Raw genomic sequence first — 115,343 nt, forward strand, 5'->3', positions numbered from 1 at the left:
GCTGCCGTCGGCCGCGGTGTAATGGGTGCAGTGCGCAGGCTGCATGCTCGCAGCGATTCCCGCCGCACCCATCTGGTCGATGACGTCCTTGGCGACGGATTCGATGTGCTCGATCCGGTGCTGCACGCCGGTCTTGGGCAACGCCGCCAGGGTCTCGACGACTTCACGGATGCCGCGTTCGCCAATCGCATGGGTTGCGGTCGGAACTCCGGCGGCGTTGAGTTCGCGGACGCGTACCGCATAGTCGTCGATGCCGCCCCACGCCGAGGTGGTCGATTCGCCCTTCGAATCCGGGGTCTCGAGCCAGGCAGTTCCACCTTCGACGGTGCCGTCGATGAAGAGCTTCGCTCCCCCGATGCACCACCGCTCACCATGCCGACCTTGAGAATCGATGAGTTCACTCAGCTGTGCATCTGTCGTTGCGGGAGCGCACCAGGGCGAAAATCTCAGTTTCACTGGCAGCGGTCCTCGCGCCTCGGCGGCGGTGAGGAGGTCGATTGTCTCGGGATCGTTCATGTCCATCACGTGCACGGCGGTGATTCCTTGCACGGCCATCGCAGTCAACAGCGTGATGAGCGCGTCCACCTGTTCCTCAAAACTCAGGGCGGGAATGAGCTCACGGATCTCCTCCATTGCCGCGAACTCGAGCAGGTGCCCTGTCGGTCTCCCCATGTCATCGACGACGATGGAGGAATTTCCGGGGTAGGTGCGCTCCTCGGCTACGTCGGCAGCTGCCAGTGCCGCGTCCGAGGCGATCGCCGAGTGGGCGTCGAAGAGGGACACAAATGCCTTCCGATCGGTCCCGATGGCGCGGTGGATGACGGAATTCGCGATCGCCTCGTCAGCGAAGACATTCGGGTCGAGACCCCAGCCGAGCACCCACTCCTCTGAGTCCGAGGACGCGGCCTCTGCACGCAGTGCCGCGATGACCTGGTCCTGGTTCTTGCAGGCGGTGAGGTTGACTCCTCGGGTCATCGACAGGCTCATCATGGGGTGGGCGTGCGCGTCGGTGAATCCCGGGACGATTGTTCCGGGGACATCAATGATCTTCGTCGCCGAGGTGGCTGTTCCGTCGATTTCGGATCGATCGCCGATCGCGGTGATGACTCCGTTTGCCACTGCAATCGCCGAGGCTGCCCCAGCCTCTCCTGCCACGTTGCTCGGGCCCTCCGCATCACCTGCTTTGGGGGCCATCGTGTGCACGTTCCTCGCACAGATAATGAGGTCTGGGATCGTACCTGTCGTCACTGCTGCTCCTTGCTTGTCATTGCTGGTTCGCTGTCGATCGTGGGTTCTTCGGCGAAATTCAAGATCGGCACCGGACGACGGAAGAAGCTGGTCCTGAACAGCAGGATCGCCACACCGATCACGGCCCAGATGCCACCGATCACCCAGGTGAAGGGCTCCAGCGATGTCCACAGCCAGATGCTGAGTCCGAAGCCGATGAGCGGCATGACCCCAAAACGGATGATGCCCCATGGACTCCGATATGCCTCGCCGGACGCGGGGAAGATGTAGGCGCGGATGACGGAGAGGTTGACCATGCTGAAGGCGGCGAGCGCACCGAAGCTGATCATGAACGCGGCCTGGTCGAGGGATAGGAACAGGCAGGACAAAGCCACAATCGAGACTGCGGTGGTCGCCACTGCCGGGGTCTTGAAACGTGGTGACAGCTTGCCCAGAACTCTGGGCAGAGTGCCGTCGCGGCCCATGGAGTACAGGATCCGTGACACCGATACTTGCCCGGCCAGTCCGGAACCCAGGCAGCCGGCGATCGAGGAGATGACCATGACGATCGCAAGTGCCTGTCCACCGACGTGATCGGCGAGGACCACACCAGCCGCGTCGAGGAGCTGCTGCGGGACGCTGCTCCAGTCGTCGGGATGGTAGGCAAGCGCACCCACCCAGGACACGAGGATGAAGATGCCCCCGCCCAGCAGTGTGGTGAGGATGATGGCGCGCGGGATATCACGCTTAGGGTGCTTGGCTTCTTCGGACAGCGTAGACACGGCGTCGAAGCCGAGGAACGACAATGCGAGGATGCCGGCGCCAGTGAGGATCGGACTGAAGCCCTCGGCACCGAAGGTGAAGGGTTCGAGGAGTCCGGGTGCCGAGGGGTCGTTGATGGCAGTCTTCAGCGCGAGGATCGCGAACACGATGACCGTGGCCACGGAGATTGCAATGGTGGCGATGTTGAAGCGGTTGGCCATCTTGATGCCGAGCACGTTGAAGACATAGATGATGATCACAGCAGCCAAGGAGAACACCTGAGTGGGGATGCTCGGGAACTGGGTGCCGACGTAGAGGCCGAGGATCATGAAGTTGATCATCGGGATGAAGAGGTAGTCGAGCAGCAAGAGCCAGCCGGTGAGGAATCCGGCTGTGCCACCGAATGACTGCTGGACGAAGGTGTAGGCCGAGCCTGCGACTGGAAATCGGTGCACCATCGCTGCATAGCTCAGGGCTGTGAAGATCATGGTGATGAGCGCGACGACGTAGGCCAGCGGAAGGTGCCCGTCGGTGACCTGGTTGACGATTCCGTAGGTGGTGAACACCGTGGCGACTGCCATGTAGGACAGTCCGAAGAGTGTGAGTCCGACGAGCCCGAGGGCTCGTCTCAACTGTGGGGGCGATTCCTGAGCCACGGTGCTCTCCTTCGAGTCGAACTGCGTCTGGGTCGGCACCGGATCGGATCCGTAGAGGACCATCTCGGCACCGGCGTCGACCTTAATACTAAATCGGTTTAGTGATGTGCGCAACAGTGATTGAAGATTCTGCTACGGTCGGCTCATGACAACTTCGCGGCCAGTGACCCTGCAGCAGGTTGCTGACCAGGCGCAGGTGTCCAGGTCAGCGGCATCATTCGCACTCTCCGGTCGTCCCGGCGTCTCTGAGGCGACCCGTTCGAAGGTGCTCTCCATCGCTGCCGAGCTCGGCTACTCGCCGAACCGAACGGCTCAGAACCTGCGCTCCTCACGGACCGGGATCGTTGCGGTGTATTCGCCGAAGGACGTGAGCGCACTCAGCTATTACATGGAGGCGACCTTCGGCATCGTCGATGAAGCAGAAGCATCTGGTCACACCGTCACGATCGTCCCCCACACCGCGACAGCGGCCGAGCACCTTCGCGCCGATGGGATCATCGTCCTCGACCCGACGCTCGGTGACCCTATCGTCCCGCGGCTGCTCGAACTCGGCCTGCCCGTCATCAGCGGCGAGCAGATGCCTCAGAAGCTCTCCTCGCCGATGCCTCCGGCCACTACCAAGGTGGCTGGCACTCCTGAAATGGTCAGCACCCCTGCGGTGGTCGGCACCTCTGCCGTGGCCGGCACCGTGACCTCGGATCATATCGCCTCGACACGGGAGGTCCTCGACGCCTTCGCTGCGGCGGGAGCACGCGCACCCGCCATCATCGCTCCCGAGGAGCGAATGTCGTGGTCTATGGCCGTCGAGGACACTTACCAACAGTGGTGCGCCGAGAATGAAGTCGAAGCACGCGTCGAGACCGCCTCACTGGAGGGGATGGCCGAAGCAACGCGGCAGGCGACGAAGAGACTGCTCGATTCCGGGGACGTCGATGCGATTCTGGCTCTCACCGATGGATCCGTGCTCACCGTCGTCACCTCTGCCGCGAACCATGGCCGCAGGCTCGGCGCCGACCTGCTCGTTGCCGCAGCGGTCGACTCCCCAGTCCTCGGCTACATGGATCCGCCGGTGACCGCAGTCGACCTGCGCCCCCGAGAGTTCGGCCGTGCCTGCATGAATCTGCTCTCCAAAGCCCTGGAGACCTCGGGTCCACCTGCGGACTCCTCACATTCGCTCGACTCGCCCCGAGAAGTCCAGCTCGCCGAGGTGGTCGACACCAAGGTCATCCACCGTGCCTCAACCGCCGGCCCCTTGCATCTCAAAGGTCACTGACCCAGAGTGAGCGCCACCCAGGGCCATGTAACGCGAACCCGCCGCCAAATTCGCGGGAACAGAAGTCCGATATCCGAGCCTCAGATCGCACTTCTGTTCCCGCTCAATTGCCAGCCCAACCGCCAGATACAGTCACCGCCCCAAACTTCGCCTGGCACCTCGCCGTCTCCGCCCCACCTTTAGGCTGGCCTTCAACACTGTTTCAGGCTGTCTCGACCGGCTAGGCCGCTGCGCCGTTCGAGGTAATACCGGATCTTGTGCTCAAGGCGAATCCGATTCGTCTGGCTGGTCACCTTCAGAACTTCCCACCCCTGCTGGCGCAGCGCCTCATCCCTGGTGATGTCGCTGTTCCATTGTGATCGTGAGGTCCGATGGTGGTCGCCTTCGTACTCAAGGGCCAGCTTTGCGTGGGGATAGCCCAGATCCGGTTCCACAATTCGGTTCAGCAGAGGGCAGCGCACGGGCGGATGAACAACCAGTTCCGGCAATCCGCAATTGATTGCCCACAGACGCAGATCAGTCTCCTGCGGAGAATCGACTGATTCCCGAACCAGCGACATCGCGGCCTCGACTCTCTTCCGATTTCGCAGGTACCTTCGCTCCGCAATCTTCGTTCGCAGGAACTCAAGGCTGCACAGCGGAGGCCCATGCCACCGTCCGACTATTGAGTCGCCGAGTGCCACGAGTTCGTCCCGAGTCAGCACGGCACTCAGGTCAAGGAAGACACCGACGGGCGAGTGCATCGGCATCCCAAGCCAATAGTCGCCTTCTGCAAGATTGTGGCGTCTCAGGCTGATTCCCTTGCGCGAGACCTTGCGGCCAGGATCGAATGTGACCAGGTGCAGATGGCTATCGATCAGTCTGCGAGGCAATGGCAGCCCGAACAGCCGCGCAGCCGATGCCCCTCCGGCAGCGATTCCAGGAACGGCCATCGTCATCGCCCTGAGTTTGAGACTCTCGTTCATCCACGCGTCGTCTGCCCAACTCGGAGTCGGATGCTCAACGAGCCTCAACTCATCACGATGGATGCCGTCGATGACGGCGCGGAATCGGGGATCGTGAAGCAGGCGGTGCTTACTGATCCCCAGCGATTCAGCCTCGCTGGTTCTGAACAGCGAGGGATACATTCGGTTCTCTATGCGCATACCCATGGTGGCTAAGCATGTCGACCGGCGATTTTATCCGCATCAGCCGAAACCTGCCCTGTGGAAAGTCAGCAGATGTCCACAGTGCACCCACTCACTAGTCCGAACTTGCTCACAGCACGTCAGCGCACGAGTGAACTTCTGCCATATCCCCCACAGTTACCCACCATTCGTCCAGATCACCCGACATTTCGCGGGAACATAACCTTGAAATTTCGGTCGGATATCACTGTTCTGTTCCCGCGAAACTACAGGCTCGGTAGGAAGTACTGGGTTCGTGAGGAGTGCGCAGTCCACAGTCTGGGTACGCGAGTGGACCGCTGGGCTCCGCCCTACCGCTCCCGGGCCTTCACCCCCAGCGCCAACCGCGCGATATCCCTGAGCACTGCGAACTCCTCACTGTCCTCGAGCAGCCCTTTGAGCTCGACCGCAGCTTGGCCCAGCACGGCCCGGTAGGCGCCGGCGACATTGTCAGGTTCCCGGGTCAGAGGATAGGACACGCAGAGTGCGAGGATGGCTCCACCGACAGTGAAGGCCACACTCGCCGAGGCGGTTCCCTTCACCCGTGCCTGCTTCGTGGCGTAGAACTCCTGTGGATTGCTCGGCCCGCACAGCGCCAGCGCGGCAGATCCGCCGTCGACGAGTGGGAGGACGGTGCCGACGCTGCGGGAGACGCGGAGTTCGTGGTCGGCTTCGACGTTGCGCACGCACACCCGGTCCTCCCCGACACGGACCCAGAGCTGCACCGATTCACTGGTCAGGGTTCGCAGATGCTCGAGCACCGAGTTCGTTGTTGCGATGCTGCGTCTGCCCGGGAACGGCCCCAGACGCAGCAGGCCATTGTTGTCACGGACGATGAATCGATGGGTGCGCAGATCCGCCAGCAGCCGGTAGGTCGTGGACTTAGAGTACCCCAGACGACGGCACACCTCGGCGGCCGTCAACGGAGTGTCCTGCAGTGCTGTGAGGATCGCGGCACTGCGGTCGATGACGCCGATCTCCTTCGCCGAGGCGGTGCCGCCAGGCGAGGCGGACGCACCGGAAGAGACCTCGGAGCTGCCAGTGGTCGCGGAGTTATCAGTCATGGAGTTCTCTTTCATTCCATACTCACATCGGCCAACAGCTGGCGGCGGCGCACCCACCAGCGGAAGATGATGGGTCCGACGATGCCTAAGATCATGAGCACGATGATCGACAAGGACACGGGCCGGGTCAGCAGCGGCATGAACGACCCGCCCGAAATCTGAAGCATGCGGCGGAAATTGTCTTCCAGCAGCGGGACCAGGACCAGAGCCAAGATGGAAGGGGCCAGCGGGATGCCGCCCTTCTCCATCAGGTAGCCGATGACGCCGAAGATGCCGAGCATCATCAGGCCGAAGAGGCTGAACTCGATCGCGTAGGCGCCGATGACGACGAGCACGAGAATCGAGGAGAAGAGGATCTCCTTCGGCATCTTCAGCAGCTTCACGAAGACCCCGACCAGCGGCAGGTTGAGGATGATCAGGGCGACGTTGCCGATGTACATGCTGGCGATGATCGTCCAGATCAGCCCCGAGTCGTCGCGGAAGATCAGCGGCCCTGGCTGTAGGCCGTACATCGTGAAGACGAAGAGCAGCAGGGCTGTCGTCGCGGATCCGGGGATGCCGAGGCTGAAGAGCGGAATCATGGCCCCGCCCACTCCAGCATTGTTCGCGGCCTCGGGCCCGGCAACGCCCTCGATGGCGCCATGGCCGAACTCGTCCTTCCGCTTCGAGATCCGCTTCTCCATGATGTAGGACATGAACGAAGCCAAAGACGGGCCGACCCCGGGCAGAATGCCGATGATGAAGCCGAGGACTGATCCTCGTGCCCAGGGCATCGTCGAGCGCTGCCAGTCCTGCTTCGTCATCCACTTGTCTTCGCCGAAGCTCTGGATCTCCTCCTTGGCTCCACGGCCCAGGGCGAGGTTTCGGATCGCCTCAGGGATGGCGAAGAGGGCCATCGCGAAGATCGTGAAGTCGATGCCGTCGGAGAGCAGGTTGAGGCCGAAGGTCTGGCGCGGCAGACCCGTCTGGAAATCGAGACCCACGAGGCCGACGGCCAGACCGATGAAGATCGAGATGAGTGCCTTGGCCCGGGAGCCAGACGACATCGTCGAGGCCAGCAGCAGGGCAGTGGCCATGAGCAGAAAGTACTCGGTGGCACCGAAGACGTTCGCGAGCTTCACCAGCACAGGCGAGAGGAAGGTCAGTCCGATGATCGCCAACGTCCCGGCGAGGAAGGAGCCGATCGCGGCGGTCGCGAGCGCGGCCTTGCCCCGACCTTGGCGAGCCATCTCGTAGCCTTCGATGGCGGTCACCGCGCTGGCGACCTCACCCGGGGTCTTGATGAGTGTGGCGGTGATCGAGCCGCCGTACAACGAGCCGTAGTAGATGCCGCACAGCAGGATCAGACCGTGCACGGGCTCCATCCCGAAGGAGACGGGGATGAGGATCGCGATGGCTGAGATCGGTCCGATGCCCGGCAGCACGCCGACGACGGTGCCCAGCAGCACGCCGAGGAGGGCGAACGCGAGGCTGAGGGGTTCGAGGGCCGAGGCGAAGCCTCCGCCCAGGTCGATGAGTGTGTCCATGTCTGCCTCCTAGCCCAAGATTCCGACGGGCAGATACACGGCCAGCCCGTAGACGAAGGCGACGTAGACGACGAGGGCGAACAGCACCGAGAAGATGAGGTTGCGGATCCATCTGTGAGGTGCGTAGATGCTGGTCATCGTCATGAGGAAGGCCGTCGTGGAGAGCAGGAAGCCGATCGGGATGAGAATCGCTAAGTAGACGAAGAAGAGCGCGAACTGCAGCACGACCTTCTTCGAGGGCGGATCCTCCGGTGCCTCGAGGACTACCGCCGAGGCGCCGCCGCTGGCCGACCCGTCCTCCCCGCCGGAGCCGACGGCTCTGCCCGTGGCGCTGTCCGCGGCGCTGGGGGCCGCCTCGGCAAGCTTCCGCCCGCGGTAGAGTGCCTGTCCCACAAGGAAGACACCGAGCACGATGAGGGCGATGCCGACGATCGCGGGAAAGGTTCGCGGGGTGACGATGTTGTTCGTCTCCTGGATCCAGAATGTGGCGACATAGTAGACGACGCCGATGAGCGTGACGGTGAGACCAGTGACGACATCGCCTCTCAGCGCCGGACTCATCGACCTCATTTGCTGTTGCCCAGATCGGTCTCCTTGACGCCCTCCTCAACGGTGGCGGCTGCCTCTTCGACGTACTTCTGCGCGTCATCGCCCGTGCTGAACTCTTCGGACCACTGGTTCTTCTTCAGTGTGTCCTTCCAGGTGGCGGACTTGCTGACGTCTTCGAGCGCCTTCGCCCAGTAGTCGACGGCCTGCTGCGGCATCTCTGCGGGACCGAAGACTCCGCGCCAATTGCCCAGGGTCACGTCATAGCCGGAATCCTTCGCAGTCGGCACCGAGTCGAAAGGCGCGGCAAGCGGCTCCTCCGCGAACGTCACGAGCGGTTCGATGTCGCCGGATTCGAGCACGGAGCGGAATTCGCTCATGCCCGCAATCGCGACCTTCGCATCCCCGTTGAGCATGGCCGTGGTCTGTTCGCCGCCGCCGTCGTAATTGACGAAGTTGATGTCGCCGGGGTCGACCCCTGCCTCCTTGGCGAAGAGCGCGAACGGAAGGGTATCGTCACCGGCCGCCGCGACGGTGACCTTCTGCGGATCATCCTTGAGCGCTTTGACCAGGTCGTCGATGTTCGAGAAATCGCCGCCTTTCGGGGTGACGACCATGAAGTCCTCGACGTAGAGGGTGGCGATGAGCGTCGTGTCCTGGGGGCCGTACTCGCACAGCCCGCGCGCCTTCATCGTCTGGCTGGCCAGCGAGGTGACCGCGATCTGGTCGTCCTTGCCCTTCTCCTGCTGCATCATCGAGGTGATCCATGAGCAGCCGGTGCCGCCGGGGCGGTTCTGCACCGGCAACGGGGTGGAGACGATATCTTCCTTCTGCAGGGCTTCGACGAGGGCGCGTGCAGTGGTGTCCCAGCCGGATCCTGGTTCGGCCGGTGCGGTGACCGTGACCGGCCCCTTCGGATAGTCGCCGCCCTCCCCCGGTGCCTGGGCTTTGTTGCCGCAGCCTGTGGCGACGAGCGCCAGCGACGCGAGCACCGCCCCGACCTTGAGAGCGGGCTTCAACGCCCGACTCTTCCGCATCGCCGAGGTGGTCCGTCCTTGTCGTGTGATCACCGGTGACCGCATTGCTTCTCCTTCGAATGCAACTGATATCTGTTATGTGGAATGTCCGTGCTGGTGAGGCCGGGGGTGTTACTGAGACTGGGTCTTCGACTCGCCGACATCGACTTCTCGGTCATCATCTCGTGCCCCGGCTTCGGCTGGACCGTCCCGGTAGCGGGCGTTGTGCTCACCGGGGGTAGGCACATCGCTGCGCAGTCCCAATCGCCGACCACCGAAGGTCAGCGGCAGCAGGGGAACATCGACGTGGTCCCCGCTGGGCAGACCCGTGCTCGCCAATGCTCCGGAGGCCACGAGGTGGGCGTCGGTGGTGAGATCGGCCGGGGTGTTGACCGGGGCGACCGGCAGCCCGCGACGGGTGCACTTCTCCTCGATCTGGGCGAGGTCAAGCTGAGACAGAGCCGCCTGCAGTTCAGCATGGATGAGATCGCGGTGGTCCACGCGACCCTGATTCGTCTCCAGGTCGGGGTCCCCGGCGAGCTCGGTGAGATCGAACTCGTCACAGAGATCATGCCATTGGCCGTCGCTGACGGCGGCGACGAAGATCTGGTCATCGTGCTGATCGCGGAAGATGTCATAGACGGCCCAGGTGGCCCGGCGTGTGGGCATCGGGCGCAGGGGCTCACCGCTGAGCTGAGCCTGCGCCATGTGCGTGCCGACGAGGAAGGCGTTGTTCTCGAACAGGGCGGAGTTGATGACCTGTCCCTCCCCAGTGCGTTCGCGCACACGCAGTGCCGAGAGCACTCCGATGACACCGAACATGCCGCCCATGATGTCGTTGACACTGGCCCCTGCACGCAGCGGCTGGCCGGGCGGACCGGTCATATAGGCGAGGCCGCCGAGCATCTGCACGACCTCATCAAGCGCGGTGCGCTGTCCGTAGGGTCCGGCAAGGAAGCCCTTGAGGGAGCAGTAGATGAGGCGGGGATTGCGTTCGGCGAGTTCCTCGTAGCCGTAGCCCATGGACTCCATCTTCCCCACCCGGAAGTTCTCGAGGAGAACATCGGCGGAATCGATGAGGGACAGGGCGACGTCACGGTCGGCCGCCTCGGCGAGATCGAGCTGGACAGACTGCTTGTTGCGGTTGAAGGCGGGGAACAGCCCCGCACCCGAACCGGGCAGGTACCGGGTCTTGTCGCCGGGTCCGCGCGGTTCGACCTTGATCACCTCGGCGCCCAAGTCGGCGAGGATCATCCCGCAGCTGGGGCCCATGACCATATGGGAGAACTCGATGACGCGGATGCCCGCCAGCGGCAGCGTCTGGGAGTCCACGGTCGAGGATTCGTCCTGCTCACGCATGGAACGCCGCCGGGACAGCGGGGATGGCCGACAGGCTGGAGGTCAGTTCGTGGCCGACCGCGGCGCTCAGCGGCTCCCTGACAGCTGAGAGCGCCTCGACGTCGACACCGGTGGCCACACCCTCGCGGTGCAGGAGGTGGACGAGATCATCGGTGCCGATGTTTCCGGCCGCTCCCGGGGCGAAGGGGCAGCCGCCCAAACCGCCCATGGCTGCATCGAAATGCGAGATTCCCAGGTCGAGGGCGGCGATGACGTTGGCCATGCCGAAGTTATATGTGTCATGAAGGTGCAGGTTCACCGGTCGCTTGGGGAAGGCTTCCAAGACCGCCGAGGTGTTCCTGGACACCAATGAGGGGTTGGCGTTTCCGATGGTGTCGGCAATCCCGATGCCGTGCGCTCCGGCATCGACGAAGGGACGCAGCACCTCGACGAGGTGGCCGGCATCGGTGATTCCGTCGAAGGGGCAGATGAAACTGACTGCGGTGGTGATGTCGAAGCGAACACCATGATCGCGGGCGAAGGCCGCGGCTTCGAGGAGGCGGTCGGTGGCCTGGACGATCGGAGCATCGGAGTTCGCCTGCGAATGGCCCTCGGAGGCGGAGAGGACGAGCTTGATGTTCTTCGCTCCAGCATCGACGGCGCGCTTTGCGCCCTTGAGGTTGAAGACAAGAGTGAAGAAGTCGACTCCCGCGGCCTCATGAGACTGGAGGCACTGCAGGACCTCGCCGGTGTCGGCCATCTGCGGGACCTTCTTCGGATTGACGAAGGATCCGACCTCGATCTCCTTCAGCCCTGCCGTGATGAGCTGTTGGCCCAAAGCGACTTTGACGTCGGTGGGAACGATGGCGTCTTCGATCTGGAGACCGTCGCGCAGCGTCGTGTCGAGAATCGTGACCGATGTTGGCCGAACCATGGTGAGAGCTCCTTCTTTGACCTGCCTCAGTCCCGAAGAGCGGGACGAGATCGGCATCACGCACCTTTGCGCTCAGCCGTCTGCCATCAACATAGCCGCTCGTGGCAAAGCTGCGGTGGGCGCGGAGGCGAATTGTTCGCCATATGAGAAGTGCTCGTGAAGTGAAGGTCATCACTCCCGATTAATGGGACTCCCGGTTTTGCCAGCTCGGATGCGTGTGGTCAGCCCTGGCTCAGCCGGTGCTCAATCCTGTTCAGGGCGTTTCCCGCCGAGCTGGGCGAGTACCTCGTCGGTGTGCTCGCCCAGATCGGGGCCGAGGTGGTCGATCGGAATCGATGAGCCGCCGATGACCGGGGTAATTCCTGGGAAGGCGACATCGGTCTTGGTCTCTTCACCGGTCGAGACGTCGAGGTGTTGGATCATGCCACGTGCGGCCAATTGTTCGTCGGTAACAAGGTCTTCGGCGGTGTAGATCGGTCCTGCGGGAACGCCCGCGGCCTCCAAAGTGTCGACCACCTCGGCGACATCACGCTGCGCGCACCAGGCACCGATGGCCTCGTCGAGTTCCTCGCGTCGCTCCCACCGTTCGGCATTGGTCTGCAGACCGGGGTCTTCTCCCAGATCCGGGCGGGCGATTGCGTCCATGAGCCGTCTGTAGATGCCGTCCCCGTTGCCGGCGATGACCACGGACTTTCCGCCCGCGCAGAGGTACCCGTTCGACGGCGCGATGCCCTCCATCCGGCCACCGGTGCGTGTGCGGGTCTCACCGAAGGCGGAGTAGTCGGGGACGAGGGATTCCATGACGGAGAACATGGCTTCGTTCAGGGCGACGTCCACAGTGCGATCGGCCAGGGATCCCCTGCCCTCGAAGCTGTGGTCGGAGCCGACGACCGCCTCGGCGGCTCCGGCGATCTTCTGTCGCTGACGATCGAAGAGCATCATCACTGCACCGAAGGCTGCCTGCATTCCGGCAATGGAGTCACCGATCGAGACGCCCACACGCACCGGGGGCCGGTCGGGATCGCCGACGAGTTCGCGGAACCCGGAGTAGCCTTCGGCGACGGCGGCGAAGCCCGGGCGTTCGGACATGGGTCCGGTCTGGCCGAAGGCGGAGATGCGGACCAAGATGATGTCGGGGTTGGCCTCTTCGAGGACCTCGGGCCCGAGCCCCCATTTCTCGATGGTGCCGGGACGAAAGTTCTCGAGCACGATATCGGACCGGCGCACCAGCTCGAGCGCCGAGGCCCGACCCTCGTCTGAGCGGAGGTCGAGCACAACAGACTTCTTGTTCCGGTTGATGGTGCGGTAGAGCATCGAAGTGGTGCCCTGCTTGAGGCGCCAGTTGCGGAGCTCGTCGCCCGTGCCGGGGCGTTCGATCTTGATGACCTCCGCCCCGAAGTCAGCCAGCATGCGTCCTGCCGTCGGCGCGGCGATGTAGTTGCCGAGTTCGAGGACTCGCACACCTGTCAGGGGAAGACGGCGCGTTGTCATGTCGATGCTCCTGTTCGTCTGGATGTCATTGCCGTGATGGCGATCATCCTGGTCACATTGGTACCTCAATGGTGACAGGTGTCGGCGTTTGCGGACGGACACGGACACTCGTGTACGACCGTGGTGCCTGTGAGTCGCAGCTGGCTGGGAAGACGTTCGCCTGGCTGGACGAAGGAACGGAGACCGGCTTCACTGGCTGAAGGCAGTTGTGTGCTCCTGGTCAGCGCAGACCCTACCGTATGGAAACATTACTGCGGGGAAACATCAGCAGAGGATTGTCGGTGAATCTCGGCGGTATATGAACAAGCGCTGAGACTTGAGCCAACATCACGCAATATTCCTTGTTCGTCCTTGCCTCATCCCCGCTGTTATCTAAGACTGGGGGAACGGTCGCAGACAGCGGCGTTACGCTACTGAAAAGGAGTTCACCGTGGGAATCGGAGATTTCGCAGACAAGGCCAAAGACGCCGTCAACTCTGAACAGGGACAGAATGTGGCCAATCAGGGCCTCGACAAAGCCGCGGACGCAGCTAACAGCGCGACCGGTGGAAAATTCTCCGACCAGGTTGACCAGGGCCGCGAAGCAGCAGGCGATTTCGTCGGCGGAGGAGACAACCAAAGCGGCGGACAGTCTCAGGGCAACCAGGGCGGCCAGGGCGGACCCGGCGGTCAGCAGGGCGGTGGACAGCAGTCCAACACCGGTCAGGGCAACCAGCCCCAGGGTGGCCAGGGCGGACCTGGTGGTCAGCAGGGCGGTGGACAGCAGTCCAACACCGGTCAGGGCAACCAGTCCCAGGGCGGCCAGCAGGGCGGTCAACAGGGTGGACCCGGCGGACAGTCGCAGGGTAACCAGGGCAGCCAGCAGGGTGGCCAGGGTGGACCCGGTGGTCAGCAGGGCGGCTTCGACCAGCAGCGCTGATCCTCTCAGCCTCACGCAGTAACTGAAGAGGGGCGGTACTCCCGATCGGGAGTACCGCCCCTCTTGTGTGGCTCTGCAGCGTCACCAAGCGGACGAACCTATGCTGTCGTCACTGGGTAACGGTCACGGCCTGCCTATGCCGGCCGAGGCCCTCGATCTCCATCTCGATGACATCCTCAGCGACCAAGAACGGAAACTTCCCGGACAGGGCCACGCCCTGAGGTGTTCCGGTCAGGATCACGTCCCCCGGTTCCAAGGGCATCGTCTGGCTGAGCTGATGGACGATCTGCCCGACATCGAAGATCAGGTCGCTCGTCGACGAATCCTGTCGTGCCTCACCATTGACCCAGCTGCGCAGTCGCAGGGACCCGGGATCCACCTCGGCGGCGGGCCTGATCCACGGCCCCAGAGGCGTGAAGCCGGGAAGGTTCTTGCCCTTCGACCATTGGCCGCCGGATTCCTCGATCTGGAACCGACGCTCGGACAGGTCGTTGGCCAGCAGGTAGCCAGCCACATGCGAGTACGCGTCCTCCGCCGAGGCGACTCTGAAGGCTCGGGTGCCGATGACCAGTCCCAGCTCGACCTCCCAGTCGGCCTTCGTGGCGTAGGGCGGCAGCTCCAAGTTGTCGTAGGGGCCGGCAATCGTCGAGGGCATCTTGAAGAAGACGACGGGCGCCTTCGGCGGTTCTGCTCCTGCCTCTCGAGCATGCGCCGCATAGTTCATCCCCACGCACACCACCGCCGAGGGGCGTGAGACGGGCGCTCCGATGCGCAGCCTCTCCGCTCCATCGAGGGTTTCGAGTCCTCCTTTGTCCAGTGCAGCACGAACTCGTCCGACGCCGTCGTCGGCAAAGAATTCTGGGTTGATGTCGGTGGTCAGGGGGCGCAGATCGTAGTGGATGTCCTTGTCACGCACTACCGGGATCTCATGGCCGATGGGGCCCAAACGCAGCAATTCCATGCGGTTCCTTTCGTGTTCGTCAGGCTTGCGCATCCGGCCGTCGTTGGACGCATGCACAGTGCAAGCCTGTGGCCCCACGGTAGTGTCGTCTCGCATCCTAAGTTGGAATCGTTCAAGTATTGGACACGTCTTTTGTGGACGTTCGCACAATTATTTCCGCACTGCGGAAATGCAGCCGGTCAGTCCGAATCGGCGCCCTTTTCTACTCTTCCGCCCCAGACCTCGCGCCTTTCTACTCCGCCGAACCGAATGCCGCCGAGGTGTAATCGGATTTCGCACGCCTGGGCACAACGACGATGGGCACCGGTGAATGCTGGAGAATCCTCATCGCGTGACTGCCCAGCGAGACCCGCTTGAGCGCCCCGAGACCGGAGGAGCCGAGCATCATGACCTCAGGATCCTTCCACTCCACTGCGGTCAGCGCACTCGCCCAGTCCGGCCCCGTCCCGATCGCCACGTCGGTTTCGCCGGGCTTGATCTGGAGTCGATCGATCGAGCACAGGATCTCGTCTGTGTCGCGCCGGATCACCTTGGACCATTCGTCGATGACACTGGATTCGACGTCGAGCCCCACCCCCGCCGCCCCGATCACACGCGATCTGGGAGCGAAGGACGCGATGCGGAAAGGCACACCGGACTCGGCAGAGACCGTCGCGGCCCCCAGAATGAGGTCCGCCGAGGTGGACGAACCGCTGTACGCGGCAGTGATCCTGCGTAGGCGAGCCCCCGATGCAGCTCGGTATCCCACGGGTGCCAACGCCACCGGCAGGCCGGCGCTGTGCAGCAGTCCGGTCGATACGGACCCCAATGCGATCCGGCCCGACTTTCCGTCTGCGGAGGGACCGACGACGAGGCGAAAGGCATTCTCCCTTTGGCACATCTCGAGCAGTCCACGTCGTGATGATCGGGCACTGTGGACGAGGCAGGTGAAGTCGATGTCATCGGGAAGGAGCGCCCGAACATCGTCCAGGGCAGCCTCGGCGACACTGCGCAGCTTCTTCTGGTATTCGCTCTCGAAGAGCACGGGAGACATCGGCCAGGCCGCGGAATCGATGGCCACCGCGACGAGCCGATGCCCATAGGACCGCGCGAGCACGATTCCCAACTCAACTGCGGGCCTATTGTCCTGACCTGGCGCAATACCGACGACGATGCTCATTATTTCCCTCCTGCGGGATCGGATCCCTCAATGCTGTCACGTGCTGCCCGTTGCTTGCCGAGGACAGAGGATCTGCGGCCGAAGATGAAGTACAGGCCGAGGACGACCGCGGTCCAGATGAGGAAGACGACGATCGTGATGATCTGCAGATTGCTGATGATCCAGAGGCAGCCGATGATTGCGAGCACCGGCAGGACCGGGTAGAAGGGCACCTTGAAGCCGCGCTCGAGGTCGGGTTCGCGTACCCGCAGGATGATGACGGCCAGGGACACCACGATGAAGGCGACGAGGGTGCCGATGCTCGTCATCTCGGCGAGGAAGTTCAGGGGGATGAAACCGGCCAGGATGGCGATGACCACGGTCACGACGATCGTGCCTTTGACCGGGGTGAGCGTGCGCGGATTGACGTCGCCGAAGAACTTGGGCATCATCCCGTCACGTGACATCGTGAAGAGGATGCGTGTCTGGCCGTAGATCGAGACGAGGGTCACGGAGAAGATCGAGATCACGGCACCGGCGGCGACGACGGTGCCCGGCCACTGGGCTCCCACGATATTCTCGAGGATCGCCGATAGGCCAGCCGTCTGACCGTCGAAGTCCTGCCAGGGCTGGGCCGACAGTGCCGCGACAGCGACGAGCACATACACGCTGGTGACGATGATGAGGGCGGCGATGAGGGCCCGGGGCATGGTCTTCTTCGGGTTCTTCGTCTCGTCGCCGGCTGTGGCCACTGCGTCCATGCCGACGTAGCTGAAGAAGATCAGGCCGGAGCCTGCCACCACCCCGGAGAATCCGAAGGGTGCGAAGTCGGCGAAGTTGTCGACGTTCCAGCCGGTGACTCCCACACACACGAAGAACAGGAGCACGCCGATCTTCGTGCACACCATGACGGTGTTGATGACGACCGATTCGCCCGTGCCGCGCACCAAGAGGAAGCAGCACATGGCCAGCAGCAGGATTGCGGGCAGGTTGACGATCCCACCTTCTTCTGGGGCGTAGGCCAGGGCGTGCGGGATCTCGAACCCGAAGAGGTTGAACAGCAGTTGGTTGACGTACTGTGACCAGCCCACGGCGACCGCGGCTCCCGCGACGCCGTACTCGAGGAGCAGACAGGCCGCGACTCCCATCGCCGGCAGCTCGCCGAGTGTGGCGTAGGCGTAGGAATAGGAGGAACCGGAGACGGGCACGCTGCCGGCCAGCTCCGCATAGCAGATGACCGCGAGGCCAGCGACGAGGCCGGCGATGACGAAGGACCAGATGACTGCGGGTCCGGCCACAGGAACGGATTCCGACAGGATGAAGAAGATGCCGGTGCCGATGGTCGACCCGACGCCGATCATCGTCAGAGAGAACAGCCCGATCGTGCGCTTGAGGTCGCTCTCCGTCTCCTCGCCCTGCTGTGGGACCGGCTTCACCCGGAAGAGCTGCTGTCGCAAAGTCGCCATTGTCATTCCCCAGACATCGTCGTCCTACTGAGCATGAGCACCGGAACTGTCGATCATCGCCGATGACCGCCAGCCCTGATCCGGCACTTTCGATACTGCGACCTTACGACAGTCCTGCCTCGCCGAGGTGGTCCGAAGTTGAAATCATGGGTGCGAAATCGGTCGTTCGGGACAGTCAGAATCGGAGCCTGAGACTATCGGCACTGGTCAGAACGCTTGTCCGTGTCCAACGAAAATCCTATTCAACAAAACGGTTGAATACGTGAGGGCATCGGCCTACAGTTGTCTTTAACCTACTAGTTGAATACAGAATGGAGGGTCAGTGGACGATCAGCTGACGAAGGTGTTTTCGGCCCTGGCCGACCCCACTCGACGAGACATGGTGGCCAGGCTGTCCATCGCCGATGCCACGGTCAATGAACTCGCCGAACCTTATGAGGTCAGCGTCCAGGCCGTGTCGAAACATCTCAAGGTCCTCGAGGACTCCGGACTGGTCACTCGCACCCGGGACGCCCAGCGCAGACCAGTCCACCTCGAAGACAATGTGTTCGATCTGATGACGAAATGGATCGAGAGATATAGGCGCCAAGCCGAAGACCGCTACCAACGCCTCGACGCAGTCCTGGAAACGATGGACGCACACGAGGACGCACACCAGACGGACTCCACAGCCGCCTCGGCGAAGGAATCCACGCAACACTCACGCAAAGGAGCATGACATGACCACCACCAACGACACCGACTACTCAACCCTGAAACTCGAGGTGCCTGAGGGGACTCAGACCGTTTCGATCACTCGCGATTTCGCGGCCACACCGGACAAGGTGTTCCGCGCCCACATCGACCCCGAACTCTTCGTGAAATGGTGCGGACCCGACACGATCACGAACACGATCCGGGAATGGGACCCGCAGACCGGCGGGAACTGGAGCTACCTCTCCACCGATGACAACGGCGAGTACGGCTTCTTCGGGTCTTTCCACGAGGTGCGGGAGAACGAACGCATCGTCCAGACCTTCACCTTCGAGGGCTTCCCAGATGCCGTGAACCTTGAGATCCTCACACTCACCGACCTCGGCGATGGACGGACCCGCCTGGCCTCGACCTCGGTCTTCGACTCTCTCGAATCCCGGGACGGCATGGTCGCCTCAGGCATGGAACACGGCATTCGCGAGGGCTACGACAAACTCGAGAAGATGCTCGCAGAAGATCAGTGAGGCCTGACGCTCCCGCTGAGACGCAGGAGCTGCGCGGCCTGGGCATGGTCCCAGGCCGCGCAGTCCGATGATCAGACCGCTTCGCGGCTCTTGACCTTTTCCTTCTCTGCGAGGACTCGGTCGCGGATTGCAAGGAAACAGGAGACGGCATCGCCTGCGGCCGAGACGAGCTGCCTCGTGCTGCCTCGCCGCACATCACCGGCGGCGTAGACGCGATCCATGGATGTCCTGTGATCGGCGCCGGTGCAGATATAGCCCTGTCCGTCGCATGTCGAGCAGAAGTGGATTCGACTCCCCAGCAGCGCCTCCTCACCCGGCATGCCAAGCGTGCGATAGGTCGTCCCGGTCGCCAGCACCTCTTGAGATTGCCTGAGGCCGTGGCGTCATTGCCAAGCGCTGACATGATTCTCCTAATTATTTGAAGATTTCAACTGTGCGTGGAAATCTATGTGAGCGATTCCACATTCGCACATAATGAAGTGATGTGCAAGACTTCCACTAGAAGTTGAAACCGGCTCATCGCGCAGAGGAGAAGACCCGTGACAGCGCTCAATTCGGATCGCTACGACCAGAAGGTTCGGGAGACCCTCGAGCTTCTGGCAGGGATCAGCGAGCCCCTCGCTCGGGCCCTGGGCGAAGGCTGCGAGGTCGTCATCCACGACCTCACCAATCTCGACAACTCGGTCTACGCCATCGCCGGAGGGGTCACCGGCCGTGAGGTGGGCGCCCCACCGACCAACCTGCTTCTGCAACACGTTCTCAGCGGGGCGCAGGGCGATGTCATCGGCTATCCGACGTCGCTGCCCGGCGGGCGCACCGGCCGTTCAAGCACGATCATCATCCGCGAACCGGAATCGGGCACACCGATGGCCGCGCTGTGCCTCAACATCGACGTCACCAACGTCAGGTTGGCCCACGACATGCTCGGCTCGCTGCTCGCGACGCCTCCGCCGGTCGCCGAAACCAGCGAGGAGCCCGACACCGGTGAGGTCTTCCCCCACACCGTCAGCGAACTGACCGCGCAGATCGTCGCCGAGGTGATCGCCAGCGCCGATGTCCCCGTCGAACTGATGAAGAAACCCCACAAGCTCGAGGTCGTCGCTGAACTCGACCGCCGTGGAGTCTTCCAGGTCAAAGAGGCTGTGGCCGGAGTCGCCTCGGCGCTGGACGTCACCCGATACACGATCTACAACTACATCAACGAGCTCCAAGGCAGAGCCCCGGAAGGACAGTCATGACCGATACCCACGATCACGCGTTCGCCCCAGTCGAAGACGACATCGACCGCTACGATCCGCAAGCCCGCCAGTGGCTGGCCGGAGCCATCAGGGCGGTGAAGTCTGATGCCAACAGGTCGTCGGACACGCATCTGCTGCATGTGCCGCTGCCTTCCGATTGGGGCATCGATCTCTATCTCAAGGACGAGTCGAGCCATCCCACCGGGTCCCTCAAACACCGTTTGGCCCGCTCGCTCTTCCTCCACGCACTCTGCAACGGGTGGATCAAGCCCGGTCGCCCGGTGGTGGAGGCTTCCAGCGGTTCGACCGCGGTCTCCGAAGCGTATTTCGCCCAGCTCATCGGTGTCCCGTTCATTGCAGTCATGGCTCGGTCGACGAGTGCTCAGAAGATCTCCCTCATCGAGTTCTACGGCGGCACCTGCCATTTCGTCGACAACGCCAATGAGGTCTATGAGGTCGCAGCCGATCTTGCCGCGGAGTCCGGTGGTCACTACATGGACCAGTTCACCTATGCCGAACGCGCTACGGATTGGCGCGGCAACAACAACATCGCCGAGTCGATCTTCGACCAGATGGCGAGTGAGACTCATCCCGAGCCGTCCTGGATCATCGCCACCGCCGGCACAGGCGGCACCTCGGCGACCCTGGCCAGATACGTTCGCTACACCGGCCGGGCCACCGGAATCTGTGTGGCCGACCCGGACAATTCGGCCTTCTTCGCCGGATGGCGGGACCAGGACCCGTCGGCGACGACCGATCAGGGATCCCGCATCGAGGGCATCGGGCGGCAACGGGTCGAAGCGAGCTTCATCCCTTCGAGCATCGACCGGATGATGCATGTCCCGGACGCTGCCGCCATCGCCTCCATCCAGCTTCTTGAGACACTGATGGGACGTCGCGCCGGAGCGTCAACCGGCACCGGCCTGTGGGCCGCGTTCCGCATCGTGTCGCAGATGAAGGCGGCAGGAGAGACGGGCAGCCTGGTGTCCCTGATCTGCGACCCCGGCGAGCGCTACCTCGACAAATACTATTCCGAGCAGTGGCTGGCCGAATCCGACCTCGACACCACCGGCTACCGCACCCGCCTCGAAGAATTCATGACGACAGGAGTCCTCTGATGAACAGCGAATCAACCACCACACCCGAAGCCCGTCTCCACAACCTCGGCCTGGAGATCCCCGCAGTCGCCGCGCCTGTGGCTGCCTACGTTCCGGCGGTGCGCACCGGAGGCCACATCTACACCTCAGGCCAGCTTCCCGTACAGAACGGGCAGCCGATCCACAGGGGAAAGGTCGGCGCCGAGGTCACTCTCGAAGAAGCGCAGGCCGCGGCTCGTCAGTGCACCCTCAATGCCCTGGCTGCCATTCGCGCGATCACCGGTGAACTCTCGGCGATCACCCGCATCGTCAAGGTCACGGGCTTCGTCGCCAGCGCCCCGGACTTCACCGCTCAGCCGCAGGTCATCAATGGTGCCAGCGAGCTTCTCGGCGAGGTCTTCGGCGACGCCGGGATCCACGCCCGCAGCGCAGTGGGCGTGGCAGTCCTGCCTCTGAATGTCCCGGTCGAGATCGAGATGATCGTCGAAGCCTGAGAGTCCTTCGCGGCAAAGGACCCTTAGGTCGCTTTCTCGGCCATCATGGCGAAGTACGAGTCGCGGCTGCGACGAACGTGCTGGCCCATCACCGCGGCGGCTTTGGCTTCCTGCCCTGCATCGATGGCCGCGATGATGTCGCGATGCTCGGGCCAGGCCTGAGGGCCGCGGCGGGTCACGTTGAGTGAGTACAGCCATTCGATCTTGCCCGAGATCTGGCGCAGGAGGCTGACGAAGGAGAGGCTGCCGCTGAGTTCGGCGATGGCGAAGTGGAACCGCATGTTGAGCACCGCGAGGTCCTCGTAGCGTTCCTGGCCGATGACGATGTCGCCGGCTGCGAGGATCTCATTGATCTCCTTGCGGATCGTCCGCCACCGTTCGTCGGGTGCCTCACCGTTGCTCTGCTGCCCAGCGCGCTTCGCTGCTCGCTTGGCGGTCGCAGATTCGAGGACGATGCGGATCTCGAACAGGTCCTCGGCATCCTCGGTCGGTGAGGGCGCGACCATGCTGCCGCTGTAGGGCCGGGACTCGACGAGCCCCTCGGCCTCGAGAGAACGCAGCGCCTCACGAATCGGGATCCGGGAGACCGCGTACTGCGTCGCCAAAGCAGCCTCGCGGAGTTTGCCGCCGGGCGGGTGCACACCCCTGATGATGTCGAAGCGGATCTGCGCCCCGACGCTGACGCTGCTCGATGTCGAAGAAGCGGTCGGTGCGGACTCGTGGGCCGAGGCAGAGCCGGACACCGAGGCGGGGCCTGCAGCGGACTCTGAAGTGGAACCAGGCTCAGGCATTGAGCAGACCCGACCCGGGCACGGCAGCCAGGAGCTTCTGCGTGTACTCCGCAGTCGGACGGTCGATGACATCTCTCGTTGCGCCTGCCTCGACGACTTCCCCGTTCTTCATCACAACAACATCGTCGGCCAAGTTCGCAACAACTGCAAGATCGTGCGTGATGAACAGGCAGCTCACGCCAAGCCCCGACTGCAGCTGACGAAGAAGCTCGAGAATCTGCTCCTGGACCAGAACGTCGAGGGCAGACACCGCTTCGTCACAGATGAGGAGCTCAGGTTCGCTGATCAGGGCACGCGCGATCGCAATCCTCTGCCGCTGCCCACCGGAGAGCTCAGCAGGCCGACGCTCGAGCATCGACGCGGGCAGAGCCACCTGATCGAGCACCTCGGCGACCTTGCGTTTCCGCTCGACCTGCGTACCGACCTTGAACACGTCGAGGGGCTCGCGGATGATCCGTTCGATGCCCCACATCGGATTGAGAGAGGAGAACGGGTCCTGGAACACCGGCTGGCTGAAGCGCCGCAGAATGCTGCGTTCGGCGCGTGAACTCGCGTCGACGTTGCGTCCCCCGGCGAGGACCTCGCCGCTGGTGCCCCTCTCCAGGCCGAGCACGATCTTCGCGATCGTCGACTTCCCTGACCCGGATTCTCCGATCACTGCGGTCGTCTGCCCGCGCTTGGCCGTGAAGCTCACCCCGTTGAGGGCATGGACTTCCTTGCCGCGCCCGTGCAGCTTGTAGATCTTGTGCAGATCGTTGACCTCGAGCACATTCGCCGAGATGGCCTCTCCGTCGACTCTGCCTTCGCCGACTCCCACTGCAGGAGTTGACCCCGCGGCCCCGAGAGCACGACTCGGCTCCCGGCCGACCACAATGCTGGGTGCGGCCTTGACCAGGGCTTTTGTGTACTCATCCTGGGGGTCTCCGAGGACCTGCTGCGGTGTTCCACGTTCGACAACGCGTCCGTCGTTCATGACGAGGATGGTGTCGGTTCGCTCCCCCGCAACACCCAGGTCGTGAGTGACGAAGAGCAGCGAAGTCCCGCGCTCGGTGACGAGTTTCTGCAGGTGGTCGAGGATCTGCTTCTGCACTGTCACGTCGAGAGCGGAGGTCGGTTCGTCGGCGATGATGAGATCCGGTTCGCCGGACAGGGCGATTGCGATGAGGATCCTCTGCCGCATACCGCCGGAGAATTCGTGCGGATATGACCGTCGCCTGTTCTCCGCATCCGGGATTCCGGCTTCGGTCATCAGGCGTACGACATTATGGGTCACCTCGGCGGAGTTCGACATTCCGTATGTCCGCAGCGCGTCAGCGATCTGATCACCCACGCGCATGCTCGGATTGAGGCTGGCCATGGGGTCCTGCGGCACCAGGGCGATCGATCGGCCGCGCAAAGTCTGGAGTCGCGCCCGATCTGCTCGAACCAGGTCCTCGCCGCGGTACTTCACGGCCCCGGAGCTGACATGACCCGTTCCCGGCAGGAGCCCGAGGATCGCGCTGATCGTCGTGGACTTGCCTGACCCTGACTGACCGACGAGAGCCAAGCGCTCCCCCGGCGCCAAGGTGAAGCCCACATCGTGGAGCACAGGCGCCTCATAGGAGACTTCGAGGCCGGAGACCTCGAGGACGAAATCGGACAGTTCCACACCGCCGCTGGTCTCTGTGCTCATCATCTTCCTGCCGCGTATCCCTGAGCACCGCGCGGGTTGGCCCCTGCGGTGAGACGTCCGGTGGCCGGGTCCCGTGTCACGCAGGAGAGCCTGCCCAGTTCCCAGTCGCCGGCCTTGGTCACGACATGGCCGCGTGCGATGAGCCCGTTGATGACGTCTTCGCCGAGGCGGTCCTCGACGACCGCACCGCCGGGAACCCAGGTGCGCGGCCAGAATGACCCTGCCAGAGCGGTCGTGTGCAGTGCCGGTGCGTCGATTGCCTGCTGAGGTGCGTAGCCGCCGACGAGCATGCGCAGAATCAGCAGCAGCTGCCACTGTTCCTGCTGGTCACCTCCGGGGGAGCCGAGGGCGATGACCGGCTGCCCGTCCTTCGAGATCAGGGTCGGAGTCAGTGTGGTGCGGGGACGCTTGCCCGGGGTCAGCGCCGAGGGCGCTGTGTCATCAAGCCACATCATCTGCAGCCGAGTACCCAGGCAGAATCCGAGTTCCGGGACGATCGGTGAGGACTGCAGCCACCCACCAGAAGGAGTGGCGGAGATGATGTTGCCCCAGCGGTCAACAACATCGATGTGGCAGGTGTCGCCGTTATTGACGCCGTTTTTCTGCACAGTCGGCTCGCCGATGCCGGCTTTCGCCATGGACTCCTTGTCCGCACCTTCGAGCACGAGTGGCGGGGTGAATGTAGAAGCGGTCCCTGCACGGTCGGCACCCGGTCGGAATTCGAGTGAAGCCTGATCGGTGATGAGTTCGCGACGGCTGGCCGCGTAGTCTTCGCTGAGCAGCCAGTCGAGGTCGACATCTCCGTCCCCGTAGTAGGTATCGCGGTCGGCCATCGCCAGTTTGAGTGCCTCGAGGATCGTGTGTGCACCGATCTCGGTCGAGGGGTCGAGTCGTTCGTCGTCGAGGCCGTCGAGGATCTTCAGCGTCTGCAGCAGCACCGGGCCCTGGCCCCAGGCTCCGATCTTCGCAATCGAATAGCCGCGGAAGTCGATCGTCACCGGCGTTTCGAAGTGTGCGTCGAATCCTGCGAAGTCCTCAGCTGTCAAGACTCCCGCGTGGTCACCGCCGGTCGAATGTCGGTGCGGAGTCGAGATGAAATTCGCGAACGACTCGGCGACGAACCCGGACTTCCATTCCTGACGTGCCGCGGAGACTCTGGCGGCACGCCCTTCTACGCCTTCACCTGCGGCAATGAGCTTCTTCAAGACTTCAGCATAGGGACGGTTGTAGACGAGGTCGCCCGTCTTCGGGATCTGACCTTGTGGCATCCACTGAGCTGCCGACGTGGGCCAGTGTTCGGTGAAGAGCTCCTGCACACGTTCGATGGTGCCGACGACCCGGCTGAGGACGGGGTGACCGTTCTCGGCGTAGTCGATAGCGAATTCGAGGACGTCGGCGAGTTCCCAGGTGCCGTGGTGTTCGAGCAGGTTGAGCCAGGAATCGACGGCCCCGGGCACCGCAGAGGCGAGCGCTCCTGCCCCGGGAATCATGTCGAGGCCCTCACTGCGGTAGTGCTCAATGGTGGCAGCGGCCGGCGCGGGGCCCTGCCCCATCATGATCTTCGGGTTGGCCGGGTCTTCGGCGGTGGCGAAGATCCCCGTCATGTCGCCACCGGGGCCGTTGAGGTGAGGTTCGACGACGTGGAGGAGGAAGGCTCCCGCCACGGCCGCGTCGAAGGCGTTTCCACCTCGTTCGAGAACCGCCTGTGAAGCTGCTGTCGCCAACCAATGGGTGGAGGCGGCCATTCCGAAATGACCTTCCAGGGTGGGCCGGGTTGTGAAGACTGCGGGTGGGGTGAACGACACGTCAGTGTCCCTTCTTCGAGTTGGGGTCGAGGGCGTCGCGCAGGGCGTCCCCGAAGAGATTGAAGGCCAAGCAGATGACCAGGATCGCCAGTCCAGGGAATAGGGCGGTCGACGGCGCACGGAAGATGTACTGCTGCGCGTCGGAGAGCATGATGCCCAAGCTGGGTGAGGGCGGTTGGATGCCCAAACCGAGGAAGGAGAGGATCGATTCTCCAATCACGGCAGTCGGAATGATGACAGTGGCCTGCACGATGATTGCCGAGGCGATGTTGGGCAGAATGTGCATGCCCAGAATACGTGCCTTCGATGCGTCGGTGGCGATTGCGGCCTTGACGAAGTCGGCCGATTTCAAGCGCATCGTCTCGCCTCTGACGACTCGGATCATCGTGGGCACTTGCGAGATGCCCAGGGCGATAGCCGCATTGGCCAGGCTGGGCCCGGAGATGGCCGCGAGTCCGACTGCGATGATGAGGAACGGAAACGCCAGGGTGACGTCGGTCAGCCTGGAGATGACCGAGTCGAGGCCCCGGAAGTATCCGGCCAGCAGCCCCAGGGGCGTGCCGACGATCACGGCCAGAGCCACCGCCAGGAGTCCGACCTGCAAGGAGGCGCGGACGCCGAAGGCGAGTCTGGAGAGGATGTCGCGTCCCAGATCGTCGGTGCCGAAGACATAGCCGATCGTGCCCGGCACTTGGAATGGAGCTTGGAAGTTGGTCTGCGCGAACCCGTACGGGGCGATCAGTGGTGCGAAGAGTCCGATGAGTACGACGACGGCGACCATGACGGAGCCGATGAGCCCCATCGGGTTGGACAGGATTGAGCGCAGCAGCCACCAGACCCGGTTGTTCGAGGCCTGGAATTCGGGGTCGAGTCCCTGTGTGTTCTTGTCGGTGTTCGTGACGATTGGGGTGGTCATGAGGCGTCCTCGCTGACTCGGATCTGTGGGTTGATGACCGAATAGAGGATGTCGACGGCCAGGTTGATGAGAATGTAGGAGGCGGTGATGACGAGGACGACCGCTTGGATCACCGGATAGTCACGGGAGAAGACCGCATCTAGGGTGAGTTTGCCTAGGCCTGGCAGCGCGAAGATCCTCTCTGTGACAACTGCTCCGGAGATCAGACCGCCCAGTTGCAGGCCGATGATCGTGACGAGGACGATGAGTGAGTTGCGCAGTCCGTAGCGGAAGAGCACCCGTGGCCTGGACAGCCCCTTGGCTCGTGCCATGCGCACATAGTCGGTGCCCATGCTCTCGATCATCGACGCTCTGGTCTGGCGGGTGATGACCGCGGCCAGGCTGGTGCCCAGGATCACTGCCGGCAGAGTGAGGTAGTAGATGCCGCGGATCGGGTCGGAGAGGACGTCGACGTACCCCGAGGCGGGGAACCAGCCGAGGATGACGGCCAAGCCCATGATCGCTAAGAGTCCGAGCCAGAAGTTCGGGACCGAGAGCCCGAGGAGAGCAATGAAGTTGCTGCCCAGCTCGGGCCATTTCCCGCGGAAGCGTTCTGCAATCATGCCCAGGGTGATGCCGACGATGACGGCGACGACGATCGCGTAGAGCGACAGCCACAGGGTCACGGGCAGGGTGGTCGCGATCATCTCGGTCACGGCCAGCCCGGTGCGCGTGGATTCTCCGAGGTCGCCGGTGATGATCGAGCCGAGGAATTTCACGAATTGGACGAGCAGCGGCTGGTCGAGTCCGAGGTCGGCCCGGATCGCGTCGAGTCGTTCGGGTGTCGCCTCTTCGCCGGCCATGGCCAGTGCAGGGTCGCCGGGCAGCATGCGCACACCGAAGAAGATGACGATGCCTGAGAGCACGAATGTGATGATGGCGTGGAAGATCTTGGTGAGTACGAATCGAGTCATCGCTGACCTTCCTTCTTCAGAAATCCAGCTTCGGAGAGATGGACGACGCCGTCGGAGTACACATCTATGCCTGCCACGTCATCGGTGTAGGCCGTGAGGTTCTTCTGCCGGTAGAGGTAGATGATCGAGTTGAGCTCAGCAGTGCGCTGCGAGGCTTCGCCGTAGAGTTTCTTGCGCTCATCCATATCGGTGGCCTCGCTGGCGCGGGTGAGCAGTCCGCTGAGCTCATCGTCGTCGACTCCAGTGACGTTGTTGGCGGCTCCTGGGTAATGGAAGGTGTAGAGGTTTCCATGCGGGTCGACGCGGCCGGACCAGCCCAGTTGGAGGAGCTCGTAATCGCCGCGGTCCTGGGCATCGAGCAGTGCCGTGTATTCCATCGGCTGGACCTTGATGTCAAATCCTGCCTCTTTGGTTGCCGCTTGGACGGCTTGGGCGAAGCGAAGGGTGTCCTGAGTGTTCGAGACCTTCATATTCACCTTGAGCGGAAGCTCGACTCCGGCATCTTCGAGAAGCTTCTTCGCGGCTTCGGGATCGTAGTCGACACACTCGTTGCTTGCTTCAGTGGCGAAGGGGCTGTCCGGGGAGATGCCTGAACAAGCTGGTGAGAACCATCCGTTGAAGACAGTGTTGACCAGGGCCTTGCGATCGATAGCCATCGACAGCGCCTTGCGCACCTTCGGGTCCTGGCCCAGTGGTGTCTCAAAGTTCTCCGGATTGTCGCCGAACCCCATGTTCACGGTCAGCCCCTGGTATCCCAGGGAGTTCGACTGCAGGAGACCGATGCCGGACTCCTCCTTGAGGGCGTCGATGTCCTGGGGCGAGATCGTGTCCGCGACTTGCACATCGCCGGAGCGGATGTTCGCGGCGCGAATGTTCGCATCCGACATGATCTGATAAGTGATCGAGTCGAGGTGCACCTTGTCTGCATCGTAGTAGTTGGGATCTTTGACGACCTTGATCGAGGTCTGTGCGATGCGTTTCTCGAACTTGAACGGCCCCACGCATACCGGGTTGTCGCCGAAGTCCTCGCCCGCTTCGTCGAGGGCTGTCGGCGACATGATCATCCCGGCACGATCGGCCAGGGCCGCGGTGAAGGGCGCGAAGGGCTCGTCGAAGGTGACTTCGAGGGTGTGGTCGTCAACGGCGCTCACATCGTTGATCGGGCCGAGTTCGGCAGACCGGGAGGAGTCTTCGAGATTGAGCCCGCGTTCGATGGTCGTCTTGACCGCCTCGGCGTCGAAGTCGGTGCCATCTGCGAATCGCACACCGTCCTTGACCGGGATACGTACGGTCTTTCCGTCTTTGGAGATTTTCGGCAGCGAGGTTGCGAGCATGGGTGTGATCTCACCGTCGGCATCGATGTCGTAGAGCTTCTGACACATCGTCTGCATCACGTAGCGGGTGTAGAGGGAGGACGACGTCGTCGGGTCGAGGCGATCCGGTTCCGACGACAGCGCCATGACGAGATCGCCACCTTCCCTGAAAGCTCCCTCGTCGGCATCGACCGACTTCACGTCGGGCCGCTCAGGCGGTTCACCGAGCGGTTGAACCGGCACGCATCCGGCCAGCAGGACGACGCTGGCAAGCACCGCCGTTATCCGTTTTTTCACGCGCACTCCTGTGTGAGCATCACATTCAGCATTGATATTTGCATACAATCTAGCGGGTGATTATGGTTTTGTATACAAACTTCCAGGAGATTCCGAATCCTGGGATCCCGGGCCGCTGAGTCGGTCTGGCGACCGGAGATGATTCGGGTTCCGAGACCACCAGAGTTCGCAGGCGAGCTCGACGAAAGGGGCGCAATGACACGTCGACTCGATCTGGCCATGCTGCTGGTGCTGACATTCTCGACCGGCATGGTCGATGCGATCGGCTACTTGGGCTTCGATAAGGTCTTCACCGGGAACATGACGGGCAACGTCGTCATCCTCGGCATGGGCTTGGCCGGAGCCGAGGACACTCCGGTCCTGCGTCCCGCCTTGGCCCTCGTATTCTTCATGCTGGGCGCAGCTCTGGGCGGACGCACTCTCGGGCGGATCGGCGAGGAATGGCACCAGCGCACCACGATCATCTTCACCGGAGTGGCCATCGGCTGTGCCGGTCTGGCCGTCTATGTCGCGCTCATGCCCAACCCTGAAGTGGGAGTGGCCGGAACGATCTTCACCTCGGTGCTCTCGGCACTTATGGGCGCCCAGGCGGCCGCTGCCCGGCGGATGAAGATCGCCGACGTCACCACCGTCGTCGTCACTTCGACGATCGTCGGCTTGGCATCTGATTCACGGCTGGCCGGCGGCGACAGCGTCCGCTGGATTCGTCGTGCGCTGGCCGTCCTGCTCATCTTGATCGGAGCCATCGCCGGTGCTGCGACGCTGATGATCAATCAGTGGATCGGCATCGCCCTTGTCGCGGTCGCGATCGCCGTCGTGACCGTCATCGGCCACAGGGGTGCGAAGAAGCGCGCCCTCGCCGAGGCGGCCGCCTCCCCCGCGCATGTCTGATCACTGCCGTGCGCACCTGTTCACTGCCGTGCATCAGCGAGTTTCAGGCACTCTCGTCTGACGCCTCGGCTCGCGCGCCAGCACCATCTCACGTTCGCGAGCACGCTGCCTGCGCGTGGTGAGCAGGATGACGAGGAAGGCGATGCCTGCGCCGATCGTCGTCTCCAGAGCACGATCGGCGATGACGACGACCTCACCGGCAAATTGGAGGGCCGCAATCAGAATTGCCAGGCCATGCGGCGGCGACCATGGCCCAATAGTGATGCCCCAGGCCCGACATGACACCGATGGAACCGGCCATACCGAGAGCCACGACGTACCGTCCGGCAAGCGCGAAGACTCGCGACCACGGCGGGAGTGGTGCCTCCGTCAGCTGCTGATCAGGCTCTCTCCGGCGTGCCCGGAGTCTGCCGACGAAGCCGAGCACGGACTCGAGGATCGGACGCAGCAGATCCATTGCCTCGGCGGCCAGCCGCACGAGTGAACCGCGCCCGTCGGCTGGATCGGGGATCCTGGTGATGAACCCTGCACTGGACGGGCGCTTGAGTCTTTTGGTCACGCCGGCACCGGAGATGATCAGTTCCGTCGACACCCTTGTCGGCGACAGGGTGCCGCCATGTCGAGCGAGCAGGGAGATGACGTCGAACTCGCGGCAGGCAATTCCCTGGGCGGCACGGACCGCATCGCTTCGGGCTTGGACGACCTGCGCGATACGGGAGATTCTCCCCATGAGCGTCACCATCGAGGTGTCGAGTCCGGGGAAGATCGTGTCCCACTGACCCCGGACCTCGTCGATGTAGTCACCCTCCAGGTGACCCCGCGGCAATCAGTTCGATCAGCCGCCTGGTTCCAGCACCGAAACACGGGATGCACGTCAAGACACGCATGTGCGCATCAGTGTCTCGACGTGCAATCCCGTTTTTCGACGAACCGCACCTCCCCGCCGGCGTGGAATCAGCGCACGCCGAGCTTCTTCCACACCACGAGGATCGCGGCCACGCTGAGCGCACCGGCCAGCAGCACCCAGTAGGCGGGAGCCTTGGCATCACCGGTGACGCCGATCAGCCATGCGGCGACCAGTGGTGTCAGCCCACCGAAGATCGCGACCCCGACGTTGTAGCCCAGAGAGAGCCCCGTGCCGCGGACCTCGGTCGGGAAGATGTCGCCCATGACGCTTGCCAGTGGTCCGTAGTAGGCGGCCTTGAACAGCGAGAAGATGGCGACGACCACGATGAGCACGCTCAGCGCATTGGCCGCGACCACCCAGGTGAAGAGCACCCAGGTCAGCACCATCACAGCCAGGGCGGCCGGAATCATGAACGTCAGCCGTCCGACCTTGTCGCAGAAGTGCCCGGCCACCGGAGTGAAGAGGAGCAGGACGATCCCGGAGACCAGGGTCGCCCAGAATCCTGCCGAGGAGGTCATACCCAGGTTGTCCATGGCGTAGGTGGGAACGTAGGTGATGAAGTAGTTGAGGCAGGTCGAGACGGCGATGGCCCCGATGGCCAAGACCACGGCCAGCTTGTGATGGCGCAGAATCCCGCCGATCGCCGCCGACTTCTCCGGCACCTCGGCCGCTGCAGCCGTGAATTCCGGGGATTCGGGGACATGACGGCGGATGTAGAGGCCGACAGGTCCGACCAGCAGGCCCACGATGAAGGGCAGTCGGAAGCCCCAGGTCTCGAGCTGTTCCTGGCTCAGTCCAGTCGTCAGGCTCACGCCGATGATGGAGGCCAGCACGGTCGACATGGCCTGCGAGGTGAACTGCCAGCTGGCGGCAAACCCCTTCCGGTTGGGCAGGTGCTCGACCATGAGCGAAGTCGCTGATCCGAACTCCCCTCCTGCTGCGAACCCCTGGATCAGGCGGGCCAGCAGGATGAGCAGCGGGGCAGCCAGGCCGATGACGTGAGCCGGAGGCATGATGACGATCATCAGCGTGCCCAGGAACATGAGCCAGATCGTCAGCGTCAGCGCCGGTTTGCGGCCCTTGCGGTCGGCAAAGCTGCCGAGCACGATTGCCCCGACGGGACGGATGAAGAAGGACAGGGCGAAGGTGCCCAGTGCCAACATGATCGAGACAGAGTGTCTCTCGGCGGGGAAGAAGGCGACGGAGATGTAGACCGAGAAGTAGGCGTAGATCGAGATGTCATACCATTCCAGTGCATTCCCGATCGAGGCTGCGGCAATCACTTTCCACGGTCGCACAGGCCGGGTGGCCGAGGCGGCTGTCCCGGATACCGCGTGCTCGCTCATTGCGCGGCCCCCGTGCTCTCTGTGGTCACCGTTGCTTCGCCCCGCGTCATCTCTTGCGACGCACCGGACCTCGTCTCTTTCGAGGTGAACCAGTCATCGGGCCTGGCTCGCATATCCCAGAACATGCCGGCCATGATTTCGGCACCCTGCTCAAGGATCGAGGTCAGGGCGTGTTCGTCGGGGGCGTGCTGATTGCAGCCGGGGTAGGAATGGGGCACCCACACGGTGGGCAGGCCGAGCACCTCGGCGAAGACATCGTTGGGGATGGTTCCGCCCAGGTTCGGTTCGATCGCGGCCTCAAGCCCGGTCGTTGCCCTGATCGACTCCGCGGCCGCCGCGACGACACGGGCATTCGGGTCGAGTCGGGTGGCCGGCATGCAGTGCTCGGCGATGACCTCGACACCGTGGATTCCCTGGCTCTCCAGGTGCGTGCGCACCGTCGTCTCGAAGTCGTCGATGTCGGTGCCGACGACGAAGCGCAGCTGCAGATGGGCCTCTGCTGCGCCGGGGATCGCGTTGACCACCTGGTCCGGATTCCCCGCTTTGAGTGCGAGTACTTCGATGACGTTGAACGCGAAGACCTTCTCCGCCGAGGTGAGTCCGGGCTCCCCCCAGTCCGAGTCGACTTCGGGTGATCCGTCTTCGACCACTTCGGGCAGTTTCGCAACCGCCTCGAGCACCGAGACTGGTGGATCTTCGGGGCGCAGTGCGGGGATCCGGATGACTCCGCTGCCATCGACGAGGGAGTTGATCGCGGCGGCGAGGACGGTGGCGGAGTTGCGCAGCTTCCCGCCCCAGTTGCCGGAGTGATGGTCGCCGTCACGGTCATGGACGATGAGCCTGAAGTTCAGGGCCCCACGCGAGCCGAGGAAGAGGGTCGGGTATTCGGCGGCGATCCGGGGACCATCGGAGGCGAGGAAGAGGTCGGCGTCGAGCTCGGCCCGGTGAGCGGCGGCGAAGGCCTTGAGACCCAGAGACCCGGCTTCCTCGGCGGTCTCCATGAGGATCTTCACGTTATAGCCCAACGCACCAGCGCCAGGCCCAATGTCCCCACCGGCGCTGGTGTCAAGTGATTCGAGAACGGTTGTGAGCGCCAGGGAATTCACGGTGTGCTGACCTTTGTTGTCGGCGCTGCCTCGCCCGTAGAGTCGGTCGCCGTCGCGGGTGAGCACCCATGGGTCGAGGCCTTGCGCCCATTGCGAATCGTGGGCGAACTGCACGTCGCCGTGTCCGTAGAGGAGGACGGTGGGCAGGGTGGGATCTTCGAGGCGTGAGGCGATGAGCAGCGGGTGTTCATCGGATTCGGGATTGTCATGGATCGTCGTGTCGAAGCCCAGTTCCGCGAGCTCCGGGACGATCTCCTCGGCGAGGTAGGCCTGTGCGGCTGCGCCGTTGCCGGTCGCCTGGCTTTCGGTGCGGCGGGCGACTCGAGCGGCCAACAGTTCGAAGAAGGCCTCGCTGCGAACGACGTCTCCGGCCAGTCGGGTGACGGTCGCACGATCCACGGTGCATGCGTTGGATGATCCTGGTTGGTTCGGTACCGCCTCGGCGCGGTCGGTGCTGTGTTCTGAGGTCATGATTGCAGACTGGCTGAGTCTGGTTCGGATGAAAAGACGGATCGGTCCGGGAGCTGGTGCGAATTCCGCACGGCAAGCGTGCATGTTATGCACAACCGTGCTTAAAATGACGGAATGACCGATATGCGCAGCCTCAATACTCTCCTGGCGCTGGTCGAATACGGTTCGATCCACCTCGCTGCGCAAGCACTGTTCGTCTCTCATTCGACCGCCAGCCGTCAGATCAAATCACTCGAAGACCATTACGGGACGACGCTCTTCGAACGCTCGGTGACCGGCGTGGTTCCCACCGGTCCGGGTCTGGCGGTCGCCGACTTCGCACGGCGGATGGTGGCCGAATCGGAGCTGCTCACCGATTCGTTCGGCACCTATTCCCAAGCGGTGGAGACCATCACCATCGTCACCAGCACAGGTCTGGGTCAGACCGTTGTCGCCGATGCCATCAATCAGGTCATGACCACCACCGATCAGGTGCAGGTCTCGGTCATCGACCGCGGCTCGCTCGGAGCTCTGCAGGTGCTGAAGAACAGGGAGGCGGATCTGTGTGTGAACTTCTCCGTGTCCGACCAGCACACTGACGCGATACCCGGCGTCAGGCAGATCGATCAGATTCAGGCCCGGAACTTCGCAGTCCTCGACAAGAAGCACCCGCTCGCCCGCCGGTCCAGTCTGCACATCCGCGACCTGGCCGACTACCCGATCGCCACACTGTCCGCCGGCAACACCGCTCGGATGAGGATCGAGCAGGCCGTTAGGGACAGGTGTTCTCACCGACGATCGAAGCCACCTGCCCAGTGCTCACGATGAGAGCCGTCACGGGAACGAAGATGATCGCAATGATGGCCGAGCGGACCATCCCGCCCAACCTCGCCGAGGCGGGGTGCACTGCCGTGGAACTCGACGACCCCGGCCTCGACGCCCGCTTCATCCAGATCCTGGCCGCCGATCCGCAGCGAGAATCAGACGGTCTGGACCTGATGATCCAAGCCCTGCGCAGGCAGCTAGCCCCGAGGTAGTTCGCCGCACGGGAACCGACTGACCCTTCTCCGGTCCACATCATGGATCCGCCTCCTGCCCCTGACCGGCGACAACCGATAATCGGAGCATGGGCAATGAAGCGCAGACACACGATCTCGACCGGATGAAGATGCGCGGGCGGATCATGCGCCGGTCCGCCTCTTTCAACGTCGCACACGTCGTGGACGATCTGGGTCCGGGCACCGGCGCCCAGAGCATTCAGCGTGCCCTGTCCCTACTGGGACTCGTCGGAATCATCAGCAGCGAGAACCCCGATGGCGCACCCCTGAGTGAGATCGTGGCCATCAGCGGCCGACCGAAAGCCAGCGTGCATCGCATGCTCAACGCCCTCATCGCCATGGGATACGTCGAGCGCTGCGAAGACGGCGGCTACCGCCTCGGCGTGCAGTCCCAGATCATGGGACAGCTGGCGCAGAAGACCGCCGACCCCGCTCTGGAGGAATCCGAGTCGAGTCTGCTCAGGCTCGCGGAGCTCACCCAGGACACCGCCTTCCTCACGCTGCGCACCGGCAGCTACTCGATCTGTGCCCGCCGCGAAGATGGCTTCGGCCCGATCTTCAACAACGCCCTAGCTGTGGGTGATCGTCACCCGCTGGGTATCGGCGCTGGAAGTCTTGCCATCATGACCCAATTCACCGACGCCGAGGTGGACGCCACCTTCGACGCCAACACGCGAATATTCGCGGACCGTTACCCCGAAATCTCTGTGTCCGGGCTCAAGGAGATGATCCGTCGTGGTCGCCATGACGGCTTCGTCCACAACCCGGGCCTGTTCGCCCAGGGCTCATGGGCGATCGGCGTGCCGGTGCGGATCAAGGGCAGAAGACCGCGAGCGTCACTCTCGGTCGCCAGCATCCAGGAACGGATGACCGGGACACGCGTGTACGAGCTTGCCGGCCTGCTCCAGCATGAAGCTCAGCAGATCGCCGATGCCGTAGCCAGCACGGAGGACCAGTCGTGACGAAACCTGACTTTCACCTCGGCGAGCCTGGTGACATCGTCATCCATGCCGGACCCCGGCAGAGCCCTCGGATCATCTCGGTGCCGACCCGCCACAGTGAGCATCTCGTTGAGCTCGCGGAGGGCGATGACCTCTTCGAATCCGTGACCGGCTTCCTCGAATCACTCAGTGTCTCGGGGCTGATGGTGGAGTTCGTCGGCGGAGAGTTCGGTCGGATCAATTTCGTCTATCCGGCCTATGGCCCCGATGCCGAGCACCCCATGTCCTTCACTTCTGAATTCGACTATGAGGGACCCGCTGCGCTGCAACATGCCTCGGCGACGGTGGGGACGAAGGACGGCGCTCCGTTCACCCATATCCACGCCTCATGGACCACCGAGGAGGGCCAAGCCAAGGGCGGTCATCTGCTGCCCGGCACGCTCATCGGGCCTAGGGGTTTGCGGATCCGTGTCTTCGCCCTCACCGATGCGCAACAGCTCAGTGAGGCGGATCCGGAGACGGGGTTCTTCGCGTTCGCGCCGAAGGCGGTGCGCTCCCCCACCCCGGAATCGGCTCCAGGCAACGCCGTCATCTCCCGCGTGCGCCCAGGGGAACTCATCGACGACGCGATTGTGTCCATCTGCCGTAACGCCGGCTTCGACGCCGCCGAGGTGCGGGCCAGTCTCGGCAGCACCACCGGAGCCGTGTTCACCGCGAGTACAGCACCGTGGCCGGCGGTGGAGTTCACACATCTGACGGGTACGGTCGACGACGCTCTGGGCGAAGACCCCCAGGTGAGACTCACGGCTGAAGTCGTCGATGTCGCCGGAGACGTGCATTCCGGAGTTCTCGCTGCCGGGGCGAATCCGGTGGCGGTGACCTTCGAGCTCTTCGTCCGACAGATGTAGGGTTTGTTGCTGAACCTTTCGACTGTCGATCGGCGAGACTTATCTACGTTTCACGCGATCGGCCCGTCTCGAAAAAGAGCGAGTGACAGTTCCGCTCGGGGCCTCACGATTTAGGCCAGCTGCAAATGCAGCAGCGGGTAGGGGCGTCCCGCATCGTCGGTTTCGCTACGGCCTGCCACGTGGAATCCGCGATGAGTATAGAACTCCACAGCTTGGACATTCTGTTCGTTGACGTCGACACTCTTGATGCCGTGTTCCTTGATCGCGTGGTTCAGAAGTTTTGCACCAATGCCACTGCCGCGTTGTCGCGCGTCGATAAACAGCATTTCCAACTGTCCGTCGAAGACTCCGGAGAATCCCGCTGGACGACCGTCTAGCTCTGCGATGGAGAGTGAAACGGAGGGGAAGTAGTCGGTCTCCAACTTGGATTCGATCTCTCTTCGGTCCCCCTCGGAAAGGAAATCGTGGGTGGCGTTCACCGCGCTTCGCCAGATTGCTACGAGCGGCGGATAGTCTGCTGGCCCCCGGCAGGAACGAATTCTGAGTTCAACCTCACCAGGGTATGACTGCTCGCTCATTCCCCCATTGTGACAGGTGAAGCGAGAGTGCGTCCGGAAAGAAGCATGACGACAAGAGCAAGCGCTGTCAGCGCCGAGGCGACCCACACCGGAGCCAGCAACCCCAACCCGCTCGCAAGCCCGAACGCGCCGAGGACGGGCCCCGCAGCAGCTCCGATATTCAATGCTGCTGTCGCGTACGAACCACTCATCGTGGGCGCTCTTGATGCTGCATACAGCACACGAGTGATCAGGGTGCTGCCAACACCGAATGACAGGAAACCCTGAGCCAGGACAAGGACGAGAAGCGCAACTGGATGCGATGCGAGCACGGTCAACACGATCCACCCCGTCAGCAGCAGCGGTCCACCGACTGCAAACACAAGACCAGGTCGTTGATCGGACAGGCGCCCAGCAGTCGCGACGCCTAGAAATGATCCGATGCCGAACAGCACCAGCGCTATAGACACCCAAACTTCGGCCAGACCCGCGGTCTCGGTCACGACCGGTGCGAGGAACGTGAAGACCGCAAATGTCCCTCCATTGATCAGTGCTCCAAGCACCATTGCCAGAATGAGTCGCGGCTCGGCCAACTGACCAAGCTCCGCACGCAGGCTTGGCGAAGGCGAGCTGGATTCTGTCTGATCGGCAGAGTTCCCGGTGCCTCGAATGACTCCGAAGACCGCCGGAAGGCAGAGAATGGCGATCGCCCAGAATGTCGTTCGCCAGCCCAGCGCCGTGCCGAGCAGAGAACCGGCGGGAACACCGGCGACGGTCGCGATCGTTGTGCCGGCAAGAAGGATCGACAGTGCCCGCCCCTTCCGGTTCGCAGGCACGAGAGTGGTGGCCGTACTCAGTGCTACGGCCAGGAAGCCGGCATTGGCAAGAGCGCTGAGTGCCCGGGTGATCAGGAGTAGAGAGAAGACGGAAGTCATCGCTCCTATGACGTGGCCTCCCGCGAACACAAGGAGACAGATCACCAAAGTGAACCGCGGCGGCCAACGGCGAGCAAACGCTGCCATGACTGGCGCACCGATGACCATTCCGACTGCGAAGGCCGAGGTCAGCAGGCCCGCAGCGCCGACCGAGACGTCAATTTCGGTCGCAATGGCGGGAAGCAGTCCCACCAGCATGAATTCTGAAGTGCCCATGACGAAAACCGCCAAGGCAAGCATGTAGAGAGCAAAAGGCATCGAATACTCCGAAGTGAGAGATCAAGAATTGGTTCTTCTCGTCACTACGGTCAGCCCTGGGTACGCCGGACGCGCGCCCACAGAGATTGTGGGCGTCGTAACTAGTGGTTCAAGGGGCTGGCAGTGTGACCGACAGCCCCTGACTTGTCTGATTCAGGACTCGACATGTCTCAAACTCTACAGGCACCAACTGCCGAGCAGCGCGCTCAGCTCTGCGACGCACTCACAACCTGCGCGAAGACACCGAAGAACGGCTCGCCCTTGTCATTGTCGGCACGATATTCGGCCAAAGTCTTCAGCACCCGCGGGCCACGCACACCAGTGAGGGGATCGAGGTCGATGACCGCGCATCGTGGAATCGCCTCACCGATCCGCACACGCATCCCGACACCCAATGAAATCTCGTGTCCGGACCAAGTCTCCTCTATATAAGGAGTATCGGTCTCGACAAGGACAGTCGCCCGAAACCTCGCGGCTTCGGCAAGCAGGCCCGGATGACGGAGTCGCTCGCCGAGGTCACGGATGGAGGCCGTACCCACGATCGCAATCGGATCCCCGTAGACGACGTCTCCCCGCGGGACCTGCGCCAGCCGCACGGGCTTGCCCAGCCAGGATGAGAGCAGCTCATCGTGTGGTCCCTTGATCAGCTCCGCTGCGACCGGCCTACCCCAGTAATCGCAGGTCAACCTCTCACCTGATACCTCCGCTACGGCGCAGACCGACCGCCCATCGGGCAGCCTGACCTCGAGTTCAGCACCGTAAAGCGTCGCGAGGACCGCGACCAGCGACGGGTTCTGCACCGTCCGCAGCACCTGTTGATTCCGGGCGTCGACGAGGCAGTAGCGCCGGTCGCCCACAGGCCCGTGCTCATCGAACTCGGCGCCCGACTGCGACTGGTGCCGAGTCCCCTTGATCGGTGTGAATCCGATGGAGCGAACATCAAAAACGTCGTCCGGGAGCGAAGCTGATGGCGAAGGTGAACCGAAAGTGCTCACGACATCACGGCCCCACCGTCGATGCGCAGGATCTGACCGGTGGTGAATGCCGCACCATCGCTGGCGAGATAGGCGACCGCCTCGGCGATCTCACCGGGTGTGCCCATACGATCCAGGGCCTGGTTCGAAGTGTCGTAGTCCTGACCCGCGGTGAGAGCGGATTCCACGGGGCCCGGAGCCACCGAATTGCAGCGGATTCCCTGCCGCCCGTACTCCTTAGCCACCCACTTCGTCAGCGCAATCATGCCGCCCTTGCTCGCCGCATAGGCTGGCCCGGACCGGGCACCTGCCTCACCATCGGACATGGCACCGCCGTTGATTCCCGAGATCGAGGAGATGTTGACGATCGACCCTGCGCCGGCGTTGATCATGTGCGGGTGCACGGCGGCCTTGATGAAGTTGAAGGTCCCGCCGAGGTTGGTGTCCAGGTCACGCTGCCACTGCTCGGCTGTGATCTCGTCGATCCCGATCCGGGCCGCCGTGCCCGCATTGTTGACGAGAATGTCGATCCCGCCGGAAACTCCGACGAAAGATCCGACGGCAGCGGTGACCGCCCCGGCGTCGCGGACGTCGAGTTCGAAACCGGTGAACGTCTGCTCGGGAAACTGCCCAGACAGACTGTCCGCGGCCGCCTCGGCACCCTTGATGTCAACAATTCCGACAGACGCTCCACGCTGGGCCAAGGATGTCGCGATGGCCAAGCCGATACCCTGGGCGGCCCCTGTGACCAGGGCCGATTTGTTGCTCAGCAGATAGGGTTCCATGGTTCTCCTTCAAGTAGTGAACGACAGGCAGTTGCCGGGACCGGAGTCCTAGCCGACGCCGAGGAGGTCGGGCAGCCAGTTCGAGATCGCCGGGACGTAGGTGATGAAGAGCAGGGCGATGATTGCGCAGATGAGGAATGGCATGATGCCGCGCACCACTTCCTCGAGTCTGACCTTGCCGATGCCGGCTCCGACGTAGAGGTTGAGCCCCACGGGCGGAGTGAACAGGCCGATGGCGAGGTTGACGGTCATGAACACACCGATCGTCGTCATGTCCACGCCGACTTCGAGCAGGATGGGCACGAGGATCGGGATGAACAGGTAGAACGCGCTGATCGCGTCGACGAAGGCGCCGACGATGAGCAGGATGATCGTGATCACCGCGAGGATGACGAACTTGTTGTCCGTGACCCCGAGCACCGCGCTCGACACCGTATCGGCAATGCCTTCGACCGTGATGACATAGGAGAAGAGGCTGGCCACACCGACGATGAACATGATGACAGCCGTCGAGACTCCCGACTCCAGGAACACCTTCGGCAGGTCCGGCAGCTTGAGTTCGCGGTAGACGAAGAGACCCACCAACAGGGCAAACACCGAAGCCACAGCACCCGCCTCGGTAGGGGTGAAGATGCCACCGTAGATGCCGCCGAGGATGATGACCGGGATGAGCAGACCGGGGATGGCCTTGACCAGGGCCGCGAGGAATTCAGCGAAGCTGCCTTCTGCGGGAGCGCTCGGGCCGGTCACACCCCCGGTTCCGTTTCCGGACCCGGTCGTCACACCAGTGTCCGCCGAGGTGGCCGGGCCGCTCGTGGAGACGGACGTTCCAGCCTTGTCGGCTTTCAGCAGACGAGTCTTCGTCGCACCATTGCCGTCGGTTCCTGCCGCCAAGGCCGACGCCGGCGTCGACGATGCGGTCGAGTCCGAGGACACGGCCGCCTCGGCGCCGGTGGTGGTTGCGGGCTCACGGCCTGCAGCCAGCAGCCCCTTGCCCGATTTCACGGGCAGGCCCGCGAGCTCACGAACACGGGGGACGAAGAGCGCGGCGATGAAGAAGGCCAGAGCCATGATCACGCCGGGCACGATGCCGGCGATGAACAGACGCGTGATCGAGATCGACCCGAACTCGGAGGCGACGACGGCGAAGATGATGAACGCGATCGAGGGTGGGACGACGATGCCCATCGAGCCGGAGGCCGCGACGAGGGAGACCGCGTGCTTCTTCTGGTATCCGTTGCGGATCAGTGCGGGGATGAGAATCGCACCGATCGCGGCCACCGTGGCCGGTCCGGATCCGGAGATCGCAGAGAAGAAGAACGCGGAGATGATCGTCACCGCGGCCAGCCCGTGGCTGAAGCGGCCGAAGACCAAGAACGCGAGGTCGACGAGGCGCTGGGAGATGCCGGTGTACTGCATGACTATGCCGGCGAGGACGAAGAACGGGATCGCCAGCAGCGTGCCCGAACTCATCGACGGGAACATCACCGAGGGCACCACGTCCAGTACCTGGAGTCCGTCGGTGGTGATGAGCACGGTGACGGCGGACAGGCCGAGGGCGAACGCCACCGGGATACCCAGGGCAAGGAACAGGAAGAAGCTTCCGAACAGCAGCAGCGTGATCATTTGCGGCCTCCCTGAGAGTCAGTGGTGTGATTGGCGTCAGCCTTGTGTACCGACCTGCTCAGCTCTGCATCGTCGATGACAGGTGCGGCTTCCTGAGCCAGACGCTCAGCAACCGCCTCGGCAGAGGTGTCCTCATGCAGCGATGCACGGGCGGCCTGCAAGGTGCGGACGATGCCTAGCAGCCCGGCCATCGGGATGGACAGTGTGAACAGCCACTGTGGAATGCCCAGCGATGGGGTCGCGCGGCCGCGGATGGCCTGGTGGATCATCATCTCGGAGCCCCAGATGAGGAGGACGGCGAGGAAGACGATCATCAGTGCCGCGCCGATGATGATGAGGGATCTGCGGATCTTCGGCTTCGCGTTCTCCACCAGGTAGGTGAAACCCAGGTGCGCGCCGAGGCGGATGCCCACGACCGCTCCCATCATCGTGAGCACGACGAGGAGGTTGATCGTGATCTCCTCACTGAAGGCCAGGGATGCTTGGAAGGTGTAGCGGGAGACTACGTTGACGAAGGTGACGAGCACGATCACCATGAACGAGGCGATGACGACCCAGTCTTCGAACCATTTGACGATTTTCATCTCAGAGTCCTTCCGGAATGAACGCTTCGGACATGTCCTTGCCCCAGATCTTGCGGTATTGCGCGTACAGCGGCTCCAGGGTGGTGCGGAACTCGTCCTTCTCGGAGTCGGTGAGTTCGTTGACTTCCATGCCGCCGTCCTTGAGTTCCTTGATCAGCTTCTGTTCGCCATCACGGTTCTTCTTGATCTGGAACTTGTTGGTGTCATCGGCCAGGCGGCTCACAAGCTCCTGGTCCTCGCCGTCGAGGGAGTCGAAGAGCTTCTCGTTGACGCCTAAGATCAGCGGGTCGTAGGAGTAGTTCCACAGGGTCAGGTAGGGCTGGACCTCCTGCAGATTCGAGGAGTAGATCACGTCGATGGGGTTCTCCTGACCGTCGATGGCACCCTGCTGCAGCGCGGTGAACACCTCGCCGAAGGGCATGGTCGTCGGGTTGGAGCCCAGTGCGCGGTAGAGGTCGGTGTAGAGACCGAAGCCTGGGATGCGGAATTTGAGTCCGTGCAGGTCATCCGGGGTGTGGATCGGGTGGTGTGTGTTGGTGAGCTGACGCATTCCCGATTCGCCGAAACCCAGGAGGTGAACGCCGTGTTCGGACAGGTAGTCGGAGTAGACGTCTCCGCCCTTGCCCTCCAGCGCTTTCTGTCCGTCTTCGACGGTGTCGAAGATGAAAGGTGCGGTGACGGTGCCGAAGCGGGGGTCGACGGCCGAGTAGATGATCGGCGAGTTGTAGGAGAAGTCCTTCGCCCCGTCCATGAGCTGTTCGACGCCAGCTGTGGCCTCACCGGCGGAGAGACGTTCGTTGCCGAAGACCTTCAGGGTGATGCGGCCGTTCGTCTCCTCTTCGAGGTCCTTCGCGAACTTCTCGGCCGCGATGTACCAGGTGCTCGTGGAACCGGTCGTGACCGTCATCTTCCACCGGTACTTCTGCTTCCCGTCGTCGGTCGTGCCGAAGTTCGTTCCGCACCCGCTGACCAGCAGCACGAGCGTCACCAGCACAGCGAACCAGGCGAGCATGGTCCTCTTCGTCGGTGTTGTCGGCACCCTTGCCTCCATCATTGAGTTGTTCCTGTCTGTCTTCATCGTCGCGACTGCTTCGTCACGGCTGGTTGTCTAGGTCTGTTCAGGCCCGGGATCTGATCAGGTATTCGGGGTCAGCTCTTCGGGGTTCCGGCGAAGTGGACGAGTCCGCCGTCGACGGGGATGAGTGTGGAGTTGATATAGCTCGAATCCTCCGAAGCGAGGAACACAGCAAGCTTCGCAATGTCCTCCGGCTGGCCCATCCGCCCCGTTGGGGACAGTGCGTGCCGAGCGGCGAGCATGTCCTCGACCGAATCGTAATGGCCGCTGATCGAGTTGTGGATCAGCGGCGTCTCGATAAGTCCCGGAGCGATCGAATTCGCGCGGATGCCCTCAGCTGCGTATTGGGCGCCGACGACCTTCGTGAGTTCGATGAGTCCCGCCTTCGATGCGGCATAGGCGGGGTAGTCGTAGCCCATGTAGCGCATTCCGCCCACCGAGGAGACCGTGATGATCGATCCGCCTCCGGCCCTGCGCATATAGGGCAGTGCCTGCTTCATCGCGGCGAAGGCTCCGATGAGGTTGATGCCGAGGGCCTTGGCGAAGGCAGCCGTGTCCAAGGTATCGAGTCCGCCGTTGACGACGATGCCGACGTTGTAATGCAACACCGTGGGTTCGCCGAGGCTGCTTGCACAGTGGTCGAAGGCCGCGGACAAGGAGTCCTCGTCGCCGACGTCGGCGACGACCGTGGTCACATGGGAGTCCGTGTCACCAGGGGACTCGGCCTCGCCGAGGTGGTCCGGTGAACTGGCCCCGTCACCCGAGGCGCTGGCCTCCCCGAGTGCCGCCCGTGCGTGGTTGAGGGCCGCCCGGTCGCGGTCGACGATGCACACTTTCGCGCCTGCAGCGAGGAACGCCTTCGCTGCAGCGAACCCATTGTTGACCTGCCCGTCCGGGGTGCCGCAGCCGATGGCCATGACGACCTTGTCCTTGAGATCGTTCATCGTGCGCTCCCCCGCCCTTGTGAGTATTCGGCTTTGAGTTCCTTACGAGCCAGCTTCCCGTAGGCGGTGACGGGCATCGCCGCGACAAAATGGATCTCCTTGGGCACCTTATACGCCGCCAACGTGGACTTGCACAGCGCACGCAGTCGCTCGCTCGGGTCAGTTCCGGCGCTCGCACCTAGGTCAGTGCTTGGGCCGTCGCTGGCATTCGCCGCGCCACTCGACGCTGGTTCGATGATCGCGATTCCGATCTCTCCCCACTGCGCATCGGGCACGCCCACGACAACCGCCTGGGCCACCTCGGCGTCGGTGAGAAGAAGCTCCTCGATCTCACGCGGGTACACGTTCGACCCACCTGAGATGTACATATCGGACTTTCGGCCGGTGAGGAACAGGAAGCCCGACTCGTCGAGGTAGCCGACGTCGCCGGTGTGGAAGACACCGTGGGCGAAGGCCTCGGCATTGGCGTCGGCGCGCCCCAGGTAGCCGGCGCAGACGGTGGGCCCGCCCACGCAGACCTCGCCCTGTTCACCGGATGGCAGCTCGGTGCCCGTCTCGGCGAGGATGACGATGTCGACACCGGTGCGGGCTCTGCCACAGGTGCCGATGCCAGCGGAGTCGACGGGGATCGTTCCGTGCTCTTCCGGTCGCAGGACAGTGATCGCACCCGTCACCTCGGCGAGGCCGAAGTACTGCACGAGGCAGGGCCCGAGCTTGTCGAGGGCACGAGACTGGTCGGCTGCGAGCATCGGGGCACCTGCGTAGATGACTCGATTGAGACTGTGGTCGGCGGGCCCGCGATCAACCGGGTAGCCGGCGACGATGCGGTTGAGGATGGTCGGGACGGTGAAGGCGTTGGTGATTTCATAGCCGTCGATCGACTCCCACAGGGTGCTCGGATCAGCCTTGCCACCAGGGTGGATGACCGAGGGCGTACCGCCGAAGACCTGCGCGAGCATGTGAATCCCCGCCCCGTGCGAGAGCGGTGCAAGCACCAACGAAGCTCCGTCTTCGGTCTCGTTGGGAAAGAGATCGCAACGATGATTCATAAGCACGGCGCCGAGGTGGCGGTGCGTGAACGTGGCCGCCTTCGGCTTGCCCGTGGATCCGGAGGTGAAGAAGTACCAGCAGGGGTCGTCCTCTTCGACCGCGAAGTCCCCAACGCCATCCTCGTCGCCATCTGCCGCTTCCGTCGAGCGGACCACTTCGCGTCGAGAGGACCCTTTATAGCCTGCGCCATCGCCGCTAAGTGGTCCGCTCGAGGAGGGTGATCCATCTGGCAGCTCACCTATCCACAGAACGGCGCCAGTGAAGCCTGTCCGTTTCAGTGCTTCGACGAAGTCGGCATGGGCGCGGTCGACGACGATCGCGGCCGGGATGACATCGGCGCTGATGCTCAGCAGCTCTTCGGTCGACAGTGCGGCGTTCGGTGGGGCGATGACCGCACCGGCACGGATGATGCCCCAGAAGGACTGGACCACCTCGGCGTGATTGGCCGAAACGAGGAGGACACTGTCGCGCCTGCCCACACCACTGGCTTGGAGGGTGCGGGCGAGTGCCTCGGCTCGGGCATCGAGTTCGCTCCAGGTCCAGCGCACCGAGTGATCGTCGTCGATGACGGCGGTGTGGTCCGGGATCCGCCGTGCTGTCTGGGTGAGGAAGCGGGAGACGTTGACGCCGCGGCGAGGTGTCGGTGTGAAGTCCTTGGCCGGTGAGGTCTGGGAGATGGCGCGCATCAGCGTGTGCGCTCGAGGATTGAGGCGAAGTTGGATACGGCGGCTCCGCCCATGTTGAAGATTCCGGCCAGTTGCGGATCTTTGATCTGGATGCCTGGTGAGCGGCCCGTGAGCTGGGCTGCTGCGAGCGCATGCATGGAGACTCCGGTGGCACCGATGGGGTGGCCCTTGGCTTTGAGCCCGCCGGAGGGGTTGACCGGGAGTCTGCCGCCGACGGCAGTGGTCCCGTCTTCGAGGAGCCGGTGGCCCTGACCTGGTTCGGAGAGACCGAAGGCCTCGTATTCGAGGAGTTCGGCGATGGTGAAGCAGTCGTGGGTCTCAAGCAGGTCGAGATCAAAGATCCCGATTCCGGCTACGTCGAGGGCCTGGTACATGGCGTGGCGGGCGCCGGCCATCGCCAGAGGATCGCGCTGGGACAGGGGCATGACGTCGTTGGCGTTGCCCATGCCACGCCAGGTCACGGCCTGTGGAGCCGAGACCGCAACATCCTCGGCGGCCATGACCAGAGCAACGGCCCCGTCGGAGACCAACGAGCAGTCAGTGCGGCGCAGGGGTTCTGCGACGTAGGGGTTCTTCTCCGAGACCATGTTGCAGAACTCGTAGCCGAGGTCCTTCTGCATGTGGGCCAACGGATTGTGGGAGCCGTTGGCGTGATTCTTCGTGGCGATCTTGGCCAGGGTTTCCGAGTGGTCACCGTAGCGGTCGAAGTACCGGCGGGCGATCTCTCCGAAAACGCCGGCGAAGGATTTGAAGTGCTCTTCCTCTTCCCGGTAACTGGCACTGAGCAGGACCTCGTTGACCTCATGGCCCGAGGCCTGTGTCATGCGTTCGGCTCCGATGACCAGGGCGGTCTTGTGCCTGCCTGCGGCGATGGAGTCATGAGCGGCGAAGACCGCGGTGGAGCCTGTGGCACAAGCATTCTCATGCCGATGGGCTGGAGTCAGTGCGAGTTCGGGGAAGACGACGCCGGGAAGTGCGGCTTCGAATCCCTGCTTGGACAGACCGTTGTTGTAGACCCCGACGTGGATGACGTCGATGTCGGATGGCTCGAGTCCCGCATCGGCAATGGCACCCCGTGCGACGTCGCCCATCATCTCGGGAAGCGGTAATTCGGAGCGCCCAAACTTTCCGTGGGACCAGCCGATGATCGCAGGCTTGGACATGGACACTCCTTCGGGTCCGCCACCGAGGTGGGGCAGTCGACAGTAACTCCTGCTGTCATACTTTCGTCAGTCCCAGTTATTGGTCAACACGAATCCACCATATGGAACAAGGAGTGGCACCAGTTGTCGATCCCGTGTGTCTCATCGGTCACCAGCAGTCATCAACCTGTCATCGGCCGTCATCACTCAAGGTTGGAATACACATATTCTCGAAACCGCTCAGGCACGTGGGCTCTCTGCCACTCGAGTTCACGTGCCAGCTCGGTTCCGGCGAGCGCCTTCTTCGTATAGCGCGCCAATTCGCGGCTATGACCGGCCATATGTGCAACTGCCACAGCTTGACCGCAGGCTCGTGCAACGGCAGTACTCGCATCCTCAGACGCCTCCCGCGCGGCCGCATGGCAGCCGAATGCGAGTTTTCGCATTTTCCCGACCGCCAGTTGTCCATCTGCGAACTGCACTGCGCCGTCGAGTGCTTCCCCCGGTCGCGGATCGTCCGGGCGAGCAGCAGAGAACACTGGCAACAGCCTCTCGGCGCATGCCACCGTCCATCTGATCAATTCCTGTCGGTCACGTTCGGGCAGTGTCGGGTCAGAGGTATCCGGCTTCATCACTCGATTGTCTCAACAGCGGATGGAGGTGCAACCGCCCAGTCGCGACACCGCAGGAGCGCCAAGGCACGTATGCGTGCCTAATGGTCTCGACGCGACGGCGGAGTTTCGATGACAGCGGAGTAGCGGCAGCGCGCAACCCACCCCGACCGCTCAGTCGATGAGGTCCGAATCTCTATGCGCTTCACCCTTCAGCAGCTCGGCCGTAAGCCCCTCACCCCTTGAGCCGTGTCATCTCCGGGTCGAAGATCGGCTCCGCGGTGACCGTCGCCGGAAGCCGACGACCCAGGTACTCGATCTCGACGCCGTCTCCGACGCTCATGGTGTTCGGCAGCCAGGCGTAGGCGATGGTCTGCCCGATCGAGTACCCATAGGACGCCGAGGTGACATAGCCGTCAGCCTTGCCCGCTCCGTTCGCCTCGCCCTCAGCACCAACCCCGGCTCCAGCGCCCCCTTTCACATACACGGGTTCGCTGCCGAGCACGACGTCTTCCCGACGGTCGAGCGTCAGGCACGTCAGCTTCTGAGTCGCAGCTGCGGCCCGGTCCGCCAGCGCAGCTTTGCCCCGGAAGTCATCGGTCTTCGAAGCCTTGACCGCGAAGCCGAGCCCCGCCTGCACGGGCTCGTGCTCGCTGGTCATATCCGAGCCGAAGGAGCGGAAGCCCTTCTCCAGACGCATCGAATTGAAGGCCTCGCGACCGCCGGCGATGAGCCCGAACTCGCGACCTGCCTCCCACAGCACATCCCAGAGTCGATGCCCCAGATCCGCCGAGGTGTAGAGCTCCCAACCGAGCTCGCCGACGTAGGACAGGCGCATCGCTGTGACGGGGATGCCGCCGATGGTGATCTGCTTGGTACGGAAGTATTTGAGTCCATCGTTGCTGAGGTCGTCGTTGCTGACCCGGCCGATGACTTCCCGCGCCAGCGGACCCCACAGGCCGATGCAGCACGTTCCCTGCGTCGTTTCACGAACGGTGGCCCACTTCGCCGGATCCGCCGCCGACTGTTCCCTGGCCGCGCGGGTGATGTAGGCGAAGTCGATGTTCGAGTTCGCCCCCACCTGATAGGTCTGCTCGTCGAGGATCGCGACAGTGATGTCGCTGGTGATGCCGCCCTCATCATCGAGCAGAAGGGTGTAGCTGACTGCCCCGGGTTTGCGCAGCATCGACGAGGTGGTCAGTCCGTGCAGCAGTTCGCCGGCACCCGGCCCTTTGACCTCGAAACGCTTCAGCGCAGTCATGTCATACATGGCGACATTCGTCCGCGTCTTCCACGCTTCGACGGCCGCGATCGGCGAATGGAACATGTCCGCCCAGCCCTCACGCTCAGGCGCCTTCCACTCCTCGGGCAGCTCCTCGAGCAAAGACGAATTGGCTTCGTACCAGTGAGGACGTTCCCACCCATTCGTCTCGAGGAAGAATGCGCCGAGTGCCTTCTGCTGCTCGTTGAATGGGCTCAGCCGCAGATCCCGGGGTGAGACGCGTGGCTGCAGGGGGTGGATGACGTCGTAGATCTCGACGAAGTTCTGCTGCGAGGTTTCGCTGACATATTCGGGCGTTGTCAGTGCGTCCTCGAAGCGGTTGAGATCGATGCCGGACAGGTCCGTGTTCGAACGCCCGAGCGAGATGAGTTCGGCGACGGCCTTCGCGATGCCGGCACCGTGGGTGACCCAGACCGCCTCGGCGACGAAGAATCCGTCGACCTCTCGGGACTGTCCCACAAGTGATCCGCCGTCGGGGGTGAAAGAGAAGATGCCGTTGAAGCCGCGCTGGACTTCGGTCTGGCGCAGTTCGGGCAGCAGCTCCTGCGTGGCCTCCCATTCGCGGGCGAAGTCCTCCGGGGTGAAGTCCAGGCTCGAGGGCATGACCTCGTCGGTGATCTCATCGGGTGAGTAGGTCCGCAAGGTGCCGAGGTCGACGGGCATCGGCCGGTGGGCGTAGGAGCCGATGCCGATCCGGTCTCCCCATTCACGGTAGTAGAGGTCCTTGTCCTGGTAGCGCAGGATGGGCGCCGAGGCTCCTGCGGGCTGTTCGTTCTTACCTGCCAGGCTGGGTACTTCGGTGGTCCAGGCGAACTGGTGGCCCAGCGGCAGCAGCGGGATCGTGGTTCCGACCATCTCGCCGATGTTCGGGCCCCAGAATCCGGCACAGGAGACGACGACATCGGCCGGGAACCGGTCCTCTCCTGCGAGCACTGCGGTGACCTTGCCCCCGGATTGTTCGATGCCGGTGACAGTGGTGCGGTCGTGGAATTCGACACCGGCGGCCCGGGCTCGATCCATGACCAGCTGGGTTCCGCGGGCGGCGAGCGCCAACCCGTCGCCGGGGGTCAACAGACCGCCGAGGACCTTGTCCGGGTTGAGCAACGGGAACAGACGAAGGCATTCCTTCGCATCGACCACCTCGGCGTCGACGCCCCAGGATCGGTTCCATCCGGCACGGCGGTGCAGGTCTTGGAGCCGATCTTCCTGGGTGGCGATCTCCAGACCGCCGACGGGTAGGAATGATCCGCGACCATCGGGACCGGTCAGGGAGGTCAGCTTCTCGATCGTGTACTGGGCGAACTCGGTCATCGACTTCGAGCCGTTGGAGGAGAAGACGAGACCCGGTGCATGCGAAGTCGAGCCGCCGGGGATGTTCAGCGGGCCCTGTTCGAGGACGAGGGTGTTGGTCCAGCCCAGCTGGGCGAGTTCGTCCGCGAGGTTGGCTCCGACGATGCCGGCTCCGATGATGACGACTCGGGGTGAGGAAATCGGCACTGTGTACTCCTTTGTGGTGCAGCGAAAATCTGGGTTGGCGCGACAGTTGTGCTGGCGAATGGTGCGGTCGGAGCGGGCGGCGAGCCCTCCCCTCGGATCAGGTCACCCTCAGAGCAGGTGCCCCCTCGGATCAGGCGTCGATGATCAGGTCGCTCAACGCGGTCGAACAGCAGGGCAGGAACTTCCCGGCCTCGATCTCTCGTGCACGGATGCCGCCCTGGTGGTTCATGTCGACGTCACCGTCGAGCTTGACGACCTTGCACGAACCGCACATGCCTTCCTGGCAGTTCGCCCCGATCTTCACACCCGCGGCCCTGGCAGCGTCGAGGACGAATTCGTCCGAGGCAACGCGAACGTTGAGCTCGCTGCGCACGAACGCCATCGTGTGCTCCCCTTCGCCGACAGTAGCGAAGGTCGCCGGGTCGACGACCGTGGTTTCGTCATCTGACTCGACATCTGCGCTCATAACGTCCCCCGCCGAGGCTGTGCCCGGGTCGGTCTCGACCGTCGCAACCGCTTCGGCGTCCGCCACGACCACCTCAACCTCGGGCTCGAAGGGAACCTCGGCCAGGGCGTCGACAGCCTCCACCGGATCCCCGGTGGTTTCGACGGGCCCGTCGGCGGTGTACTCCGGTTCGTACATCTCCAGCGCAGCCGGCTGCTGTTCGTAGTACTCCTCGGTCGATGACGCGATCTCTTCGGCGATCTCCCCAGCCAGGGCGACCTCCTCGGCGTATTCGCGTCTGGTCGCACGGTCTCCGGAAAAGAACTCCATGAACACCGAGGTGTCGTCCACGCCGACCTCGCGCAGACACTGCGTCGCCGTGTTGAGATAGCCCTCGGGACCACAGGCGAACACCTGCCGCCCATTGGCATCAGGGACGACCTCTTCGAGGAGCGCGGTCGAGAGGCGGCCGGTCTTCCCGACCCAGACGCTTCCGGCGCCGGCCGACTCGTCTGCCAGCGCCCGGTCCCCCTGTGCCCGGTCCCCCAGGGTGTAGATGACCTCAATCCGGAAATCGGCGCGGGCCAGGAAGTCCAGCTCTTCGGCAAACGCGAAGCGATCCGGTGCGGAGCCGTGATAGAGCAGGACGACGTCGGCCTGACCTGGAAGGGAATGGATCGTGCGCACCATCGACATGAGCGGGGTGATCCCTGCTCCGGCCGCAAGCAGCAGATACCGGGCTCGCCGATCATAGTCGGCGAGGTGGAAGGCGCCCACCGGACCCAGCATCTCCAGGACGGCGCCGACCCGCAGAGACTCATGCGCCCAGGTCGAGACGAGCCCCTTCGGGTCGCGTTTGATCGTGATGGAGAAGGTCCACGGTTCCGTCGGCGCACTCGAGATCGAGTAGCTGCGAGACACCGGCTCGGCGTCCGAACCATGCACGGGGAAGTCGATGTTGATGTACTGACCGGACCGAAATGCCAGTGGGGCACCGTCCATCCGGCGGAACACGAAGACCATCATGTCGCCCGCCTCGGGGATGGTCTCCACACACTCGGCGGAGAATTCCTGGGGGTGCCACGGGCCCAATGCCGTGGCGGCACCGGCGGGCCCTGTGGTGGACGAGAGGACCCGGTTCCACGGCATCTCGAGGCCCCGGACCCGCTGCGCCAACGGAATCATCGGGTCGTCGATGCGCTTCATCCCACGTGCTCCCGCATCCGCTGCACGTACCAATTGATGAAGGCCTCGACCTGATATTCGCTCTTCATATAGGGACCCTGCTCGTAGAACGGGCTACTCGCACCACGTTGGCAGAGTTCGACGAAGTCCTTGTCCTGCAGGTTCGTCTGCTTCCACGTGTGCGTCAGCGTCTCGAGGTCGTAGTCGACGCCTTCAACCGCATCGTCGGCGACGAGCCACGTGGTCCGCACCTGAGTCTGGTGAGCATTGATCGGAAGCACCGTGAACGTCACGACATGATCGCCGAGGAGGTGGAACCAGCTGTTGGGCTGCAGGTGCATGGAGCAGCGACCCAAACGAAAATCGGGAAGATCGCCGAGGAGCTTCTTCACCAACCGTCGCCCGTCGGCTGAGAATGACTCCCCCTGCCCGTCCAGAGATTCGCGCGAGATCCGGATACCGGCGATGCGGGTGTCGAGTTCTTCGACGACCTCGTAGGGCAGTCCGTAGCGGCGGCACCGGTATTCCAGCGAGGCCTGTGCCTGCTGGTTGCGGTCCCAGACGTCCTCGAGGTGCGGTGGGATCGTGTCATCACTCAGCCCCCATGTCGGGAACAGGGCGCAGGCCAGTTCCGGGTGCCCATCACAGTGGTAGCACTCGCGGTTGTTCTCCATCACGAGTTTCCAGTTGGCTTCCTCGATGATGTTCTGCTGATAGGCCACCTTCGTCTTCGCGAGTTCGTGCGGGGCGACATAGGGGGCGAAGATCGCTGCGGTGTCATCGAAATCAGCTGGGGGTTCATCGGCCAGGCACAGGAAGACGAGGCCAGCAGCGATCTTCCCGTGGGCTCGTTTTAGCGAATAGCAGGCCTTGTCGAATTCCATCTCACCCGGCGCCGAGGCGTGGATGAGGTGCCCGTCGGGTGAATAGGTCCACGAGTGGTATCCGCAGACCAGGTTGCCCGTGGTGCCGGCCGCCTCGGTGAGGACGCGGGCCCCGCGGTGGCGGCACACGTTGTGGAGGACGTTGACGCCCCCGTCGTCGGTGCGCAGGACAAGGAGCGAGTACGGACCATAGTCGAGGGTGACGTAGTCCCCGGGCTCTGGGATCTCGGCGACGCTGCAGGCGAAGACCCAGTTCTGCCCGAAGATGGCCTGCATATCGAGATTGAAGAGATGGTCGTCGGTGTAGAAAGGAGCCTCGAGAGAGAATCCGGTGCGTCGCGTGTCGAGCAGTCGGCGGAGCTCATCGAGTCTCTCTGCGCTGAAGCCGGCAGGGAATCCCTTCTTCGTCGGCGCCAGATTCACTGCGGTCAATTCCATCTCCCTTGATGTCTGCTGCTGTGCTGCACAGCGCGTCGGCTTCGGCTCCCTGCTCGGAGCACAGTGCCTCGATCCGTGCTGTCACAAACGACACTAGCGATCTCAACACTGCAGGAAAAGCGGGAGATTCTGATGAATTATGTGCGGTTTTTCCGCATGGTTCGGGGCACAATGGTGTCATGATCGATCCGCGTCTCATCATGCTTCGCACATTCGCCGCCTGCGGTACCGTCGCCGCCACGGCCGAGCTCACCGGCTACTCGCCTTCGGCCGTCTCCGGACAGCTGCGCGAGCTCCAGCATTCACTGGGAATGACGCTGCTCGTCAAGGACGGGCGAGGGTTGCGCCTGACCGCGACGGGTCGGCATCTTGTCCGCCGCTCCGACCGACTCATCGCCGAGTGGGAGGAGATTCGAGCCTCGTCCCTGACAGCCGGCGACCACACCCCCTCACATTTCGGCATCGGCGGGTTCTCAACCGCCTCGTCGAATCTCCTGGCCCCATTGGCTGCGAAGCTGCGTGGGGCTCACCCTGATGTCGGAGTCCACGTGATCGAGGCCAGCCCGGCACGCTGCTTCGAGCTCCTCGTGGCTGAACGCATCGACCTCGCGGTGGTGGTCGCGATGCAGGGTGAGGTTCAGGTCGAGGAAGACCCGCGTTTCGACAAGATCGATCTTCTCGACGATCCGCTCGACGTCATGGTCCCTTCCGACCACGAGGTGGCTGAGCGTGAGTCGGTCTCACTCGCGGAGCTCGCCGGGGAGGAATGGATCAGTGCCGGACCCGGCTCGCCGTATCACGCGCTGTTCGTTGCGGCGTTCACTGCGGCCGGCGTCACCCCGACCGTCGCCCACGAAACCATCGAGTGGGAGACGTCTGCCGCACTCGTCGGTGCGGGAGTCGGAGTCAGCCTCATTCCGCGTCTGGCCAGTTCACTGGGTGAGGCGAATGTGACACGGGTTCGACTCAGCGGCTCCGGGAGGCTGAGTCGGAAGATCATCGCCGCCGTCCGAGCGGGCAGCCGGGACTCGCCATTCATCAAAGAATCACTGGCGCACCTGCGAACGACCTCGCGGCACATCCTCTCAACCCGCCTCGATGAGACGCCCGCGACGGCCTGACGTGGGTAGTCTCGGGCTGCGGGACGGCCGCGACGGCCTGACGTGGGTGGTCTCGAGGTACGGGAACGGACCTATTGACAGAAGTCTCCCATGACCGCGAGACTGCTCGTACGTCTGATAACAGACTGATATTTCAGGAACCGTCGGCGCTTCCTGACCGCCTTTTCGCCCACCGACCATGGGACGACGACGCTTCTTGGACATCGACAGCGGTGCGACACAGATGGAGACTCAACGATGAGCAACAAGGCAATCAGCTACGCAGGCCCCGGCAAGGTCGAGGTCATCGACACCGAATATCCTGAGTTCGTCCTCAAGGACGGGCCCGGCGTCCATCCCGCCAATGTCGGCCGCAAGGTCGATCACGGCGTCATCCTCAAGACCGTAGCCACGAACATCTGCGGCTCCGACCAGCACATGGTCCGCGGCCGCACCACCGCACCCGAAGGGCTCGTCCTCGGCCACGAGATCACCGGCGAAGTGGTCGAAGTCGGTCGCGATGTCGAGTTCGTCAAGGTCGGCGATCTCGTCTCTGTGCCGTTCAACATCTCCTGCGGTCGGTGCCGGAACTGCATCGAACGCCAGACCGGCATCTGCCTCAACGTCAACCCCGACCGCCCAGGTTCTGCCTACGGCTACGTCGACATGGGCGGCTGGGTCGGCGGCCAGGCCGAGTACGTCCTCGTGCCCTACGCCGATTGGAACGTTCTGAAGTTCCCGGACAAGGACCAGGCGATGGAGAAGATCCTCGACTTGGCCATGCTCTCCGACATCTTCCCCACCGGATTCCACGGTGCAGTCGGGGCCGGCGTCACGATCGGTTCGACGGTCTACGTCGCCGGTGCAGGCCCGGTCGGAATCGCGGCGGCCACCTCGGCGCAGCTCCTCGGTGCCTCGGTCGTCATCGTCGGTGACCTCAACGGGGACCGTCTGGCACAGGCACGGGCCTTCGGATGCGAGACCGTCGATGTGTCCAAGGGTGACCCGAAGGACCAGATCGAGCAGATCCTCGGCACTCCCGAGGTCGACTGCGGCATCGACGCGGTGGGCTTCGAGGCGCGCGGCCATGGCAAGGATGCGGCCACGGAAGCCCCGGCGACCGTGCTCAACTCGCTCATGGACATCACCCGTGCCGGCGGCAGCCTGGGCATTCCGGGCCTCTACGTCACCGGCGATCCGGGGGCGGCCGACGAAGCAGCGCAGCAGGGTTCACTGTCGATGCGCTTCGGCCTCGGCTTCGCGAAGTCCCACGTCTTCGTCACCGGACAGTGCCCGGTCATGAAGTACAACCGCGGCCTGATGCACGCGATCCTCAACGACAAGGTGACGATCGCGAAGAACGTCAATGCCACACCCATTGCCCTCGACGACGCCCCGCAGGGCTACGCCGATTTCGACTCCGGCGTCGCCAAGAAGTTCGTCCTCGATCCCCACGGCATGATCAGGGCCTGAGTCAACGCCAACTCAGGGCCTGCTCAGCGCCTGAAGCAGCGCCTGAAGCAGCGCCTTGCACCAACAGCAGCTCTCGCCGAAACTCGGCCGCTGCGTCGAGACCCTCAGTTGCACACTCGTGCTTCGACGTAGCGGCCGAGTTTCGGTGAGCAGTCAGCAGCCAGCGGCCGCGTCTCGGCTCAACGCCCGTGTCTCGGCGAGCAACCAGCGCGCCGCGACCAGCGCCCCGCGACCAGCACCCCGCGACCAGCCAGCCGCTGCCAACAATCCGCGACCAGCACAGCATTGAACCAGCCCGCCCCTCAGCCCACTTCGTCCATCAAGCGCGCGAACGCCAGGTGGGCGAGCGCTGCGGCCTGGTCGCCGAGGAGTCCATCATCGAAGACCACCCTGGGCGAGTGGTTGGTTTCCGCGTTCGGGTCCACACCCTCTGGTGTGGCTCCGAGGAACACGAAGGTGCCGGGCACTTTCTGGAGCACATAGGAGAAGTCCTCGGATCCCATCCGCGGTACTGCCATCTCCTCGACGCGTTCGGAACCGAAGACCTCGCCGAGGCGGTCGATGACCAGCTGGGACTCGGCAGGGTTATTCATGGTCACGGGGAAACCGAGACGCAGGTCCACCTCGGCGGTGCATCGGTGCGCGCGGGCGATGCTCTCCGCGATCTCGTGCACCCGTTCCTTGACCAGTGCGATGGATTCGGCAGAGAGGTAGCGAATAGAAGCGGTGAGCTTCGCGGAGTCCGGGATGACGTTGCTGGCCTGTGCGCCCTCGAGCTGCGTCACGGAGACCACGACGGGATCGAAGATGTCGAAGGACCGGGAGACCATTGTGTTCAAGGCGAGCGCGATTTCGGCAACTGCCGGTACTGGGTCGCGCGTGGCCTGCGGCTGGGAGCTGTGGCCGCCGGCGCCGTGGATCTTCAGGTTGAGATCGGCGAAGCCTGCCATGAGCGGCCCGCCTTTGGTGGTGAACCTCCCACGCTCGTCGGCTTCGACGTGGATGCCGTACGCGGCGACGACCGGCACACCGGCCGCTTCGAGGAGGCCTTCGTCGATCATCGGCTCGGCCCCGCCCTCAACCTCCTCGGCGGGTTGGAACATGAACACGATGGAGCCGGGCAGCTCGTCCCGGTGAGCGGCGAGCAGTCGGGCGGCACCGACGAGTCCGGCGGTGTGCATGTCATGGCCGCACGCATGCATGTTGCCGTTGGTCGACGCGTATTCGAGACCGGTGTCCTCGGCCACCGGCAGTGCGTCCATGTCCCCGCGCAGCAGCACCGCAGGTCCGGTTCGTCCCCCCTTGAGTACGGCGACGATCGAGGTCAGCGACTCCCCCGTTGTGATCTCAAGGCCCAAGCCAGCGAGCTCGTCCAGAACCGTCTTCTGAGTGAACGGCAGCTGGTAGCCGAGCTCGGGATGGGCGTGCAGGGTGCGACGCAAGGTCACGAGGTCGTCCTGCAGACCCTGAGCCTCGGTGCGGAAATCTGGGGTGGAGCCGGATGGTGATGCGGACATGAGAGCGGTTCTCCTTCGAGCCAAATGAGCGGTGCGTCCGACTCTACTGAGCTTCGAGCCGAGCTGAATGACAGTCCCTACTGTGTATCGGATCCGACTGCAGAGTCATCGGGCCTGACCGCAGAGCCATAGGCGGCGACGAACCGGGTGAAATCTTCAAGGAAGTCATCGACCCGATCACCGAGGGCGTCCAGACCGGAGGCGAACGCGGTGAGGGCTGTCGCGACGTCGTCTTCGAAGATCCGCGCCCCCTTCTCCGTTCGCGAGATCTCATGGGCGGAATCCCCTGAACGCCGCGAACGCTGCAGGAGCCCTTCGGCCATCGCCGCATTGATCTGCCGATTCACGGTTGACTGCTCGAGAGACAGTTCAGCCGCGATCTCCTTGAGCGTGCGAGACTTCCCATCGGCGAACATCCACAGAATCCGCAGGTCCGCCGTGCCCAGCTCCATTGTGCGCGATTGCTCCCGCTGAGCGCGATCGAGTCGGGAGATGAGGGCGGCAACCTTACGATCATCAGGAAGGTCTGAATCGAGGGGAAGGGTTGCTTCCTCGCGTGAACTCCGAGTGGTTGTCCAGTCGGTTTTTGGTCGAGGCCTCATAGCTATATAGTTTATACACAAGATCGATATGTATCATACATAATCCCCCTCGGGTGGAGCTCGCGGCACGGGACAGGAAGAAGACTCGTTTGAACCATCAGCACAACAGCCCTGGCGATCCGACCACAGCCTCCGCAGCTCTAGCGGCCCCAGCCGCCAAACCGCTGCTCATCGTCATGGTCCTCGGCTTCTCCAGCCTGTGCGCCGCGCTCATGCAGTCCCTGGTGATCCCGATCCAGCCGGAGCTGCCGCACCTGCTCAACACCTCGGCGAGCAACGCGGCCTGGGTCGTCACCGCCACCCTGCTCGGTGGAGGCGTAGCCATGCCTGTGGCCGGTCGCCTCGCCGACATCTACGGCCGCAAGCCAGTCCTCGTCGCCTCGGCCATCATTCTGCTCGTGGGCTCCGTCATCTGCGCCATGTTCTCGACCATCGGCCCGGTTCTCATCGGACGCGTCCTGCAGGGCTTCGCCATGGGATACATCCCGGTGGCGATCAGCTTCGTCCGCGAGATCACTCCGCCTGCCATGCGCAACTCGGCGGTCGCGGGCATCAGCGCCACGCTCGGAGTCGGCGGTGCTCTCGGCCTGCCGATTGCGGCCTGGATCGCTCAGGACTTCGACTGGCATATGCTGTTCTGGCTCTCCGCCGTGCTCGCCGCGGCGATGGTCGTGCTCTCACTCGTCGTTCTCCCGCACACCTCGCCGGTGGATCCCGGACGGTTCGACGTCCTCGGCGCTGTGGGGCTCGCGGTCGGCATCGTCGGCGTTCTCGCTGGAATCTCGAAGGGCAATGACTGGGGATGGAGTGCCCCCTCAACTCTGCTGGCGATCATCGGCGGAGTCATCGTCCTCATCGCCTGGGGCTTCTTCGAAGTGCGACACCCCCACCCGCTCGTCGATCTGCGCACCACCGTCCGACGCCCGATCCTCCTGACGAACATCGCGGGAATCCTCATCGGCTTCGGCATGATGGCGCAGTCGATCGTCGTCCCCCAGCTCCTCCAGATGCCCGAGGCCACCGGCTACGGACTCGGCCAGTCGATCCTCCAAGCCGGACTGTGGATGGCTCCGGCCGGTCTGATGATGCTGGCCTTCACCCCGATCTCGAGTCGCCTCCTCTCAACCATCGGCGGGCGTCCGACGCTTGCGCTCGGAGCCACGGTGATTGCCGGCGGCTATGTATTCGCCGTCTTCCTCGACGGGGCACCCTGGCAGCTCATGATCGCCACCTGCATCGCCTCGGCGGGGGTCGGCATCGGGTACGCAGCGATGCCGACGCTCATCCTCGAGAACTCCCCCGCCGCCGAGGCTGGTGCCGGGGTCGGCGTCAACGCCCTCATGCGGTCGATGGGCACAACCCTGGCCGGCGCGGTGATGGCGATCGTGCTCACGAGCCAGACCGTGTCGGTGGGTGGAGCCCAGATCCCCGCCGAGGCGGCCTTCCGCACCTGCTTCATCATCGGTGCCGCGGCCGCATTGGCCGGAGCCCTCGTCGTGCTGCTGATCAAGCGCAGCAAGCCGGAATCGCATGTCGTCGAGACCCCGGAGAACGCCGAGTCCCACGCCTGATCGTTCCCGACGCCCGAGGTCTCTGGCCTCGAGCCATGGACCTCGGGCGTCGGCATGCGTACCGTGGTCGGTGACGCGACCACTCGATGAGGAGACCGCTGTGCGCATCATCATCACCCAGAACATGACCCTCGACGGCCGAGTTGAGATGCTCGACGACTGGTTCGACCCACAGGCTCAGGATGAGGAACTGTCCGCCGAGCTCATGCGCCAATCAGCCCACGAGGATGTGCTGCTGCTCGGGCGACAGACCTTCGAGGACTTCCGCGGCTATTGGCCGCTGCAGACGGATGACACCACCGGAGTCGCCGAACATCTCAACCAGGTCGACAAACGAGTGGTGTCGACGACACTGAGTGATCCGGGCTGGCAGAACACAACACTGATCAGCAGCGATCCCGTTCGAGCCGTTACAGCTCTGCGCGATGCACCGGGCCGCGATGTCATCCTCACCGGCAGCATCACCCTGGCGCATGCGCTCATCACCGCCGAGGTGGTCGATGAGTTCCGGATGTTCACCTATCCCGTGTGGCAGGGCCGCGGGCGTGGCTTCTTTCCCGAGGGCGCTCCCGCACCGAGGCTGCATCTGCTCGAGTCGAAGTCATTTCCCAGTGGGGTCGTCTACTCGGCCTACAGTCCGCTCACCTGAGGCACCTCAGGCCGTACCGAACATCACCTTCCGCCCATCGGGGTCCTGAACGGTGACGACGACCTCATCGACATCGATCAGCGGCGCCCCCACGCTCTCGACATCGGCGAGGAACGCCTCCTGATCCTCAATCCGGAAGTACAGGTGAGTGAGGTTCGACTCGCTGTTCGGCGGAAAACTGTAGTCCGCGAAGCCATGTGCGTCGTGGAGGGCGACCTGAACTCCCTCGACCTCAAGTACGAAGTACGTGTACTCGTCATTGCCCTCTTCCTCCAGCGGCACACCAGCCAGGTCTCGATAGAACGCCGCGGTCTTCGCGCTGTCCTGACATGTCAGAAAGACTCCCCTGAACCGTGCAGTCATGATCGGGCTCCTTTGCCGCTTGGGTTATCCAAGTGTCCTGTCTTGCCAAGCGACGGTCAAGGTCCACTCAGCCGGCGGCAACGTCAACCTGTTAGCCTGACGGGCTGATGCCGAAAGCAGGAGTGAGTGTGCAGAAGAGCAAATGGTTATTGGGCCTCGTCGTCGCGACAGCAGTGGGATCACTGGCAGCCTGCGGCTCCCCCGAGGAAGAGCCGAAAGCCCAAGAGACATCCGCCTCGGCGAAGCAGGAGGCCGGAAGCGACGCGTCCGGACAAGGACAAGACCAGGGACAAGAAGGCAAGCCGGACACCAAGGGCATCCCTGACGTCGTCGCCGAGGTCAATGGTGAGAAGATCACCAAAAAGGACTTCGTCCCCCTCTATGAGACCCAGTACCAGCAGATGCAGATGCAGTCGCAGCAGTCGGGTCAGCAGGTCGATGAGAAGCAGCTCAAGACGCAGACGGCTGAGAACCTGGTGAGCACCGAGCTGCTCAGCCAGGAAGCCGACAAGCGCGGCATCAAGGTCTCGGACAAGGACGTCGACAAAGGGCTCGAAGAATCCGCCAAGTCCAGCCAGATGAGCAAGAAGGACTTCCTCGCCGCCATGAAGAAGCAGGGCATGGACGAGAAGAAGGTCCATTCCGAGCTGAAGACCCAGCTGTCCATCGAAGGCCTCATCAAGGATGAGTACGGCGAGTTCAAGGCCAGCGGCGAAGAGATCGGCCAGGCCTATGAGCAGGCGAAGAGCCAGCAGGAGCAGATGGCCCAGCAGGGCGGCCAGCAGGCTCAGGAAGTCCCACCGCTTGAGGAGATGCGTCCGCAGCTCGAGGAGCAGGTGAAGAGCCAGAAGTCGACCGAGGCGACTCAGAAGTACGCGAAGAAGCTTCGCAAGCAGGGCGACGTCAAGGTCAACCTCTGATCCGCACGATCACCGATTTCGGCTGAATAGACTCGGGCGCACCGGCCCGAGTCTCATTCTTGGGGAATTTCGGAGTGTTCCTCGCCAAATCCCTGCGTGCGCTCTAATGTGTAGGGGAACAGAAGCGTGTTATCGAGACACGTTCGTCCTCACAGCACGTGCGACCAATGATGGTCGCACGCAGAGCACACCAATCTAAGGATTCCTGCATGGCTTCCGTCCTCACGCGGTCAGCGATCGTCGCGCCGAAGAACTTCAACCGATGGCTGATCCCGCCTGCCGCTCTGGCGATCCATCTGTGCATCGGCCAGGTCTACGCGTTCAGCGTGTTCAAGATCCCCTTCATGTCGCACTTCGACGCCGGTGAGGTCTCCATCGGCTGGATCTTCTCCATCGCGATCCTCATGCTCGGCATCTCCTCGGCCGTCTTCGGCCCGTGGGTGGAGAAGAACGGCCCCCGCGCATCGATGGTCGCCGCAGGCACCTGCTGGGTCGTCGGATTCTTCATCGCGTCGATGGGGATTCTGACCGGTCAGCTGTGGCTCGTCTACCTCGGCTACGGCGTGATCGGCGGCATCGGTCTGGGCATCGGCTACATCTCGCCGGTCTCGACGCTGATGAAGTGGTTCCCCGACCGCCCAGGTCTGGCCACCGGCCTGGCCATCATGGGCTTCGGCGGCGGCGCACTCATCGCCAGCCCCATGTCGAATCAGCTGATGAGCATGTACGGCGGCGGCACGGAACCGGAGAACCTGGTCGCAGGCCTGACCCCGACCTTCATCACCCTCGGCATCGTCTACGCCGTGGTCATCGCCGCCGGTGCCTTCGTCATCCGAGTCCCTCACCCCGAGTGGTCGCCGAAGGGCTTCGATCCTGCCAAGGCGACGACCAAGCCCATGCAGACCAAGGGCAACGTCTCCGTTCGCAATGCGATCCGCACCCCGCAGTTCTGGTTCCTGTGGGTGGTCCTCTTCCTCAACGTCACCGCCGGCATCGGCATCCTCGAGAATGCCGCGCCGATGATCCAGGCCTACTTCGGCATCACCGCCGCGGCCGCAGCAGGATTCGTCGGTCTCCTCTCGATCGGCAACATGGGCGGTCGCTTCATCTGGTCGACGACCTCGGACTACCTGGGCCGGAAGAACAACTACATGATGTACCTCGGCCTCGGGCTGCTGCTCTACCTGATCGTCGCGCTCTTCGGTGGCAGCTCCATCGTCCTGTTCATCCTTGCGACGCTGGTCATCATCTCGTTCTACGGCGGTGGCTTTTCAACAATTCCCGCCTACCTCAAGGACCTGTTCGGGGTCTATCAGGTCGGCGCGATCCACGGCGCCCTCCTCACCGCATGGTCTGCGGCAGGCGTGGCCGGCCCCCTCATCGTCAACTCCGTCGTCGAGGCCGGAGAGAAGGCCGGCAAGACAGGGCCCGAGCTCTACACGCCGGGCATGTACATCATGGTCGGCGCGCTGGCCATCGGCTTCATCGCCAACATCCTCGTCCGTCCGGTCAAGGAGAAATTCTTCGAACGCGAAGAGGACGTCAAGGCCAAACAGGCCGCCGCCCTCGAAGGCGACAACTGAAAGGCTGGGAGGAAGACCATGAGCGAATCCACACCCACTGCACACGTCCCGCTCGAGGGCTCACCGCAGTCACCCGTCGGCAGTACATACAAGGCGGTCGGTTCGACCCTGACGGTCGTCGTGGTCGGCGGTCTCCTCTGGGGCCTGGCGCTGACCGTGATCAAGGCCGTGGCAATCTTCACCGGCTGAGAACCACCCGCACCCTCCCCGAGGCGGCCCTCCGATTCATTGCCCGCTGGTCCGGGCACGTAGGATCGTTCCATGCCGAATGACGAGAACTCCGCACCACACCAGAGCTCTCACGGCGGATCTCGAGTGCCCTGGGGATCGATTCTGCGCAATGTGGCATTGGCCCTGGCCGTGCTCGCGGGACTGTGGCTGGTGTTCAATGTGCACCTGCCCTCACTCGACGGAATCCAGAAGCAGATCGCCGACGCCGGTTTCTGGGGCTTCGGCATCTTCATTCTGCTCTACGCGGTCGTCGCGGCCACACCGATCCCCGTCACCATCATGGCCGTGGCAGGCGGCCTGGCGTTCGGCCTCGTATTCGGCACAATCCTGTCGATGATCGGTGTCCTGGCCGGCTGTTTCGGAGGCTATTGGATCTCCCGCGGCCTGGGACGAGAAACCGTGATGAGGCTGCTGGGCAATCACGCCGAGGCCGTCGAATCACGTCTGACAAACGGCGGTTTCTACGCGGTGTGCATGCTTCGCCTAATGCCCGGCTTCCCCTACTGGCCGGTGAACTACGGCAGCGGAGCGCTGGGCATCAGGAGCCGCACGTTCCTCATCGCCACCATCGTCTCAGCGCTGCCGGGCCAGCTGTCCCTTGTCGCCGTCGGCGCATTCATCGGGAACCCCGGTGTCTTCACCGGCACTGCCGTCGCCATTTCGTGGGCACTGGTCATCGTGCTCACGATCCTCACCTTCCGCCGCTGGAAGTCGGAGCAGAAGGGCTCGACGGAGCAGAAGGACTCGACGTCCAAGTCAGCGCAACCTGAGCAGTCACAGCAGGCTGAGCAGTCAGAGCCGGGGAAACAGGCTGAGCCGACGGACCGGACTGACACAGGCGAAGACGCCTCGAACAGCTGAGCTTATGGCACAGCTCAGCCGCTCAACGCCGGCCTTGGGTCACCCGAAATTCGGTGCCCGACGCTCCTGGAAGGCCTTGAATCCTTCTGCATAGTCCGGGGTCTGACGAGCGGTCTCTTGGAGGTTGGCCTCTTCGGCAAACACCTGCGCCAGAGTCGGGCGCTCATCGGCGATCTTCTGCACGAAGCCCTTTTCCATCGCGAAGGCCTCAGCCGGACCACTCACGATCTTCGCCAGCTTCGCTTCGACGAACTCACTCAGTTCCTCGGCTGGAACCGCGCGGGACACGACGCCCGCGGCTGCAGCCTCGGCGCCGGTCATGAAATCACCGGTGATGATGAGGTCCATCGTCCGGTGATACCCCACGCGGTCGAGGAACACATGGTGGGCGCCCGAGTCGAGCATCGCGCCGATCGCGGCGAAGGGCGAACCGAACTTAGCGTTGTCGGCTGCGATGATGATGTCCGCAGCCGCCGCGACCCCGAAGCCCAGCCCCAGCGCCGCACCCTGGACCTGCGAGATCACGGGGATCGGCAGCGCACGGATCGCCTGGAAGACGGGGGTGAAGATCTCGGCGAGGAACGCGTGCGCGTCATCTGTTTCGACGTCGACGGCCGAGATGTCGCGACCTGAGCTGAAGACCTTGCCCTCTCCCCTGATCAGGAGCGCGCGAACGCTCGGGATCGCTTCGGCGACCTTGGACACTGCCGCCGCGAGGTCGCGGAGGTTGTCAGCATCCAAGGCGTTGCGGGATTCGGCTCCGTCGAGGACGATCTCGGCGATGTTTCCCCGGTTGGACAGTCGGATCTCGGTCACGTGTGCTCCTTCGCAGATGACAATGGTGCAGATGAAAACGGCAGGCAGGCTTGGTGCCTAGCTGGTCACCAAGTATAGAATCCCTGGCCGGACTTTCGGCCCAGCTCACCTGCTGCGACCTTGTCCTTGAGCAGCTGTGGCGGTGCAAACCTGGGTCCCAGCTCCGCTTCGAGATGCTCGGCGATGCCGAGGCGGATGTCGAGACCGACGATGTCCGTGGTCTTCAGCGGCCCCGCCGGGTGGCGGTAGCCCAGGGTCATCGCGTTGTCGATGTCCTCGGCACTCGCGACTCCTTCCTCGACCATCCGCACCGCTTCGAGAGCCAGAGCCACGCCGAGGCGGCTGGAGGCGAATCCGGGCGAATCCTTGACCGTGATCGCCGTCTTCCCCAGCCCCTCGACCCATGACTTTGCGACGTCGACGAGTTCCGGCCGGGTGTGGGTGCCGACGACGACCTCGACGAGGTCGGACACGGGGACGGGATTGAAGAAGTGCAGTCCGATGAGCGCCTGGGGCCGTGGCAGGCCGGCGGCGAGCTCGTCGATGGACAAAGCGCTCGTGTTCGTGGCGATGCTCGCGGCGGGCGCGTGCTTCGCGATGGCGGCCAGGATCTCCTGCTTGAGTTCGACGATCTCCGGGACCGCTTCGACGACGAGCAGTGCCTGATCGAGCAGTGTGGGATCTCGTACGACCTCGACGCTGCCCTTGACCTCGAGGCCCTTGGACTTCGATTTCTCGATCGAGGCGTCGACGCGTTCCTTTGCTGCGGCCACGGTCTCATCGGTGTTCTCGATGATGATGACGCGAGACCCAGCGGTGGCGAATGCGTGGGCGATGCCTGCACCCATTCGGCCGCCGCCGTAGACGCCGACGGTCTCTGGAACCTGGGCGGAGTTTTTCACCTCCGGGGTGTGCACGGCGTCAGGTTCGTGTGCAGCCTCAGTCTGCTGCGGCGTCTGCTCGCTCATTCGGTGGTGCCTTCCTGATCGGTGCGCGGTCCTGCCTGATCGGTGCGCGGTCCTGCCTGTTCGTCCATGGCCTGGGTCGCCACGGCTTCGGCCTTCTTCCGCTTCTTCGCTTCCCGTTTGGCCAGGAATGCATCCATGCGGGTGTACTTCTCTTCGGTTTCGAACAGCACGGCCTGGGCCAGATTGTCGATGAGCGGGTGCGCTTCGCGTGGAGCATGGAACGCCGACTTCGAGAGCCGCACTGCCAGCGGTGCGAAGCTCGCGATCCGATCGGCAAGAGCCTGACCCGCGAGTTCGAGGTCTTCGGGGTCGACGACGTCGTTGAGCAGTCCGATCGATTTGGCTTCATCGGCCTGCAGCGTGCGCCCGGCCAGCAGAATCTCCTTGGCCCGAGGCTCGCCCACAAGTTCGCGCAGACGCCACGCAGCGCCGGCCGCGGCGAGGATGCCGAGTCCGGTCTCGGGGTTGCCGATCTTCGTCGTGGGTGTCCCGATCCGGAAGTCACAGGCGAAGGCGAGTTCCGCACCGCCGCCCAGAGCGAAGCCCTCGACGAGAGCGATGACGGGCATCGGCAGTTCCTGAATCCGAGTGAAGACCTTCGAGTTGATGCCGGCCAGTGCCTCTTGGCGGCCGCGATTTCTCAGCTGCCCGATATCGGCCCCTGCGGCGAAGACGCCGTTCGAGCCGGTGAGGATGGCGACCTTCGGCTCGACCTCAAGCTCGGCGCACACCTCATGGAGGGCATCGACCATGTCCTGGTCGATGGCGTTGCGCACCTCTGGCCGGCTGAGTCGGATGATGACGCGATCCGGGAGGCGTTCGACGACAAGCGGGGAATTCCCGCCGCCGGCACCGCTGGCCGGGTCGGTCGCTGCGCCCCCGCCGCCGGCGCTCATACTCGCTCCAACAGGAGTGCCGAGCCCTGGCCGACACCGACGCACATCGTCGCCAGTCCGCGCTTGGCATCGGCCTGTTCGAGACGGTTGAGCAGGGTCAGGGTGATGCGTGCGCCCGAGCAGCCCAGGGGGTGGCCCAGCGCGATCGCTCCGCCGAAGCCGTTGACCGTCTCCGGATCAAGCCCCAGATCGCCCATGCAGGCCAGGGACTGGGAGGCGAAGGCCTCGTTGAGTTCGACGGCCTCGAGCTGGTCGACGTTCCAGCCCACACGGTCAAGGACCTTGCGGGTGGCCGGGACGGGTCCGATGCCCATGATCTCCGGGGAGACACCAGCACTGGCACCGCTGACTACGCGTGCCCTGGGGCTCAGACCGTGCTTCTGGGCATAGCGTTCGCTGACGAGGATCGTGACGGCGGCACCGTCGTTGAGCGAGGAGGAGTTGCCGGCGGTGATGACTCCCCCGGGTCCGTGGATCGCCCGCAGCTTCGCGAGCTTCTCCGGGGTAGTGTCCGCACGTGGTCCCTCATCGGCGCTGATATCGCCGATGGGCAGGATCTCGGGATCGAACTTGCCTGCCTCCTGGGCGGCCAGCGCCTTCTGGTGGGAGGCGTAGGCGAAGGCATCGAGCTCTTCGCGGCCCAGTTTCCACTGCTCGGCCACACGTTCAGCGGTCTGGGGCATCGACAGGGTGGTGTCCTCGCCGAAGGCGGGGTTGGTGAAGCGCCAACCGATCGAGGTGTCCCAGGACCTGCCCGGCTTCGACCAGGCCCGCTGAGGCTTTTCGGTCACCCATGGGGCACGGGTCATCGATTCGACGCCACCGGCCACGACCACATCGGCGTCGCCGGATGCGATCATCTGCCGGGCCGTCGTGATCGCGGTCAGTCCTGAGGCGCAGAGGCGGTTGACGGTGAAGCCGGGCACGGATTCGGGCAGACCGGCCAGCAGCACGGCCATGCGGGCGACGTTGCGGTTGTCCTCTCCGGCCTGGTTCGCCGAGCCGAGGATCACCTCGTCGATGTCGGTCGGGTCGACGCCTGACCGCTCGACAACGGCTTTGAGCGTGGCCGCAACCAGATCATCGGGTCGCTGATCAGCGAGTACTCCGCCGTAGCGGCCGATGGGTGTGCGCAGTCCGTCCAGGATGAATGCCTCGGGCATGGGTCTCCTCAGGTGTGGTGTGTGGTGGCGCGTCGATGATCCTCAAGCCTAATCTCGAACAGAGATCGACGCTTGAGGATCCCAGCGATCACGAGTCGTAGTCGACCGTGACCTCGGCGCTGACGGGGAAAGTCTGGCAGGTGAGGACGAAGTTCGCCTCCACCTCGGCGTCTTCGAGGGCATAGTTGCGCACCATGTCGACCTCGCCGCCGCAGATCTTGGCGCGGCAGGTTCCGCAGACTCCGCCCTTGCAGGCGAAAGGCAGATCCGAACGCGATTCCTGTGCGGAGTCGAGGATCGTCTTGCCCTGCGACATCGCCGAGGTGGTCCGTCGTCCGTCGAGGACGATCGTGACGTCACTGGTGGCACCCTCGACGATCTTGTCCGCGTGGACGACCTCTGGTGGCGGTTCGTCGACGTAGAAGAGTTCGAAGTGGATCTTGTCCTTGGGCACACCGAACTCGGCGAGCACCGCGCGGGCGTCGCTGAGCATGCCGAAGGGCCCGCACAGCCACACGTGGTCCATATCGCCGATGGGCACCAGGTTCGTCAGGAGTTGGCGCAGCTTCTCCTCGTCGAGGCGACCGGAGAAGAGATCGACTTCCCGGGGCTCGCGGGACAGGACGTGGATGAGGTCGAGCTGCTGGTTGCGGGAGTCCTTGAGGTCGGCGAGCTCCTCGGCGAACATCACGGTGTTCGTGTTCCGGTTGCCGTAGAGCATCGTGACCGAGGCGGCGGGGTTCGACAGAACGGTCGTGGCGATCGAGAGCATCGGGGTGATGCCCGAGCCTGCGGCGATGCACAGGTGCCGGCCGCCGAGCTCAGGGTCGGCCTGGAAACTTCCGCTGGGTGGCTGAACCTCGATGGTCTCACCAGGGCGAACGTCACGGACGAGCCAATTGGAGAAGAGTCCGTCGGGGATCTCGCGGACGCCGATGCGCGGATTCGTTCCGGCCGGTGCGCAGATGGAGTAGGAGCGGCGGTGTTCTGCTCCGTCGATCATCCGGCGCAGAGTCAGGGACTGCCCTGCGGCGAAGTCGAAGATCTCAGCGTATTCGTCCGGGACGTCGAAGGTCACTGCCGCTGAGTCGTCGGTGAGGTGGTCGACGGACTTCACGGTCAGCGGGTAGAAGCTCGATCGGGAGGCGCCTTCGCCCTTGACGGCCGGGTCGGTCGGCTGGGTCGTGGAAGCCACCTCGGCGCTCTGATTGATCGTTTCGGTCATCTCAGATCTCCTTCACATGTTCGAACGGTTCGAGGCAGTCGTTGCACTGGTACATCGCCTTGCACGCGGTCGGCCCGAACTCCGAGGACAGCTTCACATTCGCCGACCCGCACAAGGTGCAGACCAGGGCCCGCTTCGTGGGCATCAGGGTCAGAGCCACCGGCCCCGTATGCCGAGGCGCCTGCCCGGGTGGGGAGATTCCGGCACCCTTGAGTGCTTTCCGCCCTTCCTCGGTGATCCAGTCACTCGTCCAGGCCGGCGTCAGGGACACCCGCACCTCGGCGTCGGGGAAGCCCGCGTCCTGGAGTTCGCGCTGCAGATCATCGCGCATCGTCGCCATCGCCGGGCAGCCCGAGTAGGTAGGGGTGATGGTCGTGACGACGCGTCCGTCTTCGATCGCGACGTCACGGAGCACGCCGAGGTCGACGAGCGTGAGCATCGGCATCTCCGGGTCCGTGACGCGAGCCGCGGCTATGCGGGCACGATCGAGCGCCTCGGCGTCGGTGCCGTTCGACCGGGCGGAAGTGTGCTCACGGTCTCCGTGGACGGTGGAAGCGTGGGGCTGAAGTGTTGCGGTCACCATTGTCCTTTCGGGTATTGGCGAGCGACTACCTGCATGTCGGCGAGCATCTTCGAGAGTGCTTCGGTGTGCAGTCCGTCGCGGCCCTTCTGTCCTCGGACACCGGCCAGAGCGCCGCGTTCGGGGCGCTCGATTCCGGCTGCCGCGAAGACCTGGTCGAGGATGACTCCTGCCTCATCGGCCACCTCGGCGGGATCGACTCCGATGCCTGCCGCCGCCACCGAGGCTTCGACCGGGTGGGTTTCGAAGAGTTCGTCCCACAGCGGCCAGAGTCCTTCGAGTGCGGTGAGCAGGCGAGACTTCGACTCCTCGGTGCCGCGGGCCAGGGTGAGGACCCAGCGACCAGCGAAGTCACGGTGATAGGACATCTCCTTGACACCCTTGACCGCAATGGCCGAAAGCACGGTGTCTCGGCTGGACTGGAGGCGTTCGAAGATCGCCAGGCGCCAGGTGGAGTAGATGAGGATCTTCGCGACCGCCTCGGCGAAGTCACCGTTGGGCACCTCGGCAAGACGGACGTTGCGGAACGCCAGATCCTCGCGGAAGAACGCGAGACGGTCCTCATCGGGAACCGGTGAGCCCTCGGGCAGCTCGGGCACCAGACTCGGATCAGCGGCAGCCGTGCGGGCGAGCAGCAACCGGGACTGGCCCAGCAGGTCCAGGGCGATGTTGGCCAACGCGATGTCCTCTTCGAGGTCAGGCGCATTGGAGCACCACTCGGAGATCCGCTGGGAGAAGATCAGCGCGTCGTCGCCGAGCATCTGGCAGTAGACCGCGAGATCCTGAGCATTGACGCCCTCGGGAACGGTCGTGTCGACTCCGGCCAGTGGGTCCTCGAAGTCGGTGCCGAAGGCCCAGTGCTCGTCATTGATGAGCAGGCCGGAGTAGGCGTTCTCGTGGTCGCCGTGCTCGATGTTGGCTCCGGCTTCGTCGTGGTCGACGTGGATGGAAGGTTCGTTCGTCATGATCGCCGTCTCCTCACATGTGGGGGACATCGTCGGGGATGTCGTAGAAGGTGGGGTGGCGGTAGACCTTGTCGCCGGCAGGGGCGAACATGGGGTCCTTCTCGTCGGGGCTGGAGGCCGTGATCGACGAGGAGCGTACGACCCACAGGCTCACGCCTTCATTGCGGCGGGTGTAGACATCGCGGGCGTGACGCAGGGCCATCTGGTCATCGGGGGCGTGCAACGATCCGACGTGGACATGGTTGAGTCCGCGCTTGCCGCGCACGAAGACCTCGTAGAGGGGCCATTCGCCGCGGACGCTCGGGGTGCGGGTCTCTGCGGATCCGGCGCCGGTGCCCGGTGTGGTCTCTGCGCTCATTTGGCGGCCTCCTCGGCGGTGGTGTCAGCTGTGTCGGCTGTCGGCGTTTCGGGCGAATCGGTGGGAGCGGAGTCCACGGCGGAGTTCTCGGCGAAGGCCAGTGCTGCGTCGCGGACCCAGGCCCCCTCGTCCCAGGCACGCTTGCGGTGGGCAACGCGCTGATCATTGCAGGGACCATTGCCCTTGACGACGGACCAGAACTCGTCCCAGTCCGGGGTCGAGAAGTCGTAGTGGCCGCGTTCTTCGTTCCACTTCAGTCCCTCGTCGGGGAAGGTCACGCCCAGGGCCTCGGCCTGCGGGACGGACATGTCGACGAACTTCTGACGCAGCTCATCGTTGGTGTGGGTCTTGATGCCCCATTCCATCGACTGTTCGGTGTTCGGCGAGTCGTCATCGGGTGGGCCGAACATCATAAGTGCCGGCCACCAGAAGCGGTTGACCGACTCCTGAACCGAGGCCCGCTGCTCATCGGTGCCGCGCATCATCGTCATCAGCAGCTCGTAGCCCTGACGCTGGTGGAAGGATTCTTCCTTGCAGACGCGGATCATGGCGCGACCATAAGGACCGAAGGAGGTCCGACACAGGGGCACCTGGTTGACGATCGCGGCACCATCGACGAGCCAGCCGATCGTGCCGACGTCGGTGTAGGCCAGCGTCGGGTAGTTGAAGATCGAGGAGTACTTCTGCTTGCCGGCGATGAGCTTCTCGGTGAGCTCATCGCGGGAGGCGCCCAGGGTCTCAGCGGCCGAGTAGAGGTAGAGGCCGTGACCGGCTTCGTCCTGGACCTTGGCCAGCAGGATCGCCTTGCGACGCAGTGAGGGCGCACGGGAGATCCAGTTGCCTTCGGGCTGCATGCCGATGATCTCCGAATGAGCGTGCTGAGCAACCTGCCTCACGACGGTCTTGCGATACTTCTCCGGCATCCAGTCGCGCGGTTCGATTCGGTCCTTGGCTCCGATCGTCGCGGCGAACTGTGCCTCGAGTTCTGATTCGTTGATTTGCGTCGTCATGACCACTCCACCCTTGGATGCGCCCTTCCTGGCGGTGCGCTGTTTCAAATTCTGCACCGCTGAGGACTGTGCGTTCGGGTCGACCATCGTACGACCGTCGACCCGGGACAACCATTTACTGACCGTTTGTTCTGTATTGTTCACTATCAGTGTGGCACACCCCACGCCGAGGTGCAACGCCGGAGCACCAGGTCGTCTCCGGGCCGCGGATGACCCATCGGCACTCGGGTCGCGCGTCGAGACTCGCCTCGCAGCGGCCTCACCGAGAACCGCACGCTGCCCCGAGACACTCCCGTGCGCCCCCGAGTCTCGGTGCAACGCGCGGTCCGCGGCGAGGCTAGACTGACCTGCCACCACCGGGCCGCAGGCGACGCGATACCGTGGTCCGACTTGACAGCGACGCCGATCACAACCATATTTATTGACCAGATGGTCGTTTATTCTTCGAAGGTGCCGCGACCGGGAGCTTCGGGCTGCTGACAGCCATCGTCCACATGCGCTCACCACTGCCCGGCAAGTGATCGCCACAGCAATCAGCGACTCGAAGAGGAGCCTGACATGGGAGAGCCCAGTCCCGAGGCAACGACAACCGCTCGCACGGCGGCGTCTGCGGACAGCGCGAACGGCGAACCGGGCACGGACAGCGAACCGCTGACCGGCGCCGCGGCTATGTTCGCCAATGACCGCGCCTCTCAGCACCTGGGCATCACGGTCGACGATCACGGCCCCGGCTGGGCACGGTGCTCGATGACGATCACCGAGATCATGGCCAACGGGCACGACATCACCCACGGCGGCTATATCTTCCTCTTCGCCGACACCACCTTCGCGATGGCCTGCAACTATCCCGGCTCGATCACCGTCGCCTCGGGCGGTGACATCGACTTCCTCAAGCCCACCTACGTCGGCGACGAACTCGTCGCCCGCGGCAAAGAGATCGTCAAACAGGGCCGCTCGGGCATCTACGACATCGAAGTCACTCGCGGAGACGAGATCGTTGCGACCTACCGCGGCCGCTCCCGCACGCTGCCCGCACGAAAGCCCGCGACTTCCTGACACGAGGTCCCACCGCGGCCCTGGTACGGCCCTGAACCGACGCCCCGCCTCGGCGCCCACAAATTACTCAGCACAACAAGCTTCACCAAGGAGACGATGATGACTGCCAATGATCTCGATGCCGGACAGCGCATGAGCCTCGACGAGCTCCGCGCCGATCAGCTCGCCAACCTCAAGTCGAGCGTCACGAAGGTCTACGAGAAGGTGCCGTTCTACAGAAAAGCCTTCGACGACCTCGGCGTGACCCCGGCAGACATCACCAGCCTCGACGACATTTCGAAGCTGCCGTTCACGAATAAGCAGGATCTGCGCGACAACTATCCGTTCGGCATGTTCGCCGTGCCTCGCGAAGAGGTCGCCCGTATCCACGCGTCCTCGGGCACGACCGGCCTGCCGACCGTCGTGGGTTACACGATGAACGACATCGACAAATGGGGCAGCCTCATCGCCCGCTCCATCCTCGGTGCCGGCGGCAAGCGCGGCCAGATGATGCACAATGCCTATGGCTACGGACTGTTCACCGGCGGACTCGGCGTCCATGGCGCCGAGCGACATGGGTTCACCGTCGTCCCGATCTCCGGTGGCCAGACGCAGCGCCAGGTCCAGCTGATCCAGGACTTCAAACCCGAAATCATCACGGCGACCCCGACCTATCTGCTCACGATCCTCGACGAATTCCACCAACAGGGCGTCGACCCCACCACAACGAGCCTGCAGACCGCGATCTGCGGCGCCGAACCGTGGACGGATGAGATGCGCAAGGAGATCGAGAAGTCCTTCAACATCAACGCCGTCGACATCTACGGCCTCTCCGAGGTCATGGGCCCGGGCGTGGCCTGCGAGTCGGTGGAGACCAAGGACGGACCCACGATCTGGGAGGACCACTTCTACCCGGAGATCGTCGATCCCTACACCGGCGAGGTCCTGCCCGACGGTGAGGAAGGCGAACTCGTCTTCACCTCGCTGACGAAGGAGGCCCTGCCGATCATCCGCTACCGCACACACGATCTGGCGAGCCTGCTGCCGGGCACCGCGAACCCGAACTTCCGTCGCATCTCACGCATCACCGGCCGCTCCGATGACCTCATCATCATCCGCGGCGTCAACGTCTACCCGGCCAACGTCGAGTCCGTGCTCTTCGAATTCGCACACCTCAGCCCCCACTTCCAGCTGGTGCTCACTCGCCCCGGCCGGATGGATGAGGTCACCGTCGAGGTCGAGTGCCGTGAAGGCGTCGGAGCCGCGGAAGTCGAAGGTCTGAACAAGCTCGTGGCCGCGCGGATCAAGGAGCGCCTCGGTGTCTCCTCGACCGTATCCGTGCTCAAACCGGGCGAGCTGCCTCGCTCGGTGGGCAAGATCAAGCGCATCATCGACCGCCGTGAGTGCCTCAGATGAGCTCCCCCCTGAGGCGGGCTGCGGTGCCGTACGCGGCAGCCGCGGTCCGGGCTGGTTAGACTGGTGCGCATGCCGAAAACGACTTCACCTGCGCCGACACCCGACCTCGAGTCCGGTGTCGATCCGGCCGTGGACGCAGCGACGAAGTCCACCGACGCCGAGGCGGGCGCATCGGACCAGCCCAAGCGCACCCGTCGTGGACGGCCCGGTTACGACCGGGAGACGCTGATCAACAAGGCCACAGAGGTCTTCGTCTCCCGCGGATACGACGGTACGTCCATGGACACGGTGGCACGTGAGCTCGGCATCACGAAGTCCGCGATCTATCACCATGTGAAGTCGAAGGAAGAGCTGCTGCACCTGGCGATCAACCGCGGCATTCGCGCCCTTGACTCCGCGGTCGAGGCCGAAAGCCAGCGGACGGGGTCGGACGCCCTCACACGTCTGCGCTCCGCCGTCCATGCCAGCGTGGTCATCCTCATCGAATACCACCACTCGGTGACCCTGCTTCTGCGGGTCCGCGGAAATTCGGACATCGAGCGCAGGGCCCTCGAGGCACGACGGAGGATCGACGATAAGATCCGGGTTCTCGTCGCTGCGGCGATCGAGGAGGGCGGGCTGCGTTCGGACTTCACACCCGGTCTGATCACGCGTCTGCTCTTCGGCATGGTCAACTCCATCACCGAGTGGTATCGGCCCAGCTACCCCGCCGCCCCTGAGAAGATCGCCGACGCGGTCACCTCAATGGCCTTCAACGGCCTCGAAGCCTGACAGCTCTACCCTGCGAAGTCGCGCAGCGGCAGTCCTCTCACGCCCACCTCGGCGACGAAGAGGGCACCCGCCAAGGGATCCTCAGCGGTGTCCACGTTCTCCTGCGATGTGGTGATGAAGAGCCGATCGAGGCTCTCCCCGCCGAAGGTGCAGGCGGTGACCTTGCCGGCCGGAACGTCGATGACTGCGTCCAAGGTGCCATCCGGTCGGTAGCGGTGAACCGCTCCCCTGTTGACCACGGCCGTCCATACGCAGCCTTCGCTGTCGACGGTGAGTCCATCGGGGCGACCGCCGTCAGGGAGTTCGACGAGGACCCGATGGTTGAGCAGTCCCTGATCGGGATCGAAGGCGAAGACGCCAACCTGCCCTGTGGGTGTGTCGTTGTAGTAGGCGAGTGAACCGTCAGGGCTCCACTCCAGACCGTTGGATACGGTCACCCCCTCGAGCATGACGTCGACCCGTCCTGCGGGGCTGAGACGATAGAGCGAGGCAGCACCGGGACTCTGGTCGTAGGCCATCGATCCGCACCAGAAGTTCCCCTGCGGATCGCAGCCGCCCTCATTCATGCGGATGCTCGGCGAAGCCCAGACCTCAGGCAGAGCAGTGACCTGCCCATCGGGACCTTCGAGGGCGAAACCGCGCTCGATTCCGATGACCGCGCCACCGCCTCGGCGAGGTCGGACCGCCGCGGCGACCTCGGCGACGTGACGGCGTTCGACGTCGTCATCACGCAAGGTCAGGATGTCACCGGCGAGCATGTCGACCCAGCGCAGACCGCCCCAGGACGGCGACCACGCGGGCCCCTCGCCGTGGTAGACGATCGGATCGGTGACCTGTTCGGCCCTCATGACTGTGCTCCTTCCGACTGGTGCGCTGAACTTGTTTGCTGCCCTGCCGGCGGCTGCGAATCCGGGCCGGCGCTGCCCGCGGGATAGTTCTCCATCGGCACGGTTCCTGCCTCCCAAGCTTCGAGGACCGGGGTGAGGATCTGCCAGGCCAGCTTCGACTCCTCCGGGCCTGCAGCCAGATCTGACTCTCCTTCGAGGGCGCTCTTGAGCACGTGTCCGTACGGGGAGAAGTCCGGCCGCGGCTGCTCACCGGTCAGACTCATCGGAGTCATCCTGTCGCGGGAGCTGCTCGAATTGAGGTCGAGTTCAACGTCGAACGGTCCGTCGAGGCCAATCCACAGTCGCGCGCCCTGCTGAGCGGACCCGACCGGGCGGAAGAGGATCTCAAGGCCCTTGCGCGAGTGGGCGAGCGCCTTTCCCGTGCGCAGACGGAACCGGGTGCCAGCCCAGCGGGGAGAATCGATGTGCAGGACAGCCTCGGCGAAGGTCTCGGTATTACGGGTCCCATCGACACCGTCCTCGTCGATGTAGTCGGGCACCGCCTTCGCCGCGGCCTCCGGCTCATCGGCCAGCGTCCCAGCGGTGTAGCGGGCGCGGCGAGTGGAGGTCGCAACGTCAGCGGCAGACAGCGGCCGGACGGCAGACAGGAGCTGGGTCTTGCGTTCTCGCAACTCTCCCGCATTCGGCCATCCGGATTCGATCCCGTCTGGCCGGTCCATGGCGCTCATCGTCAGCACCTGCATCATATGGTTCTGCAGGACGTCCTTGAGCGCTCCTGTGCTGTCGTAGAACCGGGCCCGGCCCTCGAGCGCGATGGCCTCATCCCACAGCACCCGGAACTCCTCGATATGTTCACTGTTCCAGACGGCCTCGGGCAGCGGATTGGCGAATCGAAGCGCCAGCATCGCCTGCACAGGAGCCATGCCGAGCGCATGATCGACGTTGAAGACGATCGAAGCGGCATCGTCACCGAAGAGCTCGCCGAGGAGGTCGTCGAGTTCCTGCGCACCGTCGAGGTCATCTCCGAAGGGCTTCTCCATCGCAATCCGGCTGCCTGCTGGAAGGTCAGCGGCGGCCAGGGCACGCAGCGCATCAGGCATGAGTCCTGTGGGCAGTGCGAGGTAGACGGTCACCGGCGAATCCTGTCCGCGGCCGGTTTCTGCCAGAAGATCGGCCATATCGGCCGGGTCGGTGACATCGGCGGACCGGTATCGCGTTCGGTCGAGGATCCACCGGCGGGCGCATTCCGGATGGTCGGCGCCGTGCTCGTTCAGCTTCGCCTCCGCGTGGTCGCGGTAGTCGTCCTCGCTCATATCCCGAGTGGCAGACGCCATGAGCGAGAAGCCCTGCGGCAGCGCGTCGACGGCGGCGAGCTCCGCCAGAGCCGGGAGCAGGAACCGTCCTGCCAGGTCACCGGTGGCTCCGAAGATGATGAGGTGTGCGTTCAATGTGCTCTCCTGTCGACGGACTGCTGCCACCCACGCTACCGCGTCAGCACGAGGCTGGTTGTCGACGGTGATGTTCTCCGCAGGAACACTCAGTCGCCTCGATTTTCGCCCAGGGTTGCCAGGCCTGCCACGAGGATCCACCCCAAGGTCGCGTCCATCTGACCGAGCAGCTCATCGCGCGGGGGCTGATAGTCGCTGATGACCCAGTCGACGACCATCTGCACGCCGGCGCCGACGAGCATGTCACCGAGGATTCTCTGCTGGCCAGCGGTCAGCTGGGGGCCGGCAGCCGTCGCGGACAGGCGACTTGCGAGCTCATCACCGATCGTTCGACCCTGTCGTCGATAGAGTTCGTCGACGCGCGCACTGACTCCCAGAACCTCGAAGAGGTGGACTCGGGCCTGCACCGGGTTGGCCTGGGCCCAGGCGAGGAAACCGGCCATGAATCCTCGCAGCACCGCCGCGGCATCCTCACCACCGCCGGCGAGGACGGAGGCGCGCAGGTCGGCGACCACTCGCTCATAGACCTCGCAGAGGAGGTCCTCCAGAGTGGCGAACGACTCGTAGAAGTAGCGCTTGTTGAGACCAGCTTCCGCACAGACCGCACCGACCGTTGCAGCCCGATAGCCTTGAGTGCCGAAGAGCGAGATCCCAGCCGTGACGAGCTGCTCACGACGTGCACTCTCACGCGCTTCCCGGCTGGCCCCGGCATACGGTCGTCCCTGATCACTCACACTGTGATCTTGACAACAAAGCCCAGCGAACGCAAACTGGTACGACTCCGTACCAGAAAGGCCAGGAATGACATCCAGCTCGCCAGGCAACACCGCGCTCAACGCCGAACGGCGGGCGCGGGACCTCGCGGAACTCGCAGAGACGGAGGCCTCAGGCGCCGAACCCTTCGACCTCGTGGTGATCGGCGGCGGGATCACCGGTACAGGTGTTGCACTCGATGCGGCCTCCCGTGGCCTGAGCGTCGTGCTCGTTGAGCGCGGGGATCTCGCGTCGGGCACCAGTGGCTGGAGTTCGAAGCTGGCCCACGGTGGTCTGCGCTATCTGGCGAAGCTCGACGTTCCGATCGCGTGGGAATCCGCGGTAGAACGTGGCCATCTGATGCGCCGGATCGCGCCGCATCTGATCCGGCCGGTCAAGATGCTCTTCCCGCTGCACACCCACGTCAGCCATTTTGATGCCGCACTGACGGGGACCGGATTCTTCGCGGGAGATGTGCTGAGAATGCTGGCGCGCACCCCGAAATCACTGCTGCCCCACCCCCACCGGATCTCGCCTGGCGAGGTCTGCCGACTCGCTCCGGCCACGGCTTCCAGCGGGCTGCGCGGCGGACTGCTCAGCTGGGACGGCCAGATCGTCGACGATGCCCGGCTCGTGGTGACCATGGCTCGCACGGCTGCGGCCCATGGGGCGCGCATCATCACCTATGCCACCGCCACAGGGGTCGAATCCGGCGTCGAATCCCGTGTCGAATCCGGACGAGTCCAGGTCACCGATCGGCTCACCGGGAAGCCTCACACCATTCGTGCGAAGCAGATCATCAACGCCGCCGGCGTCTGGGCCGATTCACTCTCCGAGGATGTCGAGCTCGCTCCGTCCAAGGGCTCGCACCTGCTGGTTCGGGCCGAAAGCATGGGCAATCCGACCGCTGCCGTGACCGCGCCGGTCCCCGGTCACTTCGGCAGGTTCGTCTTCGCGGTGCCCTGGGACGACGGACTCGTCATGATCGGCCTGACCGATGATCCACACACTGGTCAGATTCCCGAGCGAGCCCGCCCGGACGCCGAGGAGCGGGCATTCCTGCTCGACACCATCAACGCCGTGCTGGAGAACCCGCTCACACCCGAGGACGTGGTGGGCAGCTTTGCCGGGTTCCGGCCACTGCTCAAGGGCAAGGCCGACTCCGGTGCCGACCTCTCACGCAAACACGCGCTGCTGCGAGACTCAGCCACCAACCTCCTCACCATCGTCGGCGGCAAGCTCACGGCCTATCGGCGCATGGCCGAAGACGCCGTGGATGCGGCGGTCGAGGCCGGCGGGTTGACAGCCAGACCGTGCCGCACCACGACGCTCAGCCTCGTCGGCGCCGGCACACCGAGAGCAGGTCTTCCCAGCCATCTGGTCCGCCGCTACGGCACCGACGCCGAGGCGGTCGCCTCCTACAGTGCCGATGACCCTGCGCTGAGTGAACCGGTCAGAGCCGGAATTCCGCTCAGTCGCGCGGAGATCAGGTTCGCCGTCGAGCACGAACTCGCCGTCACCGTTGAGGACGTCATCGACCGCAGAACCCGCTGGGGCCTCGTCGACGCTGATCGGGCCGACCTTGCCGCTGCCGTGCGCAAGCACGCCCCAGAGCTTCTCGAAACCAGCGAGCCGACCGAGACCGGACAGAATGCGCGGCTCGCACAGCCCACACGACCCGTACGAACCACACAGGACGAAGGATGACCCCCATGGAGAAGACTCAACCGAGGATGCGCTGGTGGGGCTGGGGCGAGGACGGCAATGACGACCCGGTCAAGCCCGGCGCCAAGAAGATGCTGACCGCAACCTGCGGCTGGCCCAAAGGTGTCAACCACACGCCGATCGATCTCGACGCCGTGCAGCTGCCCGAACCCGATCTTCCTGGGCGGGCGCGTGCTCAATTCATCGAGCTGCTGGGTGCCGACTACGTTCGCGAGGATCATGCGACCCGCGTCTCCCATGCCGCCGGACGCAGCCTGCCGGACCTGCTGCGCCTGCGCAGGGGCACCATGCCCTTCGCCCCCGATGCCGTGCTCTACCCGGAATCCGAGACCGAGGTCGACGAGCTGTTGGCCATCTGTCAGGCGGAGCGCATAGCGGTCGTGCCCTTCGGTGGCGGCACAAGCGTCGTCGGAGGTATCGCCGCGTTCCGCCCCAACTTCCGCAGCTGCGTGTGCATCAATCTGGCTCGCCTCGATGAGGTCCTCGATATCGATGAGGAATCCTTGACGGTGACTGCCCAAGCCGGAGTCTTCGGCCCGGACCTCGAGGAGAAGCTGCAGTCTGTGGGCTTCACACTCGGCCACTTCCCGCAGTCGTTCGAGTTCAGCACCGTCGGTGGCTGGGTCGCCACACGATCGGCTGGTCAGCAGTCGAGCGGCTACGGTCGCATCGATGACAACGTGTTCGGTCTGCGTGCCTCGACTCCGAGCGGCCCGATCACACTGCGTTCGACACCCGCCACAGCGGCCGGGCCCAACCCTCGTCAGATGTTCGTCGGGTCCGAGGGCACATTCGGAATCATCACCCAGGCCACGTTGCGCATCAAGTCTCTGCCCGAGGCGATGCTGCCGGATGCCTGGTTCTTCCGCGACTTCCACTCGGGTGCCACGGCACTGCGTGAGCTGGAACAACAGGGACTGCGTCCCGACATTGCGCGACTCTCCGATGTCAACGAGACTGCGTTCGGTCTGGCGCAGCTCGGCAGCGACGTCCAACGCAAGGGCCTCCTGGCCTATCTTCGCGCTCGAGGAGTCACCACCCCCTGCATGCTGGTGCTGCGTTACGACGGCCCCAAAGCGGAGGCGAGGGTGCGCCGGTCCACCGGGCGTGAAATCGCGAAGAGGCACCGGGGCGTCAGCGTCGGCGGCAGTCCCGAGACCATGTGGGAGAAGCACCGCTTCTCGACCCCATATCTGCGCGATCAGCTGCTGACCGAAGGCATCATCGTCGAGACGATGGAGACGGCCGCACCCTGGAGCAGGATCGAGGACCTGCACGAGACGATCAAGCAGGACATCGAGAAATCACTGGCCGAGCGCGGCACGCCGGCTCTGGTGCTGTGCCATATTTCTCACCTCTACACCTCCGGCTGCTCGCTCTATTACACCGTGTTCGCTCAGCAGCAGGAGGGCCAGGAGATGGAGCAGTGGAAGGCGCTGAAGACAGCGGCCAGTGATGCTGCGGTCAATAACGGCGGCACGATCACCCACCACCATGGCACCGGAGCAGACCATGCACCGTGGCTGCCCCAGGAAACCGGCGATCTGTGGTTGCAGATGCTGCGCGCAGCGAAAGCCGAAGTGGACCCGGAAGGAATCATGAATCCGGGAAAGCTCATGCACGGACCGACGGAACTATGACCACCGCACCGCCGCCGCTGTCGGTGCCCGTCATCCTCAACCCGGCAGCCCGTCATGGAGCAGTCTGGAAGCGGATCGGACCGGTCAAAGCAGCCTTCGCCGCTAATGGGATGACAGCGCAGCTGATCGAATCCACCAGCGAACAGCACGCCGGAGAGCTGGCCGCACACTATGCGGCGCAGAATGCAGCACTCGTCGTCTCTCTGGGTGGAGATGGAATGGTTCGCGCTGTCGCTGCCGGACTGATCGGCACACAGACCGCTCTGGGCATCGTCGCTGGAGGGCGAGGCAATGACCTCATCGGCAAGCTCGGCATTCCGAAGGGAATCGAAGCCGCCGTCGCCATCATCGCTGAGGGACGCGACCGCTCCATCGATGTCATCGACCTCAACGGGCGGATATCGGTGGGCAATGTCTGCCTCGGACTGGACTCCGCAGTCCAGGTCTATGCCGATTCGGTGCACCGAATCAAGGGACACTGGGTCTATCTGTACGGCATCATCCGCGCAATCCTGGCGCCGCAGCGCATTGATCTGTCACTGATCCTCGATGGCGAAGAGGTCGACTTCCGCGGATACACGGCAGGCTTCGCCAACTCCGGCCGCTACGGAGGTGGACTGAAACTCTCTCCGGGAGCGAAGATCGACGACGGTCTCATCGATGTGGTGCTGCTCAGGGACGTGTGGCTGCCGCGGCTGGCCGTCGAGCTCGTAGCGTTCACGCTGGGTCTGCGCGCCTTTCACCCGCATATCACGTTTCGTCACGCCCGTGAGGTGTCCATTGCGGCCCGCGAGGGAGCCGCGCCGGTCGAGATCGTCGCCGACGGTGATGCCGTCGCACACACCCCCGCCACACTCTCGATCCGACCTGCGGCGCTGCGGGTCCGCGTTCCGCGCTGATCTGCCGAGGGTCTGCCGGACTGAGCCCAGCCGGGACACGTCCGAAGCACGGCCCGGCCCGACACAATTACGCCGGCGATTATTCCTTCGCGACCAGGGTCAGCACGTCGTAGTTCGCGACGGGTTCGTCGTTCTGGTTGACGACCTGAGCGTCCCAGCGGACCTCGCCGTACTCATCGGTCTCACGCGGAGTGATGCGCTTGGCGGTCAGCGTGACCTTGAGTGAATCACCTGGTGAGACCGGGGTGATGAAGGTCAGGCCTTCGAGACCGTAGTTTGCGAGCACCGGGCCGGGGTCCGGCTGGACGAAGAGTCCTGCGGCGAAGGACACGATGAGGTAGCCGTGAGCCACGCGTCCCGGGAAGAACGGGTTCGCGGCCGCCGCCTCCTCGTCGGTGTGGGCGTAGAAGGTGTCGCCGGTGAACTCTGCGAAGTGCGAGATGTCCTCGAGCGTGACTTCACGCCATTCGGATTCGAGGGCGTCGCCCACGCGCAGGTCCGCCAAGGTTTTCGTGAACGGGTGCTGACCGGCCCGGCGCTGGGCTCCGTTCACCCACTCGCCGCCGATGGCGGTGAGCATGTCTGGGGAGGCCTGGATCGCGGTGCGCTGCATGAAGTGCTCGACGCCGCGCAGGCCGCCCATCTCCTCGCCGCCGCCGGCACGTCCCGGGCCGCCGTGGATGAGGGTGGGCAGGGGTGAGCCGTGTCCGGTCGATTCCCCGGCGTCATCGCGGTCAAGGACGAGGATGCGTCCGTGCCAGGGGGCGACCTGACGGACGAATTCGGTGGCGAACTCGGCATCGTGGGTGATGACCGAGCCGACCAGGGAACCGCGTCCGCGGGCGGCCAGACGCACAGCCTCCTCGGTGGAGGAATAGGTGATCAGCGAGGTCACCGGGCCGAAGGCCTCGATGTCGTGAACGGCGTCGACCCAGGGGTCGTCGACCTCGAGCACGGTGGCCGCGACATAGGCTCCGCCGAGGTTCTTCGCCAGTTCGTCCGAGGCTTCGCGTCCGCCTGTGAGGACGCGTGCCCCCGCCGAGGTGATCGTGTCGATGGCGTCGAGAACGTCGGAACGCTGTTTGACAGAGACGACCGGCCCCAGTCGCGTCGCCTTCTCACGAGGATCGCCGACACCCTGCGTCTCGAGTTTCGTGACGAGCGCCTCGGCGACTGCCTGCTTGTGCTGCTCGGGGACGAAGGTACGGCGGATCGCAGTGCACTTCTGCCCGGCCTTGACGGTCATCTCGGCCACGACGCCGGAGACGAAGAGGTCGAATTCCTCGGTGCCTGGTCCGGCATCGGGACCGAGCAGTGAGAAGTTGAGCGAGTCCGCCTCGGCGAAGAAGCGGGTGCCGCGATCGCGTACGCAGTCCAGGCCGCCGAGGTGCTTAGCTGTGTTCGCGGAGCCGGTGAAGGCGATCGCGTCCTGCTCTGCCAGGTGGTCGAAGAGTGGGGTGACATCACCACTGATGAGCTGGAGGGCACCGTCGGGCAGCAGTCCGGATTCGATCATATCCGCGACAACGGCGCGGGTCAGGTGGGCGGTGTCGGTGGCGGGCTTGACGACGACGGGGATGCCGGCCACGAACATGGGGCCGAACTTCTCCAGCATGCCCCAGACGGGGAAGTTGAAGGCGTTGATCTGGAGCGCCAGGCCCTGCCGGGAGGTCAGGATGTGGCGGCCGACGAAGGTGCCGTTCTTCGACAGGCGCTCGATTCCCCCGTCGAGGTGGACCGTGGAGTTGGGCATCTGCCGACGGGCCACACCAGAGTAGGTGAAGAGGGTGCCGATGCCGCCCTCGATGTCGACGAAGCCGTCGCGTTTCGTGGTGCCGGTGGAAAACGAGATCTCGTGATAGTTCTTGGCGCGCTCCATGAGGTAGGCGCCGAGCTTCTTAAGGATGACGCCGCGCTGGTGAAAGGTCAGCTTCTGCAGTTCGGCGATGCCTGTGGTCTTGGCGTAATCGTCAACGGCCTTGAAGTCGATGCCGGACGAAGAGACGTGATGGAGGAGCTGCCCGTTGGTCGCATCATGGACGGCTCGGGCACTGCTCGTGTCTCCGCTGGGGGTGTGCCAGTCGCCTGCCACATACGAACTGAGAATTTCGGTCATATCGTCTCTCCCTGGTCGAACTCTGTCTCCCGGTGCACGGCGGCCGACATCGGCACCGCTGCCGCTTCCTGAAGGCAATACTAACCAATTGGTCGGTTATTGTCATTGAGCTGCCGCCCGAGTGACAGCGATCACCATCTGCACTATGCTCGAAAGTAATTACTGACCATTCAGTCACTTGCGCGTACGCACCGGCGATCACTCAGAGTCGAGGACCACCGCGTACGCCGCACGCAGCTCGACCTGCGAACGCAGATACGTCACCTGCAGATCGGCTCCTGCAGACAGCAATCCAAGGAAGATCCACTCATGTCCACAACATCACCCGCGGCACCCGTGCCGGCTTCGATCACCCGCGAGGAACGCAGAGTCCTGGCCGGGACCCTCGTCGGCACCACCATAGAGTGGTACGACTTCTTCATCTACGCCCAGGCGGCAGGGCTCATCCTCTCTGTCCAGTACTTCGGTCCTTTGGCGTCTGACAACCCGGCGCTCGGTCAGATCATGGCGTGGGCCTCGCTCGGGATCTCGTTCCTGTTCAGGCCCTTGGGCGCGATCATCGCCGGCCACCTCGGCGACCGCATCGGACGCAAGAAGATGCTCGTCCTCACGCTCATCCTCATGGGTGCCGCGACCACGCTCATCGGGCTGCTGCCCAACTATGCGGCCATCGGAATCGGTGCGCCCATCCTGCTCACGCTGCTGCGCATCCTGCAGGGCTTCTCCGCCGGCGGCGAATGGGGCGGTGCCGCACTGCTCTCGGTCGAACACGCCCCGGTGAACAAACGGGGACTCTTCGGTGCCTACCCACAGATCGGCGTTCCGGTGGGCATGATCCTCGCCACCGGCGTGATCTGGATCCTGACCACCATCCTCACCCCCGACCAGTTCGCGAGCTTCGGCTGGAGGATTCCGTTCCTGTTCTCCGTCGTGCTCGTCATCGTCGGCTATTACATCCGCCGCCAGGTCGAGGAGTCCCCGGTCTTCGCCGAACTCGCCGAACGCCGCGCCGAGTCCTCCGCTCCGCTGGGCACCCTGTTCAAGAAGAACACCAAGGAGGTCGTCCTCTCGGCCCTCATCTTCATCGGCAACAATGCAGTGGGCTACATGATCATCGCCTTCTTCGCTGCCTACGCCTCCAGGCCTCTCGATCAGGGCGGCTCCGTCGGCCTCGACCGCGCCCCCGTGCTTCTGGCCACGACCCTGGCGAGCTTCGGCTGGCTGGTCTTCACGATGTGGGGTGGCGCGCTCTCGGACAAGCTGGGTCGGGTGCGCACCTTCCAGATCGGCTACGTCCTCCTCATCGTGTGGCTCATCCCGACATTCATCATGATCGATCAGGCCAACATCTGGCTGTACGGCATCGGCATCTTCATCCTCACAGTCGGCATGGGCCTGTCCTACGGCCCGATGTCGGCGATGTATGCGGAGATGTTCCCACCGCAGGTCCGCTACTCGGGAGTCTCGATCGGCTACGCCCTCGGCGCGATCCTCGGCGGGGCTTTCGCCCCCACGATCGCCGAAACGCTGCTGGCCCGGACCGGCAACTCACTGTCGATCGCGGCCTACATGATCGTCGTCTGCATCATCTCCCTCGTCGCCGTCAGCCTGGTCAAGGAGCCCAAGGGCGCACCACTGGGAATTCTCAAGCACACGAGCTGAACGCGCACGCCCGTAGGCGCATGCCCGTAGGCGCATGCCCGTAGGGTGGAGTCGGAACCGATCACTTTTGGTGCAGCAGACCAGTCTGCAGACTGGCTCGGTGCATCAAAAGTGATCAGCCTGTCCAGTCTCAACAACTGAGAGTGCACAATTTGAGGAGGCTCCAGTGACGCAGTTGTCCTACCCCGATATCGAAGCGGCGGCGACCAGGATCTCCGGGCGGGTGCGTCCGGTGACGGTGGCCTCCGCCCAGCCCGGTCAGGCACCCGCCGCACCGACGCCGACGGCCGCGACGTGGTCTGCCTCACCTGCTCATGACCCGGCTGGCTCAGGGGTCCACTTCGCCCTCGAGTTCATGCAGTACACCGGCTCATTCAAGGCTCGGGGCGCGCAGAACTTCATCCAGACACATCTGGCAGAGGGCACCTTCCCCGAAGCCGGAGTCACGATCGCATCAGGTGGCAACGCGGGCTTGGCGTGCGCGTGGGCGGCCCGCGACGCCGGCGTTCCGGCAACCGTGTTCCTGCCCACCAATGCGCCGGCCGTCAAGGTCGAGCGACTGCGCGGCTATGGTGCGCAGGTGCGCCTGATCGGCTCCGAATTCGCCGAGGCGGCCCTGGCCTGCGAGGAATTCGTCAAAGCCTCCGGTGCCTTGGCTTCACACGCCTATGACAATCCGCTCATCGCCGCTGGCGCCGGCACGTTGATGACCGAGATCTTGTCCCAGATTCCCGACCTCGACACGATCGTCGTCTCTGCCGGAGGAGGGGGCCTGTTCGCCGGAGTGGCGACGGCCGCGACCTTCCACGGGGTGCGCACCGTCGTGGTGGAGCCTGCGAACTGTCGGGCGTTGAATGCTGCGTTGGCTGCGGGTGAGCCTGTCGATGTTCCGGTCGATTCGGTGGCCGCCGATTCTCTGGGTGCCAGGCGAGCCACGTCCTTGGCGGTGGCGGCCGCGCAGAGTGACCTTGTCACCTCGGTGTTCGTCGCCGATGAGCAGATCATCTCCGCTCGCCAGCACCTGTGGAGCGAGCATCGTTTGGCGGTTGAACATGCAGCGGCAACGGCGCTGGCCGGAATCCACGGCTCAGGTGGTTCAGGTTCAAGTTCAGGTTCTGGCAGTCCCGCGAGCTACGTTCCCGGACCGGATGAGAAGGTGTGCGTCGTTCTGTGCGGGGCGAACACCAGCCTCGGCGATCTCTGAAGAACTCAGAAGCCAGCCGTGTAATACGCAGCAACCAACCCTGTAGGACTCAGCAAGCTGCCCTAGCCGCGCTGCTTGTCCTTGGACTTCAGCGAGGCCTTGATGAGGCCGAAGATTGCGGCCGCGACGATGACGGCGATGATGGCTTTGACGAGGAACCACGCGATCGAGAACGCGACGTTGACCACCCACCACGCGATGATGATGGCGATGATTGCGCCAATGATGCTCCATACGGTACTCATCTTCATACCTCAAGACTAAGCCGCGCGGAGTGGGCGCGCAATCATCGATTGCATCACCCCCGCTGCGCAGTCTCACCATGGGAAGATGAGCCCATGACCACGGCAAAGCACCTCGTCGCGCTCGGAAGCTCCTTCGCCGCTGGTCCCGGCATCGAACCGGTCGCCGACGTCCAGGCGATGCGATCGTCGAACAACTACGCTCATCAGCTGGCTCGGCGACTCGGCTGGCAGCTGAGCGACCTCAGCGTTAGCGGTGCGACATCGGCCAATGTTGTCGACACCCCGCAGCAGTCACAGATCGGACCGGGTCAGTTTCCGCCCCAACCGGAGGGGCTGCCCGGCAACGCGGATGTGGTGACCGTGACGGTTGGCGGCAACGATCTCCAATTCTCAGGGTCGATGCTCTACACGGCGCTGAAACACGCAGAACCCAGCAGTCCGCTCCTGGAGATGATGGGGCTCATGTTCCCCAACGGGATTCCGCCGGCTTCAGAAGATGTCATCGCCGAGGCGACCCGAAGTCTCGTCGCCGTCATCGATGGGATTCGGGCACAGGCACCCACTGCTCGGGTCGTTCTCGTCGACTATCTCACCGTGCTGGAAGCAGACATCTCCACGCCCGAAGCGACGCCGTTCACAGTTGAAGAGCTGTCGAAACTGCTGGCACTCCAGTCAGCGATTGAGCGCGTCTTCGCCGAGGCCGCCGCACTCAGAGACGTCGATCTGCTGCTCGCGTCCGAGCTGGGCCGAGGTCATAGCCTCGGTTCAGCGGATCCGTGGGTTCAGCCTCTGCACACCGCTCTCGACAAGATCGGCGGATCGTTTCACCCGAATCAGGCAGGGATGACGGCGATCGCCGATGACCTGGTGGGCCTGCTCGCAGACTAGAGCACCGCAGCCTGACGCTGCCGGATCGCGCGGGCCGACCAGCGACCGTCGGCGAAACCGACGTCGATGGGGTGTTCGAAGGCGGCGCTGACCTGCTCGGTGCTGAGCACCTCGGCGATCTCACCTGCCGCGGTGAGCCGGCCGTGGGAGATCAGCATCGCGTGGGACGTCGACTCCGGAATCTCCTCGAGATGGTGCGTGACCAGCAGCGTCGTCAGCTGCGGCGAGGTGACCGAGAGCGAGTCGATGGTCTCGAGCAGCTGCTCGCGAGCGGCCACATCGAGACCAGTGGTCGGCTCGTCGAACAGGAGGAGCTGGGGATCAGCGATGAGAGATCGGGCCACGAGTGCGCGCCCCCGTTCACCCTGGGACAGCACCTTCCAGCCTGCGTCCGCACGGGAACTCAGACCCACCTCGGCGATGAGATCATCGGCTTTCGCAATCTCGTCCGGGGTCGGCTCCCATCGCAGTGGCCGTTCGATCGTTCCGGTCAGGCCGGTGAGGACGACCTCGCGCACGGACAGGTTCGAGCGCAGGGGGTGGCGTGGGTTGACGTGTCCGATGTGGCGGCGCAGGGCCTGGAGTTCGACCCGGCCCATGCGCTGTCCGAGGATGTCGACCGTTCCGGAGGTGGGAAAGACCTGTGCGGAAGCGAAGCTGAGGATCGTCGACTTCCCGGCGCCGTTGGGGCCGATGAGGACCCAGTGCTCGCCCTGCCCGATCTCCAGATCGATGCCGTGGAGGATCTTCGTCTCCCCACGTCGGAAGGTCACTTCGTCCAGTTTCAGGACAGTCGTTCCCACGTCGTCCACACTCTCTTTCCACGTCGAGGCCACTCGGCCGACCAGGTCAAGGTCGCTCGGCTCCACTCGGGGCCGACTCCCGTACGGAGCCGTTGTCGATTCTAGGTCCCGGTGTCGCGAAGGTGGACCTGGCCCGGCAGAACCATGTTCCACATCCTGGATTCAGTGCAGTCTCGGTCGATAGATAAGCTCTTGAGTTCTCCCGTCGAGCAGTGTGGATTCGAGCAGCTCGAGGTCGAAGTCCTGTGTTCCGGCGAAGATGGGTTGGGTGCCTGTGCGGCCGGTGATGACCGGGTAGACCGTGACCTGCAGGCGATCGACGAGCCCTGCATCCATGAGGGCGCGGTTCATCGACAGGCTTCCATGCGAGCGGATCGGCACATCGGATTCCTCTTTCATCCGCGCCACCACCTCGAGAGCGTCACCGGCAGCCGGCGTCGCGTCGGGCCAGTCGAGCGGCTCTGTCAGCGAGTTCGAGACGACCGTGGTCGGGCAGTTGCGCATTGCAGTGACCCACGGATCGAGCACGTCGGAGTAGACCTCGGAGTCAGTGAGCATAGAGGCGAAATCGCGATAGGTGTTTGCGCCGAGGACGAGGCGGTTCTCGCCGCTGTAGAGTTCGAGCCGATGTTCAAGGAGTTCGGGACCTTGCTTGCCCCAGTAGCCTCCCCAGTCGCCATCGGCGCCGACCGATGCGAACCCATCGAAGCTGGAGAACACGTCGAAGGTATAGGTGGCAGTCATGATTGCTCCTCCCAGAGCGGATGCGGTGCACTCAGTGTGCGCCCAGTCGCCGATGATGACCAGACCCGTTGCAGCTGCGGCCATCGAGCGGGACCATAATAGAGGCATGTACAACGGCGCCGATCCTCAAGACGAACACCGGATGAAGATGCGGGGGAAGATCCTGCGCCGTTCGGCGTCCTTCAACGTCGCTCATGCCGTCGATGATCTCGAACCCGGCACGGGCGCCCAGAGCATCCAGCGTGCATTGTCCCTGCTCAACCTCGTCGGACTCATCGCCGGCGAGCGCGGAACCGGTGCCAGCCTCTCCGAGGTCGCCTCGATCAGCGGACGCCCTAAGGCCAGCGTCCACCGCATGCTCCAAGCGCTCATCGCCATGGGTTACGTCGAACGCCTCGACGAAGGCGGATATCGACTCGGCGTGCAGTCGCAGATATTGGGCCAGCTGGCGCAGAAATCCGTGGACCCCCTGGTCACAGAGTCGGAATCGAGCCTGCTGCGCCTGGCTGAGCTCAGCCAGGACACGGCCTTCCTCACCCTGCGCACCGGCAGCTATTCGATCTGTGCCCGGCGCGAAGAGGGCTTCGGCGAAATACTGAACAACGCTCTGTCGGTAGGCGATCGCCACCCCTTGGGCATCGGCGCCGGCAGCCTCGCGATCCTCTCCGAACTCTCCCCCGCCGAGGTGGACGCCCACTTCGAGGCCAACGCCCAGATCTTCGCCGAACGCTACCCCAAGGTCTCCGTCGCGGCCCTGCGCGACATCATCGACCGGGCCCGCGTCGACGGTTTCGTGCACAATCCCGGCCTCTTCGCCCAAGGCTCCTGGGCTGTGGGCGTGCCCCTGAAGATCCGTGGCAGCCGACCCCGCGCAGCCCTGTCGATCGCGAGCATCGCCGATCGTGTCACCGGATCCCGCGTCGAACGCCTCGTCGCCTTACTCCGCCGCGAAGCCAACGCCATCACCGAGGCGCTGAGCACGCAGGCAGATCCCTGATCACCTCGCCGAGGCGGCCCCCAGTCGCGCCGCCACCGAGCTCAGGATCTCGCCCAGCCAGCCCACGGCTGCGGGGTTTGCTCCCGGCCTGGTGACGAAGGAGACTCGACGCTGGCCGAGGTCCTGCTTCGCCGGACGCAAGACCACGTCGAAGTCGGTGTCCACGGCCACCTCGGTGGTCAGGGCGCATCCGAGGCCTTCGGCCACGAGCCCATGGATCATGTAAAGATCGTCGCTGCGCATGAGTTCGCGCAGCTCATAGCCGAGGCCGCGGGAGATCCGTCGCAGCACTCGCACCGAAGCCTCGGATTCGTTGTGGCTGAGCACCCAATCGACCTCGCTCATCGTCGCGAAGTCGAGGACCTCATGCCTCGCGAGCTCACCGTCGCGGGCGACCATCACCCGGTAGGGCTCGTCGAGGAGGGTGCGCAGACGCAGTTCAGGTCCCGCGAATTCGGGCAGTTCGGGAATGTCATAGATGAGCCCTGCGTGGACCTCACCGCTGTGAAGCATCCTCACTACCTCACTGGGTTCGGCCTCGATGACCTCGACGCGCACGGACGTCCGCTGCTGGAGCTCGGCGATCGCGGCCGGCAGGAGGCGCGAACCGATCGAGGAGAACGACCCGATGCGCAGGGAGACGACACCGGCATCGCGCTGGGCTGTGACGAGCTGCTCGGCCCGGTCGATGCGGGCAAGGACCGGTTCGATCTCTTCGGCGAAGGACTCGCCCAGAGGCGTCAGACGGGTTCCGTTTCGGGAGCGGTCGACGAGCTTGACCCGCAGATGGGATTCGAGGGTGCGCAGATGATGGGTCACGGTCGGGACTCCATGCTCGAGCACCTCGGCGGCCCGATTGAGACTTCCCTCGTCCCGAATGGCCAGAAGCACCCGGAACTGCTGCAGATTCATCATAGTATAGACACTATGACACTGTGGACGATTTCTTGCTATATCCTAGGCGGCCTGTGATCCCTAGTGTGGGACACATGCTCGCCGAAACCCATCTGCACCCAGACACCGCGACCCGCCCTGCGCACGCCGACTCAACGTCCGCGCCAGACCCAGCGTCCTCCACCGCGATCGGCTCCGCGCCTGCACAGGCAGACTCCGCTATCGACCCCCATCAGCACACCGCGCCCTATGCCGAGGCCCTGCGGTCTTTGGCCGCCGAGGACTGGCAGCGACTGCACGTGCCCGCCCATCAGGGCAGCCGCTCGCATGCTCCCGGACTCGCCGAGGTCGTCGGTGAGGCCGGCATGAGCATCGACTTCCCCATGCTCTTCAGCGGTGTGGACCAGGAGAACTGGCGGATGATCAACCACGATCGCGTCACCCCGATCATGGCCGCGCAGCAGCTCGCCGCCGAGGCCTGGGGAGCGTCCCGCACCTGGTTCATCACCAACGGAGCATCGGGCGGCAATCACATCGCCACCACCGTCGTACGCGGTTTGGGCCGTGAGTTCGTGCTCCAACGCAGCGTCCACTCCTCGGTCATCGATGGCGTCACTCACGCCGAACTGCGCCCCCACTTCATCCACGGTCGCGTCGATCCTGGACTCGGTTCCTCCCACGGCGTGACTCCGGCCCAGGTCGAGTACACCCTGACCGAGCATCCGGAGTCCGCCGCCGTCTATCTCGTCTCCCCCAGCTACTTCGGTGCCGTGTCCGATATCGCCGCCATCGCCGAGGTGGCCCACGCTCACGATGTTCCCCTCATCGTCGATGAGGCCTGGGGCTCCCATTTCGGCTTGCACCCGCAGCTGCCCGTCAACGCTGTGCGCCTGGGCGCCGACCTCGTCATCTCCAGCACTCATAAGGGCGCCGGCTCGCTCGCGCAGTCCGCGATGATCCACCTGGGCCACGGCACGCAGGCCAGGCGCATCGAGACCCTGGTCGATCGAGTCGTGAAGTCCTATCAGTCGACCTCGTCCAGTGCCATCCTCCTGTCCTCCCTCGACGAGGCGCGCCGCCACCTGGTCACCCATCCGGAGGCGATCGACGAGGCGCTGGCCACTGCCGAGGAGATCCGCACCCGGGTCAAGAACGACATCCGATTCCGCGACGCGACTCCCGACATCCTCGGCGGGCATGATGCGATCGGCAACGATCCGTTCAAGATCGTCATCGACACCCGTGGTGCGGGAATCACAGGCGCCGAGGCCCAGTATCAGCTGATTCGGGATCACCGGATCTATTGCGAGCTGGCCACGCCCTCGGCGCTGCTGCTGCTCATCGGCGCCACCTCGCCCGTCGACGTCGATCGCTTCTGGACGGCGCTGCAGGAACTGCCGCGCTCGGAGGCCGAGCCGGAGCGTCCCATCGTTCTTCCGGGCAGCTGCGAGAAGCGCCTGGAGATCAGCGATGCTTATTTTGCAACGCCGCAGACCGTCCCCTTCGCCGAGGCGGTCGGCCAAGTCTCGGCCGATGCTCTGGCCGCGTACCCGCCCGGTGTGCCCAACGTTCTGCCCGGTGAGGTACTCAGCGCAGAGGTCGTCGATTTCCTCCGCATGACTGCGGCGGCCCCGTCGGGCTATGTACGCGGAGCCCAGGATTCGAGGATGGACACCTTCAACGTCGTGGCCGAAGAACCTGCGGCCGGCTGAGCGCGCCGTGGTCGCCCAGCGCCGTGATCGCCCAGCGCCGTGATCGCCAGATCGCCGAGAGTGCAGGTTAGCTTCGAGCGCGCACTCTCTACTCTCTGCCCTCGAAGCTAAGGTAGCCCCGCGATGAAATGCAGCGGCACCGCGACCGTGCCTCGGCCCCGGCGCCCCCGGCCCCGCTCACTCAGCGCAGGACGACGGTCCGCTTCCCTGAGAGGAACACGCGGCCGTCGCAGTGCCACTTCACCGCATTGGACAGGGCCTTGCACTCAGCGTCACGACCAGCGGCAACAAGGTCCTTGGGGCCGAAGGAGTGGTCGACTTCGACGAGCTGCTGGGCGATGATCGGACCCTCGTCGAGTTCGCTGTCGACGAAGTGTGCGGTCGCCCCGACGGTCTTGACTCCCCGTTCCCATGCCTGGTGGTAGGGCTTGGCGCCCTTGAACGAGGGCAGGAACGAGTGGTGGATGTTGATGGCCTTGCCTGTCAGCTCGCGGGCCAGGTCATCGGAGAGGACCTGCATGTAGCGGGCGAGGACGACGAGGTCGATCTCGAAGCGGTCGACGAGTTCGAGCAGCTTCGCTTCGGCCTCGGGCTTCGTCTCCTTGGTCACCGGGATGCGGAAGAACGGGATGTGGTGCCATTCGACGAGTTCGCGGTGGTCGGGGTGGTTGGACACCACGGCCGCGATCTCGATGGGCAGTTCGCCGATCTGGGCGCGGAAGAGCAGATCGTTGAGGCAGTGTTCGAACTTCGAGACCATGATGAGGACCCGACGCTTCTCTCCCTGCGGCCACAGCTGCCAGCGGGCGCCGAACTCGGTGCCGATGGCCTCGAAGTCGCTGCGCAGACCATCGATCGCCGCGCTCGATTCGTCCTCGACGCTGAAATCAATGCGCAAGAACAGGCGCTGCGTGTACTGATCGTCGAACTGCTTGAGTTCCTTGATGTCACCCCCATGAGTCAGCAGCGCACCGGTGACGGAATGGAGAATGCCCGGTCGTTCGTCGCATTCAAGGGTGAAGATGTAGTCCTGCATGTCCGCTGCTTCCTTACTCGGTGGGTGTCTTCAATCATTGGCGGGTTGGTCGTGCTGGTCAACTTCACGCAGGTCGTCAGGCCTCGCAGCCGCCCCTCGCAGCTATCACCGTTCGCCAGTCCGCGACTCAGCATTCGACGACGTTGACGGCGAGTCCGCCCCGTGAGGTCTCCTTGTACTTCGACTTCATGTCCGCACCGGTCTGACGCATGGCCTCGATCGCCTGGTCGAGGCTGACCCGGTGGCTGCCGTCGCCGTGCATCGACAGCCGAGCGCCGTTGATCGCCTTCACTGCGGCGATAGCGTTGCGTTCGATGCACGGGACCTGGACGAGTCCCCCGACCGGATCGCAGGTCAGGCCCAGATTGTGTTCGAGGCCGATCTCCGCGGCGTTCTCAACCTGTTCGGGACTCCCGCCGAGCACGGCGCACAGCCCTGCGGCGGCCATCGCGCAGGCGGAGCCGACTTCACCCTGGCAGCCGACTTCCGCCCCGGAGATCGAGGCATTGCGCTTGAACAGGATTCCGATCGCGCCGGCGGTGAGCAGGAACGTCACCACAGCCTCGTCTCTGAACTGCTGTGACTCGTCATCGCTGATCACGAACCGGTCCATGTAGTGCAGCACTGCGGGAATGATCCCCGCAGCACCGTTCGTCGGAGCGGTGACGATGCGCCCTCCGGACGCGTTCTCCTCGTTGACGGCCAGCGCGTAGAGGTTGACCCATTCGAGAGCGTCGAGGGACCCCGACGCCCGGTACTCGGCCGCTTCGAGCGTGGCGCGCAGTTCGGGAGCACGACGCCTGACCTTCAGCCCACCCGGAAGCTGCCTCTCGGTGCGGGAGCACCCGTTATCGACGCAATCGCGCATGACAGCCCAGATCTCGAGCAGCTGCCGGCGCAGTTCGCTCTCGGCCTGTCGCTCCCGCTCATTGAGCGCCATGAGCTCGGCGATGCTCAGCTCGTTGTCCCGGCAGAGCGCCAATAGCTCATCGGCCGACGAGAAGTGGAAGCGGTCGCGTGAGACGTCGGAATCGCCTCCCATCTCGTCGGCGGTGAGGACGAAGCCGCCCCCGATCGAATAGTAGTCGCGTTCGATCACGGAGCCGGCCACCTCGGCGCTCAGACGCATCCCGTTGGGATGACCGGGCAGCGATTCGCGCAGATGCAGAACCAAGTCGGTCTCCGGGTCGAAGACGATCGGCCTCCGCCCGCCGAGGTTGAGCGATCTCTGAGCGCTCACCTCGGCGACCAGCGGTGCCATGATGTCCGGGTCGAGGGTCTCGGGTTCGTGACCCGACAGCCCGGCCAGCACTGCGGAGTCGGAGCCGTGGCCGATGCCGGTGGCACCCAGAGATCCGTAGAGTCCGACCCGGACCCTCTCAACTCGATCGAGGTCCCCGGATTCGTCGAGGTCGGTCAGGAACCGGGCCGCCGCCCGCATCGGACCCACCGTATGTGAGGAGGAAGGGCCGATGCCGATGGAGAAGAGGTCGAGAACACCGAGTGCCATCAGTCGCTGCTCTCGGCCTCGGCACTCGCGCTGCCGACGACTCCCACGGCACTCCCGTCGGCGAGAAACTCCGCCATTCCGTCAAGCAGCCAGCGGACCGTGAAGTCCGCGAAGCTCGCCCGCGGGTAGATGCGGTACGTCAGCGCCGCACAGTGGTGCACGATTACAGGCACCGGCCCCAGTTGGGCCGATATCGCCGTGCCGACGCCGAAAGCCCGCGGGTGGAGGTCGGTACGCACGCTCTTCTCGAGGACCTCACGGGCTTTCGACCCGGTCAGTTCGAGGATCGTGCGGTTCGCGGACAGATCCACGGCCTGTCCCGGCAACCCCTCGAGAGAGGCTTCGGCGATGAGTGTCTCCCCGGGCCGCTGACGCCGGGAGACGTCGACGACGAGGAACTCGTCGGGACCCAGCCAGAGCGCATACAGTCCCGCTTCGTCACCGGTGACCTCGCCGACCTGCTTGGGCAAGGTGATCCCGAGAGCAGACTCGAGCGCCTCGGCCGAGGCGGTTCCCGGCGCGGCTCGCAGCCCGAGCTGGACGGCGAACGCTCGCTCCCGCAGCCCCACGGCGTCTCCGCCGACAGCGGTGGCGGTGGCCATCTCCTCGGCGAGGTGGGCACCGGGTGAGACGCGGAGGGCATCGAGTGCCTCAGCGGAGGACTCGACGTTGCGCAGCTGAGTCTGGCGCTGCTCGGTGGTGTGGGTGGTTTCAGCCATCACGGCGGTTCCCTTCTGGATCGTAGAAGACGGGCGAGGTGATCTCGACGTCGACGAGGCAGCCGGCAACCGGAGATTGGATGATCTCACCCGTCCGGTTCCGGCCGTTCTCGACGAAGGCGAGACCGATCGGGCGATCGAGGCTCGGCGACATGTAGGAGGAGGTGACGTGGCCGATCATCGGCACCGGCCCGGCCTCCGGAGTCACCGGGGTGCCCGAGGTGATGAGCTGCGCGCCTTCGGCCAGCCGGGTCGTGCCGTCGACGGGAAGGACCCCGACGAGGTGTTTGCGGTCCTCGCGGGCCGTGTCGATCCGTGAGTAGGAGCGTTTGCCGATGAAGTCCTTGAATTTCGAGACGATCCACTCCATGCCCGCATCCTGCGGGGTCACGGTCCCGTCGGTGTCCTGACCGACGATGATGAAGCCCTTCTCGGCACGCAGGACGTGCATGACCTCGGTGCCGTAGGGGGTGATGTCGAACTCGGCTCCCGCCTCGGCGACGGCTTCCCACACGGCCAGGCCGTAGTAGTTCTCGACATTGATCTCGAAGGCCAGTTCACCGGAGAAGGAGATCCGGCAGACGCGCGCCGGGATCCCGTTGGCCAGGGTCGTCTCGCGGAAGCCCATGAACTCGAAGTTCTCATTGGACACGTCGAGGTTCGGGGCGATCTTGGCGATGACCTCTCGCGACTTCGGGCCGGCGACCGCGACTGTCGACCACTGCTCCGTCACCGAGGTGAAGACGACGTCGAGTTCGGGCCATTCGGTCTGGTGCCATTCCTCGAGCCATTCGAGGACAGTCGCGGCACCGCCGGTGGTCGTGGTCATGTAGTAGCGGTCCTCGGCCACGCGCAGGGTGACGCCGTCGTCGAAGATCATGCCGTCGGGTTTGCACATGAGACCGTAGCGGCCCTTGCCTACCTTGAGCTTCTTGAAGCCGTTCGTGTAGATCTGGCCGAGGAACTCGCCGGCGTCGGTTCCCCGGATCTCGATCTTGCCCAGCGTCGAGGCATCCTGGAAGCCGACCGATTCACGCACGGCCTTGCCCTCGCGCAGCACCGCTGCCTCCATGTCCTCGCCCGGCAGGGGGTAGTACCAGGGCCGCTTCCACTGTCCGACGTCTTCGAACTCGGCTCCGTGGGCAACGTGCCAGGGGTGGATCGCGGTGATGCGTGCCGGATCGAACAGCTCACCCTTCCTGCGGCCAGCCAATGCTGCGAAGGGCACTGGGGCGAAGGGAGCGCGGAAGGTCGTGTGCCCGACCGCGCCCAGGTCGGTCTCGCCGAGGATGCTGGCGATGGCGCCGATGGCATTGACCGCACTCGTCTTGCCCTGGTCGCCTCCTGTCGAGATCGAGGTGTAGCGCTTGACGTGCTCGACCGAGCGCATGCCTGCGTTCATCGCCCGCTGCACGTCTGCCACACTCTGATCGCGCTGGAAGTCGATGAAGTGCGTGGTCAGCGCCGTGTGATCGGCCTCGGCCGAGGTGACCAGCCACAGTGGGCGCGCCGGTGCGTAGGTCATCGCCGCGGCTTTGGGAACGGTGAGCGCGGCGGCGAAGCCGGTGCGGTCGGCTGCCGCATTGCCCGCCTCGGCACCGTCCTTGAGAGCCGTTTCGAGAGCGTAGTCACCATTGATCGCGCCGACAGTGAACTGGTCGCGCACCGGTGTTCTCGGAACGAAGGCGGCGATGTCGCTGCGCCAAACGATTGGGCCCCTGCGCTGTCCGTGCAGGTGGATGACCGGGGAGAACCCTCCGGCCACGGCGAGCAGGTCGACGTCGATGTCTTCGCCGTACTCGGCCGCCACAGCATCCTCATCGAGGGGTGCGACGGTGACCCGGCTGATGCGCCCCGCCGGGCCCTCGCCTGCGGTGCCGGTGACCGTGGAGCCGAGGATGAGTCGGGTTCCCGTCCTGCCGACGACCCTCTCTGCCATCGCCGAGGCTGTGGTCCGGGAGTCGATGATCGCCGGAACGTCGATTCCGGCCGCGTGCAGATCGGCCAGCAGTTCGTAGGCCGAATCGTTCGTCGCCGCAATCGCGATGCGCTGACCGGCGACGACGCCGAAGCGGTTGAGATAGGTCCTCACGGCCGAGGCGAGCATGATGCCCGGTCGGTCATTGTCGGCGAACACGATGGGGCGCTCATGTGCTCCCGTGGCGAGCACGACCTGCTTGGCTCGGATGTGCCACACCCGCTGCCGGGTGCCCGCGCGGGAGGCGGTGCCGTCGCGGTCGCTGTCCGCAGAGCCGACGCTCGCGCCCGAGCCCTCGGTCTCGACGTGTTCGCGTGTCCGGTCTTCGAGAGCGACGAAGAAGTTCGAATCGTAGCTGCCGAAGACGGTCGTGTTCGGACGGTAAGTGGTTTCCTCCGCCTCGGCGAAGCCGTTGACAGTGGTCTCGATCCACTCCGCCGCGGGGACATCGTCGATGGACTCGTCGAGGGCTCCCTCGACGGTGCGTCCCGAGCTTGCCAGCAGCGACCCGCCGGGAGCGGACCGGTCATCGAGCAGGAGCGTCCTGGCTCCGGAGCGGCCGGCCTCACGCGCGGCGGCCAGACCAGCGGGCCCGGCACCGACGATGAGAACATCGACATGGACGTGCTTGTGCTCATAGACAAGTTCGTCCTGACCGGGGTCGAGGATGCCCAGACCCGAGAGATAATCGGCCTCGAGACCGTCCGTGATAGGCACACGGGTGGCCGGAAGCATTGATTCGCTGACGTCGCCGGCCACGCGCGGATGCACGCGGACGAGGGCGTTGGACTCCTCGATGCCGGCGCTGAGGATCCCGCGAGATCGTCCCAGGTACGTCGAAGCACCGCAGTCGATGCGGCCCGCGGCGATGAGCGCGCTGGCAATCGTGTCGCCGGCGAAGCCCGCGTAGGCCCGCCCATCGACGGTGAAGCGCAAAGGACGCGAGGAGTCGATCCCGGTGGCCTGCGGCAGGCGCCGTGCGCCAGCGTCCGCGGAGCTCGTATGTAGGGAGTTCATCGTGCGGCCTCGCCTTCTGCTGGAGTCGGGCGTGGAGCACCCATGGGATAGATGGCCGTGAAATCATAGGTCACGGTGTCGCGGACGGCGTTGAACCACTTGCGGCAGCCGAGGCTGTGGCTCCACCGCTCGGCGTAGAGGCCGCGGTCGTTGTCGCGATAGAAGAGGAACTCGGCCCACTCCCGGTCGCTCAGTGCGTGAGGGTCGGCTGGGTAGGCAACGTGAGCCTGTCCGCCGTAGTGGAATTCGGTTTCGTCGCGTGGCCCGCAGTGCGGGCAGTCGATGAGAAGCATGGTCGTCCTTCCTGAGTCGATCCGGTCAGTGGGCCACAGCGGCCGCGCCGTGCTCGTCGATGAGGTGGCCGGTTTCGAACCGGTCGAGGGCGTAGGGGGCGTTGAGCGGGTGCGGTTCGTCGTTCGCGATGGTGTGGGCGAAGGTGTAGCCGGCGGCAGGTGTTCCCTTGAAGCCTCCGGTGCCCCATCCGCAGTTGGCGTAGAGTCCTGCGACTTCGGTCTTCGACACGATCGGTGAGGCGTCGAGGGTGACGTCGACGATGCCGCCCCAGGTGCGCAGCACATGAGCGCGGGCGAAGATCGGGAAGAGTTCGACCGCGGCGGCGAGCTGCTCTTCGATGACGTGGAAGCCGCCTCGTTGTCCGTATCCGTTGTACGAGTCGACCCCGGCGCCCATGACCAGCTCGCCCTTGTGCGCCTGGGAGACATAGACGTGGACGTGGTTGGACATCACGACGGTCGGGTGGACGGGTTCGAAGAGTTCGGACACCAGCGCCTGCAGCGGATGGGACTGGATCGGCAGTCGGATCCCGGCCATGTCGGCCAGGACCGAGGAGTCGCCGGCCACGCACATGGCCACCTTCTCGGTGGCGATGTTGCCGCGAGTGGTCTGGACCCCGATGACCTTGTCGCCGATGCGCTCGATGCCGGTGACCTCGCAGTTCTGGATGATGTCGACGCCCATTTCGTCACACTTGCGGGCGAAGGCCCAGGCGACGTGGTCATGCTTGGCGATGCCAGCACGCGGCTGGTAGGTGCCGCCCATGACCGGATATCGCAGGTCATCGCCGATGTTGATGATCGGGCAGACTTCCTTGACCTGCTCGGGGTCGAGCCATTCGGCGTCGACGCCGTTGAGCGCGTTCGCATTCACACGCCTCTGGGACTCGCGCACATCCTGCAGGGTGTGGGCGAGGTTGAGGACTCCGCGCTGGGAGAACAGGAAGTCGTAGTCGAGTTCCTCGGGCAGCTGCTCCCAGAGCTTGAGGGACTTCTCGTACATCGCGGCGGACTCGTCCCAGAGGTAGTTCGAGCGGATGATCGTCGTGTTTCGGGCCATATTGCCCCCGGCCAGCCATCCGCGTTCGAGGATGGCGATGTTCGTCATGCCGTGATCCTTCGCGAGGTAGTAGGCCGTCGCGAGACCGTGGCCGCCGCCGCCGATGATGATCGCGTCGTACGAAGCCTTAGGCTCGGGGTTGCGCCAGAGGAAGTCCGGATGTTCGGGGAGTTGGTCGGCCATCAGGGTGCTCCGATCTCTGCGATGGTGGGATACAAGGCGTGGGCGGCGGCGAGCGTGGAGACACGGGCGCCGAGTTCAACGATGGTCTCGGCAGCGGCTCCGCTCTCTGCGGTTCCGGCGATGAGGGTCTCTGCGATGATGTCGGCGACCTCGGCGAACGCGTCCGAGCCGAATCCGCGGCTGGCCAGGGCCGGAGTGCCGATACGCAGGCCCGACGTCACCATCGGCGGTCGCGGGTCGTTGGGCACGGCGTTGCGGTTGACGGTGATGCCGACCTCGGCGAGGAGGTCCTCGGCCTGTCCGCCGTCGAGCACGGAGTTGCGCAGGTCGACGAGAACGAGATGGACGTCGGTGCCCCCTGTGACGATCGAGATGCCCCGCTCGGAGACGTCGGACTCGCCGAGGCGGCGGGCGAGTTCCGCCGCACCGGCCAGCGTGCGACGCTGCTTGTCGGCGAAGTTCTCTGTGGCGGCGAGTCCGAAGGCCACGGCCTTGCCCGCGATGACGTGTTCGAGGGGCCCGCCCTGCTGGCCGGGGAAGACCGCGGAATTGATCTTCTTGGCGATGGCGGCGTCATTCGACAGGATGATTCCGCCACGCGGCCCGCCGAGGGTCTTGTGCGTCGTCGACGTCACGACGTGGGCATGCGGCACGGGCGAAGGGTGCAGACCGGCGGCGACGAGACCGGCGAAGTGGGCCATGTCGACCATCAGGTAGGCGCCGATGGAGTCGGCGATGCGACGGAATTCGGCGAAGTCGAGCTGACGTGAGTAGGCCGACCAGCCCGCGACGATGAGCTGGGGGCGGTGCTCCTGAGCCAGACGATCGACTTCGGCCATATCGACACGATGGGTGTCATCGCGCACGCCGTAGGCGACGATGTCGTAGAGGCGTCCGGAGAAGTTGATCTTCATCCCGTGGGTGAGGTGACCTCCGTGGGCGAGATCGAGGCCGAGCACCGTGTCGCCGGGGCGGATGAGTGCGTGCATCACCGAGGCGTTGGCCTGCGCCCCGGAGTGCGGCTGGACGTTCGCGAACTCGGCTCCGAACAGCCCTTTGCCCCGGGCGATTGCGATGCGTTCGATCTCGTCGACATGCTCGCAGCCGCCGTAGTAGCGACGACCGGGATACCCCTCCGCGTACTTGTTCGTCAACACCGAACCCTGCGCGGCCATGACGGCGGCCGCGGTGTGATTCTCGGAGGCAATCATCTCGAGGCCCTCGCGCTGACGACCGAGCTCGGCGTCGATGAAGCCGGCGATCTCAGGATCGAGTTCGGCGATGGACGTACTCAGCTCGACGGGCTCCCGGCTGGGGAAACCGGCGTCAGCGTTGCCGACGGAGACACCTGAGGGCTCGACTCGTTCTGCAATCTGCTGTGTCATGTGATCTCCTTCGATCATTGATCATCAACTAATATATCAGTTGTCTTCCTGTATTCTAAGCAGTGTCAGTCACCGAATGCAACAGCTTTTTCAGGAGTTGAGCCATGCGCACATCGGCAGCCCCGAAGTCGAACCGAGGGTCTCTCTCCGACTACGCCTACGAGACTCTCCGTCATCGGCTCATCATGCTCGACATCGCACCCGGCGACGCTATCAACGAGGCCACGCTCAGCGATGAGCTCGATGTCGGTCGCACCCCGATCCGCGAAGCGCTCAAACGCCTGGAGAGCGATCACCTCGTCGTCTCGTTCCCGCGCCGCGGCACCTTCGCCTCGAACGTCGATCTCACCGACCTGAGCACGATCTCCGAGATGCGCGAAGTCCTCGAACCCATCGCCGCACGCAAGGCGGCCGCCAACCTCGAGGCCACCCGCCGCGAGGAGTTCACCGCGATGATCTCGGAGCTCCGAGCCCTCGGAACCGACGTTGATCAGCGGACTCTGATGGAGCGAGATCTGTCCGTCCACCGCCTCATCTACTGCTCCGTCGACAATCTGCATCTCACCGAGACCCTCGTGCGCCTCGACGATCTGGCGACGCGGATCTGGTGCCTGGTCATCCCGCGCATGCCGGACCTCATCGGACATATCCGTGAGCACATCGACCTGCTCGAGGCGATCGTCGAGGGCGACGAGGAGGCAGTGGCGGAACTTGCCGCCGACCATGTCCGCGATTTCGACAGGACCCTGCGCGCAGCCTTGAGGTGAGTTCTGGAAAGAAGCCGGCGATGACGCCCGTGGTGGATCGATCTGGCACGTGGTGGATCGATCTGGCACGTGGCAGGTCGAGCACTGCGAGTCAGTGTCCGCTGCGAGTCAGTGGCCGCCCAGACGCTGCGAGACTCGTCGAGCGGCGTCGACGCAGCACTGACCGAGTTTCGCGATCTGATCCGCATCGGTGCGGAACTTGGGTGCGGCGATGAGAACGGCGGCGACGAGCGCTCCGCGATGGTCGTGCACCCCGGCTGCGATCCCGACCTCGTTCGGCGACGTGTGGGCATCATTGAGCGCGTAGCCTCGCTGCCGATTGCTGCGCAGAAGCGCGCGGTAGGCGTCGAAGCTCTCGGGGCTGGAGTCCAGACCGAGGAGGGAGTCGCTGTCGGCGAGCGCCTGGACCTCGGCGACCTCAGCGAAATCGAGGAAGACCTGCACCGATGCGCTGTAGGCGGTCTGATAGCGCGACCCCAGGCTCGAGGTGTGCTTGACCTGCTGCGGGCTGGGGATCTGCTCGACCGTGATCGCCTCGGTCCCGTTCCACACGATGAGGGCGCTCGTCTCCTCGGTCCGGCGGGTGAGATCCTGGAGGATCGGATAGGCGGCCCTCCTGACATCGAGGTCGGCGAGCAGGGGCCCGGCGATCGCGAGGATTCCCAGACCCAGCCGGTAGCGGCGTGAGGATTCCTGCTCGACGATGCCCTGGGCTTCGAGCGCGGTGAGGATTCTGGACACGGTGCTCTTGTGCAGACCCACTCGCGGCGCGATTTCAGTGACGCCGAGCTCCTGCCGATCTGGGGAGAAGCAGCGGAGGATCGACACCGTGTTCTCGATGACGGAGGCACCGCGGTGGGAGATGTCGGAAGACTGTCGAGGCATGATGTCAGTGTATTCGTCCGCGGGCACCGACTGACGCGGTGCCCGCGGACATTTCCGGGAGCGACCCGGTCCTTCCTGCTTCAGCTCCTGCGTGAGCGGTCGTGCCGCTCAGGCAGGGATGATGTTGTGCTCGGGTCCGAAGGGGAACTTCGTAATGTCCTCGGATCCGGACTCGCCGACGACGCAGATATCGTGCTCGCGGTAGCCGCCGGCTCCCGGCTGCCCCTCGAGGACGGTGATCATCGGCTCCATCGACACGACCATGCCCGGCTCGAGCACGGTGTCGATGTCCTCGCGCAGTTCGAGGCCCGCTTCGCGGCCGTAGTAGTGGCTGAGCACACCGAAGGAGTGACCATATCCGAAGGTGCGGTTCGGGAACAGACCGTGCTCGAAGTAGATCTCGTTGAGCTCGGCCGCGATGTCCTTGCACACCGCTCCGGGCTTGATCAGTTCGATGCCCCGCTTGTGCACCTCGACGTTGACGTTCCACAGGTCGAGCGAGGCCTGGTCGGGCTCACCGTAGAACAGGGTGCGCTCGAGAGCGGTGTAGTAGCCCGAGGGCATCGGGAAGCAGTTGAGGCTGAGGATGTCGCCCTTGCGCACCTTCCGCGTCGTCGCCCAATTGTGCGCTCCATCGGTGTTGATGCCCGATTGGAACCACACCCAGGTGTCGCGGATCTCCTGGTCGGGGAACGTCTCGGCGATCTCGTGGACCATCGCCTCGGTGCCGATGAGGGCGACTTCGTACTCACTGATGCCTTCGGTGATCGCGGCCTTGATCGCCTCCCCGCCGAGGTCTCCGATCCGGGCGCTGTGCTTGATCACCTCGATCTCCTCAGCTGACTTGATCATACGCTGACGCATCGCGGCCTGTGAGATGTCGACGAGGCTTGCCGAGGGGAAGGCCCCCTGGATCTTGTTGCGATTCTCCAGGGGCAGGTTGTCGTCCTCGACGCCGAGGCGCTTGGGGGCGGCGATGCCGCGCTGGCGCAGACCTTCCTGGATGGCGTAGAGGTAGTTGTCCCGGCGCCAGTCCGTGTAGACGATGTTCTCACCGTAACTCGTCCGCCAGGGCATGCCCGCGTCGATGTTGGCCGTGATCGTCACAGAGTCGTCTGGGGTGACGACCATCGCGTAGGAGCGACCGAAGTAGGTGAAGAGGAAGTCTGAATAATATTTGATGTTGTGATAAGAGGTGAGCACAACGGCGTCGAGTTCCTTCTCGGCCATGATCGTCCGCAGCCCGGTCAGGCGCCGCTCCATCTCTGCGTCGGAGAACGTCAGCGTCGACTTGGAACCGTTGTGGAGGACCTTGAGGCGCTCGAGGTCGGCGACGGAGGCGGTGTCGGTGGTTGTGGTGGTCATGAGATCTCCTTCTCGTGTGGGTGAACCGTGGGTGGGTCGGGGTGCGTTGCGAGTGAGCCGGGAGGGGTGCGTCTGCGCGGATCAAACTTCGCGCAGGGGTTTGTGGAAAGTCTCTTTGGCACAGAGGACCGCGCCCAGGCAGACGACGGCGGCAGCCATGAGATACCAGCCGGGTGCCAGCGGCGAATTCGTCACTCCGATGAGCAGGGTGGCCATGAACGGTGCCGTGCCGCCGAAGAGGGAATTCGAGAGGTTGAAGCTGACGGCGAATCCGGTGTAGCGGATCCTCGTCGGGAACATCTCGGCGAGGAAGGTCGGCAGCGTCCCGTCGTTGAGCGTCAACATGCCGCCCAGAGCGATCTGGACGAGGACGACGACGGTGAAGCTGCCGGAGCCGAGAAGCATGAACGCCGGAACTGTGAAGATGATGAAGACGATGGAGGCGATGAAGAGCATCCGCTTGCGCCCGAACCGGTCCGAGGCCAGCCCTGTCAGCAGGATGAAGCCGATATACGTCAGCAGCGCGATCGTCGTGGCGACGAAGGATTCGGTGGCACCGTATCCCAATTCCGTCGTGAGGTAGGTGGGCATATAGGTGAGCACCACGTAGAAACCGACCGCATTGAGCAGAACCGCGCACATGGCGATGATGAGGGGTCGCCAATGGTCGCGGAACATTGCGAAGACCGGCGCCTTGATGACTTCGTCCTCTTGGGCCAGTTCACGGAAGGCCGGGGTGTCTTCGAGTCGCGTGCGGATATAGCGGCCGATGAGACCCATGGGAGCCGCGAGGAAGAACGGCAGCCTCCAGCCCCAGGTCTCCAGCTGCACGTCGGTGAGCACAGAGGTCAGGATCGCGGCGAGCACGGAGCCCAGCAGGAGCCCGGAAGCGGTGCTGGCCGGGACCACTGCCCCGTAGAGACCACGCCGGCCCGGGGGCGCATATTCGACGAGAAATGCCGAGGCACCCGCATATTCGCCAGCCGCGGAGAATCCCTGGACGAGGCGGACGAGCAGGAGGAGGAGAGGCGCGAACAGACCGACCATAGCGTAGCTGGGCAGCAGGCCGATGGCGAAGGTCGAGACCGACATGATGAGGATCGACACGGACAGCGCCGAACGACGACCGATCTTGTCGCCGATGTGACCCCAGATGAACCCGCCGATCGGACGAACGACGAAGGACACCGCGAAGACCGCGAAGGTTGAGAGCAGAGCGATGTTGCCCTCTGAGGCAGGGAAGAAGACGAGTGCAATCGTAGCCGCGAAGTATCCGTAGACGCCGTAGTCGAACCACTCAACGAAGTTGCCGATGAAGCTCGCGGAGATGACACGGCGCAGGACGCGCTTCTGTTTGACCGAAGGGGAGGTGGCGGGATCTGAGACCTGAGTCATGGTCACACCGCCGATCTCATGGGAGCGAATATCGACATCTTTGTCTTCTCCATCATCGTGACTGATATGAGTCAGTTGCAATCAGTGCAACCCTGTTGCATCAACAATAGAGGCGGCGAACTTCCCGGTCAAGGGTTGTCGCCAAGGAAACCGTGTGCTGGGTCGACGCACGTCAGTCGTCAACGGTGCACTATCGCAGGTCGGCATCGAACGCCGACGCTCTTCGCAACTGATCGACTACCTCGCAGTTCGCAAAGGGCTGTGGGCCAGCCATCCCCCGACAACTGTTGGTATCGAATGTTCGAGAAGCGGCGCTGGATCGCGAAGAACTTGCCAACCGCTGGCACACATTCACCTGCAGGACGTATTGCGGCACGACGAAGGCCCCTGCAGAACTCAAACGTCCTGCAGGGGCCCTCGAGGTCCGGTGCTGCGAATCCCGCTACCGGCTGGAGACCCGGCCGAACATATTCGCGATCGGTGCCAGCAGCATCGGCCTGGCGGCGAACCAGCCGCCGACGATGACTGCCAGCGAGACCACGAACCAGATGAAGCCGACCCAGTTGAGCTGATCCGATCCTGAGAACATGTGGTTGAGGTTCTGCAGCATTCCCGTCGTGAAGACGAGGAACACGTGGATGAGGATGAACACAACGAAGAAGATCATCGTCGGGAAGTGGATCGCCCGAGCCAGCGGCGCCGGGTAGATCTTGTTGAGCTTGGTGGCGTCCTTCGGCCACCATTCGCTCATTCGCAGACCCGTGATCGCGGCCAACGGAGCTGCCACGAAGACCACCAGGAAGTACATCAGCTGCTGGAGCGAGTTGTAGTTGACCCAGCCGTCTTCCGCAGGCCAGTCCAACATCATGTACTGCAGCATGGCCGAGACAGCGTTCGGGAACACTTCCCAGCTGGTCGGTACGATGCGCGCCCAGTGATCGGACACGAACAGCAGGACGACGAAGACGACGCCGTTGACCATCCACAGCAGGTCGAGACCAGTGTGGAACCACAGGTTGATGCTGACCTTCTTGCCACCCTTCTTCGGGGTGTAGAAAGCCGGCGGCTTCTGCTGGTGCCGAACTTGGAGCCCGGACCGAATGATGAGGACCATGAAGAACATGTTGAGGAAGTGAGTCCACCTCGCCCAACCGGGGAATCCGTCATCGACGAACGCGGGCAGTTCATACTCGCCCGGGTAGCGCTTGAGGAACTCAGGTACACCGGGCAGGGTCGTCAGACCCCTTGCGGCGAGGACGATCACGCCCGCGACGATGACGAGTCCGACGAGTCCCAAGCCACCGAGCTTCGCCCACTGACCCACGGACTTCGAACCGATCATCGTCGGTTCCTTCTTCTTCGGTGCAGCGCTCTTGGCAGCCGAGGCCGAGCTCGCCTTGGCGGCAGGCTTGTCGGCCTGCTTCGCTGCCGGCTTCGCGGTCGGCTTGTCCGTCGCCTTAGCGGCGGGTTTGGCCGTCGGCTTCTTCTGCGCGGGTCCTGTGGACTTCGGCAGTCCGGACCGTGACGACTTCGGAGCCGCCGAGGTGGCGGCTGGCTTCTCGTCCTGAGCGGACTGATCTGCCTTATCGTCCGAGCTTGAGGCCGCAGCTGCGGCACCGGCCGCACCGGCACCGACGGCTGCTGCTCCCGCAGCGGCTGCAGGAGCAGCCGAAGAGGAATCACTCGATGACTGTTCAGGCGTCTTCTCAGCCGGAGCCGACGACCCTGAAGCAGCAGGAGCCGGTTCGGTGGAGACTGGAGCCGACTCGGCAGAAGCAGGTGCAAAGCCCTCTGGAGGCCATGGATCCCCGCCCGCCACACGAGGCAGTCCACGACGCAGAGGTGTATCGCTGAGCTCACCGGATGACTTCTTCCCGGAGGAAGCAGCGGCACCGGCGGCAGTCGCACCAACAGCTGCACCGGCTGCGCCAGCGGTTGCTGCACCGGCGGGAGCTGCCGATGACTTTTCCGTCTCGGCAGGCTTCTCACTTGCAGCTGGAGTATCTGTGGATGCGCTTGAGTCTGCGGCGGCCGGAGCGGCGGCAGCTGCAGGCGCGGACGTGGAAGCAGAAGTCGCCGAGGCGGCTTTCGCACCGGCTGGAGCCAGTCCCTCTGGCGGCCATGGTTCGCCGCCGGCAACGCGGGGCAGTCCACGGCGCAGGGGAACGTCGCCGGCAGGTGCCGACTCAGTCGCTTCTGGCTCAGATGCTGCAGACCCAGTCGCTGCGGAGCTCGCATCAGCAGACTCAGCTTCAGCAGGCGCCTCGGAAGCAGTTGCTTCCTGAGCGTCAGAGTCGGAGGCCGCCGGAGCAGCTTCCGAACTCGAGGCGGCCTTCACGCCGGCGGGCGCGAGCCCCTCGGGTGGCCATGGTTCGCCGCCTTCAACGCGGGGCAGACCCCGGCGCAGCGGAACCTCACTGCTCGCCTCGGAGGCAACGGCGGCGGAACCAGCAGCTGCACCCGCAGCAACACCGGCCACGCCGACTGCCGCACCGGCCCCGACGGAGCCGGAGTCTTGGGCAGCTTCGGGCGACTCGGCAGCTGCCGACTCATCCGCGTCTACCGAGTCATCCACCTCGGCGCCGGCATCGGCTGATTCCGGCTCGAACGATTCTTCCGCTGCAGCTGAGGCACCCGGCTCGACCGGCTCACCGATGACACCCTCTGGGGGCCATGGCTCACCGCCCGGAACTCTGGGCAGGCCCGAGCGCAGCGAACTGGAGTACGTGGCCATATCAGGACTGTTTCTCTTTCAAGGTCTCGATCGACTGCGGGACGACCTTGAACAGGTCGCCGACGACGCCGTAATCGGCGATGTCGAAGATCGGCGCCTCGCCGTCCTTGTTCACAGCCACGATCGTCTTCGAGGTCTGCATACCGGCCTTGTGCTGGATCGCACCGGAGATGCCGAGTGCAACGTAGAGCTGCGGCGACACGGAGACACCGGTCTGTCCGACCTGGTGAGACTGGGCGATGTATCCGGCATCGACGGCCGCACGTGAGGCACCGACAGCAGCACCGAGGACGTCGGCGAGTTCGCCGACGAGCTCGAAGGATTCTTCGGAGCCGACACCGCGGCCACCGGAGACGACCTTCGAGGCGCCACGCAGCTCGGGACGCGAAGAGGTCTCGACCACGGCTTCGAAGGAGTCGATCTGGGCCGAGCGCTTGCCGGAATCGGCAACCTCGATGGCCTGAGCGTTCGCAGACTGGGCTTCCCCACGGGTCTCGATGGATCCCTGACGAATGGTGATGACCGGGGCACCGAAGGTCGGTGCCGAGGTTGCGGTGTAGCCGCCGCCGTAGACGGAGTGGTTGGCTACGATACCTTCGCTGTCACGCTCGACGCCCAGTGCGTCGACCGAGACGGCCGAGCCGTTGCGGACTGCGAAGCGTCCGGCGATGTCTCTGCCGTCGATCGAGTGCGAGATGAGGATGGCATCGGGTGCGACAAGGTCGCTCGCAGCGCTGAGGGCATCGACTGCGAAGGTTCCCAGAGCGGAGTTGCCCTCTGGAACCTCGGCGGTGAGCACCTGCACGGCACCCAATGATGCGGCCTGCTGCGCCGCAGCCTCGCCGCGACCAGCAGGTGCGAGCACGAGCGCAACGGGTGAACCGATCTCACCGGCACCGCCGAGCAGCTCAGCGGCCGGCTTCTCCAGCTGACCCTCGGAGTCGACGGTGAGGACGGCGAGAATGGAGTCTTGTGCGAATTCGGACATATCGATTCTCCTTAGGCCAGGCGGTTCTTGATGAGGTATTCGGCGAGCTCTGCTCCGCCGTTTCCTTCGTCGACGATCTTCTCTCCGGCTTCGCGCGGCGGCTTCTCGGCCACCGTGACCATGATCGATCGTGCTGTGGACTGGTCGTTAGCATCGACCTCGAGGTCGGACAGCGCGATGACCTCGAAGGGCTTCTTCTTCGCGGCCATGATGCCCTTGAAGTTCGGGAAGCGGGCCTCGGGAAGCGCCTCGGTGATGGAGACGACGGCCGGGAGTTCGGCGCTGACTTCCTGCTTGCCGCCCTCGACTCCGCGGGTCCCTGCAACCTTGCCGTCGCTGATCTCAACCGAGGTCAGGCCGGTCACATGCGGGAAGTCCAGGTGCTCGCCGAGCATGGCGGGAATCATGCCGCCGTTGCCGTCGGTGGAGACGTTGCCAGTGACGACGAGGTCGAAGCCGCCACGGCGAATGGCTGCGGCTAGGACTTCGGAGGTGAGGCCGAGGTCGGCGCCGAGGAGTTCCTCGTCGGAGATGTGCACGGCGTTGTCCGCGCCCATAGCCAGGCCCTTGCGGATCGTGGCGGTCGCGGTCGATGGCGCCATCGAAATGACGGTCACCTCGGTTCCGTCACTGCTGTCCTTATAGGAAAGCGCGACTTCGAGGGCACGCTCGCCGATTTCGTCGAGAACCGCTTCCGAGGCGGAACGATCCGCCAAGCCGGTTTCCAAATTCAGTTTCCGATCCCCGTATGTATCCGGGACCTCTTTGACCAACACCGCGATCTTCAAGGATGACTCCTATTCCGTGAGGCAATTCATCTGCAAATGAGACTTCTGCCTCATAATCTACCGTCAGCACGTTCTCGCCCGACACCCGGGTTCACGAGGAAGCCCGGAAAAGTACTCAGTCAGACATCCTACTTCCTGTGTGCCATAGCTAACATGCCAATTGTACGAACGTTCGAACAAATTCTACCCGCCAAAAGCTGATGGGTCGTCATCTCCAAAGCAGATTGGTCATCATCGCGATGTACGAGGCGGCTTCCGAAAGCAGTGAGGAGCGCGCACAGAAAAGGGGCCCTAGAATGGAGGCACCGACCGTGACCAGGCATCGGAAGCCACCGACTGCGACCAGGTACCGGAACTGGACCGAAGAGTCCGACGCCCGCATCAACGTTGAAGGAGCGCCACGTGGCATTCGATCTCGACGACATCGACCGCAGCATCATCGCCGCTCTTGTCGACGACTCACGCCTGAGCGTGCGCCAACTGGCCGAGAGGGTGCACATCTCCCGGTCGGCCGCCCATAAACGCTTCTCGGTTCTCGTCGAGTCCGGGGCGATCAAGAAATTCACCGCCGAGGTGGACCGCAGTGCCCTCGGCATGACCGTGACCGCAGTGGTCGTCGTGAAAATCGGCGATCGCCCGTGGCCCAAAGTCAGAGACGATCTTGCCGAGCTGCCGTTCGTGGAGAAGGTTCAGGCTGTCAGCGGTGACATCGATGCCCTGGTGACCGTGAATGCTCCCGACAACACTGCACTGTCCCAGGTCATCCTGCGCAGGATCCACGAAGTACCCGGCGTGGTGTCCTCCCGCTCTCTGCTCATCCTCGATGAGGCGGAAGGACACAGGCCCGGCTCAGGCCACTGAGCGACTCACTCAGAGTCCCGGCCTTCAGCCCTTCTGGTATTCCTTGATCGCCTTCTCGGCCATCTCGACCCCGTACTTCGCGTCGGAGTATCCGGCGATCGTGGCCTTGCCATGCGGGTAGACATGTCCGGCTTTGACCGCGGGCAGGTCCTTGAAGACCGCCGAATCCATCATCGTCTTCGTCAGCTCGTCGTACTCGCCGCGCATGTTCGAGGTCACGAAGATGACGTCGGCATCTGTCAGGCTCTTGTCGAGGACCTCCATTGAGATCTGGGCCTCGGGCTCCTTGATGCCCGACTTGTTGCCGCCCTGGCTGGCCTTCGCGTACTTCTTGATAGTGGCGTCCTCGTCAGCCGACCAATCCAGGCCGAGCGGAGTGAACAGGGTGCCGACCATGTTCTCACTGCCCCAGAGGTAGGCGGAGTTGTCTTCGAAGGAGGAGACGACTCCGAGCTTCGTGCCCTTGGTGACCTCGCCGTACTCTTCGGCGATCTCCTTCTGCTCCGCCTGGAAGTCGGCGTCGAGCTCTTTGAGATCATCGGTCTGGTTGATCGCCTCGGCGACTTCCTCGACTCGCTGCTGCCAGTTCGCCCGGTCGCCGCCGCGCAGTGTGAATTGGTAGACCGGCGCGATCTCCTCCAACTGCTTGATCATGTCCTGCTCATAGATGTTGGGGGCGAGGATGAGGTCGGGTGACACCTCGGCGAGCTTCTCCAGGTCGGGCTCCTCTTGGGCCACGACAGGGATGTCGCCGAGCTGATCGACCCATTTTTCGGGCACTGAGGGCTCCTGAAATTCGCCCTGCCCGACGGGAGGCAGGTCAAGGTCCATGAGGGTCTCGGTGGCGGCATAGTGCAGGGTCGCGACGTTCTTCGGATCAGCGGGGACTTCGACCTCGGCGCCACTGGAATCCGTGACGGCGCGGGTCTCGGCCTCACCCGAGGCCTCGGCGCCTCCACCACCGCCTGCACAGCCTGCCAATAGTCCAAGACTGGCCACTGAGGCGATCACGGCTGTGGCGATGCGATTGAGTTTCATGTGTTCCTTTCAACGTCGAGCAGGCGGCTCGCGACTGATGACCCCTCCTGGGCAGAGGGAAGAATGCGGGTTGTCAGAGGGACAGGTGAGGGGTGAGCGCTTAAGGCCTTCGGGCGATGACAGCACTGCGGAAGCGTCCGAAGCCCCACCCGATGTCGACGACCTCGACCGACTCGACGCCGAGCTCGGTGATGCAGGCACAGACCTCGCGACTCGTCCACGAAGCGTTTCCGGTCATTGCGAAAGTGGCGACGAGCTCCTCGGCCTGATGGTCATCGGCCTCGGCGTCGTCGGTGAAGGGTTCGACGATGACGAGGCTGCGACTGGACGCGAGAATTCGCGCCAAATGCGCTTTCGCATCCTCTCGCGAACGGCCAGTCAGTCCCGCGAGTACGAGGGTGGTGTCGACGACGGGCCAGGCTTCCTCGCCCGCATGGGCGCGAAGCCCGGGGGAGTGGATGCTGCGTCCTGCCTCCGGGGCCTTGCGCGTGAGGGCGGCGGCCACCTCGGCGCCGGCGTCGCCGGTCAGAGCGATGCTCGAGGCGGAGGCGATGGGGTCGAGATCTAGGATGATGTCGAGGACGTACTGCAGGTGCTCGAGCGTCCGGCTCCGGTGAGCGGCGTCGAGAGTGGCGTCGGCCGCGCGCCGTTCCGCCCAGACGAGGGACTCCGTCGCCGAGGTGGGTGTGGCCGTGGACCTGCCACCGCCCCTGATGAGGTCGAGGAGGTTGACGATCGAGAACAGGTCCCGCGCCGCCGGATCGTCAAGGTTGAGTCCGTCCCCGACACCGTCGCCGATGAGCACGGCGCCGGACTGAGTGTTGCGGTAGTTCTCGCCCTCGCGTGTCA

105 protein-coding genes (2 of these 105 only partly in view) are annotated in these 115,343 nt (G+C 64.2%); 33 read left to right on the top strand and 72 right to left on the bottom strand.

Going from position 1 to position 115,343, the window contains the following annotated elements; genetic code table 11:
• Positions 1–1,248: the 5' portion of an amidohydrolase gene (locus INT29_RS04390; protein ID WP_193070846.1), read on the bottom strand. The gene continues 405 nt to the left of window position 1, outside the view; only the first 1,248 of its 1,653 coding nucleotides appear in the window; it begins with the start codon at positions 1,246–1,248; its stop codon lies beyond the left edge, outside the window.
• Complete coding sequence (locus INT29_RS04395) at positions 1,245–2,759, bottom strand: APC family permease (protein WP_226841622.1); 1,515 nt, start codon at positions 2,757–2,759, stop codon at positions 1,245–1,247. The genes INT29_RS04390 and INT29_RS04395 overlap by 4 nt, the downstream gene beginning before the upstream one ends.
• Before the next feature lie 31 nt (positions 2,760–2,790).
• Between INT29_RS04395 and INT29_RS04400 the strand changes: the two genes are divergently transcribed.
• Entirely contained in the window at positions 2,791–3,918 is a 1,128-nt protein-coding gene (locus tag INT29_RS04400) for a LacI family DNA-binding transcriptional regulator (RefSeq protein WP_193070847.1), read from the top strand.
• A 191-nt stretch (positions 3,919–4,109) separates the two neighbouring features.
• Here INT29_RS04400 and INT29_RS04405 read toward each other — a convergent pair whose 3' ends face one another.
• From INT29_RS04405 to INT29_RS04440, 8 genes are all read right to left on the bottom strand, one after another.
• Positions 4,110–5,063, bottom strand: a complete 954-nt coding sequence (locus tag INT29_RS04405) for a hypothetical protein (protein WP_193070848.1) — start codon at positions 5,061–5,063, stop codon at positions 4,110–4,112.
• Between the two features lie 332 nt (positions 5,064–5,395).
• Entirely contained in the window at positions 5,396–6,148 is a 753-nt protein-coding gene (locus tag INT29_RS04410) for a helix-turn-helix domain-containing protein (protein ID WP_226830782.1), read from the bottom strand.
• An 11-nt stretch (positions 6,149–6,159) separates the two neighbouring features.
• Entirely contained in the window at positions 6,160–7,674 is a 1,515-nt protein-coding gene (locus tag INT29_RS04415) for a tripartite tricarboxylate transporter permease (protein ID WP_193070850.1), read from the bottom strand.
• A 9-nt stretch (positions 7,675–7,683) separates the two neighbouring features.
• On the bottom strand, positions 7,684–8,235 hold the full coding sequence (locus INT29_RS04420) for a tripartite tricarboxylate transporter TctB family protein (protein ID WP_226841623.1): 552 nt from the start codon (positions 8,233–8,235) through the stop codon (positions 7,684–7,686).
• 5 nt (positions 8,236–8,240) lie between these two features.
• Positions 8,241–9,302, bottom strand: a complete 1,062-nt coding sequence (locus tag INT29_RS04425) for a Bug family tripartite tricarboxylate transporter substrate binding protein (RefSeq protein ID WP_101570130.1) — start codon at positions 9,300–9,302, stop codon at positions 8,241–8,243.
• A gap of 66 nt (positions 9,303–9,368) precedes the next feature.
• Positions 9,369–10,595, bottom strand: coding sequence for a CaiB/BaiF CoA transferase family protein (locus INT29_RS04430; protein WP_101570129.1), 1,227 nt, complete (start codon positions 10,593–10,595; stop codon positions 9,369–9,371).
• Positions 10,588–11,508, bottom strand: coding sequence for a hydroxymethylglutaryl-CoA lyase (locus INT29_RS04435; RefSeq protein ID WP_193070852.1), 921 nt, complete (start codon positions 11,506–11,508; stop codon positions 10,588–10,590). The genes INT29_RS04430 and INT29_RS04435 overlap by 8 nt, the downstream gene beginning before the upstream one ends.
• A 243-nt stretch (positions 11,509–11,751) precedes the next feature.
• The gene (locus INT29_RS04440) at positions 11,752–12,999 is read right to left on the bottom strand and encodes a CaiB/BaiF CoA transferase family protein (RefSeq protein WP_193070853.1); all 1,248 of its coding nucleotides are present in this window, start codon (positions 12,997–12,999) and stop codon (positions 11,752–11,754) included.
• A gap of 430 nt (positions 13,000–13,429) precedes the next feature.
• Here INT29_RS04440 and INT29_RS04445 point away from each other — a divergent pair, with 430 nt between their 5' ends.
• A complete protein-coding gene (locus INT29_RS04445; RefSeq protein WP_193070854.1) occupies positions 13,430–13,918 on the top strand; it encodes an antitoxin in 489 nt (162 codons plus the stop codon).
• A gap of 109 nt (positions 13,919–14,027) precedes the next feature.
• On the opposite strand, the gene INT29_RS04450 is transcribed toward INT29_RS04445, so the two are convergent.
• The 3 genes from INT29_RS04450 to INT29_RS04460 form a co-directional block, all read right to left on the bottom strand.
• Positions 14,028–14,879 (bottom strand): fumarylacetoacetate hydrolase family protein, encoded by an 852-nt coding sequence (locus INT29_RS04450; protein WP_101570126.1) that lies wholly within the window; start codon positions 14,877–14,879, stop codon positions 14,028–14,030.
• A gap of 232 nt (positions 14,880–15,111) precedes the next feature.
• On the bottom strand, positions 15,112–16,038 hold the full coding sequence (locus INT29_RS04455) for a universal stress protein (RefSeq protein ID WP_101570125.1): 927 nt from the start codon (positions 16,036–16,038) through the stop codon (positions 15,112–15,114).
• On the bottom strand, positions 16,038–17,483 hold the full coding sequence (locus INT29_RS04460) for an APC family permease (RefSeq protein ID WP_101570124.1): 1,446 nt from the start codon (positions 17,481–17,483) through the stop codon (positions 16,038–16,040). Before INT29_RS04460 ends, INT29_RS04455 begins: the two co-directional genes overlap by 1 nt.
• A gap of 322 nt (positions 17,484–17,805) precedes the next feature.
• Between INT29_RS04460 and INT29_RS04465 the strand changes: the two genes are divergently transcribed.
• Together INT29_RS04465 and INT29_RS04470 are read left to right on the top strand one after the other, a co-directional pair.
• Complete coding sequence (locus INT29_RS04465; protein ID WP_193070855.1) at positions 17,806–18,201, top strand: ArsR/SmtB family transcription factor; 396 nt, start codon at positions 17,806–17,808, stop codon at positions 18,199–18,201.
• Between the two features lies 1 nt (position 18,202).
• Positions 18,203–18,700 (top strand): SRPBCC family protein, encoded by a 498-nt coding sequence (locus tag INT29_RS04470; RefSeq protein ID WP_101570122.1) that lies wholly within the window; start codon positions 18,203–18,205, stop codon positions 18,698–18,700.
• Between the two features lie 71 nt (positions 18,701–18,771).
• Here INT29_RS04470 and INT29_RS04475 read toward each other — a convergent pair whose 3' ends face one another.
• Positions 18,772–18,921 carry a hypothetical protein gene (locus INT29_RS04475; RefSeq protein WP_193070856.1) on the bottom strand — a complete coding sequence of 50 codons (150 nt, stop codon included), beginning with the start codon at positions 18,919–18,921 and terminating at the stop codon, positions 18,772–18,774.
• Positions 18,922–19,239: 318 nt separating this feature from the next.
• On the opposite strand from INT29_RS04475, the gene INT29_RS04480 reads away from it, so the two are divergent.
• The 3 genes from INT29_RS04480 to INT29_RS04490 are packed head-to-tail and all read left to right on the top strand — an operon-like array spanning position 19,240 to position 21,529.
• Entirely contained in the window at positions 19,240–19,938 is a 699-nt protein-coding gene (locus INT29_RS04480; RefSeq protein WP_193070857.1) for a transcriptional regulator, read from the top strand.
• Positions 19,935–21,056, top strand: a complete 1,122-nt coding sequence (locus INT29_RS04485) for a PLP-dependent cysteine synthase family protein (RefSeq protein WP_193070858.1) — start codon at positions 19,935–19,937, stop codon at positions 21,054–21,056. The genes INT29_RS04480 and INT29_RS04485 overlap by 4 nt, the downstream gene beginning before the upstream one ends.
• Complete coding sequence (locus tag INT29_RS04490) at positions 21,056–21,529, top strand: RidA family protein (protein WP_193070859.1); 474 nt, start codon at positions 21,056–21,058, stop codon at positions 21,527–21,529. The genes INT29_RS04485 and INT29_RS04490 overlap by 1 nt, the downstream gene beginning before the upstream one ends.
• A gap of 23 nt (positions 21,530–21,552) precedes the next feature.
• Here the strand turns inward: INT29_RS04490 and INT29_RS04495 are convergent, their stop codons facing one another.
• The 6 genes from INT29_RS04495 to INT29_RS04520 are packed head-to-tail and all read right to left on the bottom strand — an operon-like array spanning position 21,553 to position 29,276.
• Positions 21,553–22,320, bottom strand: coding sequence for a GntR family transcriptional regulator (locus INT29_RS04495; protein WP_226830784.1), 768 nt, complete (start codon positions 22,318–22,320; stop codon positions 21,553–21,555).
• On the bottom strand, positions 22,313–23,995 hold the full coding sequence (locus tag INT29_RS04500; protein WP_413463155.1) for a dipeptide ABC transporter ATP-binding protein: 1,683 nt from the start codon (positions 23,993–23,995) through the stop codon (positions 22,313–22,315). Before INT29_RS04500 ends, INT29_RS04495 begins: the two co-directional genes overlap by 8 nt.
• Complete coding sequence (locus tag INT29_RS04505) at positions 23,992–25,797, bottom strand: gamma-glutamyltransferase family protein (RefSeq protein WP_101570116.1); 1,806 nt, start codon at positions 25,795–25,797, stop codon at positions 23,992–23,994. The genes INT29_RS04500 and INT29_RS04505 overlap by 4 nt, the downstream gene beginning before the upstream one ends.
• Position 25,798: 1 nt before the next feature.
• Positions 25,799–26,713, bottom strand: coding sequence for an ABC transporter permease (locus INT29_RS04510; protein WP_101570115.1), 915 nt, complete (start codon positions 26,711–26,713; stop codon positions 25,799–25,801).
• On the bottom strand, positions 26,710–27,666 hold the full coding sequence (locus INT29_RS04515) for an ABC transporter permease (RefSeq protein WP_193070861.1): 957 nt from the start codon (positions 27,664–27,666) through the stop codon (positions 26,710–26,712). Before INT29_RS04515 ends, INT29_RS04510 begins: the two co-directional genes overlap by 4 nt.
• Entirely contained in the window at positions 27,663–29,276 is a 1,614-nt protein-coding gene (locus tag INT29_RS04520) for an ABC transporter substrate-binding protein (protein WP_257930049.1), read from the bottom strand. Before INT29_RS04520 ends, INT29_RS04515 begins: the two co-directional genes overlap by 4 nt.
• A 195-nt stretch (positions 29,277–29,471) precedes the next feature.
• Here INT29_RS04520 and INT29_RS04525 point away from each other — a divergent pair, with 195 nt between their 5' ends.
• On the top strand, positions 29,472–30,167 hold the full coding sequence (locus INT29_RS04525; protein WP_101570113.1) for a YoaK family protein: 696 nt from the start codon (positions 29,472–29,474) through the stop codon (positions 30,165–30,167).
• Between the two features lie 193 nt (positions 30,168–30,360).
• On the opposite strand, the gene INT29_RS04530 is transcribed toward INT29_RS04525, so the two are convergent.
• From INT29_RS04530 to INT29_RS04540, 3 genes are all read right to left on the bottom strand, one after another.
• Positions 30,361–30,993 carry a MarR family winged helix-turn-helix transcriptional regulator gene (locus tag INT29_RS04530; RefSeq protein ID WP_193070862.1) on the bottom strand — a complete coding sequence of 211 codons (633 nt, stop codon included), beginning with the start codon at positions 30,991–30,993 and terminating at the stop codon, positions 30,361–30,363.
• Between the two features lie 128 nt (positions 30,994–31,121).
• Positions 31,122–32,420 carry an MFS transporter gene (locus tag INT29_RS04535; protein ID WP_193070863.1) on the bottom strand — a complete coding sequence of 433 codons (1,299 nt, stop codon included), beginning with the start codon at positions 32,418–32,420 and terminating at the stop codon, positions 31,122–31,124.
• On the bottom strand, positions 32,417–33,997 hold the full coding sequence (locus INT29_RS04540) for a M20/M25/M40 family metallo-hydrolase (RefSeq protein WP_193070864.1): 1,581 nt from the start codon (positions 33,995–33,997) through the stop codon (positions 32,417–32,419). The genes INT29_RS04535 and INT29_RS04540 overlap by 4 nt, the downstream gene beginning before the upstream one ends.
• 114 nt (positions 33,998–34,111) lie before the next feature.
• Here INT29_RS04540 and INT29_RS04545 point away from each other — a divergent pair, with 114 nt between their 5' ends.
• From INT29_RS04545 to INT29_RS04560, 4 genes are all read left to right on the top strand, one after another.
• Positions 34,112–34,804 carry a LysR family transcriptional regulator gene (locus INT29_RS04545; RefSeq protein WP_193070865.1) on the top strand — a complete coding sequence of 231 codons (693 nt, stop codon included), beginning with the start codon at positions 34,112–34,114 and terminating at the stop codon, positions 34,802–34,804.
• Positions 34,801–35,013 (top strand): hypothetical protein, encoded by a 213-nt coding sequence (locus INT29_RS04550; protein WP_193070866.1) that lies wholly within the window; start codon positions 34,801–34,803, stop codon positions 35,011–35,013. Before INT29_RS04545 ends, INT29_RS04550 begins: the two co-directional genes overlap by 4 nt.
• 89 nt (positions 35,014–35,102) lie before the next feature.
• The gene (locus INT29_RS04555; RefSeq protein WP_193070867.1) at positions 35,103–35,996 is read left to right on the top strand and encodes an IclR family transcriptional regulator; all 894 of its coding nucleotides are present in this window, start codon (positions 35,103–35,105) and stop codon (positions 35,994–35,996) included.
• Complete coding sequence (locus tag INT29_RS04560; RefSeq protein WP_101570108.1) at positions 35,993–36,883, top strand: PCC domain-containing protein; 891 nt, start codon at positions 35,993–35,995, stop codon at positions 36,881–36,883. The genes INT29_RS04555 and INT29_RS04560 overlap by 4 nt, the downstream gene beginning before the upstream one ends.
• A 110-nt stretch (positions 36,884–36,993) precedes the next feature.
• Here INT29_RS04560 and INT29_RS04565 read toward each other — a convergent pair whose 3' ends face one another.
• The 14 genes from INT29_RS04565 to INT29_RS04630 form a co-directional block, all read right to left on the bottom strand.
• The gene (locus tag INT29_RS04565) at positions 36,994–37,461 is read right to left on the bottom strand and encodes an acetyltransferase (RefSeq protein WP_101570107.1); all 468 of its coding nucleotides are present in this window, start codon (positions 37,459–37,461) and stop codon (positions 36,994–36,996) included.
• The gene (locus tag INT29_RS04570; RefSeq protein ID WP_101570106.1) at positions 37,458–38,633 is read right to left on the bottom strand and encodes a Cmx/CmrA family chloramphenicol efflux MFS transporter; all 1,176 of its coding nucleotides are present in this window, start codon (positions 38,631–38,633) and stop codon (positions 37,458–37,460) included. The genes INT29_RS04565 and INT29_RS04570 overlap by 4 nt, the downstream gene beginning before the upstream one ends.
• A 206-nt stretch (positions 38,634–38,839) precedes the next feature.
• A complete protein-coding gene (locus tag INT29_RS20575; protein WP_193070868.1) occupies positions 38,840–39,628 on the bottom strand; it encodes an MOSC domain-containing protein in 789 nt (262 codons plus the stop codon).
• Positions 39,625–40,392, bottom strand: a complete 768-nt coding sequence (locus INT29_RS04580) for an SDR family NAD(P)-dependent oxidoreductase (RefSeq protein WP_193070869.1) — start codon at positions 40,390–40,392, stop codon at positions 39,625–39,627. The genes INT29_RS20575 and INT29_RS04580 overlap by 4 nt, the downstream gene beginning before the upstream one ends.
• A 48-nt stretch (positions 40,393–40,440) precedes the next feature.
• Positions 40,441–42,018 carry a TRAP transporter large permease gene (locus tag INT29_RS04585; RefSeq protein WP_193070870.1) on the bottom strand — a complete coding sequence of 526 codons (1,578 nt, stop codon included), beginning with the start codon at positions 42,016–42,018 and terminating at the stop codon, positions 40,441–40,443.
• Positions 42,015–42,602 carry a TRAP transporter small permease gene (locus INT29_RS04590; protein WP_226841624.1) on the bottom strand — a complete coding sequence of 196 codons (588 nt, stop codon included), beginning with the start codon at positions 42,600–42,602 and terminating at the stop codon, positions 42,015–42,017. Before INT29_RS04590 ends, INT29_RS04585 begins: the two co-directional genes overlap by 4 nt.
• A gap of 1 nt (position 42,603) precedes the next feature.
• Complete coding sequence (locus INT29_RS04595; RefSeq protein WP_226830786.1) at positions 42,604–43,656, bottom strand: DctP family TRAP transporter solute-binding subunit; 1,053 nt, start codon at positions 43,654–43,656, stop codon at positions 42,604–42,606.
• A gap of 95 nt (positions 43,657–43,751) precedes the next feature.
• Positions 43,752–44,621, bottom strand: a complete 870-nt coding sequence (locus INT29_RS04600; RefSeq protein WP_193070871.1) for an SDR family NAD(P)-dependent oxidoreductase — start codon at positions 44,619–44,621, stop codon at positions 43,752–43,754.
• Positions 44,618–46,357: an AMP-binding protein gene (locus tag INT29_RS04605; RefSeq protein WP_193070872.1), complete on the bottom strand. Its 1,740-nt coding sequence runs from the start codon at positions 46,355–46,357 to the stop codon at positions 44,618–44,620. The genes INT29_RS04600 and INT29_RS04605 overlap by 4 nt, the downstream gene beginning before the upstream one ends.
• Complete coding sequence (locus INT29_RS04610) at positions 46,357–47,520, bottom strand: thiolase domain-containing protein (protein ID WP_193070873.1); 1,164 nt, start codon at positions 47,518–47,520, stop codon at positions 46,357–46,359. Before INT29_RS04610 ends, INT29_RS04605 begins: the two co-directional genes overlap by 1 nt.
• Positions 47,521–47,702: 182 nt before the next feature.
• A complete protein-coding gene (locus INT29_RS04615; protein WP_101570098.1) occupies positions 47,703–48,131 on the bottom strand; it encodes a putative immunity protein in 429 nt (142 codons plus the stop codon).
• Between the two features lie 214 nt (positions 48,132–48,345).
• Positions 48,346–50,889, bottom strand: a complete 2,544-nt coding sequence (locus tag INT29_RS04620) for a GcvT family protein (protein WP_193070874.1) — start codon at positions 50,887–50,889, stop codon at positions 48,346–48,348.
• Between the two features lie 130 nt (positions 50,890–51,019).
• A complete protein-coding gene (locus tag INT29_RS04625) occupies positions 51,020–52,540 on the bottom strand; it encodes a flavin reductase family protein (RefSeq protein WP_193070875.1) in 1,521 nt (506 codons plus the stop codon).
• The gene (locus INT29_RS04630; RefSeq protein ID WP_413463156.1) at positions 52,537–53,835 is read right to left on the bottom strand and encodes an aromatic ring-hydroxylating oxygenase subunit alpha; all 1,299 of its coding nucleotides are present in this window, start codon (positions 53,833–53,835) and stop codon (positions 52,537–52,539) included. Before INT29_RS04630 ends, INT29_RS04625 begins: the two co-directional genes overlap by 4 nt.
• Positions 53,836–54,020: 185 nt before the next feature.
• On the opposite strand from INT29_RS04630, the gene INT29_RS04635 reads away from it, so the two are divergent.
• Positions 54,021–54,962, top strand: coding sequence for a LysR family transcriptional regulator (locus INT29_RS04635; protein WP_193070877.1), 942 nt, complete (start codon positions 54,021–54,023; stop codon positions 54,960–54,962).
• A gap of 237 nt (positions 54,963–55,199) precedes the next feature.
• Positions 55,200–56,414, top strand: coding sequence for a formaldehyde dehydrogenase, glutathione-independent (gene fdhA / locus INT29_RS04640; protein ID WP_193070878.1), 1,215 nt, complete (start codon positions 55,200–55,202; stop codon positions 56,412–56,414).
• Positions 56,415–56,716: 302 nt separating this feature from the next.
• Here the strand turns inward: fdhA and INT29_RS04645 are convergent, their stop codons facing one another.
• Together INT29_RS04645 and INT29_RS04650 are read right to left on the bottom strand one after the other, a co-directional pair.
• On the bottom strand, positions 56,717–57,931 hold the full coding sequence (locus INT29_RS04645; RefSeq protein WP_193070879.1) for a M20 metallopeptidase family protein: 1,215 nt from the start codon (positions 57,929–57,931) through the stop codon (positions 56,717–56,719).
• 77 nt (positions 57,932–58,008) lie between these two features.
• Positions 58,009–58,533 (bottom strand): MarR family winged helix-turn-helix transcriptional regulator, encoded by a 525-nt coding sequence (locus INT29_RS04650; RefSeq protein WP_219618831.1) that lies wholly within the window; start codon positions 58,531–58,533, stop codon positions 58,009–58,011.
• Positions 58,534–58,622: 89 nt separating this feature from the next.
• On the opposite strand from INT29_RS04650, the gene INT29_RS04655 reads away from it, so the two are divergent.
• Positions 58,623–60,104 (top strand): MFS transporter, encoded by a 1,482-nt coding sequence (locus INT29_RS04655; protein WP_226841625.1) that lies wholly within the window; start codon positions 58,623–58,625, stop codon positions 60,102–60,104.
• Positions 60,105–60,204: 100 nt separating this feature from the next.
• Positions 60,205–60,753 (top strand): dihydrofolate reductase family protein, encoded by a 549-nt coding sequence (locus INT29_RS04660; protein ID WP_219618839.1) that lies wholly within the window; start codon positions 60,205–60,207, stop codon positions 60,751–60,753.
• Positions 60,754–60,759: 6 nt separating this feature from the next.
• On the opposite strand, the gene INT29_RS04665 is transcribed toward INT29_RS04660, so the two are convergent.
• Positions 60,760–61,116: a VOC family protein gene (locus tag INT29_RS04665; protein ID WP_101570088.1), complete on the bottom strand. Its 357-nt coding sequence runs from the start codon at positions 61,114–61,116 to the stop codon at positions 60,760–60,762.
• A 128-nt stretch (positions 61,117–61,244) separates the two neighbouring features.
• Here INT29_RS04665 and INT29_RS04670 point away from each other — a divergent pair, with 128 nt between their 5' ends.
• The 4 genes from INT29_RS04670 to INT29_RS04685 all read left to right on the top strand — a co-directional run bounded on the left by INT29_RS04670 (position 61,245) and on the right by INT29_RS04685 (position 64,711).
• Positions 61,245–62,036: a SurA N-terminal domain-containing protein gene (locus INT29_RS04670; protein ID WP_257930047.1), complete on the top strand. Its 792-nt coding sequence runs from the start codon at positions 61,245–61,247 to the stop codon at positions 62,034–62,036.
• Positions 62,037–62,245: 209 nt separating this feature from the next.
• On the top strand, positions 62,246–63,619 hold the full coding sequence (locus INT29_RS04675) for an OFA family MFS transporter (protein WP_101570087.1): 1,374 nt from the start codon (positions 62,246–62,248) through the stop codon (positions 63,617–63,619).
• 18 nt (positions 63,620–63,637) lie between these two features.
• On the top strand, positions 63,638–63,808 hold the full coding sequence (locus tag INT29_RS04680) for a hypothetical protein (RefSeq protein ID WP_180958899.1): 171 nt from the start codon (positions 63,638–63,640) through the stop codon (positions 63,806–63,808).
• Positions 63,809–63,880: 72 nt separating this feature from the next.
• On the top strand, positions 63,881–64,711 hold the full coding sequence (locus tag INT29_RS04685) for a TVP38/TMEM64 family protein (protein ID WP_101570086.1): 831 nt from the start codon (positions 63,881–63,883) through the stop codon (positions 64,709–64,711).
• A 39-nt stretch (positions 64,712–64,750) separates the two neighbouring features.
• Here INT29_RS04685 and INT29_RS04690 read toward each other — a convergent pair whose 3' ends face one another.
• The 9 genes from INT29_RS04690 to paaA all read right to left on the bottom strand — a co-directional run bounded on the left by INT29_RS04690 (position 64,751) and on the right by paaA (position 72,692).
• Positions 64,751–65,527, bottom strand: a complete 777-nt coding sequence (locus INT29_RS04690) for an enoyl-CoA hydratase/isomerase family protein (RefSeq protein ID WP_101570085.1) — start codon at positions 65,525–65,527, stop codon at positions 64,751–64,753.
• A gap of 65 nt (positions 65,528–65,592) precedes the next feature.
• Entirely contained in the window at positions 65,593–66,495 is a 903-nt protein-coding gene (locus INT29_RS04695) for a 3-hydroxyacyl-CoA dehydrogenase family protein (RefSeq protein ID WP_101570084.1), read from the bottom strand.
• Positions 66,492–67,391, bottom strand: a complete 900-nt coding sequence (locus INT29_RS04700) for an enoyl-CoA hydratase/isomerase family protein (RefSeq protein WP_226841626.1) — start codon at positions 67,389–67,391, stop codon at positions 66,492–66,494. Before INT29_RS04700 ends, INT29_RS04695 begins: the two co-directional genes overlap by 4 nt.
• Complete coding sequence (locus tag INT29_RS04705; RefSeq protein ID WP_101570083.1) at positions 67,388–68,554, bottom strand: thiolase family protein; 1,167 nt, start codon at positions 68,552–68,554, stop codon at positions 67,388–67,390. The genes INT29_RS04700 and INT29_RS04705 overlap by 4 nt, the downstream gene beginning before the upstream one ends.
• A gap of 88 nt (positions 68,555–68,642) precedes the next feature.
• Complete coding sequence (paaE, locus tag INT29_RS04710) at positions 68,643–69,779, bottom strand: 1,2-phenylacetyl-CoA epoxidase subunit PaaE (protein WP_219618830.1); 1,137 nt, start codon at positions 69,777–69,779, stop codon at positions 68,643–68,645.
• A 1-nt stretch (position 69,780) separates the two neighbouring features.
• Positions 69,781–70,362, bottom strand: a complete 582-nt coding sequence (gene paaD / locus INT29_RS04715) for a 1,2-phenylacetyl-CoA epoxidase subunit PaaD (RefSeq protein WP_374701011.1) — start codon at positions 70,360–70,362, stop codon at positions 69,781–69,783.
• On the bottom strand, positions 70,356–71,324 hold the full coding sequence (paaC, locus tag INT29_RS04720; RefSeq protein ID WP_101570082.1) for a 1,2-phenylacetyl-CoA epoxidase subunit PaaC: 969 nt from the start codon (positions 71,322–71,324) through the stop codon (positions 70,356–70,358). The genes paaD and paaC overlap by 7 nt, the downstream gene beginning before the upstream one ends.
• A gap of 13 nt (positions 71,325–71,337) precedes the next feature.
• On the bottom strand, positions 71,338–71,682 hold the full coding sequence (paaB, locus tag INT29_RS04725; protein ID WP_101570081.1) for a 1,2-phenylacetyl-CoA epoxidase subunit PaaB: 345 nt from the start codon (positions 71,680–71,682) through the stop codon (positions 71,338–71,340).
• Entirely contained in the window at positions 71,679–72,692 is a 1,014-nt protein-coding gene (paaA, locus tag INT29_RS04730; protein ID WP_101570215.1) for a 1,2-phenylacetyl-CoA epoxidase subunit PaaA, read from the bottom strand. The genes paaB and paaA overlap by 4 nt, the downstream gene beginning before the upstream one ends.
• A 558-nt stretch (positions 72,693–73,250) precedes the next feature.
• Between paaA and paaI the strand changes: the two genes are divergently transcribed.
• From paaI to INT29_RS04745, 3 genes are all read left to right on the top strand, one after another.
• Positions 73,251–73,748 carry a hydroxyphenylacetyl-CoA thioesterase PaaI gene (gene paaI, locus INT29_RS04735; RefSeq protein WP_193070880.1) on the top strand — a complete coding sequence of 166 codons (498 nt, stop codon included), beginning with the start codon at positions 73,251–73,253 and terminating at the stop codon, positions 73,746–73,748.
• Positions 73,749–73,847: 99 nt separating this feature from the next.
• Positions 73,848–75,143: a phenylacetate--CoA ligase PaaK gene (gene paaK, locus INT29_RS04740; RefSeq protein WP_193070881.1), complete on the top strand. Its 1,296-nt coding sequence runs from the start codon at positions 73,848–73,850 to the stop codon at positions 75,141–75,143.
• A gap of 69 nt (positions 75,144–75,212) precedes the next feature.
• Entirely contained in the window at positions 75,213–75,914 is a 702-nt protein-coding gene (locus INT29_RS04745) for a TetR/AcrR family transcriptional regulator (protein ID WP_193070882.1), read from the top strand.
• Positions 75,915–75,919: 5 nt separating this feature from the next.
• Here the strand turns inward: INT29_RS04745 and INT29_RS04750 are convergent, their stop codons facing one another.
• The 3 genes from INT29_RS04750 to INT29_RS04760 all read right to left on the bottom strand — a co-directional run bounded on the left by INT29_RS04750 (position 75,920) and on the right by INT29_RS04760 (position 78,944).
• Complete coding sequence (locus tag INT29_RS04750; RefSeq protein ID WP_193070883.1) at positions 75,920–76,762, bottom strand: SMP-30/gluconolactonase/LRE family protein; 843 nt, start codon at positions 76,760–76,762, stop codon at positions 75,920–75,922.
• The gene (locus INT29_RS04755) at positions 76,759–78,210 is read right to left on the bottom strand and encodes a glucose-6-phosphate dehydrogenase (protein ID WP_193070884.1); all 1,452 of its coding nucleotides are present in this window, start codon (positions 78,208–78,210) and stop codon (positions 76,759–76,761) included. Before INT29_RS04755 ends, INT29_RS04750 begins: the two co-directional genes overlap by 4 nt.
• Before the next feature lie 89 nt (positions 78,211–78,299).
• Positions 78,300–78,944 (bottom strand): TetR/AcrR family transcriptional regulator, encoded by a 645-nt coding sequence (locus tag INT29_RS04760; RefSeq protein WP_193070885.1) that lies wholly within the window; start codon positions 78,942–78,944, stop codon positions 78,300–78,302.
• Positions 78,945–79,011: 67 nt separating this feature from the next.
• On the opposite strand from INT29_RS04760, the gene INT29_RS04765 reads away from it, so the two are divergent.
• From INT29_RS04765 to INT29_RS04775, 3 genes are read left to right on the top strand one after another with little or no spacing between them, the layout of a single operon-like run.
• Positions 79,012–80,670, top strand: a complete 1,659-nt coding sequence (locus INT29_RS04765) for a glycerol-3-phosphate dehydrogenase/oxidase (RefSeq protein ID WP_193070886.1) — start codon at positions 79,012–79,014, stop codon at positions 80,668–80,670.
• A gap of 5 nt (positions 80,671–80,675) precedes the next feature.
• Positions 80,676–82,328, top strand: a complete 1,653-nt coding sequence (locus INT29_RS04770; protein ID WP_193070887.1) for an FAD-binding oxidoreductase — start codon at positions 80,676–80,678, stop codon at positions 82,326–82,328.
• On the top strand, positions 82,325–83,227 hold the full coding sequence (locus tag INT29_RS04775) for a diacylglycerol/lipid kinase family protein (protein ID WP_193070888.1): 903 nt from the start codon (positions 82,325–82,327) through the stop codon (positions 83,225–83,227). Before INT29_RS04770 ends, INT29_RS04775 begins: the two co-directional genes overlap by 4 nt.
• 79 nt (positions 83,228–83,306) lie before the next feature.
• Here the strand turns inward: INT29_RS04775 and paaZ are convergent, their stop codons facing one another.
• Positions 83,307–85,343: a phenylacetic acid degradation bifunctional protein PaaZ gene (paaZ, locus tag INT29_RS04780; RefSeq protein WP_193070889.1), complete on the bottom strand. Its 2,037-nt coding sequence runs from the start codon at positions 85,341–85,343 to the stop codon at positions 83,307–83,309.
• A 309-nt stretch (positions 85,344–85,652) separates the two neighbouring features.
• On the opposite strand from paaZ, the gene INT29_RS04785 reads away from it, so the two are divergent.
• Entirely contained in the window at positions 85,653–87,005 is a 1,353-nt protein-coding gene (locus INT29_RS04785; RefSeq protein WP_193070890.1) for an MFS transporter, read from the top strand.
• Between the two features lie 166 nt (positions 87,006–87,171).
• Positions 87,172–88,209, top strand: a complete 1,038-nt coding sequence (locus INT29_RS04790; RefSeq protein WP_101570070.1) for a threonine/serine dehydratase — start codon at positions 87,172–87,174, stop codon at positions 88,207–88,209.
• 62 nt (positions 88,210–88,271) lie between these two features.
• On the opposite strand, the gene INT29_RS04795 is transcribed toward INT29_RS04790, so the two are convergent.
• Complete coding sequence (locus INT29_RS04795) at positions 88,272–88,460, bottom strand: hypothetical protein (protein ID WP_101570069.1); 189 nt, start codon at positions 88,458–88,460, stop codon at positions 88,272–88,274.
• 87 nt (positions 88,461–88,547) lie between these two features.
• Here INT29_RS04795 and INT29_RS04800 point away from each other — a divergent pair, with 87 nt between their 5' ends.
• Complete coding sequence (locus INT29_RS04800; RefSeq protein ID WP_193070891.1) at positions 88,548–89,342, top strand: SGNH/GDSL hydrolase family protein; 795 nt, start codon at positions 88,548–88,550, stop codon at positions 89,340–89,342.
• Here INT29_RS04800 and INT29_RS04805 read toward each other — a convergent pair.
• Together INT29_RS04805 and INT29_RS04810 are read right to left on the bottom strand one after the other, a co-directional pair.
• Positions 89,339–90,145 (bottom strand): ABC transporter ATP-binding protein, encoded by an 807-nt coding sequence (locus INT29_RS04805; protein ID WP_101570213.1) that lies wholly within the window; start codon positions 90,143–90,145, stop codon positions 89,339–89,341. The genes INT29_RS04800 and INT29_RS04805 overlap by 4 nt on opposite strands.
• 162 nt (positions 90,146–90,307) lie before the next feature.
• Positions 90,308–90,889: a dihydrofolate reductase family protein gene (locus INT29_RS04810; RefSeq protein ID WP_193070892.1), complete on the bottom strand. Its 582-nt coding sequence runs from the start codon at positions 90,887–90,889 to the stop codon at positions 90,308–90,310.
• A gap of 106 nt (positions 90,890–90,995) precedes the next feature.
• On the opposite strand from INT29_RS04810, the gene INT29_RS04815 reads away from it, so the two are divergent.
• Entirely contained in the window at positions 90,996–91,886 is an 891-nt protein-coding gene (locus INT29_RS04815; RefSeq protein WP_101570066.1) for an IclR family transcriptional regulator, read from the top strand.
• Here the strand turns inward: INT29_RS04815 and INT29_RS04820 are convergent, their stop codons facing one another.
• A complete protein-coding gene (locus tag INT29_RS04820) occupies positions 91,887–92,801 on the bottom strand; it encodes a LysR family transcriptional regulator (RefSeq protein WP_101570065.1) in 915 nt (304 codons plus the stop codon).
• 74 nt (positions 92,802–92,875) lie between these two features.
• On the opposite strand from INT29_RS04820, the gene INT29_RS04825 reads away from it, so the two are divergent.
• Positions 92,876–94,492 (top strand): aminotransferase class I/II-fold pyridoxal phosphate-dependent enzyme, encoded by a 1,617-nt coding sequence (locus tag INT29_RS04825; protein ID WP_226841628.1) that lies wholly within the window; start codon positions 92,876–92,878, stop codon positions 94,490–94,492.
• 181 nt (positions 94,493–94,673) lie between these two features.
• On the opposite strand, the gene purU is transcribed toward INT29_RS04825, so the two are convergent.
• The 7 genes from purU to glyA all read right to left on the bottom strand — a co-directional run bounded on the left by purU (position 94,674) and on the right by glyA (position 103,673).
• A complete protein-coding gene (purU, locus tag INT29_RS04830) occupies positions 94,674–95,528 on the bottom strand; it encodes a formyltetrahydrofolate deformylase (protein ID WP_193070894.1) in 855 nt (284 codons plus the stop codon).
• Between the two features lie 127 nt (positions 95,529–95,655).
• Positions 95,656–97,038, bottom strand: a complete 1,383-nt coding sequence (locus tag INT29_RS04835) for an L-serine ammonia-lyase (protein ID WP_193070895.1) — start codon at positions 97,036–97,038, stop codon at positions 95,656–95,658.
• Complete coding sequence (locus INT29_RS04840) at positions 97,038–97,757, bottom strand: sarcosine oxidase subunit gamma (protein ID WP_101570061.1); 720 nt, start codon at positions 97,755–97,757, stop codon at positions 97,038–97,040. The genes INT29_RS04835 and INT29_RS04840 overlap by 1 nt, the downstream gene beginning before the upstream one ends.
• Positions 97,750–100,752: a glycine cleavage T C-terminal barrel domain-containing protein gene (locus INT29_RS04845; protein WP_193070896.1), complete on the bottom strand. Its 3,003-nt coding sequence runs from the start codon at positions 100,750–100,752 to the stop codon at positions 97,750–97,752. The genes INT29_RS04840 and INT29_RS04845 overlap by 8 nt, the downstream gene beginning before the upstream one ends.
• A complete protein-coding gene (locus INT29_RS04850; RefSeq protein WP_101570060.1) occupies positions 100,749–101,045 on the bottom strand; it encodes a sarcosine oxidase subunit delta in 297 nt (98 codons plus the stop codon). Before INT29_RS04850 ends, INT29_RS04845 begins: the two co-directional genes overlap by 4 nt.
• Before the next feature lie 25 nt (positions 101,046–101,070).
• A complete protein-coding gene (locus INT29_RS04855; protein ID WP_101570059.1) occupies positions 101,071–102,288 on the bottom strand; it encodes a sarcosine oxidase subunit beta family protein in 1,218 nt (405 codons plus the stop codon).
• Complete coding sequence (glyA, locus tag INT29_RS04860) at positions 102,288–103,673, bottom strand: serine hydroxymethyltransferase (protein WP_319020838.1); 1,386 nt, start codon at positions 103,671–103,673, stop codon at positions 102,288–102,290. The genes INT29_RS04855 and glyA overlap by 1 nt, the downstream gene beginning before the upstream one ends.
• A 104-nt stretch (positions 103,674–103,777) precedes the next feature.
• Here glyA and INT29_RS04865 point away from each other — a divergent pair, with 104 nt between their 5' ends.
• Entirely contained in the window at positions 103,778–104,440 is a 663-nt protein-coding gene (locus INT29_RS04865; protein ID WP_101570058.1) for a GntR family transcriptional regulator, read from the top strand.
• A 108-nt stretch (positions 104,441–104,548) separates the two neighbouring features.
• Here INT29_RS04865 and INT29_RS04870 read toward each other — a convergent pair whose 3' ends face one another.
• The 6 genes from INT29_RS04870 to INT29_RS04895 form a co-directional block, all read right to left on the bottom strand.
• Positions 104,549–105,325, bottom strand: coding sequence for an IclR family transcriptional regulator (locus INT29_RS04870; RefSeq protein ID WP_101570210.1), 777 nt, complete (start codon positions 105,323–105,325; stop codon positions 104,549–104,551).
• A gap of 108 nt (positions 105,326–105,433) precedes the next feature.
• Entirely contained in the window at positions 105,434–106,690 is a 1,257-nt protein-coding gene (locus INT29_RS04875; RefSeq protein WP_193070897.1) for an aminopeptidase P family protein, read from the bottom strand.
• 81 nt (positions 106,691–106,771) lie between these two features.
• Positions 106,772–108,085, bottom strand: coding sequence for an MFS transporter (locus INT29_RS04880; protein ID WP_193070898.1), 1,314 nt, complete (start codon positions 108,083–108,085; stop codon positions 106,772–106,774).
• A gap of 442 nt (positions 108,086–108,527) precedes the next feature.
• Positions 108,528–110,819 (bottom strand): cytochrome b/b6 domain-containing protein, encoded by a 2,292-nt coding sequence (locus tag INT29_RS04885; RefSeq protein WP_193070899.1) that lies wholly within the window; start codon positions 110,817–110,819, stop codon positions 108,528–108,530.
• 1 nt (position 110,820) lies between these two features.
• Positions 110,821–111,807: an electron transfer flavoprotein subunit alpha/FixB family protein gene (locus INT29_RS04890; RefSeq protein ID WP_193070900.1), complete on the bottom strand. Its 987-nt coding sequence runs from the start codon at positions 111,805–111,807 to the stop codon at positions 110,821–110,823.
• Positions 111,808–111,818: 11 nt separating this feature from the next.
• A complete protein-coding gene (locus tag INT29_RS04895) occupies positions 111,819–112,595 on the bottom strand; it encodes an electron transfer flavoprotein subunit beta/FixA family protein (protein WP_193070901.1) in 777 nt (258 codons plus the stop codon).
• A gap of 402 nt (positions 112,596–112,997) precedes the next feature.
• On the opposite strand from INT29_RS04895, the gene INT29_RS04900 reads away from it, so the two are divergent.
• Entirely contained in the window at positions 112,998–113,456 is a 459-nt protein-coding gene (locus INT29_RS04900) for an Lrp/AsnC family transcriptional regulator (RefSeq protein WP_101570053.1), read from the top strand.
• Positions 113,457–113,480: 24 nt separating this feature from the next.
• Here INT29_RS04900 and INT29_RS04905 read toward each other — a convergent pair whose 3' ends face one another.
• Positions 113,481–114,494 carry an ABC transporter substrate-binding protein gene (locus INT29_RS04905; protein WP_193070902.1) on the bottom strand — a complete coding sequence of 338 codons (1,014 nt, stop codon included), beginning with the start codon at positions 114,492–114,494 and terminating at the stop codon, positions 113,481–113,483.
• Positions 114,495–114,594: 100 nt separating this feature from the next.
• Positions 114,595–115,343: the 3' end of a siderophore-interacting protein gene (locus tag INT29_RS04910; protein ID WP_193070903.1), read on the bottom strand. It continues 1,123 nt past the right edge of the window; only the last 749 of its 1,872 coding nucleotides appear in the window; the start codon falls outside the window, past its right edge; it ends in the stop codon at positions 114,595–114,597.

Source organism: Brevibacterium sp. FME37 (assembly GCF_014897485.1).
In the GTDB taxonomy this organism is placed as follows: domain Bacteria; phylum Actinomycetota; class Actinomycetes; order Actinomycetales; family Brevibacteriaceae; genus Brevibacterium.

Coding starts and splice junctions, on each gene's coding strand:
- INT29_RS04400 (WP_193070847.1), top strand. CDS start 2,791: ATGACAACTTCGCGGCCAGTGACCCTGCAGCAGGTTGCTGACCAGGCG.
- INT29_RS04405 (WP_193070848.1), bottom strand. CDS start 5,063: ATGCGCATAGAGAACCGAATGTATCCCTCGCTGTTCAGAACCAGCGAG.
- INT29_RS04410 (WP_226830782.1), bottom strand. CDS start 6,148: ATGACTGATAACTCCGCGACCACTGGCAGCTCCGAGGTCTCTTCCGGT.
- INT29_RS04415 (WP_193070850.1), bottom strand. CDS start 7,674: ATGGACACACTCATCGACCTGGGCGGAGGCTTCGCCTCGGCCCTCGAA.
- INT29_RS04420 (WP_226841623.1), bottom strand. CDS start 8,235: ATGAGTCCGGCGCTGAGAGGCGATGTCGTCACTGGTCTCACCGTCACG.
- INT29_RS04425 (WP_101570130.1), bottom strand. CDS start 9,302: ATGCGGTCACCGGTGATCACACGACAAGGACGGACCACCTCGGCGATG.
- INT29_RS04430 (WP_101570129.1), bottom strand. CDS start 10,595: ATGCGTGAGCAGGACGAATCCTCGACCGTGGACTCCCAGACGCTGCCG.
- INT29_RS04435 (WP_193070852.1), bottom strand. CDS start 11,508: ATGGTTCGGCCAACATCGGTCACGATTCTCGACACGACGCTGCGCGAC.
- INT29_RS04440 (WP_193070853.1), bottom strand. CDS start 12,999: ATGACAACGCGCCGTCTTCCCCTGACAGGTGTGCGAGTCCTCGAACTC.
- INT29_RS04450 (WP_101570126.1), bottom strand. CDS start 14,879: ATGGAATTGCTGCGTTTGGGCCCCATCGGCCATGAGATCCCGGTAGTG.
- INT29_RS04455 (WP_101570125.1), bottom strand. CDS start 16,038: ATGAGCATCGTCGTCGGTATTGCGCCAGGTCAGGACAATAGGCCCGCA.
- INT29_RS04460 (WP_101570124.1), bottom strand. CDS start 17,483: ATGGCGACTTTGCGACAGCAGCTCTTCCGGGTGAAGCCGGTCCCACAG.
- INT29_RS04470 (WP_101570122.1), top strand. CDS start 18,203: ATGACCACCACCAACGACACCGACTACTCAACCCTGAAACTCGAGGTG.
- INT29_RS04475 (WP_193070856.1), bottom strand. CDS start 18,921: ATGGATCGCGTCTACGCCGCCGGTGATGTGCGGCGAGGCAGCACGAGG.
- INT29_RS04485 (WP_193070858.1), top strand. CDS start 19,935: ATGACCGATACCCACGATCACGCGTTCGCCCCAGTCGAAGACGACATC.
- INT29_RS04490 (WP_193070859.1), top strand. CDS start 21,056: ATGAACAGCGAATCAACCACCACACCCGAAGCCCGTCTCCACAACCTC.
- INT29_RS04495 (WP_226830784.1), bottom strand. CDS start 22,320: ATGCCTGAGCCTGGTTCCACTTCAGAGTCCGCTGCAGGCCCCGCCTCG.
- INT29_RS04500 (WP_413463155.1), bottom strand. CDS start 23,995: ATGATGAGCACAGAGACCAGCGGCGGTGTGGAACTGTCCGATTTCGTC.
- INT29_RS04510 (WP_101570115.1), bottom strand. CDS start 26,713: ATGACCACCCCAATCGTCACGAACACCGACAAGAACACACAGGGACTC.
- INT29_RS04515 (WP_193070861.1), bottom strand. CDS start 27,666: ATGACTCGATTCGTACTCACCAAGATCTTCCACGCCATCATCACATTC.
- INT29_RS04525 (WP_101570113.1), top strand. CDS start 29,472: ATGACACGTCGACTCGATCTGGCCATGCTGCTGGTGCTGACATTCTCG.
- INT29_RS04535 (WP_193070863.1), bottom strand. CDS start 32,420: ATGAGCGAGCACGCGGTATCCGGGACAGCCGCCTCGGCCACCCGGCCT.
- INT29_RS04540 (WP_193070864.1), bottom strand. CDS start 33,997: ATGACCTCAGAACACAGCACCGACCGCGCCGAGGCGGTACCGAACCAA.
- INT29_RS04545 (WP_193070865.1), top strand. CDS start 34,112: ATGACCGATATGCGCAGCCTCAATACTCTCCTGGCGCTGGTCGAATAC.
- INT29_RS04550 (WP_193070866.1), top strand. CDS start 34,801: ATGAGAGCCGTCACGGGAACGAAGATGATCGCAATGATGGCCGAGCGG.
- INT29_RS04555 (WP_193070867.1), top strand. CDS start 35,103: ATGGGCAATGAAGCGCAGACACACGATCTCGACCGGATGAAGATGCGC.
- INT29_RS04565 (WP_101570107.1), bottom strand. CDS start 37,461: ATGAGCGAGCAGTCATACCCTGGTGAGGTTGAACTCAGAATTCGTTCC.
- INT29_RS04570 (WP_101570106.1), bottom strand. CDS start 38,633: ATGCCTTTTGCTCTCTACATGCTTGCCTTGGCGGTTTTCGTCATGGGC.
- INT29_RS04580 (WP_193070869.1), bottom strand. CDS start 40,392: ATGGAACCCTATCTGCTGAGCAACAAATCGGCCCTGGTCACAGGGGCC.
- INT29_RS04585 (WP_193070870.1), bottom strand. CDS start 42,018: ATGATCACGCTGCTGCTGTTCGGAAGCTTCTTCCTGTTCCTTGCCCTG.
- INT29_RS04590 (WP_226841624.1), bottom strand. CDS start 42,602: ATGAAAATCGTCAAATGGTTCGAAGACTGGGTCGTCATCGCCTCGTTC.
- INT29_RS04595 (WP_226830786.1), bottom strand. CDS start 43,656: ATGATGGAGGCAAGGGTGCCGACAACACCGACGAAGAGGACCATGCTC.
- INT29_RS04600 (WP_193070871.1), bottom strand. CDS start 44,621: ATGAACGATCTCAAGGACAAGGTCGTCATGGCCATCGGCTGCGGCACC.
- INT29_RS04605 (WP_193070872.1), bottom strand. CDS start 46,357: ATGCGCGCCATCTCCCAGACCTCACCGGCCAAGGACTTCACACCGACA.
- INT29_RS04610 (WP_193070873.1), bottom strand. CDS start 47,520: ATGTCCAAGCCTGCGATCATCGGCTGGTCCCACGGAAAGTTTGGGCGC.
- INT29_RS04615 (WP_101570098.1), bottom strand. CDS start 48,131: ATGAAGCCGGATACCTCTGACCCGACACTGCCCGAACGTGACCGACAG.
- INT29_RS04625 (WP_193070875.1), bottom strand. CDS start 52,540: ATGAAGCGCATCGACGACCCGATGATTCCGTTGGCGCAGCGGGTCCGG.
- INT29_RS04635 (WP_193070877.1), top strand. CDS start 54,021: ATGATCGATCCGCGTCTCATCATGCTTCGCACATTCGCCGCCTGCGGT.
- fdhA (WP_193070878.1), top strand. CDS start 55,200: ATGAGCAACAAGGCAATCAGCTACGCAGGCCCCGGCAAGGTCGAGGTC.
- INT29_RS04645 (WP_193070879.1), bottom strand. CDS start 57,931: ATGTCCGCATCACCATCCGGCTCCACCCCAGATTTCCGCACCGAGGCT.
- INT29_RS04650 (WP_219618831.1), bottom strand. CDS start 58,533: ATGAGGCCTCGACCAAAAACCGACTGGACAACCACTCGGAGTTCACGC.
- INT29_RS04665 (WP_101570088.1), bottom strand. CDS start 61,116: ATGACTGCACGGTTCAGGGGAGTCTTTCTGACATGTCAGGACAGCGCG.
- INT29_RS04675 (WP_101570087.1), top strand. CDS start 62,246: ATGGCTTCCGTCCTCACGCGGTCAGCGATCGTCGCGCCGAAGAACTTC.
- INT29_RS04680 (WP_180958899.1), top strand. CDS start 63,638: ATGAGCGAATCCACACCCACTGCACACGTCCCGCTCGAGGGCTCACCG.
- INT29_RS04685 (WP_101570086.1), top strand. CDS start 63,881: ATGCCGAATGACGAGAACTCCGCACCACACCAGAGCTCTCACGGCGGA.
- INT29_RS04695 (WP_101570084.1), bottom strand. CDS start 66,495: ATGAGCGAGCAGACGCCGCAGCAGACTGAGGCTGCACACGAACCTGAC.
- INT29_RS04700 (WP_226841626.1), bottom strand. CDS start 67,391: ATGAGCGCCGGCGGCGGGGGCGCAGCGACCGACCCGGCCAGCGGTGCC.
- INT29_RS04705 (WP_101570083.1), bottom strand. CDS start 68,554: ATGCCCGAGGCATTCATCCTGGACGGACTGCGCACACCCATCGGCCGC.
- paaE (WP_219618830.1), bottom strand. CDS start 69,779: ATGACCGAAACGATCAATCAGAGCGCCGAGGTGGCTTCCACGACCCAG.
- paaD (WP_374701011.1), bottom strand. CDS start 70,362: ATGGTGACCGCAACACTTCAGCCCCACGCTTCCACCGTCCACGGAGAC.
- paaC (WP_101570082.1), bottom strand. CDS start 71,324: ATGACGAACGAACCTTCCATCCACGTCGACCACGACGAAGCCGGAGCC.
- paaB (WP_101570081.1), bottom strand. CDS start 71,682: ATGAGCGCAGAGACCACACCGGGCACCGGCGCCGGATCCGCAGAGACC.
- paaA (WP_101570215.1), bottom strand. CDS start 72,692: ATGACGACGCAAATCAACGAATCAGAACTCGAGGCACAGTTCGCCGCG.
- paaI (WP_193070880.1), top strand. CDS start 73,251: ATGGGAGAGCCCAGTCCCGAGGCAACGACAACCGCTCGCACGGCGGCG.
- paaK (WP_193070881.1), top strand. CDS start 73,848: ATGACTGCCAATGATCTCGATGCCGGACAGCGCATGAGCCTCGACGAG.
- INT29_RS04745 (WP_193070882.1), top strand. CDS start 75,213: ATGCCGAAAACGACTTCACCTGCGCCGACACCCGACCTCGAGTCCGGT.
- INT29_RS04750 (WP_193070883.1), bottom strand. CDS start 76,762: ATGAGGGCCGAACAGGTCACCGATCCGATCGTCTACCACGGCGAGGGG.
- INT29_RS04765 (WP_193070886.1), top strand. CDS start 79,012: ATGACATCCAGCTCGCCAGGCAACACCGCGCTCAACGCCGAACGGCGG.
- INT29_RS04770 (WP_193070887.1), top strand. CDS start 80,676: ATGGAGAAGACTCAACCGAGGATGCGCTGGTGGGGCTGGGGCGAGGAC.
- INT29_RS04775 (WP_193070888.1), top strand. CDS start 82,325: ATGACCACCGCACCGCCGCCGCTGTCGGTGCCCGTCATCCTCAACCCG.
- paaZ (WP_193070889.1), bottom strand. CDS start 85,343: ATGACCGAAATTCTCAGTTCGTATGTGGCAGGCGACTGGCACACCCCC.
- INT29_RS04785 (WP_193070890.1), top strand. CDS start 85,653: ATGTCCACAACATCACCCGCGGCACCCGTGCCGGCTTCGATCACCCGC.
- INT29_RS04795 (WP_101570069.1), bottom strand. CDS start 88,460: ATGAAGATGAGTACCGTATGGAGCATCATTGGCGCAATCATCGCCATC.
- INT29_RS04800 (WP_193070891.1), top strand. CDS start 88,548: ATGACCACGGCAAAGCACCTCGTCGCGCTCGGAAGCTCCTTCGCCGCT.
- INT29_RS04810 (WP_193070892.1), bottom strand. CDS start 90,889: ATGACTGCCACCTATACCTTCGACGTGTTCTCCAGCTTCGATGGGTTC.
- INT29_RS04815 (WP_101570066.1), top strand. CDS start 90,996: ATGTACAACGGCGCCGATCCTCAAGACGAACACCGGATGAAGATGCGG.
- INT29_RS04820 (WP_101570065.1), bottom strand. CDS start 92,801: ATGATGAATCTGCAGCAGTTCCGGGTGCTTCTGGCCATTCGGGACGAG.
- INT29_RS04825 (WP_226841628.1), top strand. CDS start 92,876: ATGCTCGCCGAAACCCATCTGCACCCAGACACCGCGACCCGCCCTGCG.
- purU (WP_193070894.1), bottom strand. CDS start 95,528: ATGCAGGACTACATCTTCACCCTTGAATGCGACGAACGACCGGGCATT.
- INT29_RS04835 (WP_193070895.1), bottom strand. CDS start 97,038: ATGGCACTCGGTGTTCTCGACCTCTTCTCCATCGGCATCGGCCCTTCC.
- INT29_RS04840 (WP_101570061.1), bottom strand. CDS start 97,757: ATGGCTGAAACCACCCACACCACCGAGCAGCGCCAGACTCAGCTGCGC.
- INT29_RS04845 (WP_193070896.1), bottom strand. CDS start 100,752: ATGAACTCCCTACATACGAGCTCCGCGGACGCTGGCGCACGGCGCCTG.
- INT29_RS04850 (WP_101570060.1), bottom strand. CDS start 101,045: ATGCTTCTCATCGACTGCCCGCACTGCGGGCCACGCGACGAAACCGAA.
- INT29_RS04855 (WP_101570059.1), bottom strand. CDS start 102,288: ATGGCCGACCAACTCCCCGAACATCCGGACTTCCTCTGGCGCAACCCC.
- glyA (WP_319020838.1), bottom strand. CDS start 103,673: ATGACACAGCAGATTGCAGAACGAGTCGAGCCCTCAGGTGTCTCCGTC.
- INT29_RS04865 (WP_101570058.1), top strand. CDS start 103,778: ATGCGCACATCGGCAGCCCCGAAGTCGAACCGAGGGTCTCTCTCCGAC.
- INT29_RS04870 (WP_101570210.1), bottom strand. CDS start 105,325: ATGCCTCGACAGTCTTCCGACATCTCCCACCGCGGTGCCTCCGTCATC.
- INT29_RS04875 (WP_193070897.1), bottom strand. CDS start 106,690: ATGACCACCACAACCACCGACACCGCCTCCGTCGCCGACCTCGAGCGC.
- INT29_RS04880 (WP_193070898.1), bottom strand. CDS start 108,085: ATGACTCAGGTCTCAGATCCCGCCACCTCCCCTTCGGTCAAACAGAAG.
- INT29_RS04885 (WP_193070899.1), bottom strand. CDS start 110,819: ATGGCCACGTACTCCAGTTCGCTGCGCTCGGGCCTGCCCAGAGTTCCG.
- INT29_RS04890 (WP_193070900.1), bottom strand. CDS start 111,807: ATGTCCGAATTCGCACAAGACTCCATTCTCGCCGTCCTCACCGTCGAC.
- INT29_RS04905 (WP_193070902.1), bottom strand. CDS start 114,494: ATGAAACTCAATCGCATCGCCACAGCCGTGATCGCCTCAGTGGCCAGT.